The 112896-nt window shown below is 69.8% G+C and carries 106 protein-coding genes, 2 pseudogenes and 1 riboswitch (1 of these 109 only partly in view); of the genes and pseudogenes, 45 read left to right on the top strand and 63 right to left on the bottom strand.

Annotation, left to right across the window (positions count from 1 at the left end; translation table 11 throughout):
- Positions 1 to 20 precede the first annotated feature (20 nt).
- Positions 21 to 371: a rhodanese-like domain-containing protein gene (locus ACX1D0_RS15290; protein ID WP_459018851.1), complete on the top strand. Its 351-nt coding sequence runs from the start codon at positions 21 to 23 to the stop codon at positions 369 to 371.
- 71 nt (positions 372 to 442) lie between these two features.
- Here the strand turns inward: ACX1D0_RS15290 and fbaA are convergent, their stop codons facing one another.
- From fbaA to ACX1D0_RS15260, 6 genes are all read right to left on the bottom strand, one after another.
- Entirely contained in the window at positions 443 to 1471 is a 1029-nt protein-coding gene (gene fbaA, locus ACX1D0_RS15285) for a class II fructose-bisphosphate aldolase (protein WP_459018850.1), read from the bottom strand.
- 135 nt (positions 1472 to 1606) lie between these two features.
- A complete protein-coding gene (locus ACX1D0_RS15280; RefSeq protein ID WP_459018849.1) occupies positions 1607 to 2146 on the bottom strand; it encodes a hypothetical protein in 540 nt (179 codons plus the stop codon).
- A gap of 22 nt (positions 2147 to 2168) precedes the next feature.
- A complete protein-coding gene (locus ACX1D0_RS15275) occupies positions 2169 to 2804 on the bottom strand; it encodes a TrmH family RNA methyltransferase (RefSeq protein ID WP_459018848.1) in 636 nt (211 codons plus the stop codon).
- A gap of 91 nt (positions 2805 to 2895) precedes the next feature.
- A complete protein-coding gene (locus ACX1D0_RS15270) occupies positions 2896 to 3438 on the bottom strand; it encodes a YceI family protein (protein ID WP_459018847.1) in 543 nt (180 codons plus the stop codon).
- A 139-nt stretch (positions 3439 to 3577) separates the two neighbouring features.
- Positions 3578 to 4354 (bottom strand): LemA family protein, encoded by a 777-nt coding sequence (locus ACX1D0_RS15265; RefSeq protein ID WP_459018846.1) that lies wholly within the window; start codon positions 4352 to 4354, stop codon positions 3578 to 3580.
- A gap of 68 nt (positions 4355 to 4422) precedes the next feature.
- Positions 4423 to 5895 (bottom strand): helix-turn-helix domain-containing protein, encoded by a 1473-nt coding sequence (locus ACX1D0_RS15260; protein ID WP_459018845.1) that lies wholly within the window; start codon positions 5893 to 5895, stop codon positions 4423 to 4425.
- 134 nt (positions 5896 to 6029) lie between these two features.
- On the opposite strand from ACX1D0_RS15260, the gene aceA reads away from it, so the two are divergent.
- Both aceA and ACX1D0_RS15250 read left to right on the top strand, forming a co-directional pair.
- Entirely contained in the window at positions 6030 to 7307 is a 1278-nt protein-coding gene (gene aceA, locus ACX1D0_RS15255; protein ID WP_459018844.1) for an isocitrate lyase, read from the top strand.
- A 31-nt stretch (positions 7308 to 7338) separates the two neighbouring features.
- Positions 7339 to 9570 carry a malate synthase G gene (locus ACX1D0_RS15250; protein ID WP_459018843.1) on the top strand — a complete coding sequence of 744 codons (2232 nt, stop codon included), beginning with the start codon at positions 7339 to 7341 and terminating at the stop codon, positions 9568 to 9570.
- A 52-nt stretch (positions 9571 to 9622) separates the two neighbouring features.
- On the opposite strand, the gene pyrE is transcribed toward ACX1D0_RS15250, so the two are convergent.
- The 9 genes from pyrE to ACX1D0_RS15205 all read right to left on the bottom strand — a co-directional run bounded on the left by pyrE (position 9623) and on the right by ACX1D0_RS15205 (position 18347).
- Positions 9623 to 10162: an orotate phosphoribosyltransferase gene (pyrE, locus tag ACX1D0_RS15245; RefSeq protein ID WP_459018842.1), complete on the bottom strand. Its 540-nt coding sequence runs from the start codon at positions 10160 to 10162 to the stop codon at positions 9623 to 9625.
- On the bottom strand, positions 10159 to 10953 hold the full coding sequence (locus ACX1D0_RS15240; protein ID WP_459018841.1) for a class E sortase: 795 nt from the start codon (positions 10951 to 10953) through the stop codon (positions 10159 to 10161). Before ACX1D0_RS15240 ends, pyrE begins: the two co-directional genes overlap by 4 nt.
- A 429-nt stretch (positions 10954 to 11382) precedes the next feature.
- Positions 11383 to 12438, bottom strand: coding sequence for a nicotinate-nucleotide--dimethylbenzimidazole phosphoribosyltransferase (gene cobT, locus ACX1D0_RS15235; protein WP_459018840.1), 1056 nt, complete (start codon positions 12436 to 12438; stop codon positions 11383 to 11385).
- A 189-nt stretch (positions 12439 to 12627) separates the two neighbouring features.
- A complete protein-coding gene (cobBC, locus tag ACX1D0_RS15230) occupies positions 12628 to 15201 on the bottom strand; it encodes a bifunctional hydrogenobyrinic acid a,c-diamide synthase/histidinol phosphate aminotransferase CobBC (protein WP_459018839.1) in 2574 nt (857 codons plus the stop codon).
- A gap of 59 nt (positions 15202 to 15260) precedes the next feature.
- On the bottom strand, positions 15261 to 15860 hold the full coding sequence (cbiT, locus tag ACX1D0_RS15225) for a precorrin-6Y C5,15-methyltransferase (decarboxylating) subunit CbiT (RefSeq protein ID WP_459018838.1): 600 nt from the start codon (positions 15858 to 15860) through the stop codon (positions 15261 to 15263).
- A complete protein-coding gene (locus tag ACX1D0_RS15220) occupies positions 15857 to 16669 on the bottom strand; it encodes an energy-coupling factor ABC transporter ATP-binding protein (protein WP_459018837.1) in 813 nt (270 codons plus the stop codon). The genes cbiT and ACX1D0_RS15220 overlap by 4 nt, the downstream gene beginning before the upstream one ends.
- Entirely contained in the window at positions 16654 to 17397 is a 744-nt protein-coding gene (gene cbiQ, locus ACX1D0_RS15215) for a cobalt ECF transporter T component CbiQ (RefSeq protein WP_459018836.1), read from the bottom strand. Before cbiQ ends, ACX1D0_RS15220 begins: the two co-directional genes overlap by 16 nt.
- Before the next feature lie 13 nt (positions 17398 to 17410).
- The gene (locus ACX1D0_RS15210; RefSeq protein WP_459018835.1) at positions 17411 to 17680 is read right to left on the bottom strand and encodes an energy-coupling factor ABC transporter substrate-binding protein; all 270 of its coding nucleotides are present in this window, start codon (positions 17678 to 17680) and stop codon (positions 17411 to 17413) included.
- Positions 17673 to 18347 carry an energy-coupling factor ABC transporter permease gene (locus ACX1D0_RS15205; protein WP_459018834.1) on the bottom strand — a complete coding sequence of 225 codons (675 nt, stop codon included), beginning with the start codon at positions 18345 to 18347 and terminating at the stop codon, positions 17673 to 17675. The genes ACX1D0_RS15210 and ACX1D0_RS15205 overlap by 8 nt, the downstream gene beginning before the upstream one ends.
- Positions 18348 to 18558: 211 nt before the next feature.
- Between ACX1D0_RS15205 and ACX1D0_RS15200 the strand changes: the two genes are divergently transcribed.
- From ACX1D0_RS15200 to ACX1D0_RS15185, 4 genes are all read left to right on the top strand, one after another.
- Entirely contained in the window at positions 18559 to 19212 is a 654-nt protein-coding gene (locus tag ACX1D0_RS15200; protein WP_459018833.1) for a precorrin-8X methylmutase, read from the top strand.
- A 40-nt stretch (positions 19213 to 19252) separates the two neighbouring features.
- Complete coding sequence (locus ACX1D0_RS15195; RefSeq protein ID WP_459018832.1) at positions 19253 to 19783, top strand: alpha/beta fold hydrolase; 531 nt, start codon at positions 19253 to 19255, stop codon at positions 19781 to 19783.
- Between the two features lie 118 nt (positions 19784 to 19901).
- On the top strand, positions 19902 to 20984 hold the full coding sequence (locus tag ACX1D0_RS15190) for a sensor histidine kinase (protein WP_459018831.1): 1083 nt from the start codon (positions 19902 to 19904) through the stop codon (positions 20982 to 20984).
- Positions 20981 to 21604 carry a response regulator transcription factor gene (locus ACX1D0_RS15185; RefSeq protein ID WP_459018830.1) on the top strand — a complete coding sequence of 208 codons (624 nt, stop codon included), beginning with the start codon at positions 20981 to 20983 and terminating at the stop codon, positions 21602 to 21604. The genes ACX1D0_RS15190 and ACX1D0_RS15185 overlap by 4 nt, the downstream gene beginning before the upstream one ends.
- Positions 21605 to 21639: 35 nt before the next feature.
- On the opposite strand, the gene ACX1D0_RS15180 is transcribed toward ACX1D0_RS15185, so the two are convergent.
- The gene (locus ACX1D0_RS15180) at positions 21640 to 22023 is read right to left on the bottom strand and encodes a hypothetical protein (protein WP_459018829.1); all 384 of its coding nucleotides are present in this window, start codon (positions 22021 to 22023) and stop codon (positions 21640 to 21642) included.
- A gap of 218 nt (positions 22024 to 22241) precedes the next feature.
- On the opposite strand from ACX1D0_RS15180, the gene ACX1D0_RS15175 reads away from it, so the two are divergent.
- Entirely contained in the window at positions 22242 to 23336 is a 1095-nt protein-coding gene (locus ACX1D0_RS15175; RefSeq protein WP_459018828.1) for a cobalt-precorrin-5B (C(1))-methyltransferase, read from the top strand.
- A gap of 89 nt (positions 23337 to 23425) precedes the next feature.
- Here the strand turns inward: ACX1D0_RS15175 and ACX1D0_RS15170 are convergent, their stop codons facing one another.
- On the bottom strand, positions 23426 to 23716 hold the full coding sequence (locus tag ACX1D0_RS15170; protein WP_459018827.1) for a hypothetical protein: 291 nt from the start codon (positions 23714 to 23716) through the stop codon (positions 23426 to 23428).
- 123 nt (positions 23717 to 23839) lie between these two features.
- Between ACX1D0_RS15170 and ACX1D0_RS15165 the strand changes: the two genes are divergently transcribed.
- The 5 genes from ACX1D0_RS15165 (at position 23840) to ACX1D0_RS15145 (ending at position 25685) form a co-directional block, all read left to right on the top strand.
- Entirely contained in the window at positions 23840 to 23974 is a 135-nt protein-coding gene (locus ACX1D0_RS15165) for a hypothetical protein (RefSeq protein WP_459018826.1), read from the top strand.
- 196 nt (positions 23975 to 24170) lie between these two features.
- Positions 24171 to 24659, top strand: coding sequence for an ABC transporter permease (locus tag ACX1D0_RS15160; RefSeq protein ID WP_459018825.1), 489 nt, complete (start codon positions 24171 to 24173; stop codon positions 24657 to 24659).
- A 107-nt stretch (positions 24660 to 24766) separates the two neighbouring features.
- Positions 24767 to 24922 carry a hypothetical protein gene (locus ACX1D0_RS15155; RefSeq protein WP_459018824.1) on the top strand — a complete coding sequence of 52 codons (156 nt, stop codon included), beginning with the start codon at positions 24767 to 24769 and terminating at the stop codon, positions 24920 to 24922.
- Between the two features lie 200 nt (positions 24923 to 25122).
- Positions 25123 to 25326, top strand: a complete 204-nt coding sequence (locus ACX1D0_RS15150) for a CopG family transcriptional regulator (RefSeq protein WP_459018823.1) — start codon at positions 25123 to 25125, stop codon at positions 25324 to 25326.
- Complete coding sequence (locus tag ACX1D0_RS15145) at positions 25323 to 25685, top strand: type II toxin-antitoxin system death-on-curing family toxin (protein WP_459018822.1); 363 nt, start codon at positions 25323 to 25325, stop codon at positions 25683 to 25685. The genes ACX1D0_RS15150 and ACX1D0_RS15145 overlap by 4 nt, the downstream gene beginning before the upstream one ends.
- A 25-nt stretch (positions 25686 to 25710) precedes the next feature.
- On the opposite strand, the gene ACX1D0_RS15140 is transcribed toward ACX1D0_RS15145, so the two are convergent.
- The 3 genes from ACX1D0_RS15140 to ACX1D0_RS15130 form a co-directional block, all read right to left on the bottom strand.
- Entirely contained in the window at positions 25711 to 25956 is a 246-nt protein-coding gene (locus ACX1D0_RS15140; RefSeq protein WP_459018821.1) for a YlcI/YnfO family protein, read from the bottom strand.
- Positions 25940 to 26155, bottom strand: coding sequence for a hypothetical protein (locus ACX1D0_RS15135; RefSeq protein ID WP_459018820.1), 216 nt, complete (start codon positions 26153 to 26155; stop codon positions 25940 to 25942). The genes ACX1D0_RS15140 and ACX1D0_RS15135 overlap by 17 nt, the downstream gene beginning before the upstream one ends.
- A 165-nt stretch (positions 26156 to 26320) precedes the next feature.
- The gene (locus ACX1D0_RS15130) at positions 26321 to 26995 is read right to left on the bottom strand and encodes a tyrosine-type recombinase/integrase (RefSeq protein WP_459018819.1); all 675 of its coding nucleotides are present in this window, start codon (positions 26993 to 26995) and stop codon (positions 26321 to 26323) included.
- A gap of 305 nt (positions 26996 to 27300) precedes the next feature.
- Here ACX1D0_RS15130 and istA point away from each other — a divergent pair, with 305 nt between their 5' ends.
- The 3 genes from istA to ACX1D0_RS15115 all read left to right on the top strand — a co-directional run bounded on the left by istA (position 27301) and on the right by ACX1D0_RS15115 (position 30162).
- Positions 27301 to 28866, top strand: a complete 1566-nt coding sequence (gene istA, locus ACX1D0_RS15125) for an IS21 family transposase (RefSeq protein WP_459017646.1) — start codon at positions 27301 to 27303, stop codon at positions 28864 to 28866.
- Positions 28863 to 29606, top strand: coding sequence for an ATP-binding protein (locus ACX1D0_RS15120; protein WP_459017647.1), 744 nt, complete (start codon positions 28863 to 28865; stop codon positions 29604 to 29606). Before istA ends, ACX1D0_RS15120 begins: the two co-directional genes overlap by 4 nt.
- 127 nt (positions 29607 to 29733) lie before the next feature.
- Positions 29734 to 30162 (top strand): GNAT family N-acetyltransferase, encoded by a 429-nt coding sequence (locus tag ACX1D0_RS15115; RefSeq protein WP_459020465.1) that lies wholly within the window; start codon positions 29734 to 29736, stop codon positions 30160 to 30162.
- A 128-nt stretch (positions 30163 to 30290) separates the two neighbouring features.
- Here ACX1D0_RS15115 and ACX1D0_RS15110 read toward each other — a convergent pair whose 3' ends face one another.
- The 10 genes and pseudogenes from ACX1D0_RS15110 to ACX1D0_RS15065 form a co-directional block, all read right to left on the bottom strand.
- Positions 30291 to 30875, bottom strand: coding sequence for a hypothetical protein (locus ACX1D0_RS15110; protein ID WP_459018818.1), 585 nt, complete (start codon positions 30873 to 30875; stop codon positions 30291 to 30293).
- Positions 30876 to 30987: 112 nt separating this feature from the next.
- Positions 30988 to 31251, bottom strand: coding sequence for a type II toxin-antitoxin system RelE family toxin (locus ACX1D0_RS15105; protein ID WP_459018817.1), 264 nt, complete (start codon positions 31249 to 31251; stop codon positions 30988 to 30990).
- A complete protein-coding gene (locus tag ACX1D0_RS15100; protein WP_459018816.1) occupies positions 31248 to 31511 on the bottom strand; it encodes a type II toxin-antitoxin system Phd/YefM family antitoxin in 264 nt (87 codons plus the stop codon). Before ACX1D0_RS15100 ends, ACX1D0_RS15105 begins: the two co-directional genes overlap by 4 nt.
- 138 nt (positions 31512 to 31649) lie before the next feature.
- A complete protein-coding gene (locus tag ACX1D0_RS15095; protein ID WP_459018815.1) occupies positions 31650 to 32876 on the bottom strand; it encodes a siroheme synthase domain-containing protein in 1227 nt (408 codons plus the stop codon).
- Positions 32873 to 35206 carry a precorrin-3B C(17)-methyltransferase gene (gene cobJ, locus ACX1D0_RS15090; RefSeq protein ID WP_459018814.1) on the bottom strand — a complete coding sequence of 778 codons (2334 nt, stop codon included), beginning with the start codon at positions 35204 to 35206 and terminating at the stop codon, positions 32873 to 32875. Before cobJ ends, ACX1D0_RS15095 begins: the two co-directional genes overlap by 4 nt.
- Positions 35203 to 36064, bottom strand: a pseudogene (gene cobM / locus ACX1D0_RS15085) (precorrin-4 C(11)-methyltransferase); the annotation flags it as partial. The pseudogene cobM and the gene cobJ, both read right to left, overlap by 4 nt.
- A 61-nt stretch (positions 36065 to 36125) precedes the next feature.
- Positions 36126 to 36800 (bottom strand): annotated as a pseudogene (cobI, locus tag ACX1D0_RS15080) (precorrin-2 C(20)-methyltransferase); the annotation flags it as partial.
- A gap of 30 nt (positions 36801 to 36830) precedes the next feature.
- A riboswitch (cobalamin riboswitch) is annotated at positions 36831 to 36944 on the bottom strand.
- A 184-nt stretch (positions 36945 to 37128) separates the two neighbouring features.
- Positions 37129 to 38583, bottom strand: a complete 1455-nt coding sequence (locus ACX1D0_RS15075; protein WP_459018813.1) for a cobyric acid synthase — start codon at positions 38581 to 38583, stop codon at positions 37129 to 37131.
- Entirely contained in the window at positions 38580 to 39512 is a 933-nt protein-coding gene (locus ACX1D0_RS15070; RefSeq protein WP_459018812.1) for a cobalamin biosynthesis protein, read from the bottom strand. The genes ACX1D0_RS15075 and ACX1D0_RS15070 overlap by 4 nt, the downstream gene beginning before the upstream one ends.
- A 66-nt stretch (positions 39513 to 39578) precedes the next feature.
- Positions 39579 to 39926, bottom strand: coding sequence for a carboxymuconolactone decarboxylase family protein (locus ACX1D0_RS15065; RefSeq protein WP_459018811.1), 348 nt, complete (start codon positions 39924 to 39926; stop codon positions 39579 to 39581).
- Positions 39927 to 40047: 121 nt separating this feature from the next.
- On the opposite strand from ACX1D0_RS15065, the gene ACX1D0_RS15060 reads away from it, so the two are divergent.
- Positions 40048 to 40875, top strand: coding sequence for an aldo/keto reductase (locus ACX1D0_RS15060; RefSeq protein WP_459018810.1), 828 nt, complete (start codon positions 40048 to 40050; stop codon positions 40873 to 40875).
- 454 nt (positions 40876 to 41329) lie between these two features.
- Here the strand turns inward: ACX1D0_RS15060 and ACX1D0_RS15055 are convergent, their stop codons facing one another.
- Positions 41330 to 41989, bottom strand: a complete 660-nt coding sequence (locus ACX1D0_RS15055; protein ID WP_459018809.1) for a TetR/AcrR family transcriptional regulator — start codon at positions 41987 to 41989, stop codon at positions 41330 to 41332.
- 135 nt (positions 41990 to 42124) lie between these two features.
- On the opposite strand from ACX1D0_RS15055, the gene ACX1D0_RS15050 reads away from it, so the two are divergent.
- A complete protein-coding gene (locus ACX1D0_RS15050; RefSeq protein WP_459018808.1) occupies positions 42125 to 44398 on the top strand; it encodes a glycoside hydrolase family 3 N-terminal domain-containing protein in 2274 nt (757 codons plus the stop codon).
- Between the two features lie 101 nt (positions 44399 to 44499).
- Here the strand turns inward: ACX1D0_RS15050 and ACX1D0_RS15045 are convergent, their stop codons facing one another.
- The 6 genes from ACX1D0_RS15045 to ACX1D0_RS15020 all read right to left on the bottom strand — a co-directional run bounded on the left by ACX1D0_RS15045 (position 44500) and on the right by ACX1D0_RS15020 (position 50966).
- Entirely contained in the window at positions 44500 to 45543 is a 1044-nt protein-coding gene (locus ACX1D0_RS15045) for a hemolysin family protein (protein WP_459018807.1), read from the bottom strand.
- Positions 45536 to 46909: a hemolysin family protein gene (locus ACX1D0_RS15040; protein WP_459018806.1), complete on the bottom strand. Its 1374-nt coding sequence runs from the start codon at positions 46907 to 46909 to the stop codon at positions 45536 to 45538. Before ACX1D0_RS15040 ends, ACX1D0_RS15045 begins: the two co-directional genes overlap by 8 nt.
- Positions 46910 to 46969: 60 nt before the next feature.
- A complete protein-coding gene (locus ACX1D0_RS15035; protein ID WP_459018805.1) occupies positions 46970 to 48232 on the bottom strand; it encodes an MFS transporter in 1263 nt (420 codons plus the stop codon).
- A gap of 12 nt (positions 48233 to 48244) precedes the next feature.
- Entirely contained in the window at positions 48245 to 48661 is a 417-nt protein-coding gene (locus ACX1D0_RS15030) for an ArsR/SmtB family transcription factor (RefSeq protein WP_459018804.1), read from the bottom strand.
- Between the two features lie 107 nt (positions 48662 to 48768).
- Entirely contained in the window at positions 48769 to 49374 is a 606-nt protein-coding gene (locus tag ACX1D0_RS15025; protein ID WP_459018803.1) for a CueP family metal-binding protein, read from the bottom strand.
- Positions 49375 to 49481: 107 nt separating this feature from the next.
- Complete coding sequence (locus ACX1D0_RS15020; RefSeq protein WP_459018802.1) at positions 49482 to 50966, bottom strand: multicopper oxidase family protein; 1485 nt, start codon at positions 50964 to 50966, stop codon at positions 49482 to 49484.
- Positions 50967 to 51079: 113 nt separating this feature from the next.
- Between ACX1D0_RS15020 and ACX1D0_RS15015 the strand changes: the two genes are divergently transcribed.
- Positions 51080 to 53254: a heavy metal translocating P-type ATPase gene (locus ACX1D0_RS15015; RefSeq protein WP_459018801.1), complete on the top strand. Its 2175-nt coding sequence runs from the start codon at positions 51080 to 51082 to the stop codon at positions 53252 to 53254.
- Between the two features lie 69 nt (positions 53255 to 53323).
- Here ACX1D0_RS15015 and ACX1D0_RS15010 read toward each other — a convergent pair whose 3' ends face one another.
- The 4 genes from ACX1D0_RS15010 to ACX1D0_RS14995 are packed head-to-tail and all read right to left on the bottom strand — an operon-like array spanning position 53324 to position 57463.
- Complete coding sequence (locus ACX1D0_RS15010; protein ID WP_459018800.1) at positions 53324 to 54259, bottom strand: glycoside hydrolase family 68 protein; 936 nt, start codon at positions 54257 to 54259, stop codon at positions 53324 to 53326.
- A 4-nt stretch (positions 54260 to 54263) separates the two neighbouring features.
- Positions 54264 to 55160: a carbohydrate ABC transporter permease gene (locus ACX1D0_RS15005; RefSeq protein WP_459018799.1), complete on the bottom strand. Its 897-nt coding sequence runs from the start codon at positions 55158 to 55160 to the stop codon at positions 54264 to 54266.
- Between the two features lies 1 nt (position 55161).
- Positions 55162 to 56118 (bottom strand): carbohydrate ABC transporter permease, encoded by a 957-nt coding sequence (locus tag ACX1D0_RS15000; protein WP_459018798.1) that lies wholly within the window; start codon positions 56116 to 56118, stop codon positions 55162 to 55164.
- A 55-nt stretch (positions 56119 to 56173) separates the two neighbouring features.
- On the bottom strand, positions 56174 to 57463 hold the full coding sequence (locus ACX1D0_RS14995; protein ID WP_459018797.1) for a sugar ABC transporter substrate-binding protein: 1290 nt from the start codon (positions 57461 to 57463) through the stop codon (positions 56174 to 56176).
- A gap of 205 nt (positions 57464 to 57668) precedes the next feature.
- Between ACX1D0_RS14995 and ACX1D0_RS14990 the strand changes: the two genes are divergently transcribed.
- The gene (locus tag ACX1D0_RS14990; RefSeq protein ID WP_459018796.1) at positions 57669 to 58898 is read left to right on the top strand and encodes a glycoside hydrolase family 32 protein; all 1230 of its coding nucleotides are present in this window, start codon (positions 57669 to 57671) and stop codon (positions 58896 to 58898) included.
- Here ACX1D0_RS14990 and ACX1D0_RS14985 read toward each other — a convergent pair.
- The 6 genes from ACX1D0_RS14985 to ACX1D0_RS14960 form a co-directional block, all read right to left on the bottom strand.
- Entirely contained in the window at positions 58858 to 59925 is a 1068-nt protein-coding gene (locus ACX1D0_RS14985) for a LacI family DNA-binding transcriptional regulator (protein ID WP_459018795.1), read from the bottom strand. The two genes, ACX1D0_RS14990 and ACX1D0_RS14985, sit on opposite strands and share 41 nt — an antisense overlap.
- An 87-nt stretch (positions 59926 to 60012) precedes the next feature.
- The gene (locus tag ACX1D0_RS14980; protein ID WP_459018794.1) at positions 60013 to 60405 is read right to left on the bottom strand and encodes a DUF302 domain-containing protein; all 393 of its coding nucleotides are present in this window, start codon (positions 60403 to 60405) and stop codon (positions 60013 to 60015) included.
- Positions 60406 to 60496: 91 nt separating this feature from the next.
- Entirely contained in the window at positions 60497 to 61783 is a 1287-nt protein-coding gene (locus tag ACX1D0_RS14975; RefSeq protein WP_459018793.1) for an MFS transporter, read from the bottom strand.
- A gap of 24 nt (positions 61784 to 61807) precedes the next feature.
- Positions 61808 to 64216: a glycoside hydrolase family 2 TIM barrel-domain containing protein gene (locus tag ACX1D0_RS14970; protein ID WP_459018792.1), complete on the bottom strand. Its 2409-nt coding sequence runs from the start codon at positions 64214 to 64216 to the stop codon at positions 61808 to 61810.
- 14 nt (positions 64217 to 64230) lie between these two features.
- Entirely contained in the window at positions 64231 to 64797 is a 567-nt protein-coding gene (locus ACX1D0_RS14965) for a TetR/AcrR family transcriptional regulator (RefSeq protein ID WP_459018791.1), read from the bottom strand.
- A gap of 167 nt (positions 64798 to 64964) precedes the next feature.
- Positions 64965 to 66236, bottom strand: coding sequence for a hypothetical protein (locus tag ACX1D0_RS14960; RefSeq protein ID WP_459018790.1), 1272 nt, complete (start codon positions 66234 to 66236; stop codon positions 64965 to 64967).
- A 152-nt stretch (positions 66237 to 66388) separates the two neighbouring features.
- Here ACX1D0_RS14960 and ACX1D0_RS14955 point away from each other — a divergent pair, with 152 nt between their 5' ends.
- Complete coding sequence (locus tag ACX1D0_RS14955) at positions 66389 to 66838, top strand: HIT family protein (protein ID WP_459018789.1); 450 nt, start codon at positions 66389 to 66391, stop codon at positions 66836 to 66838.
- A gap of 10 nt (positions 66839 to 66848) precedes the next feature.
- A complete protein-coding gene (locus ACX1D0_RS14950) occupies positions 66849 to 67709 on the top strand; it encodes an exodeoxyribonuclease III (protein WP_459018788.1) in 861 nt (286 codons plus the stop codon).
- A gap of 25 nt (positions 67710 to 67734) precedes the next feature.
- Here ACX1D0_RS14950 and ACX1D0_RS14945 read toward each other — a convergent pair whose 3' ends face one another.
- Positions 67735 to 68820 carry a Gfo/Idh/MocA family protein gene (locus tag ACX1D0_RS14945; protein ID WP_459018787.1) on the bottom strand — a complete coding sequence of 362 codons (1086 nt, stop codon included), beginning with the start codon at positions 68818 to 68820 and terminating at the stop codon, positions 67735 to 67737.
- Between the two features lie 88 nt (positions 68821 to 68908).
- Between ACX1D0_RS14945 and ACX1D0_RS14940 the strand changes: the two genes are divergently transcribed.
- Both ACX1D0_RS14940 and ACX1D0_RS14935 read left to right on the top strand, forming a co-directional pair.
- On the top strand, positions 68909 to 69904 hold the full coding sequence (locus ACX1D0_RS14940) for a LacI family DNA-binding transcriptional regulator (RefSeq protein WP_459018786.1): 996 nt from the start codon (positions 68909 to 68911) through the stop codon (positions 69902 to 69904).
- 144 nt (positions 69905 to 70048) lie between these two features.
- Positions 70049 to 70540 (top strand): DUF456 domain-containing protein, encoded by a 492-nt coding sequence (locus ACX1D0_RS14935; protein ID WP_459018785.1) that lies wholly within the window; start codon positions 70049 to 70051, stop codon positions 70538 to 70540.
- A gap of 176 nt (positions 70541 to 70716) precedes the next feature.
- Here the strand turns inward: ACX1D0_RS14935 and ACX1D0_RS14930 are convergent, their stop codons facing one another.
- Entirely contained in the window at positions 70717 to 72534 is a 1818-nt protein-coding gene (locus ACX1D0_RS14930; protein WP_459018784.1) for a phosphoenolpyruvate carboxykinase (GTP), read from the bottom strand.
- Between the two features lie 132 nt (positions 72535 to 72666).
- Here ACX1D0_RS14930 and ACX1D0_RS14925 point away from each other — a divergent pair, with 132 nt between their 5' ends.
- From ACX1D0_RS14925 to ACX1D0_RS14895, 7 genes are all read left to right on the top strand, one after another.
- Positions 72667 to 74097, top strand: a complete 1431-nt coding sequence (locus ACX1D0_RS14925) for a helix-turn-helix domain-containing protein (RefSeq protein WP_459018783.1) — start codon at positions 72667 to 72669, stop codon at positions 74095 to 74097.
- A gap of 184 nt (positions 74098 to 74281) precedes the next feature.
- The gene (locus tag ACX1D0_RS14920) at positions 74282 to 75307 is read left to right on the top strand and encodes a LacI family DNA-binding transcriptional regulator (protein WP_459018782.1); all 1026 of its coding nucleotides are present in this window, start codon (positions 74282 to 74284) and stop codon (positions 75305 to 75307) included.
- On the top strand, positions 75304 to 76293 hold the full coding sequence (locus tag ACX1D0_RS14915) for an ABC transporter permease (RefSeq protein ID WP_459018781.1): 990 nt from the start codon (positions 75304 to 75306) through the stop codon (positions 76291 to 76293). Before ACX1D0_RS14920 ends, ACX1D0_RS14915 begins: the two co-directional genes overlap by 4 nt.
- A 5-nt stretch (positions 76294 to 76298) precedes the next feature.
- Positions 76299 to 77240 (top strand): carbohydrate ABC transporter permease, encoded by a 942-nt coding sequence (locus ACX1D0_RS14910; protein WP_459018780.1) that lies wholly within the window; start codon positions 76299 to 76301, stop codon positions 77238 to 77240.
- A gap of 24 nt (positions 77241 to 77264) precedes the next feature.
- Positions 77265 to 78860 (top strand): extracellular solute-binding protein, encoded by a 1596-nt coding sequence (locus ACX1D0_RS14905; RefSeq protein WP_459018779.1) that lies wholly within the window; start codon positions 77265 to 77267, stop codon positions 78858 to 78860.
- Between the two features lie 33 nt (positions 78861 to 78893).
- Positions 78894 to 80264: a glycoside hydrolase family 32 protein gene (locus ACX1D0_RS14900; protein WP_459018778.1), complete on the top strand. Its 1371-nt coding sequence runs from the start codon at positions 78894 to 78896 to the stop codon at positions 80262 to 80264.
- 145 nt (positions 80265 to 80409) lie between these two features.
- Complete coding sequence (locus tag ACX1D0_RS14895; protein WP_459018777.1) at positions 80410 to 80904, top strand: bifunctional nuclease family protein; 495 nt, start codon at positions 80410 to 80412, stop codon at positions 80902 to 80904.
- Positions 80905 to 80963: 59 nt separating this feature from the next.
- Here the strand turns inward: ACX1D0_RS14895 and ACX1D0_RS14890 are convergent, their stop codons facing one another.
- The 7 genes from ACX1D0_RS14890 to ACX1D0_RS14860 form a co-directional block, all read right to left on the bottom strand.
- Positions 80964 to 81524, bottom strand: coding sequence for a hypothetical protein (locus tag ACX1D0_RS14890; RefSeq protein ID WP_459018776.1), 561 nt, complete (start codon positions 81522 to 81524; stop codon positions 80964 to 80966).
- The gene (locus tag ACX1D0_RS14885; protein WP_459018775.1) at positions 81521 to 82804 is read right to left on the bottom strand and encodes a DUF58 domain-containing protein; all 1284 of its coding nucleotides are present in this window, start codon (positions 82802 to 82804) and stop codon (positions 81521 to 81523) included. Before ACX1D0_RS14885 ends, ACX1D0_RS14890 begins: the two co-directional genes overlap by 4 nt.
- Positions 82804 to 83778, bottom strand: a complete 975-nt coding sequence (locus ACX1D0_RS14880; RefSeq protein ID WP_459018774.1) for an AAA family ATPase — start codon at positions 83776 to 83778, stop codon at positions 82804 to 82806. The genes ACX1D0_RS14885 and ACX1D0_RS14880 overlap by 1 nt, the downstream gene beginning before the upstream one ends.
- Positions 83775 to 84290: a hypothetical protein gene (locus ACX1D0_RS14875; RefSeq protein WP_459018773.1), complete on the bottom strand. Its 516-nt coding sequence runs from the start codon at positions 84288 to 84290 to the stop codon at positions 83775 to 83777. The genes ACX1D0_RS14880 and ACX1D0_RS14875 overlap by 4 nt, the downstream gene beginning before the upstream one ends.
- Entirely contained in the window at positions 84287 to 85015 is a 729-nt protein-coding gene (locus ACX1D0_RS14870) for a DUF4129 domain-containing protein (protein ID WP_459018772.1), read from the bottom strand. Before ACX1D0_RS14870 ends, ACX1D0_RS14875 begins: the two co-directional genes overlap by 4 nt.
- A 157-nt stretch (positions 85016 to 85172) precedes the next feature.
- On the bottom strand, positions 85173 to 86435 hold the full coding sequence (locus ACX1D0_RS14865; protein ID WP_459018771.1) for a fatty acid desaturase family protein: 1263 nt from the start codon (positions 86433 to 86435) through the stop codon (positions 85173 to 85175).
- 10 nt (positions 86436 to 86445) lie between these two features.
- Positions 86446 to 87564: a ferredoxin reductase gene (locus ACX1D0_RS14860; RefSeq protein WP_459018770.1), complete on the bottom strand. Its 1119-nt coding sequence runs from the start codon at positions 87562 to 87564 to the stop codon at positions 86446 to 86448.
- Between the two features lie 88 nt (positions 87565 to 87652).
- Here ACX1D0_RS14860 and ACX1D0_RS14855 point away from each other — a divergent pair, with 88 nt between their 5' ends.
- The gene (locus ACX1D0_RS14855; protein WP_459018769.1) at positions 87653 to 89251 is read left to right on the top strand and encodes a phytoene desaturase family protein; all 1599 of its coding nucleotides are present in this window, start codon (positions 87653 to 87655) and stop codon (positions 89249 to 89251) included.
- A gap of 8 nt (positions 89252 to 89259) precedes the next feature.
- Here ACX1D0_RS14855 and ACX1D0_RS14850 read toward each other — a convergent pair whose 3' ends face one another.
- Positions 89260 to 89802 (bottom strand): histidine phosphatase family protein, encoded by a 543-nt coding sequence (locus ACX1D0_RS14850; RefSeq protein ID WP_459018768.1) that lies wholly within the window; start codon positions 89800 to 89802, stop codon positions 89260 to 89262.
- A gap of 99 nt (positions 89803 to 89901) precedes the next feature.
- The gene (locus tag ACX1D0_RS14845; RefSeq protein ID WP_459018767.1) at positions 89902 to 90705 is read right to left on the bottom strand and encodes a spermidine synthase; all 804 of its coding nucleotides are present in this window, start codon (positions 90703 to 90705) and stop codon (positions 89902 to 89904) included.
- An 82-nt stretch (positions 90706 to 90787) separates the two neighbouring features.
- On the opposite strand from ACX1D0_RS14845, the gene ACX1D0_RS14840 reads away from it, so the two are divergent.
- On the top strand, positions 90788 to 92095 hold the full coding sequence (locus tag ACX1D0_RS14840; RefSeq protein ID WP_459018766.1) for an MATE family efflux transporter: 1308 nt from the start codon (positions 90788 to 90790) through the stop codon (positions 92093 to 92095).
- Here the strand turns inward: ACX1D0_RS14840 and ACX1D0_RS14835 are convergent, their stop codons facing one another.
- Positions 92096 to 92983, bottom strand: a complete 888-nt coding sequence (locus ACX1D0_RS14835; RefSeq protein ID WP_459018765.1) for a helix-turn-helix transcriptional regulator — start codon at positions 92981 to 92983, stop codon at positions 92096 to 92098.
- 151 nt (positions 92984 to 93134) lie between these two features.
- On the opposite strand from ACX1D0_RS14835, the gene ACX1D0_RS14830 reads away from it, so the two are divergent.
- Complete coding sequence (locus tag ACX1D0_RS14830) at positions 93135 to 94169, top strand: zinc-dependent alcohol dehydrogenase family protein (protein ID WP_459018764.1); 1035 nt, start codon at positions 93135 to 93137, stop codon at positions 94167 to 94169.
- A 104-nt stretch (positions 94170 to 94273) separates the two neighbouring features.
- Here the strand turns inward: ACX1D0_RS14830 and ACX1D0_RS14825 are convergent, their stop codons facing one another.
- Complete coding sequence (locus ACX1D0_RS14825; protein WP_459018763.1) at positions 94274 to 94723, bottom strand: hypothetical protein; 450 nt, start codon at positions 94721 to 94723, stop codon at positions 94274 to 94276.
- A gap of 104 nt (positions 94724 to 94827) precedes the next feature.
- On the opposite strand from ACX1D0_RS14825, the gene ACX1D0_RS14820 reads away from it, so the two are divergent.
- The 4 genes from ACX1D0_RS14820 (at position 94828) to ACX1D0_RS14805 (ending at position 99393) form a co-directional block, all read left to right on the top strand.
- Positions 94828 to 95832 (top strand): PQQ-dependent sugar dehydrogenase, encoded by a 1005-nt coding sequence (locus ACX1D0_RS14820; protein WP_459018762.1) that lies wholly within the window; start codon positions 94828 to 94830, stop codon positions 95830 to 95832.
- A 156-nt stretch (positions 95833 to 95988) separates the two neighbouring features.
- On the top strand, positions 95989 to 97815 hold the full coding sequence (locus ACX1D0_RS14815) for a S8 family serine peptidase (protein ID WP_459018761.1): 1827 nt from the start codon (positions 95989 to 95991) through the stop codon (positions 97813 to 97815).
- 4 nt (positions 97816 to 97819) lie between these two features.
- Positions 97820 to 98494 carry a hypothetical protein gene (locus tag ACX1D0_RS14810; protein ID WP_459018760.1) on the top strand — a complete coding sequence of 225 codons (675 nt, stop codon included), beginning with the start codon at positions 97820 to 97822 and terminating at the stop codon, positions 98492 to 98494.
- Entirely contained in the window at positions 98491 to 99393 is a 903-nt protein-coding gene (locus ACX1D0_RS14805) for an ATP-grasp domain-containing protein (RefSeq protein ID WP_459018759.1), read from the top strand. Before ACX1D0_RS14810 ends, ACX1D0_RS14805 begins: the two co-directional genes overlap by 4 nt.
- A gap of 117 nt (positions 99394 to 99510) precedes the next feature.
- Here ACX1D0_RS14805 and pdxH read toward each other — a convergent pair whose 3' ends face one another.
- Entirely contained in the window at positions 99511 to 100155 is a 645-nt protein-coding gene (gene pdxH, locus ACX1D0_RS14800) for a pyridoxamine 5'-phosphate oxidase (RefSeq protein WP_459018758.1), read from the bottom strand.
- Between the two features lie 121 nt (positions 100156 to 100276).
- Here pdxH and ACX1D0_RS14795 point away from each other — a divergent pair, with 121 nt between their 5' ends.
- Positions 100277 to 100648: a hypothetical protein gene (locus ACX1D0_RS14795; protein WP_459018757.1), complete on the top strand. Its 372-nt coding sequence runs from the start codon at positions 100277 to 100279 to the stop codon at positions 100646 to 100648.
- 157 nt (positions 100649 to 100805) lie between these two features.
- Positions 100806 to 101438: a DUF1707 SHOCT-like domain-containing protein gene (locus tag ACX1D0_RS14790; RefSeq protein ID WP_459018756.1), complete on the top strand. Its 633-nt coding sequence runs from the start codon at positions 100806 to 100808 to the stop codon at positions 101436 to 101438.
- A gap of 292 nt (positions 101439 to 101730) precedes the next feature.
- On the opposite strand, the gene clpB is transcribed toward ACX1D0_RS14790, so the two are convergent.
- Positions 101731 to 104298, bottom strand: a complete 2568-nt coding sequence (gene clpB / locus ACX1D0_RS14785; RefSeq protein WP_459018755.1) for an ATP-dependent chaperone ClpB — start codon at positions 104296 to 104298, stop codon at positions 101731 to 101733.
- 129 nt (positions 104299 to 104427) lie between these two features.
- Here clpB and treS point away from each other — a divergent pair, with 129 nt between their 5' ends.
- The gene (gene treS / locus ACX1D0_RS14780; protein ID WP_459018754.1) at positions 104428 to 106677 is read left to right on the top strand and encodes a maltose alpha-D-glucosyltransferase; all 2250 of its coding nucleotides are present in this window, start codon (positions 104428 to 104430) and stop codon (positions 106675 to 106677) included.
- Positions 106678 to 106726: 49 nt separating this feature from the next.
- Here treS and ACX1D0_RS14775 read toward each other — a convergent pair whose 3' ends face one another.
- Positions 106727 to 109459, bottom strand: a complete 2733-nt coding sequence (locus ACX1D0_RS14775; protein WP_459018753.1) for a phosphoenolpyruvate carboxylase — start codon at positions 109457 to 109459, stop codon at positions 106727 to 106729.
- A gap of 46 nt (positions 109460 to 109505) precedes the next feature.
- Between ACX1D0_RS14775 and ACX1D0_RS14770 the strand changes: the two genes are divergently transcribed.
- The 4 genes from ACX1D0_RS14770 to carB form a co-directional block, all read left to right on the top strand.
- Positions 109506 to 109856: a helix-turn-helix transcriptional regulator gene (locus ACX1D0_RS14770; RefSeq protein ID WP_459018752.1), complete on the top strand. Its 351-nt coding sequence runs from the start codon at positions 109506 to 109508 to the stop codon at positions 109854 to 109856.
- Positions 109857 to 109964: 108 nt separating this feature from the next.
- Positions 109965 to 110462: a beta-class carbonic anhydrase gene (locus tag ACX1D0_RS14765; RefSeq protein WP_459018751.1), complete on the top strand. Its 498-nt coding sequence runs from the start codon at positions 109965 to 109967 to the stop codon at positions 110460 to 110462.
- Positions 110459 to 111640: a glutamine-hydrolyzing carbamoyl-phosphate synthase small subunit gene (carA, locus tag ACX1D0_RS14760; protein WP_459018750.1), complete on the top strand. Its 1182-nt coding sequence runs from the start codon at positions 110459 to 110461 to the stop codon at positions 111638 to 111640. Before ACX1D0_RS14765 ends, carA begins: the two co-directional genes overlap by 4 nt.
- Positions 111640 to 112896, top strand: the 5' end (the start) of a protein-coding gene (carB, locus tag ACX1D0_RS14755) for a carbamoyl-phosphate synthase large subunit (RefSeq protein WP_459018749.1). The gene runs 2064 nt beyond the window's last position; 1257 of the gene's 3321 nt are visible here — the first part of the coding sequence; the start codon lies at positions 111640 to 111642; its stop codon lies off the right edge, out of view. The genes carA and carB overlap by 1 nt, the downstream gene beginning before the upstream one ends.

Genomic DNA, 112896 nt, shown 5'->3' with positions numbered 1-112896 from the left:
TGGGGTATACGATGGCGCCCATGAACCTACGCACACCACTCCTCGCCCTCGTCATTGCCCTGGCCGCCCTGGTGGGGCTCAGCGCATGCTCAGACGCCGGCGCTGATACCGCGCGCACGGCTATCTCCGACGGCGCAGCCGTGATCGACGTGCGGACTCCGGCCGAGTACGACAGCGGGCACCTCGACGGAGCGCTCAACATCGACGTCCAGGCCGCGGACTTCGCGGACCGCGTCGGAGAACTCCCGAAGGACGACACCTACGTCGTCTACTGCCGTTCCGGCAGCCGCTCGGCGGCCGCTATCGACATCATGGAGGACCTCGGCTTCACCAACCTCGTCGACGGCGGCGCGTACGCGTCACTGAAGTAGCCCGAGCCAGAAACGGCGAGTGGCCGGCCCCCGAAGGGACCGGCCACTCGCCGTGTGAACCGTGGTTCAGCTCACTTGGCGCCCATCGTGGTGCCGGCGGAGCGGAGGTTCTCGCACGCCTCGACGATACGGGCGGCCATGCCGGCCTCGGCCAGCTTGCCCCACGCGCGCGGGTCGTAGTGCTTCTTGTTGCCGACCTCACCGTCGATCTTCAGCACGCCGTCGTAGTTGCGGAACATGTGCTCCACCACCGGACGGGTGTACGCGTACTGCGTGTCGGTGTCGATGTTCATCTTGATGACACCGAAGTCCACCGCGTCGGAGATCTCCTGAGCGGTGGAGCCGGAGCCGCCGTGGAAAACCAGGTCGAACGGCTTGTCCTTGCCGTACTTGGCGCCGACGGCGTCCTGGATCTCCTTGAGGACCTCGGGACGCAGCTTGACCGCACCGGGCTTGTACACGCCGTGCACGTTGCCGAAGGTCAGCGCCGTCATGTAACGACCCTTCTCACCCAGGCCGAGCACCTCGGCGGTGCGCATGCCGTCCTCGATGGTGGTGTAGAGCTTGTCGTTGATTTCAGCGGAGACGCCGTCCTCTTCGCCACCGACGACGCCGACCTCGATCTCGAGGATGATGTTGGCGGCCTTGGTGAGGGCCAGCAGCTCGTCAGCGATCTGCAGGTTCTCCTCCATCGGCACCGCGGAACCGTCCCACATGTGGGACTGGAACAGGGGCAGCAGGCCGTTCTTCACGCGCTCGGCCGAGATGGCCAGCAGCGGACGGACGAACGAGTCCAGCTTGTCCTTGGGGCAGTGGTCGGTGTGCAGCGCGATCTGGATGGGGTAGTTCTTCGCCACCTCCGCCGCGTAGGCCGCGAGCGCGGCTGCGCCGACGACCTTGTCCTTGATGGTGGAACCGGACGCGTACTCGGCGCCGCCTGTGGACACCTGGATGATGCCGTCAGAGCCAGCCTCCGCGAACCCCTGGATGGCCGCGGTCACCGTCGACGACGAGGTGATGTTGATGGCCGGGTACGCGAACTTGTTCGCCTTGGCCCGATCGAGCATCTCGGCGTAGATCTCGGGAGTAGCAATGGGCATGGATGCCTCTTTTCTGAGTGAGACTTCTGGTCGGCCCAACCCTATCGCCTCGCATCCCCCCGGGGGAGGCCGGGGTCACGCCGGCACGTCCGGGAGCGCCGCGTCCGAGGCTCGGCATGCGTGTTCAGCAGGCGCCTAGAGCACCCTGTCGAGGGCGCGGACATCCAGGCCCACTCGCCCCAGCGAGTACGCGCGGGCGGCGGAGTCGATGACAGCCGGGGTTGCGTCGAGGAAACTCAGCGGCACCTTCGCGACGGGGCCGGCGGCGGTCTCGAGCACCATGGATGGGCCGGCGCCGGACAGCCCCCCGCCGAGCTTGAGCGCGGCCACGCGGTCCCAGGGCACGAGCGCGGCGGGCGGCGTGATGAACTCGACCCCGTCGTGATCGAAGAAGAACGCCACGCCGTCGTGGATGCGGCCGAGGTCACGCTTGGCGCGCTGCAGCCCGACGATGGAGATCGCCAGCCAGAACACCGACGATCCCACCCAGAGGGCGACCATCGCGATGGTCCACTCCTGCGGCCAGTCGCGGCCCAGGGTCAGGATGATGACGGCCAGGATGGCCAGCGAGACGAGGGTGGAGATGACCCGCCAGCGCAGGGCACCGCGTTTCTGCGTCACGCGTGCCGCCGTCGGGAGAGGGGTCAGGCCCGCCGCGAACCGCTCTGACTGCATGCCCGCCACAATAGCGTCCAGGTCAGTGGGGAGCGGCGTGCTGGAGGGTCCAGTGGTACATCGCGATCGCCGCGGCTGCACCTGCGTTCATCGAGCGGGTCGAGCCCCGCTGCGTGATGGCGACGAGACGCTCGCAGCCCTCGACCATCGCGTCAGTCAGGCCCGGCCCCTCGGAACCGAACACGAGGCAGCAACGCTCCGGCAGCTGGGCCGATTCGAGCGGCACCGACCCCGGCAGGTTGTCCACGCCGACCGGGGTCACGCCCTCCCCTGCCAGGTACGCCAGGAGCGAGGCCTCGTCGTCGTGGTGGAGGACATGGAGGTAGCGGTCCGTGACCATGGCGCCGCGACGGTTCCACCGCCTTCGGCCCACGATGTGCACCGCCGCGACATTGAACGCGTTCGCCGTCCTCACGATCGAGCCGATGTTGAAATCGTGCTCCCAGTTCTGGATGGCCACGTGCAGCGGTACCCGGGTCCGGTCCAGGTCCGCGACGATCGCCGCCAGCCTCCAGTACCGGTATTGGTCGACGACGTTGCGGCGATCCCCCTCGGCCAACAGCTCGGGGTCCAGGTGGTCACCCTCGGGCCAGGGCAGGGGGTGCGGCTCCACGCCGACGGCGGGCGCCGTCGGATCCTCGGGTACTGACTCGGTCACGAGGCGAGCTTGTCCCAGTTGACTCAGCGAGGCAAACCAGGAACGCGACAGCGCCCCGGCTAATAGCCGGGGCGCTGCGTGCTGCGGAGGATCAGGCCTGCTGGATGGCCGAGATCTCGACCTCGATGGTGACCTTGTCCGAGACGAGGAAGCCACCGGTCTCAAGCGCGGCGTTCCAGGTGAGACCGAAGTCCGAGCGGAGGATCTGCGTGGAGCCCTCGAAGCCGACGCGGGTGTTGCCGAAGGGGTCCTTCGCGGAGCCCTGGTACTCGAGCGGGAGGGTGATGGAGCGGGTGGTGTCCTTGATGGTGAGGTCACCGGTCACCTCGACGACGTCGCCCTTGACCGCGAAGCCGGTGCCCTTGAAGGTCCAGGTGGGGAAGTTCTCGACGTCGAAGAAGTCGGCGGAGCGGACGTGACCGTCGCGGTCGGCGTTGCGGGTATTGATCGAGGCGGCGTCGATGGTGACCTCGAGGGAGGTGTTGGCGGGGTTCGCGGCGTCGACGGTGGCCGAGCCCTCGAACTTCTCGAAGGACCCGCGGACCTTGGTGACCATGGCGTGGCGGGCCACGAAGGAGAGCGCGGAGTGGGAGGGGTCGATAACGAAGGTGCCGTTGAGTTCGTTGAGGTTCATGTGGGTGTCCTTTCGTGGGCTGTTGGTACAACCCTAAACTAGGTTTGTTGAAATGTCAACGAGTATTGCCGACTTCATTCTCTGGGTAGCGGAAGGGCCCGCCCCCTCGTCGGAATGCGGGCCCCTCCACGGCTCCTGGTCAGCTGGTGAACGGCGGCCGGTACCCGCCCTCGCCCGCCTGCTGCGCGGGCGGCGGCACCACCGGCTGGCCCTCGGGTTCCTGCTGGGCGCGCTGGGGCGCCTGATAGGGCTGGGCGAGCTCGTCCTGGCGCGGTGCCTGGATCTGCTGTTGCGCCGGCTCCGGCGCCCCCGCCGGGCGCTGCGAGATCTCGCCGAAGTTCACATCAGGAGCCTGGCGCACCATCGGGTCGTTGACCTCGAAGTACGTGGCCTTCTCGAACTTCGCGAAACCGGCGATGATGTTGCTCGGCACGGACTCGATGCGCGTGTTGTAATCACGCACGTTGGCGTTGTAGAACCTACGCGAGGCGGCGATGCGGTCCTCGGTGTCCGTCAGCTCGCGCTGCAGCTCGAGGAAGTTGGTATTCGACTTCAGATCCGGGTACGCCTCCACCGACACGAGCAGGTTGTGCACGGCCTGCGTCAGCTCGGACTCGACGGCGGCGCGTTGCTCGCTGGGCTGCCCGTGGCTCTGCTGGGACAACGAACGGGCCGTGTTGCGCAGCGCCGTGATCTGCTCCAGCGTGTTGCGCTCGTGGGCCGCGTAGCCGCGCACCGTCTCCACCAGGTTGGGGATCAGCTCGTAGCGGCGGTTGAGCTCCACGTCGATCTGGCGCCACGACTCCTGGATGAGGTTGCGGCTCTTGACGAAGCCGTTGTAGGCCCCGACGCCCCAGCCCACCACCGCGAGCGCGATGACGACCAGGACGATGAGGATAATCAGGATGGTGTCCACAGGGATCTCCTTAGATCAGTCGTCTTCACGGTAGCGCAGGCGAGGATTCAGGCGCAGCACCCGACTGCTCACATCTGGTGATGGGAGTCCAGGAACTGGTAGACCTCGGTGTCGTCGACGCCGGGGAAGGTGCCGGGCGGCAGTGCGGCCAGAAGGTGAGCGTGCGTGCGGGCGCTGGGCCACGCGTAACCGGACCACTTCGACGCCAGGTCCTCGGGCGCCCGTCGGCAGCACGTCGGGTCCGGGCACGTGGAGACCGAGTGCTCGCGGGTGTCTCGGCCGCGGAACCACTTCGAGTCGCGGTAGCGCACGCCGATGCCGGTGGAGAAGTAGCCGGAGCTGGTCTGCTCCACCCGCGCCGTGCACCAGAACGTGCCGGTGGGTGTGTCGGTGTACTGGTTGAAGGCGTTGAACTTGTCCGCCACCCCGAACACCTCGCGCGAGGTCCAGTAGCGGCAGGCCGGCTGTCCCTCGATGGCACCCAGGTTGTCCTTGGGGAAGGCGACGCCGTCGTTCTCGTAGGCCTTGTAGATGATCCCGGACTCGTGCACGCGCTGGAAGTGCACCGGGATGCCGAGGTGCCTGGTGGCCAGGTTCGTGAAACGGTGTGCGGCCGCCTCATAGCTCACGCCGAAGATGTCGCGGAGGTCCTCCACCGAGAGCTCCCGGCGCTCCTTCGCCGCCCGCAGGAACTCGACGGCGGGCTCCTCCGGGAGCAGAAGTGCGGCGGCGAAGTAGTTGGTCTCGATGCGTTGCCGGAGGAAGTCGCCGTAGCTGCTGGGCGGCGAATGCTCCAGGATGTGGTGACCAAGGGCCTGGAGCAGCACGGATCGCGGCTCGTACTCGCCGGACCTCGCGGCGGCCAGGTAGATCCGCTTGCTCTTGAGGTCCGTCACCGACCTGGTCGAATGCGGCAGGTCGCTGACGTGGTGCAGCGTGAAGCCGAGGTGGGCGGTGATCTCCCCGATGAGGTGCTGCGAGAGCGGTCCTCCCACGTACCCGCCTCGCTTCAGCAGGCTCGCAGCCTCCTCCTCGATCGAGCCGAAGTAGTTGTCGCGGGCCCGCATCTCGTCGCGCAGCTGCGCGTTGGCCCGGCGCGCCTCCTCCGGGGTGGCCATGCGCTCGGCGGCGTCGTGGGCGAGTTCGCGATGGAGCGCCACCAGCGCCTCCAGCACGTCCAGCGGCATGCGCGGGGAGATCCGCACCGCGGGCAGTCCCTTGGCCTGTGCCAGGGGCGCCCGCATGAGGCGGTCGAGTTCGATCTCCAGCTGGGTCCGACGGCTGGGCACGGGGGCGGTCAGATCCTCGAGCGTGGCGCCGTAGACCCGGGCGAGGGTCTGGAGATGCGACGGCTTGGCCTCACGCTTGCCGTTCTCCATGAGTGACAACTGCGACGGCGCCAGCCCGGACTGCTCGGCCACCTGGCTGAGGGTCAACCCGCGCTCCTTGCGGAGGTGGCGCAGCCGCCTGCCCAGGGAAAACGGGTCGAAAGGGCCCTCGGCGTCCCCGCCTGGAGCGCGTTGCGCATCGTCGACTGGCATGAAGTTCAGCCTAGCGGAATTTCTGCATTTCTTTACGAGAAATACTTCTAGGAATTGCTGTCACAGCGGCGGAGGATCGTCACATCGCAAGGCACACGGCAGCAGGGACGCTGCCCCACCCGGAAGGACTCCCGATGATCACCGAACCCATGTCCGCAGAGCTGCTCGAGTACGACTGGCGCATCAACCCCCGCTGGGCCCACGTGCAGCGCGACTTCACGGCTGAGGACGTCGTCCGACTGCGTGGCCGCGTCCAGGAGGAGCACACGCTGGCCCGACGCGGCGCCGAGAAGCTCTGGCACCAGCTGCACAACGAGGACTTCATCAACGCGCTCGGCGCACTGACGGGCAACCAGGCCGTGCAGCAGGTCAAGGCCGGCCTCAAGGCCATCTACCTCTCCGGCTGGCAGGTGGCCGCCGACGCGAACCTCTCGGGACACACCTACCCCGACCAGTCGCTCTACCCGGCCAATTCCGTGCCGCAGGTGGTCCGCCGCATCAACAACGCGCTGCTGCGTGCGGACCAGATCGAGCACGCCGAGGGCATCCGCACGGTGGAGGACTGGCTGGTCCCCATCGTCGCCGACGCCGAGGCGGGCTTCGGCGGCACGCTCAACGCCTACGAGTTGATGAAGGCCATGATCGCCGCCGGCGCGTCGGGCGTGCACTGGGAGGACCAACTCGCCTCCGAGAAGAAGTGCGGCCACCTGGGCGGCAAGGTGCTCATTCCCACCCAGCAGCACGAGCGCACCCTCAATGCGGCCCGCCTCGCCGCGGACGTGGCCGGGGTGCCGACGGTGATCATCGCGCGCACCGACGCCGAAGCGGCCACGCTCATCACGTCGGACGTGGACGAACGCGACCAGGAGTTCATCACCGGAGACCGGACCAGCGAGGGCTTCTTCAAGGTCCGCCCCGGCATGGAGCCCAGCATCGCCCGCGGCAAGGCCTACGCGAAGTACGCCGACCTGCTGTGGATGGAGACCGGCGTCCCGGACCTGGCTGCGGCACGTGAGTTCGCCGAGGCCATCAAGGCCGAACACCCGGACCAGATGCTGGCCTACAACTGCTCACCGTCGTTCAACTGGCGCAAGCACCTCGACGACGCCACCATCGCGAAGTTCCAGCGCGAGCTGGGCGCGATGGGCTACACCTTCCAGTTCATCACGCTGGCCGGATTCCACGCGCTCAACTACTCGATGTTCGAGCTGGCGCAGGGCTACGCCACCCGCAACATGAGCGCCTACGTGGAGCTGCAGGAGCGCGAATTCGCCGCCGAGGAACGCGGCTACACGGCGACCCGGCACCAGCGCGAGGTGGGCACCGGCTACTTCGACACCATCGCCGCCGCCATCAACCCCGCCAGCTCGACCACCGCACTCGAGGACTCCACAGAGTCCGCCCAGTTCTGACACCACCTCGCTGAAGAGAAGGAGCACTCCCATGACGATCACCCTGACCGCCCCCGCACACACCCACACCGCCCAGGACACCCATGCCCCCGTCGGGCGGCTCTGGGTGGACCGGAGCCTCGTGGACTTCGTCGACAGCGAGGCGCTGCCCCTGACGGGCGTGTCGCGGGAGCGGTTCTGGGCCGGATTCGAGAGCCTCTTCACCAACTTCTCGGGCCGCAACCGGGCCCTCCTCGCGGAGCGCGAGCGGATGCAGCGGGCCATCGACGAGTTTCATCGGGCCACCCCCGGCACGCCCTACGCGCCGCACTACCGACACCTGCTGAGGCAGATCGGCTACCTGCTGGACGAGCCCGAGGGCGTCCGGGCGACCACCACCGGCGTCGACACCGAGATCGCCGAGATGGCCGGCCCGCAGCTGGTGGTCCCGGTCACGAACCGAAGGTTCGCGATCAACGCCGCCAACGCCCGGTGGGGATCCCTCTACGACGCCCTCTACGGCACGGACGTGATCAGCGAGGACGACGGGGCGCAGCGTGAGGGGCGCTACAACCCCATCCGCGGCGGCCGTGTCATCGCCTGGGCGCGGGAGTTCCTCGACCGTGCGGCCCCGCTGGCGGCGGGGTCACATGCGGAGGTCATCCGCTACGAGGCCGGGTCGCGGCTGCGGGCCACGCTCACGTCGGGGCAGGTCGTCGACCTGGCTGACCCCGAGTCGTACGCGGGGTATTCGGGGGCGCCCGACGCGCCGACGTCCGTCGTGATCCAGCACAACGGACTCGGCATCGAGCTGCGGATCGATCCGGCCGGCCGGATCGGGCGCGACGACCCCGCCGGCATCGACGACATCGTCCTGGAGTCCGCCGTCACCGCGATCATGGACTTCGAGGACTCGGTGGCCACAGTCGACGGGCCGGACAAGGTCCTCGGCTACCGCACGTGGCTGCAGCTCAACGACGGTAGCGCGGCGGAGGAGATGGACAAGGGCGGCCGCTCGTTCCTGCGGACCCTCGCCGACGACCCGCGCTTCACCCGCCCCGACGGCGGCGAGCTGCGGTTGCACGGCCGGGCGCTCATGCTGTGCCGCAACGTCGGCCACCTCATGACCACGCCGGCCGTCCTCGACGCCGAGGGCCGCGAGCTGCCCGAGGGCATTCTCGACGCGCTGGTCACGAGCCTGTGCGCCATCCCTGGCCTGTCGTCGGACAACGACCGCCGCAATTCGCGCAGCGGGTCCATCTACATCGTCAAGCCCAAGCAGCACGGGCCGGCCGAGGTGGCCTTCACCACAGACCTGTTCGGCGCCGTCGAGGACATCCTGAGCCTGCCGCGCACCACCATCAAGATGGGCATCATGGACGAGGAGCGACGCACCACGCTCAACCTCATGGCCTGCATCAACGAGGCGGCCGACCGGATCATCTTCATCAACACCGGGTTCCTGGACCGGACCGGCGACGAGATCCACACCTCGATGGAGGCGGGGCCGATGATCCGCAAGGCGGAGATGAAGCAGGCCTCCTGGATGGCCGCGTACGAGGACTGGAACGTCGACATCGGCCTCGCGAGCGGGTTGCCCGGCCGGGCGCAGATCGGCAAGGGCATGTGGGCCAAGACCGACCTGATGGCCGACATGGTGGCAGAGAAGATCGGGCACCCCTCCTCGGGGGCCACCACGGCGTGGGTTCCCTCCCCCACCGCCGCGACCCTGCACGCCACGCACTACCACCGCGTCGACGCCCGGGCCCGCCAGGGCGAGATCGCGGCGGGGGGGCGGCGGGCGACCCTCGACGATCTGCTCGAGATCCCGCTGGCGCCCCACACGCGCTGGACGCCCGAGGAGCGTCAGCAGGAGGTGGACAACTCGTGCCAGTCCATCCTGGGTTACGTCGTCCGCTGGATCGAGCAGGGCGTCGGCTGCTCGAAGGTGCCCGACATCACGGACACCTCCTTGATGGAGGACCGCGCCACCTGCCGGATCAGCTCCCAGATGCTCGCCAACTGGATCCGGCACGGGATCGTCTCGGAGGCGTTCGTGCTGCAGTCGCTCAAGCGGATGGCGGCCGTCGTCGACGCGCAGAACGCCGACGACCCGGCGTACCTGGCCATGGCGCCGACGGCGGGGAGTTCGTTCGAGGATTCGATCGCGTGGTGCGCGGCGCGGGACCTGGTGCTGCAGGGCACGTGGCAGCCGTCGGGCTACACCGAGCCGATCCTCCACGCGAGGCGTCGCGAGTTCAAGGCGAGGTTCGGGATCAGCTGAGGCCCCTGCCCTCTGAGGGGGGCTCAGTCGCTCGCGCCTAGGCGGAGGACTCTCAGAGGCCGAGGTCCGCGAGGTCCACGGCGTAGCGGTACTCGAGGCCGGCGTCGCCCACCTTCTCGGCGGCGCCGGTGCCGCGATCCACCACGACGGCGACAGCGACCACCTCTCCCCCGGCCTCGCGGACGGCCTCGACGGCCGTGAGGGCCGAGCCCCCCGTCGTGGAGGTGTCCTCGACCACGAGGACCCGCCGGCCCGCCACCTCGGTGCCCTCGATGCGGCGCTGCATGCCGTGGCCCTTGGCCGACTTGCGGACTACGAAGGCGTCCAGCCGGCCGCCCTCGGCGGCCTTCGCGTGCAGCATGGCCGTGGCGACGGGATCCGCCCCGAGAGTGAGCCCGCCGACGGCGTCGAAGTCCAGGTCCGCCACCAGCTCGTTCATCACGCGGCCCACCAGCGGTGAGGCTGCACCGTCGAGGGTGACGCGGCGCATGTCGATGTAGTAGTCGGCCTCCTTGCCGGAGGCGAGCGTCACCTTGCCGTGCACCACGGCCAGGTTCCTGATGTGGTCGACGAGTTCGCTGCGGTCTGTCATGTGGGCTCCGTGTTCTCCAGGACGCCGAATCCGACTGCGCGGTCCGGCGTATCGATGAGGTCTTCGTGGGTGGTCAGGGTGAGGATCGCCTCGGTGGGCGCGAGGTCCGGCTTGCCGGGGACGGGGTCGAGAACCCAGGACTCGTCGCGGTGCACGGTGAGCTGCGATGGGGGCAACGTGATCCGGTAGGTGTAGACGGCCTGGGCCGTTTCGATGATCACCTCGTCGCCCTCGGCTAGCTCAAGCACGCGGCCGAAGGGTTCCCCGTGCGTGATGCGCAGCCCCGCCAGGGCGGCGTTTCCCACCTGCCCGGGCAGCGCCGTCGACGGGTACCAGCCGACAGCCGCCTTCAACAGCTCAGTCTCGACGCCGGAGACGATGGGCCATTCGACGTCCTGGGACGGGATGCGCAGGATCCACGCCGGTTTTCCGGGCGCAGGAAGGGTGGGGACCGGGAGTTGCGGATCCTCGGGGGAATCCGGCGACGGTGTGGCTGAGGGTGTCGCGGCGTCCCAGGACGCGCGGAGCTCGGCGACGCTCTGGGCGGCGGCGCCTTGGGCGAGCCACGTGGTGCCGTAGATCTGCCAGCCGAGGAATCCGCTGACTGCGAGTGTCGCTGTGAGAAGCACGACCCCGAGGACGGCGAGGGGCGAGACCCCCGATCGCCCGGCGAGCGTCGGCTGGGGCTCCGCGGCTCGAGCCGGGGCCCCCATCGTCTCCCCGGAAGAGTCGGGAGCAGGGGCGCCGGGAGCCGGCTCCACGCCGTCGTCCGCGGCCCGCTTCGCTTCCATGGCGCCATTCTTCCCTACCCGGCCCACTCAGGCCCCGCCCACTCCCGCTGACTGCGCGCAGTGACTTCGGGCGTGGCGCCGCCGCTCACCGAGGGTCCTGCCCGGCGGTGGCGTGTGGTGACACGCGCGGCGTCCGCAGCAGCGGGACGCCAGTGCAGGGCCTGACGCTCAGGGAAGGGACCAGAGGGTGCCAGTTTGGGCACGATTCCGCGCGCGCGGGCCCTTCATTCACGACGTGGTGGGTGCAGCTAGGGGCACTCCTCCGTTCCTGAATGCCACCGACGTTCACAGGAGAGCGGCGCCCACTCCGCGGAGACGTGCCGGTAGTGCCGGTCACCCCGCCCCCGCCTGAGCGCAGAGGGCGGCACTGGGGCCCCGTCTCCGCGCACGAGCGTCCTGGACCCGGGCGTAACTGCAGGCCGGGGGCCCTCACCCCTCCGCGACACCCGCGGAGTCGAACGTCGCCATCTCCCGAAGGATCCGCGCAGCCGCCTGCACCGTCGGGAGGGCCAGCGCCGCGCCGGTGCCCTCGCCCAGGCGGAGGTCGAGGTCCACCAGCGGCTGCAGGTCCAGCCAGGTCAGCGCAGCCTTGATCCCTGGCTCGACGCCCGCGTGGCCCGCGATGAGGTAGCCGGTCACCGCTTCGTCGATCGCCGCCGCGACACACGCCGCGGACGCGGCGATCACACCGTCGATGATCACCGGCACCCGACGCGCCGCCGCGCCGAGGATGAACCCTGCCAGCGCCGCGTGCTCCAGACCGCCGACGGCGGCGAGCGCTCCCAGCGGATCCGTCGGGTCGGGGCGGTGCAGGGCCAGCGCGCCGTCGATCACCTGGATCTTCTTCGACAGCATGTCGTCGCCGGCGCCGGCCCCACGGCCCGTCACCGAGGTCACGGGCAGGCCCGAGAACGCCGCGATCAGCGCGCTTGCCGGCGTGGTGTTACCGATCCCCATCTCGCCGGTGAGAAGGATGTCGGCACCGGCGTCGATGGCCTCGTTGGCCGTCTCGATGCCCACCTCGAGGGCCGAACGGGCCTCGTCGAGCGTGAGCGCGGGCTCGACGGTGAAGTCGCGGGTCCCTCGCCGGACGTTGCGTGCGCGGATCCCCGGGTGGGCCGGGACCTCCGCCGCCACACCCACATCGGTCACCCAGACGTCGGCTCCCACCTGGCGGGCGATCGCATTGATCGCCGCGCCGCCGGAGGCGATGTTGAGCGCCATCTGGACCGTGACCTCCTGGGGCCAGGGGCTGATGCCCTGGGCACAGACGCCGTGATCGCCGGCGAACAGGCCGATCACCGCCCGCTGGGGAAGCGGGGGCGGGCAGGCGTCGGCGATGGCGGCGAGGCGGTTGCCGATCTCCTCCAGGCGGCCGAGGCTGCCCGGGGGCTTGGTGAGGCGCAGCTGGCGGGCCTCAGCTGCGGCAAGCGCGTGGGCGGAGGCGGGGCGGATGGCCGACAGGGTGTCATCGAGGAGGGTCATGGGTGTCCTTTCACGGATGGTTGTATGGCGTGGTGATTCCGCTCCTGGGTGGCACCGCGGAGGGGCGCCGGTTGGCGGGGGCCCTGGCCGGGCGCGACGCGGTGCTGTCGCTGGCCGGTCGCACGCGTGCCCCGCGGACCGAGGGCGGGGTGCTGATCGCGACTTCGGGCGCGTCCATGGCTGAGCGGCTCACGTGGCCGCCAGGTCGGTCAGGGCCGCGGCCAGGCGGCGGTGGAGGTCCGGAGTGCGGACCGCGAACCGCAACCACGTCGGCCCGAGACCCGGGAACGTCTCGCCGCGACGCACGGCGAACCCTCGCTCGGCCAGGGGCCCGCGCAGCGACGACGGGGACAGTGCCGCGGCGTCGGCGAGCACGAAGGGGGCCTGGCCCGGGACGACGGCGAGTCCGGCTTGGGTGAGGCGGGCGGCGAGGTCGGCGCGGGCCGCGACGGTCTCCTCCGCGAGGCGGGCAGCCTCGGCGGCGGCGCGGTGCGAGGTGCAGGCGACGGCCGCGCGGATCGCAGGCGTGGAGACTGACCAGGGCGGCTGCTGGGCGGCGAGGAGGTCGATAAGGGCGGGGTCGCCGACGACGTATCCGATCCGAAGCCCTGCCAGGCCCCAGGTCTTGGTGAGCGAGCGCAGCACGAGGCGCCCGGGCATCGAGGGCTCGATGAGGGTCTCCCGCTCCCCAGGGATGGCGTCCATGAAGGCCTCGTCGACGACGAGGGTCTTGGAGGGGAGCCCGAGGAGGTCCTCGGCGCGGTGGAGGACGCCGGTGGGGTTGGTGGGGTTGCCGACAATGGTGAGGTCGGCCGTCGGAACCTGGGAGGGGACGAGCCTGAAGCCCCCGTCAGGGCGGAGCAGGTGTCGACGGGGGTCGCGGCCGGCGGCGCGGAGCGCCGCCTCGGGCTCGGTGAACTGGGGATGGACGATCAGCGCGTCGCCCGGGATGGCGCGGGCGATGAGCGTGAACGCCTCCGCGGCGCCGGCGACCGGGAGCACCATCCCGGGGTCGACACCGTGGTGCGCGGCGATTGCGTCGCGGGCGGGGCTTGGGTCCGGGTAGGTGGCGACGTTGCCATCGCCGAAGATCTCTTCGGCGAGCCAGGCCGGTGTCGCTGGGACTCGGACGTTGACGGCGAGGTCGACGAGGCCTGGGGCGAGGTCGCTGTCGCCGTGGTGCAGGAGGTCGACTGTGCCGGGCACGAGCCAGGTTGGGTCGGGGGTGCGCGGTTGCTGTTCCTCCAGGCAGGGTCTCGGACCCCTCAGGGGATCGGGAACCGATCTGGAGGAACACCAGCCGCGCTGGTGGGTCGAGCCGGCCTCGGGAACGTTCCCCTTCGCCGGAGGCGCGAGGCGGGGGATGCGCTCCGCCGCCTCGCGGGAGGCCTTCCTGAGGGAGCGGGAATGGACCGAGTCGGCGAAGCGCTGCGCCAACTGGGGGTGGCCCGCCCAGTGGACGTGCAGGTAGGACGCGTGGAGGCTCCCCCCCGCGACACCGTCAGCCCTCCCGTCCAGCATCCACGCCGGCACGGCGCCCTCGGGCCCGTCCGCTTCCCTGGCTGCGGTCTCCCCAACCGGAGTCACCGTCGTGCGGTGGAACTCGTGCCCGGTCACCTCCTCCCCGGGGCGGCCAAGCAGCGTGGCCCGGTCCGTCGTCGCAACCCGGTAGCCCATCGTCAACCGCGGCCCCATCGCCGCGTCCGCCTCGACGGCGCCCACCATCCCGCGACCGTCCAGGCTCCGGCACAGGTACAGCAACCCGGCACACTCCGCGACCGTCGGCAGCCCGCCCGTGACCGCCTCCCGGATCTCGGCCATCAAGGCCCGGTTCGATGCCAACTCCCCCGCGTACACCTCCGGGAACCCGCCTCCGAGCCACAGCCCGGCGCTCCCCTCCGGCAGCCTCTCGTCCACGAGCGGGTCGAACTCCACCACCCGGCAACCCGCCGCGGCAAGCAGCTCGTCGGTCTCCGGATACCGGAACGTGAACGCCCGGCCGCCGGCCACGGCCACCACGGGCCGACGGTCCGACGGCGGCGACACTTCCCGCGCCGGGTCCCACGCCTCGCATCCAACCGGACCGACGGCACGAGCCACCGCCAGCAGCCCCGCCACGTCCACGTGCGCGGCCACCATGTCGCCCATCGCCGCGACCCTCGAGTCGTCGCGTTCCGCCACCGGCACCAACCCCAGATGTCGCGACGGCGCCTCGATGTCCAGTGCCTTCGGCAGCACCCCCAGCACGGGCAGCCCCACCTCCTCGACGGCGGCGCGGGCCTCCGCGCCGTGGCGCTCGCTGCCCACCTGGTTGAGGATCACTCCCGCCACGTGAACGCGGGGATCGAACCTCGCCATGCCCAGCGCCACCGCCCCGGCGCTGCGCGCCGTGTGCCGCGCGTCGATCACCAGCACCACCGGCGCCTCGAGCAGCCCCGCCACGTGCGCCGTCGACCCGTATCCCCCGGTGCCGAGCCGGCCGTCGAACAGCCCCATCACGCCCTCGATCACCGCCACATCCGCCCCGGCGGAGCCGTGCGCGAAGAGCGGCCCGATGCGCTCCTCCCCGCAGAGGAACGGATCCAGATTCCGGCCCGGCCGTCCTGTGGCGAGCCCGTGGTAGCCGGGGTCGATGTAGTCCGGCCCCACCTTGAACGGCGCCACCTCCAGCCCCCGCGCCCGCAACGCCGCCATGAGGCCGGTGGCCACCGTCGTCTTCCCCTGCCCCGACGACGGCGCCGCGATCACCAGCCGGCTCACCATTCGATGCCCGCCTGCCCGCGTTGGCCCTGCTGGAAGGGGTGCTTGACGAGCGTCATCTCTCACCGCGACACCGCCACGAGGTACGCCCAGCTCACGACGGCGCGCGCCGGCGTCCAGCCGAGCAGGCGGCCGATGGGCGCCGCGTGCTCGTGGTGCAGCCGGGCGAGCTGCCCGCCCCACCGTCGGTATGCCGCGACACACACCTCCTCGGCCTCCACCGTCACCCCGTGCACGACGATCCGGCCCCCAGGCGGCAACGCCTCAACCGCCCGATCCACCAGCGACGAGGTCGCTCCGCCGCCGATGAACACCGCGTCCGGCCGCGGCAGGCCGGCCAGCGCCTCCGCGACACCCGCCTCCACCAGCCGCACCGCGCCCGCCGGCGCAAGCCGGGCCGCGTTCGCCGCGACCCTCGCCGCCCGCTCCGGCACCCGCTCGACGGCGACCGCCCGCGCCCCGTCGGCGGCCCGGCACCACTCGATGGCCACCGACCCGGCGCCCGCCCCGAGGTCCCACAGCAGCTCCCCGGCCCGGGGGCGGAGCAGCGCCAGCGCGGAGGCGCGGATGTGCCGCTTGGTGATGAGCCCGTCGTGCTCGAAGACGTCGTCGGGCAGGCCGGGGGTGCGGCCGAGGAGGGTGCCGTCGGGGTCGGTGATCATGCGCGGGATCCTTCGGCGAGGAGGTCGAGGACCTGGTCGAGGTCGCGGGGGGCGCCGGGCAGGCCGAGGCGTTCGGCGAGTTCCAGCGGCCAGGGGCGGCGGAGGTGGGCGTCGCGGAGGAGGACCTCATCGCCGAGCAGCGACGGTGGCCCCTGCGCCACGCGGCCGCCCACCACGACGGCCACCTCGTCGGCCCAGGCCAGGGCGAGGTCGACGTCGTGGGTGGCCAGCACGATGCCGGCGTCCAGGCCGGCAAGGGTGACCAGCAGGTCGGCGACCCCGGCGGGGTCGAGGCCGGCGGTCGGCTCGTCGAGAAGCAGGAGGTCCGGCCTCATCGCCACCGCCCCCGCCAGGGCCACGCGCTTGCGCTCGCCGAAACTCAACTGGTGCGTGGGGCGGGCGGCGAGGTGCGCGATTCCGAGCAACGAGAGGGCCTCAAGGGTGCGGGCGCGGGCGGCGTCGTCGGTGAGGCCGAGGTTGAGCGGCCCGAACGAGACGTCCTGGGTGACATCCGCCGAGAAGAGCTGGTCGTCGGGGTCCTGAAGCACGAGTTGGACGCGACGACGGTGCGCCCGCAGCGCGGTCCGCGTGTGGGACAGCGGCTGTCCGTCCAGCGTGACCCGGCCGTCGGAGGGGCGCAGCGCGCCGGCCAGGCACTGCAGCAGGGTGGTCTTGCCGGACCCGTTGGCCCCGAGCAGCGCCACCCGGCGCCCCCGCGCGGCCGTGAGGTGTGCGCCGGTCAGCACCGCCGGCCCGCCGGGATACCCGACGACGACCCCCTCGGCCCGCAACATCACGCCACCGCCCATGAGGCCAGCCAGATGCCGGCGATGAGAGCTGCGCCCGCAGCCAGAGTCCAGGGGCGGGTGGAGCCGGTCTGCCGCAGCGTCGGCAGCGACTCCTCGTAGCCGCGCAGCTCCAGGCCCGCCTGCAGCCGGGTGGCGCGGCGCCAACTCATCAGCAGCACCGTGCCGACGCCGTCGACTGCGGCCCGGAACCGGCGCCGGAAGGGGGCCTCGCCCCCGAGTCGTGCGGTCTGTGCGGCCTGCAGCGCGAGCGCGCTGCTGAGGAGGACGAACAGCAGCCGGTACATCAGCTCGGCGAGCTCCAGCAGCGGGCCCGGGATGCCGCGACGGTGCAGCCAGCCGAGAACGTCGACCATCGGCGTGGTGGTGGCGAGCAGCAGGACGGCCAGTGTCCCCGCGACGCCGTGCGCGAGCATCTCCGCCGCCCGGAGCCCGCCGTCGGCGGTGACGCGCAGCCCGTCGCCCACCTCGACGGCCAGCGGCAGCGCGCCCACGAGCAGGAACGCCAGGGGCGGCAGCGCGACGGTGGCAACCAGCCCGGGTCGGATGCGGGCCGGGCCGAGCATCAGGAGCAGCGAAGCCGCCGCCACGAGCAGGCTCCCAGGCCAGGCCGGGGTGAGCAGAGCGGTCAGCACCAGCGCGACGGCGAGCCCCACCTTGTGCCCGACGGCGACCCCCCGCCACGGTCCGGCCCAGGCGGCGTCGTCGACGGCGGTGAGGTGGACGCTCACGTGAGTAGGCCGTTCACGACGTGCGCCGAGCTGTCAATCGGCCGAGCACGAAGCCCAGGAGGAGCCCGCCCAGTCCCGCCTGGAGTGCGAACAGGCCGGACTCGAGTTCCGGGCTGAGGCTCAACAACGGCCCGTACCTCGGGCCTCCGGCGAGTTCTGTGGCCGCAGCGTCAGTGCCGGCGAACTCGGCCCCCGAGGGTGCCAACGCCAGGCTCCCGAGATAGACCGCGACGATCGCGACGACGAGGGCCGCCCCGATCCACAGGTCGCGGCGGCTAAACACGGACATCCCCCCGAAGCAGGCCGAGCCCGGACAGCACCGGGTACGCCGCACGGGTCAGGAACCCGACCAGCAACACGCCGAGCAGCCCCTCGGCGACGGCCAGGGGGATCTGGGTGACCGCAAAGAGCGTGAGGAACTTCACGAGTGCACCCCCGAGCCCACTCACCGGATCCGGGTAGGCCAGCGCCAACTGGAAGGACGTCACGGCGTAGGTGGCGATGTTCGCCACCGCCATCGCCACGAACATCGACAACCACAGCGGAGCCGATAGCCGCGACGTCGCCCGATAGACCCCGTACGCCGCCCACGGTCCGACGACCGCCATCGAGAACGCGTTCGCCCCCAACGTCGTCAGCCCGCCATGAGCAAGCAACGTCGCCTGGAACAGGAGCACCAGCGTGCCGAGGAACGCCATCACCGGCGGCTTGAGCAGCACCGCCCCCAGGCCTGTACCGGTGGGGTGCGACGAACTCCCCGTGATCGACGGCAGCTTCATCGCGCTCACCACCAGCGTGAACGCGCCGGCCGCCGCAAGGATCAACTTGCGCTCCGGGTGCTCTCGCACCGTGGTGAGCACGGCGCGGGCGCCGTGGATGACGAACGGGGTGGAGGCGGCCAACCAGGCCGCGCAGTGCAATGGGGGTAGCATCCCCTCGGCGATATGCATCGCGATCTCAAGTCCCTTCGGCCGGGATGACGCGTCCCGGGCAGTCGGCCTTGAGGGGCCAGTTCCTGACTTCCCGCGCGACGGCGGTTCACAGTGGCGCGACCGTGCCGGCTCAACCCGGCTTCCTGGTCCCCTCGCGGATGAATGTGTGACGCCAGTCAACCACAACCCCCGTCGTCACCCGGCTACGGGGTCCACTACGGTGAGCGGCGTGCGCTACGACTATCTGACCGACGGCTCCGAGATCTACCGGGAGTCCTTCCGGATCATCCGCGAGGAGACCGGCCTCACCCGGTTCCCCGACGACGTGGCCCGCGTCGTCGTGCGGATGGTGCACGCGGCCGGAGCCCCGGACGTCGCCGACGACGTGGCCTTCACCCCCGGCGTCGTGGCCGCCGCCAACGCCGCCCTGAGGGCCGGCGCGCCGATCCTCTGCGACTCCTCGATGGTGGCCACCGGCATCATCGCCTCCCGCCTCCCCCGCGACAACGACGTCGTCTGCCACATCAAGGCCCCCCGCCTCGCGGCGCTGGCCGCCGAGAAGTCGATGACCAAGACCATGGCCGCGATCGACCTGTGGCTGCCCCGCCTCGACGGCGCCGTCGTCGCCATCGGCAACGCCCCCACCGCACTCTTCCGGCTGCTCGAGGTGGTCGCGGAGACCGGCGTGCGGCCGGCCGCGGTGATCGGCATCCCCGTCGGGTTCGTCGGCGCCGCCGAGTCCAAGCAGGCGTTGGCCGACAACGACCTCGGCCTCGAGTACCTCGTCGTCCACGGCCGACGGGGCGGCTCGGCCCTCACGGTGGCCGCCGTCAACGCCATCGCCAGCACCGACGAGCTGACCAACACCTCGCGCCAGGGCTGAGAATCGCTGGCATGACGCCGGCAGGGCTACGCTGAGGCGCATGCCCGCCCGCCGCCACGCACCCCGCGACGAGGTGGTGTACAAGAACAAGTACGTCGGCACGGTGGAGTACCACACCAGCCGCTCCGGCTATGGCGACGCGTCGATGGTGTCCTACCGGTTCCCCTGCCAGGTCCCGCAGAAGACGAGCCCTGACTTCGTGCTCATCCACGGCATCGGCGTGTCCGCGCGTTCGTACGGTCCGACGGCGGTGGAACTCGCCAACCACGGCGACGTCCACCTCATCGATCTGGCCGGATACGGCCGCTCGCCCCGCCCCCAACCGCGACCTGAGCATCGCGGATCACGCCGCGCTCGTCGGCAAGTACCTGCTGGCCGGGAAGGATCTCGACCACCCAATGGACGAGTGTGGCGCCGAGGTCCCCCTAAGAGCCTCGGCGCCACACGCTCACCACTGCGAATGAAGACCTGTCGGCACCCGGGAAGCCACGGGAAGAGCTCGCACAGGTCGGCCGGGGCGCCGACGGACCCCACCGCCCACGACCACTGCCCTGCGACGAGGTATCCGTAGATCGTCATGGGCGCAGTGTCGCCGCGATCCGGCGCGAACGCATCCGAGAGGGTACGAAAGTACCTTCCCGCGCTCCTCCGCTCGTCAGGCGAACGTTGCCGAGCCGTAGGATGACGGCGTGGGACGGAAAGCACTCTCGAGCGGCGCGCTGGAGGTCCTCATCGCGCTCGTGATCATCACGGCCGAATTCCTCGCGCCCCGAGCGCGGATGGTCCTGACTCCTGAGGTCGTGGCAATCGACATCGCCGCGTTCGTCACCGTGGTGGTCGCGGTCCGGTGGCCGCAGGTCGGCGCGGCATTGACCATCACCCTGGCCATCGCGGCGGCCGCAATCGACGAGAACTCCCTCGGCTTCTGGCCCTACCTCCTCCTGCTGCCGGTGGTCGCGGCCCTACGGAACGGCCGGTGGGCCCAGGCGGCGGTCATGGCGGCGACCGTGTTCACGGCGTCGGTGACCGCCTCCGCCCGCAAGCTCGGAGAGGAGTTCAATCCATTCGAGGTGATTCTCGGCTGGCTCGCCCTCGACGGCGTGTTCGTGCTCGTCGGGTTCGGCCTCAACGCCGTGTCGCGCAACGCCGCCGAGGCCGAGGCCCGTCGCCAACGCGACCTTCGCCTTCAGGCCACCCTGGATCTGCACGACTCGGTCGCCCGCGAACTCACCGTCATCGCTATGGAGGCGGACGCGGCCCACCTCGCCGGCGGCGCCACTCCAGAGACCCTGGCCGCACTGTCCGATCGGGCCCGCAACGCTGGAGCCGCCCTCCGCGACACCATCCGCATGATGCAGCTCGGAGAGGCCGAGCCGCAGGACGCGAACTTCCGGGAGACCCTGGCTTCTGAGGTCCGCGAACTCAAGCGTCGCGGCCACGAGGTCACCCTGTCCGGAGACCTCAGCCCCACCCTGCCCGCCTCCGTCGACCGCGCCCTCGCGCAGATCTTCCGGGAGGCTCTCCACAACGTGGCCAAGCACGGCCTCAGGCACGGCCCCTGCACCATCGTCGGCGAGCTGTCCGCAGTGGACTACCAGTTGGTGATCACCAACCGGATGAGTGCCGAGCAGACCCAGGGCACCGGCCTCGGCACGCTCGGCATGCGCCACCGTGCCACTCTGGCGGGCGGGAGCCTCCATATGGCATCGGCGCACGGCACCTGGACCTGCCTGGTGGAGATGCCGCTGACCGTGAGGCAACTGCAGACATGATCAGCGTCGGGATCTGCGACGACGACGCCCTCGTCCTCAGCTACCTCGCGAGCACGCTCGCGCGCGTCGACGACATCGCGGTCGTCCACCAGTGCGCCGGCGGGCATGAGGCTCTCGCCGCGTCCCAAGTCGACCTGTGGCTCATGGACGTCCGGATGCCGGGCATGTCGGGGGTGGAGGCCTGCCGGGCGCTCACCTCCCGCCCGGACCCGCCGCGCGTCCTCCTGCTCACTAGCCTCAGCAGCACCACCCTCACCGAGGCGCTCGGGGCGGGCGCCAGCGGGTTCCTGTACAAGGACACCCCCGCCAAGGCGCTTGTCGCAGCCATCCTGACCGCGCACGCCGGGATCTTCGTCCACTCACCCGACGCGGCGCGCCCCCTCACCACGAGGGTGACCAGCCGGGAGCCAGCGCCCGACGGAGTGCTGCGCGACGCCGTCGACCACGAGTTGATCCGGGCCATCAACGCCGGCCGCAGCTATCACCAGATGGCCGAGGCCTTGGGCATGTCCGTCTCGGGGGTCAAGAAGCGGGTCGGCACCCTCATGAGGCGCGCGGGCGTCAACAGCCGCCCCCAGCTGATGGCACAATCCGTCTCTTGGTCAAACGCATCCACCTGAGATGAGATGCCCCGCCCGGATGGTCCTGCTCCGACCTAGTTGACGGTCCAGCGCGGCTTGGTCAGATCGCAACCTTTCGGGATGTGCGTGTCATCGGAGACCTCAGCCGAGGCCGCGGACTCACCGCCGGTCAGTTCAACCGGCCGACCGAGTTCGAAGGTACCGTGCTCTGTCTCGAGTGCACCATGGTCACCCCAACTCGGGGCGCCGCGGAAGACCGGTAGGTAGTCGGTCCCATCTTCGGCAGTCAGGTATAGGCAGCCATCATTGAGCTGCAGCATCCCGCTGACCAGGGCCGTGGGTCCGCCGTCGTTTAGCGCCCCCTCCCGCCAAGCTACCTCGGGGGCAGCCTGGCTCGACGTGCAGCCGAGGCTCAGACCAACCGCAGCCCAAACCAGCCACACCATCCAGTGCTTCATACCGCCTAGTCAACACAGCGACCCGTCGCCGAACAAGCAGCGGGACCAAAGAGGGTACTTTTGTGCCCACCCATGAGTCGGCGCTACCCGTTCCTCTGCACACTGCAAGGCAGGGAGCGACGCTCGGTCCGACCCCGGCCCCAGCCAAGAAAGCGCTCCCGGTACGCTGGCGACGTGCCCGTCACCGCCCCCCAACCTGTGACTAGAGGCTGCTGACGATGGCGCGCCGCGGGCAACTCGATGACTCCAAGCTCCGGCCCGGCTGGACCACCGGCGCCTGCGCCACCGCGGCCGCGACGGCCGCCTACGAGGCCCTGCTCACTGGCGAGTTCCCGGACTTGGTGGAGATCGAGCTGCCCCTGGACCGCCGGCCGTCGTTCGCCCTCACCCTCGAGCAGCTGAGCGACGGTGTCGCGATGGCCGCCGTCACCAAGGACGCCGGCGACGACCCCGACGTCACGCACGGCGCCCTCGTCCGCGCCTGGGTGCGCCCGGGCCCGCCGGGCTCGGGCGTGCGGTTCGTCGGCGGCGCCGGCGTCGGCACCGTCACGCTGCCCGGGCTCCCGCTCCCTGTGGGCGAGCCGGCCATCAACCCCGCTCCACGGGCGATGATCACGGCAAACCTCTCCGCCGTCGCCCGCCGACACGGCGTGTCCCTCGACCTCGAGGTGACCATCGGGGTTGACGACGGCGAGGCCATCGCCCGGCACACCTGGAACCCGCGCATCGGCATCGTCGGGGGGATCTCCATCCTCGGCACCACAGGCGTCGTGGTCCCCTACTCGTGCTCCGCGTGGATCGATTCGATCAGGCGCGGCGTCGACGTCGCCCGCGCCGCCGGCCTGCAACACCTGGCCGCCTGCACCGGCTCGACGTCGGAGCGCGTCGTCGCCGAGCTGTATGGCCTGCCCGAGCTGGCGCTGCTGGACATGGGTGACTTCGCGGGGGCCGTCCTGAAATACGTCTCCCGGCACCCCGTCGAGCGCCTCACCATCTGCGGCGGGTTCGCCAAGCTCACCAAGCTGGCCGCCGGACACCTCGACCTGCACTCCCACCGCACCCAGGTGGACCTGTCCCACCTCGCGGGCCTGGCCATCGAGGCAGGCGCCGGAGAGGCGCTCGCCACGGCGATCCGTGCCGCCAACACCGCGGCAGAGGCCCTCGGCCTGGCCGAGGCAGACGGCATCCCGCTGGGCGACGCCGTCGCCACCGCGGCCCAGGATCACGCCCTCGCCGTCCTACGCGGGGCCCCCGTCGCGGTCGAGGTCGTCTGCATCGATCGGGGCGGCGCCATCGTCGGCAACTCGGCTTGATGAGGGATGCGGCACGTCGGTCCGGTGAATGTCGGGGATGAGCGCAGACGTTCCAGGGTCCTACCGCCTCAGGTTCTTGAGTCCCTCCCCTACGATCTCGAGCTGCCGCTCATCGCGCACAGATACAAAGCCATTCCCGAACCGTCAGGATCCAGCCAGAGAACCACAGCCAGCCCGGGCAGCAGAAGGCCGATCCCCAGCCCCAGCCAGCGCAAAGCGACAAGCGCCAGCACCAGCGCCAGCACATCCGCCGCCAACGCAGCCACAGAGATCCGACCGCCCACGAACGCAAACACCGAAGCCGCAATCATCAGCAGCGCGACGGCTGACTCAGCCCCACCCCACGCCAGCAGGCGATTCACCACCATTGCACGCTTCACGAGCACCCACCCTAGGACGCCCACAACCCCGACACCCACAAGAAGGATCTTTCGTACCCCATCCGGGCACGAATGAACCCACCCACACCCCACCGGCGCCTACACACACCGGAACCCTGTTGTATGAGCAGCATGTCGATCCTGGTCTCGCTCCTCGCACTGCTACTGCCCATCGTCGGCCCCGCTGACGCGCCCCCGCGCCCCGACGCCGAGGCCCGAGACATCTGCACCGTCTTCCCCTGGTACCCGGGCTGCTGACCACGGGCAGCCCTTACACACCCAGGGGAGCCATCCCTCATGTGAGTGTTGCCCGCCCACCTGACGGAGGCGATGCGGAGCCGACATTCTCGACACGCACGACGCGGCAGCCCCGTTCGACTGGCTCCGCGACGGCGCCATCTACGTTTCCGCGACACCCGGGGTTGGTGAGCAGGCACGAGTCATCGTCGACGATGTGGGTCAACTCGGCCCCACCGAACGCGGTCTCCGGAGGTTGCTGGCGCCCACCGACCCCGGGAACCTGGGCCTCTCCTCCCCACGGGACCTCGCCGAGACCTCCCAACTGGTGGGCGGGGTCGTCCGGTTGGCCGGCTACGAGACCACCCTCATCGTCCTGCTCGTCGGCGCGCTGTTCGTTGGCGCCGTCGCCCTGGCCGACGTGCTCATCCGGCAGCGCGACCTCGGCCGACGGCGAGCCCTCGGCATCAGCCGCTTCGACCTCATGAGCCTGATCGTTCTTCGCGCCGCGCTGTCCACCACCGCCGGCGCGGTGCTGGGCATCGTCGCGGTAACGGCCTTCGGCATGGCCACGGAAACCATCGCTCCGCTCGGGCATACCGCCGCCACCGCCACCCTCGTGGTCGTGGCGGCCCTCGTCGCGACGGTGCCCGCAGGCATGGTGGCCGCACACCGCGACCCCGTGGCGGTACTCCGAACGGCCTGACCAGTCGCGGATGTTGTGGGATCCGGTCCCTGGCCCCGCGTGCCCGCGGACCCAGCTGGACCTGCCTAACTCGTGCCCTGTCTCGTGACCTGGCCGACGAGCAGGGCGTGACCGTGCGTCGATCCGACATTCTGCGCGCCTGGATCACCGCGTACGGCACCGCCACCGCTGGCCCCCCGGCCTGGGAAACCGTCAGGACCGCCGCAAGCCCCGTCGACGTGGACCGGCCCAGCAAGGCGACCACCATCCGCTACCGGGACTGACTGACTCCGCTGTGGCTGCTCGACCCAGTACCCGCCCCGTTACTCTACGGCGCCTCCCTCAATGGCCTGTCCGAAGGCCCCCAAACACCACCACGCGGACCCCGCCCTGGCCCCCCGGCTCACGAAGACCGGAGCATCCGCCCTCCTTGACGGCGCCGCCCGCTGATGAGCGGGAGATACCACACTGGTATCATGAGGACATGGCGATGACACTTCGACTGGAACCAGAGGACGAGAGGGCCCTCGCACTGCTCGCCGAGGCAGAGGGGGTGAGCAAGCAGGAAGCCACCGTGCGCGCCATCCGTGAAGCAGCAGCACGACGGCTCCGCGAGGACAAGGTACGACTCCTGTCCACTGCGGCTCGGGCACGCTACGCCGATCTGCTCGACCGGTTGGGCCATTGATCGAGTACCTCACCCTCGAGGACGTCTTGTCGTTGGTGGAGGACCTTGGAGTTGGCCCCGTTCGCGACATCGGACTGCTCGACTCCGCGGTCCACCGCCCGCGTGTGAGCGTCTTCGGCAGGGATGCGTATCCCGGCCTCGACGACAAGGCAGCGGTGTTACTGGAATCGTTGGTCGGAAACCATGGCCTGGTCGATGGGAACAAGCGTCTTGGCTGGCTGTCGCTGGTGGTGTTCTACGGCCTCAATGGCATCGACTTGGATGCGCCTGACGGCGAGGCGTACGACCTGGTTATCGCGGTCGCCAGCGGGACCGCGACGTACCAGGAAGTATCGACCCGCCTCACGTCTTGGCAATGACCACCAGCGGTAGATCCGGATGGCTTCAGGCGGTCTTGTCCTGGTTGAGTCGGTCGAGGATCCAGGAACGCACCAGGGTCGACGGTGGAAGGTGCTGGGCGTCGGCGGCCTGCTGCACCCGGGCCTGCTCGTCTTCGCTGAGCCGGATCGAGTACACCTTTGTCCGGTTCGGGCGGGACGGTCGCGCGCCCTCCGGGTAGTCGTTCTCGCGGGTTCTCTCAGACTCATCTCGCAGGCGAGCCGCCAGCGCAGGATCAATTGTCTTTGCCATGTCTAGTCCCCTCTCGATAGAACCTCAGATCGGCACCCGTTGCCGGCCACGCATTGATCCCGTGCAGATCCCCATCAGCGTCTCGGAACGCGATGACGACCAGCACTCTTCCAGCAGCCGTGGAGAAGCCGATGAATCGAGAAGCACCCATCCGTGACTTCGGGTCCGGCTCGAACGCCGCGAGGTCCGGATCATCCATCACCTCCTGCGCCCAGTTCGGTTCGACGCCACCCCCGCGCGGGGTAACGGTCGCCGCGATTTCGGATGTACGCCGCGGACTCGTCGTCCCAGTTGAGTTCCTCTCCCACGTCGCCCAGTGTACCTTGCGTCGGACAATGTAGTACGACACCGGGTTCGTAGCATGTCAGGTGCCGGAGGCCATGTAGGCGGCGAGGATGTAGTTGGGGTGCCTGTCGAGGTTCTTGCGGGCGCGGTCGTAGCGCATGGTGGTTCTGGGGTCTGCGTGTCGGGCGGCGATCTGGACGTCACGTAGGTCGACTCCAGCGTCGAGCATCGTGGTGACGAACGTGTGCCGCAACATGTGCGGGTGCATCCGCGGCAGTTGGATCGCGGCGGACTCGGCGAGGTGCTTCAGCCGCCGGGTGGCAGCGTGGCGGTCCATCCGAGAGCCGCGACGGTTGAGCAGGATCGGCCCTTCCGCTCTTCCGGCGACGGCGTGTTCGACCGCCCGTTGAACCGCGGGCGGGAGTGGGGTGAGGACGACCTTGCCGCCCTTGCCGTGGACCTTCAGCACGCGGTGACCATGCTCCTCACCGAGGTCCTGGATGTTGGCGCCGCATGCTTCGAAGATCCGGAGTCCGAGCAGTCCCAGCATCACCACCAGGGCGAAGTCGTTGACGTTAGCCGACAGCCGTGAGGCGCTGAGCATGGCCTCGAACTGAAGGTGCGAAAGGCCCAGAGTCGGGGACTCCGGCGGCACGTTGGGGCGCCTGACGTAGTCAGCAGGCGACGCCGGGATTACTTGGTCGATAACGCAGGTGCGATAGAAGCCTGCCATCACCGAGACCCGACGGCTCACGGTCGAGGGCTGGAAGTGTCGCACCTCCTGCATCCAGCGCACGTACAACTCGATCTGCGCCCGACTAGCCTCCAACGGCTCCAGACCCCGCTCGCGACACCACACCAGAAATGCCCGCAGGTCTGATTCAGTATGGATGAGTATTCGGTCTTCTGAGCGCCAGCGGTATTGCGGTTGAGCGCCATCCGTCGCCGTGCGGGTTCGTGGGGTTGAGCGCCACCGGTTCGTGTCGGTGAGCGCCGGGTGCGGGGTTCGTAGGCTCCTCCTGCCGTGTGGCCTATCACGCGGCAGAAGGAGTGATTGGGATGGTACGCAAGATCAAAGCGAAGCTGGTGCTTCGGCTCCGCGAGGAGGGGTTCTCGGGCAGGCAGATCGCCGCGCAGGGCATGTCACGCCATAGCGTGACCGCGGTCATCGAGGCCGCCGAGCGGGAGGACGTCGGCTGGGACGACGTCGCCGACCTGGACGAGGCGCAGGTGTATGCCCGTCTGTTCCCGGGCCGCGGGGAGCATGAGAGCGTCCATGCGCAGCCGGACTGGCCGTCGGTGCATCGCGAGCTCGCCCGGGTCGGGGTGACGTTGAAGCTGCTCCATGGCGAGTACGTCGACCGATGCCGCGTCGAGGGGTCGACGGCGATGGGCTATGACCGGTTCTGCAAGAACTATCAGCAGCATGTCCTGGTCAGCGGGGCCGCGTCGCGGATCGGTCACAAGGCCGGGCAGAGCATCGAGGTCGACTGGTCCGGGCCGACGATGCAGCTGACCGATCCGGTGACCGGGCAGCAGCAGCGCGTCTACTTGTTCGTGGCCACGTTGCCGTTCTCCCGCTACGCGTTCGTCGAGCCGGCCCTGGATATGCGGCAGGACACGTGGCTGCGGGCGCATGTGGCGATGTTCGACTGGTTCGGCGGCTCCGTCCCGCGGATCGTTCCAGACAACCTGAAGACCGGCGTGATCAAACACCCCGCCGAGGGTGAGGTGGTCCTCAACGACGCCTACCGGGAGTTGGCTGCGCACTACTCGGCTGCGGTGCTACCCGGCAGGGTCCGGAAACCCAAGGACAAGGCCAGCGTCGAAAACACCGTCGCGCATGTCGCGACGTGGGTGATCGCCGGGCTCCGGGACCGCCGCTTCGCCACGCTGCCCGAGCTGCGCGCCGCGATCTACCAGCGGGTGGAGGCCTACAACCGTGAACCCTTCCAGAAACGCCAAGGCTCCCGGCTGAGTGTGTTCGAAGCGGAGGAGAAGCCGCTGCTGCGGCCGCTGCCCGCGGTCGCGTTCGAGATCAGCCGCTGGGTCTACGGGCGACGAGTCCAGAAGAATGGGCATGTCGTGTGGGAGAAGAACTTCTACTCCGTGCCGTATTCGCATATTGGTCGCAGTGTCGATCTGCGGGTCACCGACACGATGCTCGAGGTGTTCACCGGTCACACGCGGCTGACCAGCCACCTGCTCGCACCACCAGGCGTGTTCAACCAGTACCGCACCCACGACGCCGATCTGCCCGAGGGGCCGCGCTACCGGCAATGGGACGCGGCCAGGGTCCGCCAGTGGGCGGGCCGGGTCGGGGAGAACACGCTGACCGTGGTCAACCGGATCTTCGAGTCCGTCCCGGTCGATGAGCAGGGCCTCGATGCCGCGCTGGCGGTCCTGCGGCTCACTCGCCGCTACTCGACTGAACGCCTCGAAGCAGCCTGCCAGATCGCCTTGGCGTCCAGGGTCCGCTCGCCCCGCTACGCCCATCTGAGGCCGATCCTGGAAACCAACCAGGACCACACCCGCAGCCGAGGGCCGGGGATCGAACCGGAGAACGGCGGCGGTGGGCCGGTCGGGTACGTGCGTGGGGCCGACTACTACGGAGGCGCACGATGACCCGGATCGATACCGAGACCAAACGCAAGCTCCGCGAGATCGGCGCCACCTGCCTGGTCGACGCCCTGGAAACCCAGGACGACACCCTCACCCTCGGGATGGTGTTCGAAGAACGCATCAAGCTGGCCGTCGACGACGCCCACGCCACGTTCACCCACGGCAAGGTCGAAGGCCTGATCCGCCGGGCGGGGCTGCGTTACCCGAACGCGGACTTCCGCCGCCTCGACCTGGTCGAACAGCGTGGCCTCGACCGCGGGGTGATTGCCCAACTGGGCACCTGCACCTTCATCACCAGACAGCAGAACGTCGTGTTCCAAGGCTTCACCGGATCCGGGAAGTCCTACCTCGGCTCCGCGCTGGCGAAACAGGCCTGCCAGCACCGGTATCGGGCGCACTACATACGCATGCCCGACCTCGAAGAGGCCTGGGCTGCGGCCAGGGACCGGCCCGCCGGGAAGGAGAAGTTCCTCCGCAAATACGCCGCGTTCACGCTGCTCGTGATCGACGAATGGCTCCTCGACCCGCCCGACGACAGCACCCGCAGCATGCTCCTGGAACTGCTTGAACGCCGCTACGACGCAGTCTCCACCGTGTTCTGCACCCAGTACGCGAAGAAAGACTGGCACCAGCGCCTCGGCTCCGGAGTCCACGCCGATGCGATCATGGACCGCATCGTCCACAACACCATCTGGATCGAAACCGGCGGCACCAACATGCGCGAACACACCGCCACCGCATAACCCAGAGCCGGTGAGCGCCACCACGACCCCCGGTGGCGCTCACCGGCACTACCCCCGGCGCTCGACCCCAATATCCAGTGGCGCTCAAGCGCGATAACCAACGGCGCTCACACGGTCAAATACTCACCTGAACTGGCAGGAGGCAAAGTTCACCGAGCAGGAGATCCTCGAACGGATCGAATTCCGCCACTACGTCGAAGTGCAGTTCGACCGAGGGGATTTCGGTTGGGTCGCCGAGGAGGGCAGCGTTCCTGTGGGGGTGGCATGGGCCGTATTCCTCCCCCGCGACGATGCGGGCTACGGGTTCGTCGACGAGCGGACTCCGGAAGTCAGTTTGTGGGTGAGCGCAGGTCATCGTCGCATGGGGATCGGCAGAAGCCTGCTACAACGCCTTCGAGCAACAGCCTCGTCTCGGCACATCGCCACGCTCAGCCTGTCGGTCGAACCCGATAACTACGCCCGAAAGTTGTACCTCTCGGAGGGCTACATCCCGGTGGCAGGGCGCGAAGACGATGGCGTCATGGTCTGCCCCACGCTTCCTGCAACCCGAGCCTGAGACGCATTCAATCCGGCAGGATGGACCGCGCTCGCCGCGGCATGTGCGGATGTTCGGCAGTCCCACGGCCGACCGGTTCGGAGCCCAGCGAGCGTGCCGTCGTGTCAGTCGGATGCCCGCAGCAGCGCCTACACCTTCGGAAGTCCGTGTGACCAATCGGCATCGAGGAGTTGGCTGATCAGACCTACGTACTGCGCCCGATCGAAAGCCAGATCCCGATCCCCAGGCCAGTCCTGCCCCGGATCATAAGGCGCGTACGGCTTGTAGCTGACCTGCCATCCGATGTCGCGCCAAAGGACACTCTCTGAAGTCACGTCGATCCAGGTGCTGAGCGCTCCGCAATCGAGGTCCCCGCAATAGCAGTAGAGCAGGCCCACCCGACCGTCCTCGAATGCCGTACCTGCAGGAGCACAAGGCGTGCCACGCAGGTGCAGGAACCGATCGAGCCTCGTCCGGTGGAATCGGGGCTCGAACATCGGAGGCGCGATGGCGTCTCCCCGAAGTCGGAGCAGGTTCTCGGTCCGCATGTGCTCGTCCTCGGCATCCCGGGCCTGAAGCATCGTGACAACCCTGTCATCGGCACTGGGCGAGTACAGGCGACGCAACGGCACCCCGTCCACCGTCCACTCCAACCACGGGTACGTCGGCTCCAGCAGACCGGACTCAACTCCACGAGAGTCAAGCTGCGCCACCCGCACGCCCAAGGTGCTCATGGCCAAACGATATGCCTAGGCGCACAACAGCACAGTCTGCGACCCGCCTGTCTGGACGCCTCGAGTCGGCCTCTGAGGCCGAGACGGGACAAGACCTCGTGCTGAAGTCCGGCTACCGGCGTTCGTAGATGTAGCGGCGGTGGCCCACGGCAACCACAAGGACGAGCAGCACACTGTCGTGGACCTCGTAGACGATCCGGTAGTCACCGGTCCGGACACGCCATTCGCCGTCACCGCCAACCAGCTTCTTCGCACCGCTCGGGCGCGGTTCGCTGGCAAGGAGTTCGATCGCCGCCTGGACCCGCCGCTGGGCGGCGCGGTCCAGCTTGCGTAGCTGTCGAACCGCAGCGGGCGCGACCTCGATCCGATAGCTCATGCCAGGCCGAGGTCGGCCTTGACCTGCTCCCAGGGGATCGCCGACCCACCATCGCCGATCTCGACACGTGCCGCGCGGACAGCCTCGAGATCGGCCAGGTCTTCCGCGGCCGCAATCAGCCGATCCAGATCATCGGCATCGATGACCGCGGCCACCCGCTGCCCCCGACGAGTCAGGTACACCGGGTCGTGACCGACGCGTGCCGCGTCCACGACATCGGCGAGGCGTGCGCGGGCGTCGCTCACAGTCATCTCAGTCATGCCACCCATGGTAGCCGCTGGAACAGCCGAAACGTACAATTCAGCATCTCCATTTGTCACGAGACGAACGCGCGACTCTCGGCATGAGCGTGAAACTGGCCCTGGCGCATTCGGGCAGCACCCCGGAACGAAAGCCGGTCATTCGCCTTGAGTCGACTGTGGCGGATCCGAGAGGGCCACCACGATCGCATCGCGGACATCGCGCGTTCGTCGCGGCTCCCGGTTCCCGACCACGCCGACCGTCACGCCCCGCACCTCCGCCGTAGCCGGGGTCCACGCCGAACCGCCGCGGGCGTCGTCGGCCCGCACGCAGAACGTGTGCCTGAGCTCCGCGCCCTCCGCGACCTTCGCATTCACCTCCGGCGAATCCGTGGCCGCCATGACGTACCAGGTGCCGTCGAGGTCGGCGTCGGCGAACTCCCGTGCCAGCCACGTCACGCGTCCCGCCGCGACCAACGCCTCCAGCGCCCCCGTGATCTCCGGCGAGACCACCCTGACCCGGGCGCCCGACTCCACCAGCCGCGACACCCGCCGGCTGGCCACCTTGCCGCCCCCGACGACGAGCACGTCACGCCCACCGAGCATCAGACCCGCCAGGTAGGCCGGCGACCCGCCCTCCGACACCGGCAGCGTCTCCCGGTACCGCTCCGCGACCACGTCGGCCAGTGCCGCGCAGGCCCCGATCACCTCGGCCACCCGCACCTCCGCGTCCGGGTGCGCGCCCTGCCACTCGGCGGCCTGCTCGCGCGTCCAACCCTTGAGCCGCCCCGCGAACAGCCAGTGCCCCATCACGACGATCCGCCGCGCCCCGTGCGCGTACGCCCGGTCCAGCACCTCCGGCAGCGAGGGCCTCGTCACCTGGATGAACGCCGCCTCGACGTCGGCCCACCCGCCCCGCTCGAAGAGCAGCCGCGCCACCCGGAGGTGGTCCGCGTTCGCCTCGGGCACCAGCGCGCCGCGGCCAACGAACACCACCGTCGTCTCCCCCGGTGCCCACTCCCCCGCCGCCTCCACCAGCCGCGTCTCGACGGCCTCGATCAGCCGCGGCTCCGGGCCGAGGTGGCGCGCGTACTCCACGCGGCTGCCCGGCACCCGCGCCGTCGCCTCCGCGATGAACTGCGGGATGTCGGAGCGGACGTGGCCGCCGGTGCCGAGCATGAGTGGCACGACGACGGCGCGGCGCCCGCCGTCGGCCAAGGCGTCGACCAGGGCGTCGGGGATGGTGGGCTCGGCGAGCTCGACGTAGCCGACCGTGACCGGGACGCCGGGCAGCCGCTCCGCGACCAGGCCGGCCAGCTCCTCGCACTGCGCCACGCCCTCCCCCAAGCGGGTGCCGTGGGCCGCGATGATCAGCGGCACGCTCATGCGTCCACCTCCTCCGCCGCGTCCGGCATCCACTGGTAGTCCCGCGGGGTGACGATCAGCCGCCTCCCGCCGCCCGAGGTGACGAACCTCGTCGTCGACGATCCCACCACCACCAGCGAGTTCATGTCCACCCACTCGGGCTGGAACTCGGCCAGCGTGCTCATGATCACCTTCTGCCGCGGCCGGCACGCCTGCTGCACCACCGCGACGGGGGTCTCCGGCGAGCGGTGCGCGCCGAGGATCTCCAGCGCGCGCGGCAGGTGGGCCGTGCGGGTGCGGGAACGGGGGTTGTAGAGCGCGACGACGAAATCGCCGACGGCCGCGCCCTGCAGCCGTCGCTCGATGTTGGGCCACGGGGTGTGGAGGTCGGACAGCGAGATGGTGGCGTGGTCGTGGCCGAGGGGGGCGCCGAGGATCGCGGAGACGGCGAGGCTGGCGGTCACGCCGGGCACGATGTCGACGTCGATCCCGTCGGTGCCCTGCTCGAGGACGGGGCTGGCCATGGCGTAGACGGCGGGGTCGCCGCCGCAGACCAGGGCCACGTTCTCGCCGGCACGCGCGGCCTCGATCGCGGCGGACGTACGCGCCTCCTCCGTGCCCATCTTGGAGGCCATGACGCGGACGCCGGGGCGGATGAGGTCGCGGATCTGCTTGACGTACGGTCCATAGCCCACCACGAAGGTGGCCTGCTGCAGGCGCTCCTTGGCGCGCGGAGTGAGGAGGTCGCGGACGCCGGGGCCGAGGCCCACGACGCTCAGCCTCCCGCGGGCCGGAATGCGGCCGACGGCGCACGTCGCGTCGGTGCTGCGCTGCTTCTCGACGATCAGCTCGGCGCCGTGCGCGAGGACGGACGCCTCGGCCACCGACGGCGTGCCGACGTGCCCCTCGACGATCGCGCTGGGCGTCGGCACCGGCTGAGCGGCCAACTCCTCGGCCGGGTAGTCGATCAGCTTCACGCCGAGGTGTTTGACGAGCTGGAGCAGCCCGATCTCGCCGGCCTTGAGGTCGACGGTGGTGATCGCCGCGACGGATTCCAGGGCGAGGCCGTGGTCGGCGAGGGTGCGTTCGAGGAGGTCGCGGAGGTGGGCCACGTCGGTGCCGCGGTTGCAGCCCATCCCGACGACGAGGCTCTTCGGGTGGAGAACCACGGTCGAGGCTGCCGCGGGTGCGATGGTGTCCGTCACGACGATCCGCGCGACAGCGTCCTCAGCGTCCGCCGACACGTTGGAGGGCAGCGGCGGCAGGGGCCACGGCTGAGATTTCTCCAGCCGCACGGGGCGACCGTCGAGGATCGCGCGGGTCACACCCGCGACATCGCCGCTGTACGCCCAGCCGAGCGTGTCGAGGGCAGGGATGTTGAGCGCATCGGTGGCGGTGGTGAGCACCGGCGTGCCCCCCGTCGCCTCGGCGATGCGCCTGGCCAGCTCGTTGGCGCCGCCCGCGTGTCCGCCCACGAGCGGGACCGCGAACCTGCCCGCCTCGTCGACCACCACCACGCCCGGGTCTTGACTCTTGTCCGCGAGCAACGGGGCCAGGATCCGGGCGGTGGCGCCGAGCGCGAGGTGGGAGACGATGAGGTCGCACTCGCGCCAAGCCCGCACCAGCCCCTCTGCGGCGGGCCCGTCGTATCGGCGAGTCGGTGCGCCGAGGGCGGCGTCGATCGCATCGGCGTGCCGGCGAGCAGCCGCTGAGTTGGTGAGCTGCCCGACCACCGGCCCGTCACCGTCGCGCTCCGCGGGGGCGGAGTCGTCGAGGATGAGCACCACGTTCGGCTCCACCACCTCCGCGATGGCGGCCTCATCGGCGGTCAGCTCGCGCACCCGCTGATCCGGTTCCCCGAGGCGCTCCGCGACCACGTAGCGTCGCGGCCACCCGGCAAGTGCCGCGGCCAACTCGCGGACCCCGGCGCCGGGCCCGGTCAACACCGCGACCTTCGGATGCCGCCGGGCCGCCGCCACGGCGTCGTCGACGGGGCGGCCGTGGGCGGAGACCACGACGGCGTCGTCCCAGGGCAGCGCGACGGCGGCGAACGCGGCCGCCACCGAGCTGACAGCCGGTGTCACCGTCAGGGCAAGCCCTTCCTCGCGAAGGCGGCGGACGATGCCGTGGAAGCCCGGGTCGCCGCTGGCCAGCACCAGCGCGTCGTCGCCGTCGGGCAGTGCCTTCAGCCGTTCGACGGCGGGGCTGAGCGCGCCGAGGACGACCCGCCGCTCGTCGGGCACGCCGAGGGCGTCGAGGTGGCGCCGCCCGCCGACGACCAGCGCGACCCGTCCGGCGAGACTGCGGGTGGCCGGCGAGATCTCGCCGAGGTAGCCGTGGACGTGGATCATCGGTCCTCCTCCAGGACGCCGCGGGTTCCGTGAGCGCGCAGGTCGGCCTGCGCCCCGGGTTCGGCCGCGCGGTACTCGTGCCGGAAGCCGGGGTGGTAGAGGTGGCTGCGGGTGGCGAGCGGGCCCTCCGCGAGTGCCGGTCCGACGAGCACGACGGTGTGCTTCCACAGCTTGTGCTCGCGCATGGTCTCGGAGAGGTCCTTCAGCTCGCAGCGCAGCATCAGCTCGTCAGGCCAGGAGACCTGGTAGCCGACGATGCACGGCGTCCCGGGCGGGTAGCCGCCGGCGAGCAGCTCCTCCTGGAGCGCCTTGTTACGGGCGGCCGACAGGTAGAGGGCCATGGTGGTGCCGTGGGCGGCGAACCCGCGGACGGTCTCGCGCGGCGGCATCGGGGTGCGGCCGCCCTCGAGGCGGGTGAGGACGAGGCTCTGCGACACCTCCGGCACCGTGAGCTCCACCTCCATCCGTGCGGCGGCGGCCGAGTAGGCGGAGACGCCCGGGATGGATTCGAACTCGAGGCCGAGGCTCCGGATGAGGTCGCGCTGCTCGGCGGTGGCGCCGTAGATGGCCGGATCGCCGGTGTGGACTCGGGCCACGAGGAGGCCCTCGTCGCGGGCCCTGCGGTAGAGGGGCTCGATGTCCTCCAGCGCCGCCGACGCCGAGTCGACGAGCTCCGCGCCCGGCTTGGCGCCCGCGACGATGCCGGGGTGGACCAGGCTGGAGGCCCAGATGATGATGTCGGCCTCCGCGATGACGCGGGCGCCGCGGACGGTGATGAGGTCGGCCGCACCGGGGCCGGCGCCGACGAAGACCACCCGGCCGGTCACAGCCGGCCCCCCGTCGTCGCGCGGGTGGGGGCCGCCAGGACGGTGGAGAAGTAGGGGGCTGATTCGCCGTCGGCCAGGTCCGAGAGGCGGACGAGGCGCTGGTTCGGCAGCGATACGTCCACGCCCATGATGGCGTCGCGTTGCTCGCCGCGCAGCAGCTCCGCGACCTCCGGCAGCCGGCGTCCGCCCTTGTAGGCGACTGTGGAGTCAGCCACGGCGAGCACCTCGCGGAGGCGGTCCAGCCCGGCCGTGACCGGCACGAGCGCGAGCACCTCCTGGCCCTCGACCAGCGGCGTGCGGCTGGCTGCGGCCAGCGCCTGCATCGCGGTGATGCCGGGGATGACCTCCACCTCCACGTCGGGCAGCTGCTCGACGACGTGCGCGGCGAGGTAGGAGAACGTGGAGTACACGCTCGGGTCACCGACGGTGGCGAACGCGACGGTCGCGGCGCCGTCGGCAAAGGCGTCGACGGCGGCCTGGGCGGAGGTCAGCCACGCCTGCTTCCGTCGAGGGGAGATTCCCGACTTGTCGGCCATGGAGAAGGGGACGCGCACGATCCGTGTCGCGGCGTCGGGGCAGGCCGTCGCGACGATCCGCTCCGCCCGTCCGGGCCCGTTGCCGGACTCCTCTGTCGCGGGGACGAGGATCGCGTCGGCGGCCTCGAGTGCGCGCACGGCCTTGACCGTGATCAGCTCAGGGTCGCCGGGGCCGACGCCGACGCCGATCAGTCGTCGCGCAGGAATAGGGGGAATGGTGGGTACGGACATCTGCCGTGGCCTCCTTGGGATCGCTCGCCCGAATGGTTGGCCGCGCAGGCTCGAGTTCCTGACTCCCCCGTCGGGGTCACAGTGGCGGCACCGCCCCGGATTCCCACCGGGTTCCTCGACGTCGCCTGCACGCGGAGTCAGTCTGTCAGAGGCCCCCCGGGGGTCCTGTTCTGGGGTCGGCTACGCCCGTGGTCCGCCCTGGTCAGCCGCCTATCGGGGCTATACGCGGTTTCTGTTCCTCGAGCTGGGTCCTCAAGCACATAGATCGGTCGAGATCGCACCTGGAGGAACAACAGCCGCACGACTAGTTCACGAGCTCGGAAGAACGTCAGCGTGCCAGGCGGAACAGGCCCTCAAGGTCGGCGTGCGCCTCAAGCCCGTCGGCGACCGTCTCGATCATCGACTCCCGCCGCGCCGCGAAGCCGGGCGCCTCCGTCGGCGTCCACCCAATCCCGGCCGCAGCCGCGACCTCCGCGAGCCACGCCCGACGGAACCCGTCGGATTCCAGGGACCCGTGCCACATCGTCCCCCACACGGCACCGGACCGGACGCCCTCGAGGAACTCCTCGTGCCCGTCGTCGGCCCGCACCCGCCCGTGGTGGATGACGTAGCCCTCGACGTCGTGGCCCCGCCACCGGCCAGCCGGTCGGCCCAGCACCTTCTCAGGATGGAACACCGTGTCCGCGGGCAGCAGCCCAAGCCCGGGCACCGCACCCGGATGGCCTGCCTCGACCGGGTCCGTGATGGTGCGCGTCAGCATCTGGAAGCCGCCACAGATGCCCAGCACCGGCTGCCCCGCCTCGGCCCGCGCCTCGATCGCCGCCGCGTTCCCCGTCTCCCGCAGCCACGCCAGATCCGTCAGCGTGGACCGCGACCCCGGCAGCACCGCCAGGTCCGCCGCGGCCACCACCCCGGGATCTGTCGTCACCACGACGTCGACCCCCGGCTCCTGCGCCAGCGCATCGACGTCGGTGGCGTTGGAGATGCGCGGCAGCCGGACGACGGCGACCCGCAGCGTCGCGCTCCCCGCTGGCGTGGCGGGCCGGGCGTCGCCGCGCCACCGTCCCACCTCGAGCGCGTCCTCGCCGTCGAGCCACACGCCCGCCAGCCAGGGCAGTACCCCGAACGAGGGCAGCCCGCAGCGGCGGGTGAGCTCGGTGAGCCCGGGGTCGAGGATGGCCTGGTCGCCGCGGAACTTGTTGATCAGATACCCCGCCAGGAGCGCGCGGTCCTCGTCATCGAGGAGGCCCCAGGTGCCGTAGATGGAGGCCAGCACCCCGCCGCGATCGATATCGCTCACGAGCACCACCGGCAGGTCAAATGCCCGGGCCAGGCCCATGTTGGTGTAGTCACCCTCGCGGAGGTTGATCTCCGCCGGGGAGCCGGCGCCCTCGCAGATCACCAGCTCGTGCGCCGCGGCCAGCTCCCGGTACGCCTCGTGCGCGGCCTCGGCCAGCAGGCGCCGGCCCGTTGCGTACTCCCCCGCTTCCAGGGCGCCCGCGGGCTCGCCGCGGAGGACGACGAAGGAGCGCCGGTCGCTGCCGGGCTTGAGCAGTACCGGGTTCATCGCCGACGTGGGCGTCTTGCCCGCCGCGATCGCCTGCAGGTACTGCGCCCGGCCGATCTCCGCGCCGTCGGCGCACACCATCGAGTTGTTGCTCATGTTCTGCGCCTTGAACGGCACCACGTCGATCCCGCGACGGCGCGCCGCCCGGCAAAGGCCGGTCACCACCAGCGACTTGCCAGCGTCCGACGACGTCCCCGCGATGAGGATCCCGGTCATCTCTGTCTCCTTGCTGCTGCCAGGGCGGCCAGTCCCGTCGCCATCGCCGTCACCACGCCCACCAGCCGCGCGGCCCTCCGCACCTCGGCCGCGCGGGGGCGCGGGCCGTCGCCGAGGAGGCCCCGCTCCTCGACGCGGGAGAAGTAGACGTTGCGGCCGCCGAGCTGCACGCCGAGGGCGCCGGCCCAGGCCGCCTCGCACCAGCCGCCGTTGGGCGAGGGGTGGTTCCGCGCGTCACGGCGCAGCACCCGCCACGCCTCCGCCGTCGACCCTCCGACGACGGGCGCGGCCACGCAGGCGAGCACGCCGGTGATGCGGGCCGGCAGGTAGTCCAGTGCGTCGTCGAGCCGGGCGGAGGCAGTGCCGAAGCGGGCGTAGCGGTCATTGCGGTGCCCGACCATGGCGTCGAGCGTGTTGACCGCGCGGTGGGCGAGGAGGCCGGGGATGCCGGCGACCGCACCCCAGAACAGCGACGCGACCACGGCGTCGGCCGTGTTCTCCGCCATGGATTCGACGGTGGCGCGGGCGAGTTCGGGCTCGTCGAGGCCGGCCGGGTCGCGGCCGCAGAGGTTGCCGAGCCGGGCGCGGGCGCCGTCGAGGTCGCCGTCGTCGAGGCGGTCGGCCATCAGCCGACCCTCGCGGGCGAGGCTGCGGGCGCCGAGGACGGCCCAGGTGGCGAGCGCGGTCGCGGCGACGTGGGCGACAGGGTGTCGGCGCGTGGCGCGCTCGGCGACGACCCCTGCCGCGACGACCGGCGCCACCGTCGCCGCAGTGAACGCGGCGCCGCGGGCGTGGTCGTCGGCGTACAGGGACTGTTCGACGCGGCCCGCGAAGGTTCCGAACCACGCGACGGGGTGGTGCCGGGCCGGATCGCCGAGCACGGCGTCGGCGGCCACCCCGAGGACGATGCCGAGCGCGCGCGTGATCACGGCGCCGACGCTAGCAGTAGCCAGAGGCGGCCCGGGCGGGCGCCTCGGCAAGGCCCCCGGAGACCGCTACTCCAGGAACTCCAGGAAGGCGTCCATCGCGCGCGGGCCGTAGACCGTCGCGGGGCCACCGCGCATGAGGATGGCCACCCCGAGCGCCTCGGCCACCTCGTCGGCGGTCGCGCCCGCGCGCGCCGCTCCGCGGGCGTGGCTGGCGATGCACCCGTCGCACTTCTCCGCGACCCCGATCGCAAGAGCGATGAGTTCCTTGGTCTTCGTGTCGAGCGCACCGGGGCCGAGCACCGCCTTGTGCATGGCCGAGTAGCCGGCGTAGACCTCGGGGATCCTCGAGCGAAGCTCCTTCGCCGGCGCCTGGAGGTCCTGCAGCACCTTCGTGCCGTATTCGTGGGTGGTCATGTCTCTCCTGACTGCCGTAGTGCATGGATGAGCCTTGACCAATTATCTGCCTGCGGGGGCACCTACGCCCACGGCCGGCGAGAATTCTGCCGCGGCTTCGGCGGTCAGCAAGACTGGGCCCATGACAACGCTTGCTCCCCAGATTCCCCTGACCGGCGGCACTGCGATCCCGGCGATCGGCGTCGGCACCTGGCCGCTCAACGACGACGAGGTCCGGGCCATGTGCCTGACCGCGTTCGAGCTCGGTTACCGCCTCGTCGACACCGCCGAGAACTACCGCAACGAGGCCGGCGTCGGCCAGGCGGTGCGGGAGTCGCACCTCCCACGCGAGGACCTGTTCGTCACCAGCAAGATCAACAAGAAGTGGCACGCCGACGCCGTCGCGGGCGTCCAGGGCAACCTCGAGCGGCTGCAACTCGACTACGCCGACCTGGTCCTCATCCACTGGCCCAATCCGGACCAGGACCTCTACGTCCGCGCGTGGGAGGGCCTTATCCAGGCCCGGGAGCAGGGCCTCACGAGGGCGATCGGGACGTCGAACTTCAAGCCCGAGCATCTGCAGCGGCTTATCGACGCGACGGGTGTCGCGCCGGAGGTCAACCAGATCCAGTGCAATCCGTTCACCGACCGCCTCGCCGAGCGGGCGTTCCACGAGACGCATGGGATCGTCACGGAGTCGTGGGCACCGCTGGCCGCCGGCACCGGGTTGATCGGGCATCCCAGCGTCTGGGAGGTCGCGGACGCGCACGGCGTCTCGTCCGCCCAGGCCGTCCTCGCCTGGCACATCCAGCAGGGCCTGCTGCCGATCCCGAAGTCGTCGAACCGGGAGAGGCTGGCCGAGAACTTCGCCGCTCTGAATCTCCGCCTGACCGACGACGAGGTCCGGACCCTGACCGCGCTCAAGAGCTCTGAGTACCACCTGATGGACTCGGACCACTTCGGCCACTGAACCCCCACCCGCGGGCGGAGGAGCGAGGAGCGCAGCGACGCGCCTCGACGAAAAAGTCCCTTGTCAGCCGATGTTTCTTAGGCTTCGAGGCCGCTTCGCAGCACCTCCTTCAGCGGTGGGCGACACTGGTGGGGGGGCGCCACGCGGCGCCTCAGCCAGCGGTAGGGTCGCGCAGATCCGAGGGTTCACGCAGAGCGGTGGGTGAGGGGGACCGGTCGCGGTGGGTCGGGCGTTGGGCAAGGCACGCCGCGTTTGGGCGTGCCGAGGGAGCCCATGGGCGAGGCCGGTCCCCCTCAGCCGCCGCGGGACCGGACCCAGGTCCCTGGGAAGTCACCCTCAGTTTCGACGCACGCTGCGCCGCTGCGCGGCTTGGCGTGGCTCAACCAGCGGGGGTGGCTTGGCCCGGCTCAACCCGCGGGTGGGCGAGACTCAACCCAGGTTCAGCGAGACCGCGTCAGATGCGCGACAACAGGTCCTGGACCGCCGCCCTCGCCTCCATCGCGTTCTGCCCGCTGATCTCGCGGAACGCCTCAATGATCTCCTCGGTGAGGTCGAAGTCGCGGCGGATCAGCCAGCTCTGCTGCAGCCCGTCCCACACGGCGACGAACTGGCGGGCCATCCGCACCGGGTCGCGGTCCGGATGCGCCAGACCGGCCTCCTGCCGGGCCTTCATGAGGTCCACCATCTCCGCCATGACCCGCTCGTAGTGCCGCTGGAAGAACGCGTGGGCCGGATGAGCCGGATCCTGCGCGGCCGACGCCAGCGCCACCTGCAGCCGGAGCCGCTTGTCCTCGCCCGGCGAGCGGTGGGCAAGCTCGTCGATGAGGTCGCGGAACTCGTCGGGCGGTGCCAGGGGACGCTCGGCCTCAGGCCCGGACGCCCCAGGCACCATGTACCCCTCGAAGTACTCGATGGCCGCCACCAGCAGGTGGTCGCGGGTAGGGAAGTGGTAGAGCATCGTCCGCTCGAGCATCCCCGCCTTCGCCGCGACCGCGGCAGTTGTCAGCTGCGGATGCCCCACCTCCATCACCACGTCGTAGGCGGCCTTGGCGATGGCCGCCCGCTTCTCCGCGGACTTCGCGTACGGTCCACGCTTTGCCGGGGTCGTCGACATCGCCACCTCCTCAAATCTTTCCCCTCCCCAAACCTTGAACCCTCGACCCGCCCCGAGTCAACCCTTGACCGATCTTGAACTATGCTGTTCACTACGAATTGAGATCACCGTCGACGCAGACCCCGAAGGACCCCCATGACCACCAGTCCCGCCTACCGCGACCCTGCCCTCCCCGTCGAGGAGCGCGTCGAGGATCTCCTCGGCCGCCTCACCCTGGAGGAGAAGGCCGGCCAGTTGACGCAGTACTTCTACTTCGGTCAGCTCGACACCCCGAAAGTCTCCGCCGAGGATCTGGAGGCCATGGCCACCGAGCAGCGCCAATTCCTCGACTTCCCGAGGATGGTGGACAAGGAGATCGACGCCGGCCGCGTCGGCTCCCTGCTGTTCGTCCGCAGCGCAACCCTGGCCAACCACCTGCAGCGCAAGGTCATCGCCGGCAACCGGCACGGCATCCCGGTGCTCTTCGGGTTCGACGTGATCCACGGCCTGCGCACCACGTTCCCGGTGCCGATCGCGGTCGCGGCGAGCTGGGACCCTGAGGTCGCGGAGAGGGGCCAGAAGATCGCGGCCCGCGAGGCGCGCGCCGCCGGCATCCACTGGACGTTCGCGCCCATGGTGGACATCGCCCGCGACCCCCGCTGGGGCCGCATCATCGAGGGCGCCGGCGAAGACCCCTGCCTCGGCGGGGCGATGGCGGCCGCGCAGGTGCGCGGGTTCCAGGGCGACGGCGGCGCCGAGTCCGTCATCTCGGGTCCGAAGCACTTCGCCGGCTACGGCGCCGCCCGAGGCGGCCGAGACTACGAGGACTCCGACATCTCCGACGCCGAGCTGCACAACATCTACTTCCCGCCCTTCAAGGCGGCCATCGACGCCGGCGCGAGGAACATCATGAGCGCCTACATGGACCTCAACGGCGTGCCCGCAAGCGGCAACCGCTGGCTCCTCACCGATATGCTCCGCGACGAGCTCGGCTTCGACGGCTTCGTCGTCTCCGACGCCAACGCCGTGCGCTCACTGGAGACCCAGCACTTCGCCCGCGACCTCACGGACGCCGGGGCCCGCGCCGTCTACGCCGGGCTCGACATGGAGATGGCCATGGTCGACGCCGCCTACACCCGCCTGCCACAGGCCGTGGCGGACGGGCTGGTGGACGAGGCCACCGTCGACCTGGCCGTGCGCCGCGTCCTCACCGCCAAGTTCACCGCGGGGCTGTTCGAGCAGCCCTTCGTCGACGAGGACGCATCCGCCGGCATCCTCGGGGACGTCTCGCACCGAGATGCCGCGCAGGAGGCCGCCGAGCGCACCGCCGTCCTGCTCAAGAACGACGGCGCCCTGCCGCTCGAGGCTCCGGCCTCCATCGCGGTGCTCGGCGATCTCGCCGACTCCGCCCGCGACATCCTCGGCCCCTGGATCTTCGACTTCGACGCCTCCGAGTCGGTCACCATCCTCGACGGCCTCCGCCGCCGCGCCGGGGTCGCGACCCGCGTGGAGTACGCGCCGGCCACGGCCTGCGCCACCCGCGTCTACCCCTCGATGTTCGACAGCCACGAGGCCGGCACCCTGCCTCAGACCCCCGAGGGCTTCGACGAGGACGCCGAGCTGGAGCGCGCCGTCGCGCTGGCCGCGGAGTCCGAGGTGGCCGTCGTGGTGGTGGGTCAGCCGCAGAACATGATCGGCGAGAAGGCCTCGGTCTCCACCCTCGACCTCCCCGGCCGCCAGTTCGAGCTCCTGCAGCGCGTCCACGCCACCGGCACGCCGATGGTCGTGCTCGTGATGTCCGGCCGCCCCCTTGACCTTCGATGGGCCGACGCGAACGCCGACGCCATCGTCGAGGTCTGGTACCCGGGCGTGCGCGGCGGAGACGCCATCGCGCGGGTACTGTTCGGCGACGTCTCCCCCGCCGGCCGCCTGCCCTTCACCTGGCCGCGGCACGTGGGCCAGGTGCCGATGGTGCATTCGCACTACCGCACCTTCCAGCCGGAGGACGCGGACAAGCGGTACTGGGACGAGGAGAGCACCCCGCTCTACCCCTTCGGGTACGGCCTCTCGTACGCGACGGTGGAGTACTCGGACCTGCGGGCGCCGTCGATCGTCGCCGTCGGGGAGACGGCCACCGTCTCGGTCACGCTCACCAACACCTCCGAGGTGGACTCCGACGAGGTGGCGCAGTTCTACATCCACCAGCGCTACGGCACCTCCACCCGGCCGGTGCGCGAGCTCAAGGGCTTCCAGCGCGTGCACCTGCCCGCGGGCGCGACGGTGGACGTCGAGTTCGCGCTCGGGCCGGACCAGCTGCGCTACTGGAGCGCCGCCACCCGCACCTGGGTCCAGGACGCGACCGTGATCGACGTCTTCGTCGGCGGCAGCTCCGCCTGCGACCTGACCACCACCCTGGAGATCACCGCCTGATCGGCCTGAACCGTCTGCAACTTTCTACCCAGAGAGCGGCATCTGTGTATATGCACAGATGCCGCTCTCTACGTAGGAAGTTGCAGCGTGTGACGGGTGGCCTACCCCCGCGACACCGTCGCGGCGTCCTTCACCTCGCCGATCAGGCGTTCGACGACGTCCTCCAGCATGGCCGCGCCTACCGTCTCCTCGCCCTCGGTGACGAGCGCGAAGTGCGTGCCGCCGGCCTGCATCGCCGCGAGCGTAGCCTCCAAAGTGGCGTCCTTGGCGATGGTGGCCAGCGGGCGGATGACCCGCTCGTCCAGCGCCGAGCCCATCTCCGCGTCCGTCAGCCCCAGGAAGTCCTTGAGGTGGACGTACCCGTCGATCTGGCCATCGGCCTCCGCGACGGGGAACCTCGAGTAGCCGGTGCGGACGAAGGCCGCCTCCACGTCCGCCGGGGTGGAGCTTCGGCGCACTGTCGCCAGCTGGTCCAGCGGCACCATGACCGCCTCGACGGCATCCGTGCCGATGCTGACCGCACCGCTGAGCAGCCGGTGCTCGCGATCCTCGAGCAGCCCCTCCTCGCGCGACTCCGCGATGAACGCCGCCACCTCGTCGGCCGTGAACGCCGAGGTGACCTCCTCCTTCGGCGCCACCTTCAGCAGGCGAAGCACCGCATTGGCGATCCAGTTGAGCAGCCAGATCAGCGGCCGCAGCACGAAGACGATGCCGAAGAGGATGGGTCCGAGGATCATCGCCGAGCGCTCCGGGCCGGAGATGGCGATGTTCTTCGGCACCATCTCGCCCAGCACCATGTGGAGGAACACGACGATGGCCAAAGCGATGATGAACGCCACGGTGTGCAGCGCGGTGCCGCTGATGCCGATCGCGGCCAGCGGGATCTCCAGCAGATGTGCGACGGCGGGCTCGCCGATGGCGCCCAGGCCCAACGAGCACATGGTGATGCCCAGCTGTGCGCCGGCCATCATGAGGGAGACCCGCTCCATGGCCCGCAACGTGATCCGCGCGGACCACGAGCCCGCAGCCGCCCGCGGCTCGATCTGGGAGCGGCGAGCCGCGATGAGCGCGAACTCCGCGCCGACGAAGAACGCATTGCCGATGAGCAGCGCGACGGCGATGAGAATGGCGGTGGAATCAAGCATCGGGCTCACCCTCCTCGACGCCGGCGAGATCTTCGATGGTCAGCACGAGCCTGTCGACGCGCCAGCCGTCGAGCCGCGTGACGTGCAGCCGGGCGACGGCTGGAGAAGGGAGCCCGTCGTCGTCGGTTCTGGACTCGTCTCGAACATGCAGCAGCACCTCGTCGCCCACCCGTGCAAAGCGGCCGAGCTGCTCGGTGATCAGGCCGCCGAGGGTGTCGGATTCGCGTCCCTCCGGCAGTTCGATGTGCAGGGTCTCGCCGGCCTCGTCCGGCCGGAGCAGACCGGACAAGGACCAGCGCCTCTCACCGAGCTGACGGTGGGCGCGGGTGGGGCGGTCCTGCTCGTCGTCGATCTCGCCGACGATCTCCTCCACCACGTCCTCCAACGTCACGATGCCGTCGGTGCCGCCGTACTCGTCGACGACCACCGCCATCTGCACGCCTAGGCGCAGGACGTCGAGCACCGAACCGAGCGGCATCGTCGACGGCACTGCGCGGATGGGCCGGATGAGGTCCTCGACGGACCTGCTCGCGCGCTCTGCCGCCGGGATGGCGAGGGCGTCCTTGAAGTGGACAACGCCGCGCACCTCGTCGACGCTCTCACCGATGACCGGGAACCGGGCGTGACCCGTGGCGCGGACCGCGTCCAGGACATCGACCGCGGTCTCGTCGAGCTCGAGGAACCGGACGCGGGGTCGCGGCGTCATGGCGTCGGACGCGGTGCGCTCGTCGAGCGCCACGGAGTGCTCGAGCCGGCGGGCGAGGTCCTCGCCCAACATGCCCTGCTGCGCGGAGCGCGCCGCCAGCGACCCCAACTCCTGCGCGGACCTCGCGGAGGCGAGCTCCTCCTGAGGCTCCATGCCCATCGCGCGCACGATGCCGTTGGCGGCGCCGTTGAGGAACCAGAGCAGCGGCCCGCTCACCCAGGTGAAGCCCCGCTGGAACCCGACCACCGCACGCCCCACCTTGAGCGGCTCGGCAATAGCCCAGTTCTTGGGCACCAGCTCGCCGAACACCATCTGCACCATGGTGGCGATCAGGAAGGCTGCGGTGAAGGCCACCACGGAGGCGGTCTCCGCGGGCAGGCCCGCAGCACGGACCGGGACCTCGAGCAGCGCCGCGATCGAAGGCTCCGCGATGAAGCCGACCACCAGGGAGGTGATGGTGATGCCCAGCTGAGCGCCGGAGAGTTGCGTCGACATGGTGCGAAGCGCCTCGCGCAGCGACGTCGCCTTCGGGTCCGTCTCGGCGAGCCGCGCGACGGTGGGGCGGTCAACCGTCACCAGTGCGAACTCCGCGGCCACGAACATGGCGTTCGCGGCGATCAGCACAACCACGGCAAGGAGTAGTAGCCACTCGGCGATCATCGTCCCCTCACCCCCGTCGGGGGGTTCGGCGACTTCTGGGCGGCCCCTGAGGGCAAAGGACTATGGCCTTCTCTCACGCGTCGATAGTACGTGACCCTCGGTGGAGGAACGCTCGCCCGGGACACGCACCGCCGTCCACGCCCCACGCGCCCACCCCAGGCCGACCAGCGCCACACCCACCAACACCGCCGCCACACCCGGCAACCCCAGCTGGGCCCCCAGTAGCCCCGCGAGCGGATAGGTGACGAGGAAGCACGCGTGCGAGAGCGAGAACTGAGCGGCGAACACCGCGGGGCAGGTCTGCTCCGTCGAGTTCCTACGCAGGAGCCGCGACGACGGCGTGAGCACTGCTGAAGTCGCGGCCCCGATCACGAACCAGAGCCCGAGCAGCAGCGGCCAGGCGAGGCCGCCGTCGACCCAGGCGAGCACCACGGCAGCCGCCCCCAGCCCCACGGGGAGGACCGACGCACCCACCAGCATCACCCGACGATCTGGCAGCCGGTCGAGGAGCCGCGGCACGGCCAACGCCACGACCATCGATCCGGCGCCGTACGCAGCCAGCATGACGGCCAGGTCACCCTGTTCCCGCCCGAGGTGCATGCGCACGATCACCACGGTGTTGACGATCACCATCGCCGTGGTGGCCGCGACGACGAGGTTGATCCCCAGCAGGCCGCGGAGTTCCCGGTTGGCCCAGAAGTGCCGGGTCCCGCTGGTGAGGCGATCCAGGAACGGCGCCGGGGCAGGCGGCCGGACGCTCGGCACCCGGGCGAACGCAACCAGGATCGCCGAGCCGATGAAGCCCACAACGGTGCCGACGAAGAGATCCTGGTACCCCACCACCGCGAGCAGGGCTGCAGCGATCATGGGGCTGACGAGGGCCTCCATGTCGTAGGCCAGCCGCGACAGCGACAGCGCCAGCGTGTACTCCCGCTCCGCGGGCAGCACCGTCGGTATGAGGGCCTGGAAGGCTGGCGTGAACGTGGCCGACGCCGACTGAAGCAGGAAGATCAGCGCGTAGATCTGCCACGCCTCGCTGACGAACGGCAGGCACAGCGCGACGCCGGCGCGGACGAGATCGGCCGTGATCAGGAGGGGCTTGCGCGGCACCCGGGCGACGACGGCGGACATCACCGGGGCGACGGCCACGTAGGCCACCATCTTGATGGTCATCGCAAGCCCCATCACCGCGCCGGCACTGCCGGGCGAGACGTCGAACGCCAGCAACCCCAGGGCCACGGTGAGCAGACCGGTGCCGAGAAGCGCGATCACCTGGGCGGAGAACAGGTTCCGGTACGTGCGGTTGCGGAGAACGCTGAGCATGTTCGGACCCCCTCAGTCGACCGGGCCGGCTGCGTCCGGTGCAGCGGCCGCCGCCGAACGGTCCCCCCGCAAGGCGGCCTCGCTGTGGTGGAGCGGCATCTGCCCAGCTGCGGCGACGGAGTGCTCGGCCTGCTTGACCGCCTCCAGGATGACGCGGAGCGCATGTTCGTCGGAGAGTTTGTAGAGCACCCGCGTGCCGTCCTGCCTTGTGGTGACCATGCGCGCCATCCGCAGGCGCGCCAGGTGCTGCGAGACCCCGGACGGATTCTTGCCCACGGCCTCGGCCATCTCGCCGACAGACAGCTCTGTGGCGGCGTCGAGCTCGAGGATGAGCCTGATCCGCGTGGGGTCCGACAGCAGCCCGAGCACCTCGGCGGCGAGGTCGACGAACTCCGAGGGGACGTCGCGAGTCTTCTTATCCGCATGCATACGCAGATTCTAATACATTCCGCCTCAGGAGTCCCGCCCCCGAAGCGGCGGGCACCACCTCCCGGGGTCGACTCGAGAGCCGGCAGACAGATCCGCCGTCGACGGAGCTACAGCAGCTGCAGCGTCGTCAGGCAGGTGGGTCCTTCGGAGTCGGAGGAGAAGCGACTCTCCGCGCGCTGGCCGTCCTTCGTCACGACGACGGTGCCTTCGACGTCCTTCGGGATCCAGAAGCCCACGAACCCGTTGGCGTACGTCGTGGCATCCTCGTCGACCAGGACCTCGCCGTCGTCGGTGGTGATGGTCACGTGCACGTCCTCGTCGGCAAGCTCCCCGCGACACGTGCCGAGGTTGTGGAAGTAGCACTCGTGCGTGGTGGTCTCGTACGGCGCCATGGAGAGGTAGAACCCGTCACCGTCCAGCGGCATCGCGGCCTCTGTGGTGCCGTCGCTGAGCAGCACCTCGTCGTAGCGGACGGATGCGGCCAGCGGCAGCGGGCGTGGCGCGTCGAGCTGGTCGAGCGCCTCCACCACCTCGCGGCCGCTCTTCCCCTCCAGGCCTTGGGCGGCGAGAAGCGGGGCCGCATCCCCAGCTGCGACGCTCGCCACCGTCGACGACGGGCGCGGAGACTCGGCGGCCTCGGGCACGGAACACGCCGAGAGGGTGACCGCGGCGAGCGGGACGACCACGAGGGCAATCGGGCGGAAGGGGCGCATGGTGTCTCCTGAGATGGTGTGTGATTTCTGTCAAGTTCGTCCGCCGCGGCTCAAGATCCGCGCCGCCACGGTCGAGGACGGGGCAAGGTTGCGTCAGGAACGGCCGCTCACACGTAGCGCATCGACGTCATCATGCCAACTTCCGCGTGGTAGATGTTGTGACAGTGCAGCATCCACTCCCCGGGGTTGTCGGTGAGTAGGTCCGCCTCGATCGTCTGCATGGGGGCCACCAGCACCGTGTCCTTCCGCAGCCCGCCGCTGGCCGGCAGCCCCCACGTGTGGCCGTGGATGTGCATGGGGTGGGCCATCATCGTCATGTTGGTCATCGTCATCCGCACCCGGCGGCCGGCGGACACCTCGAACGGCTCGTGGTCGCCGAACTTGCGCCCGTTGATGCCCCATCCGTACGGGTCCATCTGGCCGTTGAGCTCCACGTCGAAGGCGGTGTCGACGTCGCCGTCCGCCAGCCGCGCCCCCTCCGCCGCACGCAACTGTGTGCCCAGCAGGGCGTCGCCGTCCAGCTCGGGCACCGGCGTGCCGGCGGTGGGCGCGGTCCCGGCCGCGGTGCGCACGACGGCGAGCGCCAGCCCGCGCTTCCCCTCCGGCCTGGCCACCAGCGGGAATGCGCCATCACCCAGGGTGACGAGGGCGTCGTATCGCTCCCCCATCGCCAGAAAGAGCGCCCTGGTCTCGCGTGGCTCGACGGCGTAGCCGTCGGAGTGCGTCACGGTCATCGTGTGGCCGCCGAGCGCCAGCCTGAAGATGGTGTCGGAGCCGGCGTTGATGATCCGCAGCCGGATCCGCTGCCCAGGCTTGCCGTCGAACGTCACGGGCGCGTCGGGAATGCGCCCGTTGATGAGGTAATGCGGGTACTCGATGTCGCCCGCGTCGCCGAGCGGGGACCCGGCGCCGGGCATGCCTCCCATGTCGTGGCCCCCCATCCCCATCCCCCTGGACACCGAGCCGTTCTCCGCGGCCAACTCCTCGACGATGTCGTCTGGGTTGCGGCCCACACCGTCGGTCCAGTCGTCCAGGACGATCACCCACTCGTCGTCGTAGGCACCAGGCTCGGCCGGGTCGTCGATGATGAGCGGCGCATACAGCGCGCGGTCCAACTGCACGCCGGAGTGCGGGTGGAAGAAGTAGGTGCCGGGGTCGGGCGCCACGAATTCGTACCGGAACTCCGCCCCGGGCTCGATGGGGTCCTGTGACACGCCGGGGACCCCGTCGGCCGCGTGGTGGAGCCGGATCCCATGCCAGTGCACGCTGGTGGAGGCGGGCAGTTCATTGGCGACGGCGACACGGAACAGGTCACCGGCCGTGCCTCGCAGGACCCTCGGGCCGGCGTCGTCGTACCCCCAGGTGTTGGCGGTGACGCCGCCGAGGTCGAGCGTGAGCGGTCGCGGGCGAAGCGCCGCCTCGACAGTGGCGCGCCCTGGCGCAGGCGTGAGCGCAGGAGTCGGGTAGACCGGGGGGGTGCCGCCGTGGCTGGACGGCGCGCCGGGCGGCGGTCCGGTGCACGCGGAAAGCAGCCCCGCGCCGGCGATGCCGGCTCCGCCGAGCAGGATGTGTCGTCGAGTCAGTGCGCTCATGACTCCAGCCTGCCCCGGGAAATCGCGGCAACCCAGGGCGCGACCATGAAGAAACGGTCAAGATCGGGTCACCGAGCCTTGATTAATACCCCCCGGGGGTATATAACGGGGTCATGGAGCCACACCAGGATCGCCACGCCTCACACGACCCGCACGCCGGCCACGCCGACCGCGGCGGGGTGGTGGTCGACGAGAAGCACATCGGTCACGCCACCCATGGGCCGGCAATGCCCCAGGGTCACGCGCACTCCGCCGTCGACGACCAGCAGGTCCACTCACAGGGCGAGCACGCCGGGCATTCGACGGCGATGTTCAAGAACCGCTTCTGGGTGTCCCTGGCTCTGACCATCCCGGTGGTGATCTTCAGCCCGATGGTGGCGCACCTGCTCGGGTACCACCTGCCCGAATTCCCAGGGTCCACGTGGATCCCACCCGTCCTCGGCACAATGATCTTCGCCTACGGCGGTGCCCCGTTCCTCAAGGGCGGATGGCGCGAGCTGAAGTCGCGGCAGCCGGGAATGATGCTGCTCATCTCGCTGGCCATCACCGTCGCGTTCGGGGCCTCCTGGGTGACGACGCTTGGCATCGGCGGCTTCGAGCTCGACTTCTGGTGGGAGCTGGCGCTGCTGGTGACCATCATGTTGCTCGGCCACTGGATGGAGATGCGGGCGCTCGGGGCTGCGTCGTCGGCGCTTGATGCATTGGCGGAACTGCTGCCCAACGAGGCGGAGCGGGTGACGGACGACGGGACGGTCGTCATTCCGATCGCAGACTTGGCGGTCGACGACGTGGCACTCGTCCGGGCGGGCGCCCGGGTGCCGGCGGACGGCACCATCGTCGACGGCGCGGCGGAGTTCGACGAGTCGATGATCACCGGTGAGTCGCAGCCGGTGGCGCGTGCTGAGGGCCAGCGCGTCGTCGCAGGCACCGTCGCCACGGACAACACGGTGCGGGTACGGGTCGACGCCACCGGCGACGACACCGCGCTGGCCGGAATCCAGCGGATGGTGGCAGACGCGCAACAGTCGTCGTCGCGCGCGCAGGCCCTGGCAGACCGGGCCGCGGCGCTGCTGTTCTGGTTCGCGCTGGGCGCGGGCATCCTCACAGCGATCGCCTGGACGCTACTGGGCCGCCCCGACGAGGCCGTGGTGCGGACCGTCACCGTCCTGGTGATCGCCTGCCCCCACGCGCTCGGGCTGGCGATTCCCCTTGTCATCGCGATCTCCACCGAACGTGCCGCCAAGAGCGGCGTGTTGATCAAGGACCGGATGGCGCTGGAGCGGATGCGCACTATCGACGTGGTGCTGTTCGACAAGACCGGCACGCTGACCGAGGGCTCCCACGCGGTGACGGGGGTCGCGGCGGCTCCCGGGACCTCGGAGGCGGAGCTGCTCTCGTTCGCCGCGGCGGCTGAGGCCGACAGCGAACACCCCGTCGCGCGGGCGATCGTCGCCGCCGCGGCCGGGCACTCCAGGGCCTCGGGCATGCGACGGCGCGGAACCGACTTCTCCGCCGCCACCGGCCGCGGGGTGCGGGCCACCGTCGACGGCGCGTTGATCCAGGTGGGCGGGCCGACCCTGCTGCGCGAGCTCGGGCTGGAGACGCCGTCGGCTCTCACGGAACAGACGGAATCGTGGTCGGGGCGGGGGGCCGGCGTGCTTCACGTGATCCGCGACGGCGAGGTCATCGGCGCGGTCGCTGTCGAGGACAAGGTGCGCGCGGAGTCGAAGGCGGCGGTCAAGGCGCTGCAGGATCGCGGCGTGCGGGTGGCGATGGTCACCGGCGACGCTCGGCAGGTGGCCGACGCCGTCGGCGCCGAGCTGGGCATCGACGAGGTCTTCGCCGAGGTGCTGCCTCAGGACAAGGACACCAAGGTGACGGAGCTGCAGGGTCGCGGGCTGACTGTGGCGATGGTGGGCGACGGCGTCAACGACGCCCCCGCCCTGGCGCGCGCCGAGGTGGGGATCGCCATCGGCGCGGGCACGGACGTCGCGATGGAGTCTGCCGGCGTGGTGCTGGCGGGCAACGACCCGAGGGCGGTGCTGTCGATGATCGACCTGTCTCGGGCCAGCTACCGCAAGATGATCCAGAACCTGGTCTGGGCTGCGGGGTACAACGTGGTCGCGGTGCCGCTGGCCGCCGGTGTGTTGGCGCCCGTCGGCGTCGTGCTGTCCCCCGCTGCGGGGGCGGTGCTGATGTCGCTGTCCACGATCATCGTGGCGCTCAACGCGCAGCTTCTGCGCCGGCTGGACCTCGACCCCGACCGCATCACCCGGGGCGCTGGTTAGCCCGCGCTCTACGGCGGTGGATCTGGCGGCGTAGTCGCGACCAGATCCACCGCCGTAGGTGTTCGTGCGTCAGGCGAGGCGGAGGGCCCGCCCCTCCCGGACCACGGGGATCGGGTCCAGGATCTCGCCCTGGAACACTCCGCCCACCTTGTCCGAGAACCCGACGATCACCCAGTCCTCAGGCGACCTCTCGATTAGCCGGGCCGCGTAGAGGCTCGGGTGGTCGAGGGTGCCGGCCGCTTCGAGGTCCCACGATCCCAGGAGGGACTCCCCCGGCGCGAACCACATCCCACCGGTGGCCTGGCCGCGACGGCGGTCGTCCTCGAGGTCGGTCCAGCAGCAGAAGACGAGGAACGGCATGCCGTCGACGACGACCACCTGCGGCACCTCCATCTGCCCCCAGCCAGCAGGCGCCGACAAGGGGGGACGCACCTCCCACGAGTCAAGGTCCGCGCTCACCGCGTGCCCGATCACGGACCGCGTGGCAGCCTCACCCGAGGCGGCCCGGGCGGTGAGCAGCATGTGCCAGAGCCCGTCGTCGCCCCGGAGCACCCACGGGTCACGCCAGGCCTCGTCGAACCAGTCACCGGACGAGAGCTTCTCGTACCAGCGAGGGTCCGCCTCGCAGACCGGCTGGTCGAACCGTCGGCGCCACGTGATGAGGTCGTCTGATTCGGCGACCCCCACCCGTTGCACCTTCCAGTCCTCCGCCCGCGACACCCCGGTGTAGAACAGCCTCCAGGTCCCGTCGTCTGCTTGCACGACGGAGCCGGTCCAGGTGGAGCCGTCGTCCCAGGCGGGCTCGTCGGCGGTCACCAACGCGTCGGGCAGCACCTCCCACGTCACCAGATCAGAGGACCGGGCGTGACCGATCGAGGCCCGACGATGCCGCCGTTCCGGGTCGATCAACGCCCGCGACGCCCGCAGGAAGAACAGGTGGTGCTCCCCGTCGTCGCCGCGGACGGGCCAGCTGTCCCACACCCAATGGTCGGCAAGTCTCAGCACTGGATCACCCCTTCACGCCGCTGGAGGCGATCGAACTGACGAACGCCCTCTGGAACACCAGGAACACCAGCAGCACCGGCAGCGTGATCAGCGACGTGTACGCCATCACCTCGCCCCAGGCGGTGTTGAGCTGGAAGAAGTACTGCATGCCCACCATGACGGGCCGCAGCGACTCCTGTTGCACCACCATCAACGGCCACAGGTACGAGTTCCACGCCGGGAGGAAGGTGAGGATCGCGACGGTGGCGAACGCCGGGCCGGACAGCGGCACGATGATGCGCCAGTAGATCCCGAACCAGCCTGCGCCGTCGATGCGGGCCGCCTCGTCGATGGAGACGGGGATGGTGGAGAAGTACTGCGTGAACAGGAAGATGGAGAACGCATTGGCGATGAACGGGACGATCATCACCTCGTAGGTGTTGAGCCAGCCGAAGTCGTACTTGAGCAGCCCGCCTTCCCACACCAGCGTCGGCAGCTTGCTGACCCAGTAGACCATCGGCACCGCGATGGTCTCGAACGGCACGATGAGCGTGGCGATGACGACCGTCAGCACCAGCTTGCGGCCCTTCCACTCCATCCGCGACAACGCGAACCCCGCCAGCGAGTTGACCACCAGGCCGAGCCCGACGATGAGCACGGTCACGATGATCGAGTTGAGGAGGAACTGCCAGAACGGCACGCGGTCGAACACGTCGGAGTAGTTGTTGAACGAGATGTCCCCGACGGGGAGGAACGCGCGGATGTTGTCGACGTCGGCGAGGATCTGGGCATCGGGCTTCAGGCTGGAGACGAACATGAAGATCAGCGGGAACATGAAGATCACCGCGAGGATCACCATGGGGATGTAGATCAGGATCTTGCGGCGGCGCTTCTCGGCCGCCAATCCAACGGTCTTGGCCATGTCAGTCCTTGTCTCGGGTCAGGAAGCGCTGGATCATCGCGATGATCAGCACCAGGACGAAGAAGATCAGCGAGATCGCGGCGCCGTAGCCGGTCTGCTGCTCACGGTAGCCGCGGCGGACCGCGTGGAAGACGAGCGTGGTGGTGGAGTCGACGGGGCCGCCCTGCGTCATCACGTCGATCTGGACGAACAGGCCCAGCGCGGCGATGGTGATGGTGACCAGGATGAAGATCATCGTGGGCCGGAGTCCGGGCCAGGTCACGTTCTTGAACTGCTGCCAGCCGTCGGCGCCGTCCATGCGGGCAGCCTCGTACAGCTCCTCAGGGATGGTCTGGAGGCCGGAGAGCCAGATGATCATGTGAAAGCCGACCGCCTGCCAGATCGACAGCACGATGATGGCCGGCAGAGCGGTGGTCGGCTCGTTCAGCCAGGCGATGTTCTCCCACGCCCCGAAGGTGAGCATGTCGATGAACGAGTTGATGATGCCGTCGGGCTGGTACATGAACCGCCACAGGATGGACACCACGACGATCGACGTCACCACCGGGATGAAGAACACGATCCGGAAGAACGTGGTGCCGCGAAGCTTCTGGTTGACCAGCACCGCAAGCACCAGCCCCAGACCCGCCTGCACCGGAACGACCACGATGGCGAACAGGAACGTGTTGATCAGGGACCGGATGAAGGTGGGGTCGGCTGTGAAGGCGCGGACGAAGTTGTCCAGGCCCACGAAGCGGGGCGGGTTGGGCGAGATGAGGCGGGCGTTGGTGAACGACAAGCCGAACGCGAGCCCCACGGGGATGATCAGGAACATGAGCAGCAGCAGAGCTGCCGGTGCGATCATCGCGTAGGCGGCGCCGTGGCCCTGGCGCTTGGGCTTGCGCTTGACGGGCGTTTCGGCTTGAGTTTCGGCGGCCGGGACGGCGGCCGCGGGCGCGACCGACTGAGGAGTGGTCATATCAGGTCCTCCAGTTGATGGAAGGCCGGGGCCCGGAGGCCCCGGCCGGAGTGCATCAGAAGCCGTAGCCGTCGTTGTTGGCGATGTCGGCGTCGATGTCCTTGACCGCCTGATCCAGCGTGGTCTGGACGTCGGCGCCGTTCATGATGTCCATGGCGGCCGTGGTGAAGGTGGTGGAGATGACCGCGTAGGCCGGGGTCTCCGGGCGCAGCACCGCGAACTGGGTGAGCTCGGTGAACGGCCGCAGCACGCCCTCCTCGCCGAAGTACTCGCTGAGCGCGGTGCCTTCCTCGGTGGCCGGAATGACGATCTGCTTGTCGGCGAACGCCGCCACGTACTCGGGCGCGAACGAGAACTCGAGGTAGGCGCGGGCGCCGTCGAGGGCCGCACCGGAGCACTCGGAGGAGATGCCCCACTGCCACGAGCCGCCGCCGATCTTCGGGCCCTGGCCGAGATCCGGCGGGGGCAGGATCACGAGGTCGTCGCCGACGGCCTCGATAGAGCCGAGCGCGTTCCACACGCCGGTGTAGCTGAGGCCCACCTCGTCGCGGTTGAACTCCTCGTTGCCGATGGTGCCGGTATTCGAGGCGAGGCCCTGTTCGAACAGGCCCTGGAACCACTCGCCCCAGGCCACGGCCTCGGGGCCGTTGAGGGCGCCGTCTGCGGAGAGGAAGGTGGAGCGATCGATCAGGTCACCACCGAAACTCTGCAGCATCGGCGAGTACGCGTAGGGCCACCACTCGCCGGCATCCTCGGCGCCGATGTCGAGCGGGGTCTCGTAGCCGGCGGCCTTGAGCGTGGTGAGCGCGGAGTCGAACTCCTCCTGGGTCCAGGGCTGATCGACGGTGGCCACGCGGATGCCGTTGGCCTCGAGCACCGACTTTCGGGCGAAGATGGCCAGCGCGGCGTCCCAGTAGCCGGCGGAGTAGACCTCGTCCTCCCACATGCCGACGGCGGTGGGCAGCAGGGAGTCGGTGATCTCAGACGAGATCCCCAGCGGCTGGATGTAGCCGGCCCATGCCCAGTTGGGGACGATGGGGCCGTCCATGTCGAGGAGGCAGGGCAGGTCGCCGGAGGTTGCGGCTGCCACGATGGCGTCGTTGTAGGCGCCCTGCGGGAACGATTCCGAGACCACCTCGTAGTCGTCCTGGGACTCGTTGAAGTCCGCCATGATCTGGTTGTAGACCTCGAGCTCGGCAGGGTTGCCGGCCGAGTGGGTCCACAGCGTGACCTGCGTGGGTCCGTCGCCTTCACCCTCGGGGGTCTGGCCCGCCTGCCCGCAGGCGGAGAGTGCGAGGGCGGAGACGATGGCCATGGCCGCGAGTGCTCGTCCTGTGCGCTTCATTGCTGGTCCTTCCAAGTGCTGACCGCCTGCGTTGGCGGTGCGGTTCCTGAGGTTCCCTAAATCGAATTAGGTGTCTACACTATGCGTAGAGAACGAGCCCTCTGTCAACCCCCAGCGTTCGACCGTGACCATTCTGTGACATTTCACCCCCGCAGACTGTTTGGACCCACGGGCGAACTAAACCGAATTAGGATCGATCCGAGTGATGAGCGTGACCACAGCAGTTCACAGCACCTACCACCTGCGCCCGGCCACTGGCGGCTGGCTCAACGACCCCAACGGCATGACCAAGGTGGGCGACGTCTGGCACGTCTTCTACCAGCACAACCCGGCCGGCCCCTGGCACGAGGCGATTGCGTGGGGCCACGCCACCTCCCGCGACCTCGCCACCTGGCAGCACCACGCGATAGCCTTCTCCCCCACCCCGGGCGGGCCGGACGAGTTCGGCTGCTGGTCGGGCTGCTTCGTCCCGGGAGGGGACCGCCCGACGGTGGCCTACTCCGCCATCGCGGACGCGTCGCACCGCAGCACGATCTGCCTGCGTTACGGCTCCGACGATCTGCTCACCTGGGGTGACCCCGTCGTCGTCGCAGAAACCCCTGATGCCGACGGCATAGCCGTCATGCGCGACCCCTTCGTCTTCGAGGTCGACGGCCGACGCTGGGCGCTTCTCGGCGCCGGCCTGCGCGACGGCTCCCCCGCGGTGCTGCTGTTCAACCGCGACGACGAGACGGCCTGGACCTACGAGGGCCTGTTCGCCACGCCGTCGGATCCGGCGTGCGCCGCAGCTGATCCCGCCGACATCTGGGAGTGCCCCCAGCTGGTGCGGGTGGACGGCCGCTGGGTGCTGATCCTCTCGCTGCAGCATCGCGGGGTGCTCGGCCGGGTGGTGGCCGTCGTGGGCGACGTCGCTCTGGTCGACGGCCGCCCGCGGTTCGCCGGCGACCATCTGAACGTCCTCGACGACGGCCACGACTTCTACGCGCCACAGGTCACCGAGGCGGACGGGCAGCCCCTGCTGCTGGGCTGGATCCGCCAGATGGACCAGGAGCCCGCGGTGATCGACCACGCCGGGTGCATGACCCTGCCCCGGCGGCTCCACCTCCACGGAGACCTGGTCTCCAGCTCAGTGGATCCGGCGGCCGCGGAGGCCCTCGCGGGCGGGCCGCGGCGCCCCCTCGTCTCGGGCCACGCCACCATGGGGGGGTGGCAGGCACGCCTGAGCTTCGACGGCGACGGCGCCACCCTGACCCACGACGAGTTCGGGCGGGTTGCAGTCCACTCGGGCGCCGACGTGTGGGTGGACGGTCCGGTCCTGGAGGTCTATCCCCGTGACGGCGTGCCGGCCGTATGGCGCAGCGATTCGCCCTGGCGGCTGGACGCGCCGGAGGGCGTCACGGTCGCGGTGTGCGAGGTGGCGCCGTCGACTCCCTGAGAATCAGTTCGCAGGGCACGGCTCGCCGGGGGTGCTCCACCGGCTCGCCCGCTGCGGCGGCGATGGCCATGGCAACCGCCTCCGCCCCCATGCGCGCATGCGGGAGCGCGATCGTCGTCAAGGGCGGCACTGTGCATTCGGCCATCTGCTCCTGATCGTCGAAGCCGACGAGCGACAGGTCCTCCGGCACCGCGATCCCCAGGCGGGCCGCCGCGAGCATCGCGCCGACTGCAACCCGGTCGGTGATGGCGAAGAGTGCCGTCGGGCGCTCGCCGGCGGGACGATCGAGGACCTTCATCGCCGCGTGGTAGCCGCTGTCGATCTGCCAGCCGGCCTCCACGTACGATGCGTCGACGCCCCGACGCCGAGCTGCGGCCAGGAAGGCCTCCCGACGGATGGGGCCCGAGATGTTGCCGGCGTCCTCCTTGACCAGGGGGTCCCAATGGCCGCTCAGCATGACGACGCGCTGGTGACCGAGATCCGCCAGGTGCTCGAGTGCCTGGGTGGCACCGTAGGCGTCGTCGGGGTAGACGCTCAGCTCGTCGTCGCGCTCGCTGGTGCAGTTGGCCAGGACAAGGGGGAGATGGGCGCGCGGGGGGCGGTTCAGGACCTGGAAGCCCATGCTGGCGTAGATGAGGGCATCCACCTGGCGACGTTCCAGCTCCTTGATGGCCCGGGTCTCCGCATCCTCCCCCGCGTGGAGGTCCATGACCAGCAGCACGTGCCCGAGCGCGATTGCCTGGTCGCTGGCCCCCGCCAGCAGGCGGCCGGCGAACGGGGAGCCGACGGCGTCGGTGAACAGGCCCACGGAGTGAGTGGTGTTGCTGCGCAGGGACCGGGCGACATGGTGGGGCTCGTAGCCCAGGCGCTCTGCCGTCTCGAGGATGCGCTTCGTGGTCTCAGGCGAGATGTTCCCGCCGTCGCGACCGTTGAGCACGAAGGACACCGCCGTCGGCGACACTCCCGCCGCCGCGGCCACGTCGGCGGCGCGGACCCGGCGACGAGGCTGGCTGACCATGCCTGCCATTGGGCCACCTTGGCGGCCGCGGTGTCAAGCGCGGGCGCCCTCCATCGGCGGCACACTGAACGCGGCAGGGCCCCGCGTCCGCTGGGGTCAGGCCGAGGCCACGCGATCCAGAGCCGCCTTGAGGGCGTTGCGCACCTCGTCGGCGATCGCCTCCATCTCCGGGTTGCCGGTGAGGGCGACCATGGTCTCCGGGTCGATCGTCTCCACGACCGTGACCCCCGCGCTGTGCCGAACCACCACGTTGCACGGGAGCAGCAGGCCCAGCGACGGCTCCACCTGGAGTCCGCGGTGCGCGAAGCGGGGGTTGCAGGCGCCGAGGATGATCTGGTCGTCGATGTCGACGTCGATCTTGCTCTTCAGCGTCTTCTTCAAGTCGATTTCGGTGAGGATCCCGAAGCCGCTCTCGGCGAGCGACTCCTTGATCTGGGCCAGGGCCACGTCGAAGGGGCGTTCCAGGTCGATGCGCAGTGCGTAGTTCATGGGTAAACCTCCTGAGTGCATCATGCCGCCCACCGGGGCAGCGCGAAGGAAGTTGCCGAGACTGCCCTCGCCCCACCTGTCTCGTCGACTCCTACCGATCCCGGTGAAGCGTCGCCCAGTACAGGACGGGAACCAGCAACAGCGCGAGGAACCCGCCCAGGAGCGACAGGAACGCGTAGTCGGTGGCAGCCATCACCACGCCCGACATCACGCCGCCACCCGCGCCCGCCAGTGCGATGAGTACGTCGATACTCCCCTGCACCCGGGCGCGGTTCTCCTTGTCGGTGGCCTCGATGACGAGCGCCGTCCCCGAGATCAGCCCGAAGTTCCAGCCGAGGCCGAGCAGGATCAGCGCCAGGATCAGGAACCCGAGCGAATCGGGCGGGGAGAGTGCGGCAACCAACCCGGCGGCCAGCAACGTCACCCCTGCCGCCACCGCCATCCGGGTCCGCCCTACCCGGTCCACCAGGATCCCCGTGAGTGGAGACGGGAGGAACATGGCTGCCACGTGCAGGCTGATCACGAGGCCGACGGCTCCCAGCCCGTGCTCGTGGGCGCGCATGTGCACAGGGGTCATGGTCATGACAGCCACCATCGCGGTCATGGTGAGCACCATGACCGTCGCGCCGACGTACACCCCGACCCGCACACGCGACACCCGGTTCGGGGTGCCGGAGGCCTCGGCTGCCGACGCGTCCAGCGCCCGGGCGAGAAGATAGGGGTCCGGCCGCAACATCACGACCAGCACGCAGCCTGCCGCGAGGTAGGCGACGGCCGCGAGCATGAACGGTCCGGCGAGGGCCGGAATGCCCAGGGATGTCGCGAGTCGGCCCAGCGGTTCGATGAGGATCGGTCCCCCGACGGCGCCGAGCGTGGTGGACACCATCGCGACGCTCACCGCGGCACCGCGCCGTTCGGGGAGCGCGAGGTCGGTGCCGGCGTAGCGGGCCTGCAGAGTGGTGGCGGACCCGGCGCCGTAGACGAACAGGGAGGCGAACAGCAGGGCGATGTTGCCGGTCACCGCACCGATCACGACGCCGACGGCGCCCAGCCCACCGGCAGCGAATCCGAGGCCGAGCCCGGTCCGACGCCCCCACCGGTGGGTGGTCCGCCCGACGATGTACGCCGTCAGCGCCGAACCGAAGGTGAACAGGGCGATCGGCACCCCGGCGAGTGCGTCTGAACCGAGCACGTCCTGCGCGAGCAACGACCCGACGGTGATCCCGGAAGCCAAGCCGGCGCCGCCGAACAGTTGGCTGACCACGACGACACGCAGTGTGCGGCGTTGGACCCGGGCTCGATCGAGTTCCCCGAGCCCTTCGGTGGTCCTGCCACCGCTGTGGCCAGCGATGGAGAGCCCGTCCTGCCCACTCGTCATGGGCCCACTATGCCCCTTCGTTCGTCAGGTCACAGTCAGTGTCAGGACCACCGGCTCCAGACCTTCTGCTGCGACCCTGACCGCAACCTCCCCACCGCCCTTGGGACGGACGACGGCGAGAGCACGGCCGTCGAAAGTACGCCAGGAGCCTGAGTCGAAGCGCTCCTCAGTTCTTGGGTTCGCACTGCACATACCGGCCAGGATGCCGGCGCCGGACACCTCGACGGTGACCGCACGTTCCTCCGACGTGACCAGTACCCCGTCGTCGTCTCGCAGTTCGATGGCGACGAACGCGAGGTCGGCGTCGTCGTCCCGCAGCTCCGCGCGGTCCGCCGTCGCTGTCAGCCGTGCAGCCGTCCGCGCCGTGGACATGCTCGTGCGTCCAACCTCACCCCCACCGCGGTACGCGACCGCGGTCAGTTGGCCGGCCCCGTAGACAGTCTCCAGGGTGGCCCTCATCGGGTGTTCCTCCCCCACGGTCGCGCGGGCCACCTCGTCGCCGTCGAGCAGCAGCGCCACCTCCTCGGCGTCGGCGTACACCTCGACGACGACCGGCTGCCCCTCGAAGCCCGGCCACGTCCACGACGAGACCGAATCGCTCCACCCCCACGGCGACTGCATGGTGATCGTGTGGCCGTGGTGCTCCGGTCGCTGGACCGCGACGTAGGGCTCGGAGCGCAGCCCGAAGACGATCTCGCGGTAGTAGGACACGGGGCGGCGCCAGCCGGTGATGTCGAGGTCGCCGCACCACGCCGTGAGGTACGGGTACTCGCGCTCCAGCCCTGCGACGGCCTCCGGGTCCTCCGCGTACGCCGTCGCGCCGATGCCCACCTCACCGAGATAGTCCCAGCCGGTCCACGTGAAATCGCCGATCACGTTCGGGGCGGCCTCCACCATCGGCCACAGCCGGCCGATCTGCGACGGGAAGGTCTCGGACCCGACGATCACGCGGTGCGGGAACAGTTCGGCGTCAATCGAGTACCGCGACTCAGCGTAGTTGAGCCCGAGCACGTCGAGTGGGGCGCTGGACTCCGCGGTGCGCCTGCTCGCCGACTCGCTCGCGCTGACGACGGCGAACGGCCCGCCCTCGGCGGCCATCATCTCGTTGAGCCCGCCAGCCTCCTCGGCGATGGCCGGCACCTCGTCGATGACGGCGAGGAACGGGTTGATGCCGTTGGTGACCAGCCGGGTCGGGTCCAGGGAGCGGACGTGCTCGGCCATCCGCCGGGCCCAGCGCGCCCCGTGAGGGGTGCCCACCTCGGCGATCTCGTTGCCGATCGAGTACATGATCACGCTCGGGTGGTTGCGGTCCTTGGCCACCATGGCCTCCAGGTCCGCCGCCCACCACTGCGGAAACTCCGCCGCGTAGTCGTAGGGCGTCTTGAACTTCGTCCACATGTCGAAGGCCTCGTCCATGACGAGCACGCCGAGACGGTCGCAGGCATCGAGCAGCGCGGGCGAGGCGGGATTGTGCGCCGTGCGGATGGCGTTGAAACCGGCCTCCTTGAGCAGTTCGATGCGCCGCTCGTCCGCGCGCCCGATCGCGGCAGCGCCCAGCGGCCCGTTGTCGGAGTGGATGCAGGCGCCCCGCAGCAGAACGGACTCGCCGTTGATCCGCAGCCCCTTGCGGGGGTCGACGGTGACGGTGCGGATGCCGAAGGTCACCTCCGTGGCCTCCCCCTCGCCCAACGAGACCAGCGCCTTGTACAGGTGCGGGTGGTCCGGGCTCCACAGGCGTGGCTGCTGGACGTAGAACCGCTGCCGGACCAGCGCGGTTTCTCCTGGGGCAAGGGTCGACGGCGTGGCGTCGCGCTCGGCCTCGCCGTCGTCGGCAGCGCTCAGGCTGGTCTCCACCGACACGGTTGCCGTGCTCAGCCCGGCATTCCGGATGGTCGTGACGACGTCGACCACCGCCTGGTCGTCCTCGACACGCACCGTCGTCACCGCGACGCCGTCGGGGTCCACATGGGAGGGCCGGTCAACATGGAGGACGACGGGACGGTGCAGGCCGGCGCCGGAGTACCAGCGGGAGTCCTGGCCGGAGCGCACCTCGATGCGTAGCGTGTTGTCCTCGCCGTGGCGGAGGTAGGGGGTGAGGTCGACGAAGAACCGGGCGTAGCCGTCGGCGCGGTTGCCGGCGAACTCGTCGTTCAGGAAGACCTGGGCGCGACGGTAGGCGCCCTGGATCTCGAGGCGGACGATCCGGCCGCGCCACTCCTCCGGGACGGCGAAGGTCTTGAGGTAGCTGAAGGCGCCGTGGGAGTGGTAGGCCCCGGCGCCCTTGCCCGGCGCGTCCGCGCTGCGGTCGGCGTCGCGGAGGGCGTCGTGCGGGAGTCGGACGGCGGTCGGCTCGGCTGCTTCGCCGTTGGCCGCGGCGAAGGGACCGAGCGGAAGGCGATAGGTCCAGCCGTCATTGAAGGGGATCGCGCTCATGGGTCTTCTCCTGGTCAGGGGCCGACCGGCGGGTCGGCGGGGGCGGGGATCAGTGCGGCGAAGACGCGCCTGACGTCGTCTTCGGTGACCTCACCCGGCGCCAGCCAGCGCTGGAGGCCGAGGCCCTCCTGGATCGCGTCGACGACGCGGGCGCTGATGCCCTCCACCCGCCGGGCGATGGCGTCGCGCGACCGGCCCATCCACTGGCGCATCAGGTCGGCGTAGCGGGGGTGCCGGAAGGCCAGGACGTAGAGCTCGGCTAGGAGGATCTTGGTCCGGGCGTCGTCGTCATCCTCAAGCACGAGGCGGGTGAGCGCCTCTCGAGGATCTGCGCCGGAAGCATCCATGGCGCGGTCGAGTGGCGAGAACGACTCGTCGGCGAAGCGCTCAAAGGCCGCGAAGATCAGATCGTCGCGGTTGGGGAAGTGATACGTCATCGAGCCCAGGGGGACGTCCGCCGCGACTGCGATGGTGCGGTACGTGGCGCCGGCGACACCGTGCTCGGCGATCAGATCGAGTGTCGCGGCGATGATGCGGTCCCTGCGCTCGGGGTCGTGCCGACGCGCGGTGCTGCGCTCCATGCTGCTCCCGTCGTGGCCGTCGTTGACTGACGCAGCTTATCAGAACGTACGTATATGCGTTCCGGCTACCTCCACCGCCGGGCACTCTCCGGCGGATCTGGCGGCGTAGTCGCGATCAGATCCGCCGGAGAGCTCAGCGACCGTCTCGCGCACACCCGCCTGCACCGTCATCCTCCGGAACGGCCCAACTGGTAGGCCCGGTCGTGGCGCATGGACCGCGGCGCGAACCCGGTCTTGGCCAGCACATACGCCACAGCGTCGTTCTCGAACGCCGCGCTGGCCATCTGGGCGTACCGGCGCTCGACAAGACGAGCCACCACGCGCTCCCCCACCGAGCTGGCCCTGAGCCTCCGGGTAGTCACCGAGGAGCCGCAGGGGGCCGGGGACGAGACCGACGGGGGGCGCACCTCCGCCAGATCCAAAGCGTGCCAGGTTCCCCGGGTGGTGAACTCCGACGCCTTCAGACACGGCGAATAGCCCAGCGCCGCGGCGTCACTCCAGATGACGTCCAGATCCTGCGGGCGGTAGGCGCCCTCAAAACCGATTCCATAGCGGTACGAGACGACGAACACCGGTTTGCCGTAGTCCATCAGCGGCGAAAGATGGGTATTGCTGATACCCGACAAAGTGAGCGAGTGATTCTCGATGAGCAGATAATCGAGCAGCGGGGAGACATCCGCCAGACGGTATCCGAAGAACACGTCTGCAGTGTGCTTGAACGGATCATAGAGATTCACCCCGAAGCTCTTGCCGTGCTCTCGGCAGACCTCTGCAACCTCCTCCAGAAGCGCCATGACGCTGCGACTGCGGAAATCCAGATAATCAGTGATGACCCGGTGGCCCCACTTCTCCTGCGCAGGCAACGAATAGCCGTACCGGGCACCGAAGACCGCGCCGCAGTGCCGGCACGAGCAGCCGAAGAAGGAGATGTAGTCGCGCCGGACGAAGAAGGGCGGAATTCCGAAGACGATGTTGTCCAGGAACACGCCGTCGAAGTCCTCACGACACGCGGCACGAACCCGGTCCACGATGATCCGACGAGCCGCGGGATTGTTGGGGCAGGTGAGCGAGCGGCCACGGCTATAGGGGAGCAGGCGTCCTGCACCGTCTCGGCAGAACACGTCCTGGCCAACGAATTCCCTCGTCACCACGTTCAGCCCTTGAACGTAGGCGTGGGTCCTGATGCCCTGTTCGCGAAAGCCGCGCAGACGCTCGACGATATAGCGTCGGTCCGGCTCCTCCGTCTCGTCGGAGAAGCCCCAGGAATACGTCACCCACATATCCGTGACGCCGAGTTTCGCACGCGCATCCGCGAGATAGTCGGGCTCGTAGAGACGCATGAAGCTGTGCGCGTCGATGCGCGGTGAGCGGTACTTCACGTTGAGCAGCCGAATGGTGCCCGGACCGCCCCAGGCATATAGACCGACAGGCTGGACCATGCTCCTCCCGGGTCGATCGACGAAAACCTCAGATTATCACGCAGCCCTATCGCGAGGCGCTGAACCGGTCGTGCTGCGGCACGGGGAAACCCACGCTTCCGGCCCTGGCATCGGGCGCCCATAGAAGCCGGTCGACCCTGCAGAATGGCGCCATGGTGAATCCACCGAAGACCGATGACCTGGTGTGCGGGATCGTCGCGGGCGAGGTGGCCGCGGAAATCGTCTACCGCGACGCACACGTGATCGCGTTCCTCGACCACCGGCCGTTGATCAAGGGCCACGTGCTGGTCTGCCCGGTGGCGCACGTCCCCACCCTCATCGACCTTCCGCCAGAACTGGTCGCGCCACTGTTCGGCGTGGTCCAGCGGGTGGCGTCCGAGGTCGTCGAGGCGTTCGGCGCCCAGGGCACCTTCACCGCCGTCAACACGGTGGTCAGCCAGTCCGTCCCTCACCTGCACGTGCACGTGGTCCCGCGCACGAAGGGCGACGGGTTGCGCGGGTTCTTCTGGCCCCGCACCCGATACGCCGACGGCGAGGCGGCCGAGTACGCGGCACGGCTGCGCGCGGCCCTCGCGGCACACACGGAAGCACCGGGCGGGTAGCCTCGCGGGGGTGAGGATCGCCACCTGGAACGTCAACTCCGCCAAGCAACGGCTGCCGCGGCTGCTGCCTTGGCTCGTGGAGCGCCGACCCGACGTCGTCTGCCTCCAGGAGACCAAGCTGACCGACGCTGCCTTCTCGGACCTGTTCACCGGCCCCCTGGTCGAGCTCGGCTACGAGGCGGCGCATCATGGGGCCGGCGGTTTCAACGGGGTGGCGCTCCTGTCCAGGGTCGGCTTGTCCGAGGTCGAGCGCAACTTCCCCGGCCAACCGGACTACGTGGGCGCGGCGGAGGCCCGAGCTATCAGCGCCACCTGCGGCGGGGTACGGGTCCACAGCCTCTACGTCCCGAACGGGCGCGAGGTGGCCTCGGACCACTACGCCTACAAGCTCGACTGGCTCGACGCGCTCGCCGCGGCGGTTGCAGCGGGGCCTGCGGAGGTCGCGCTGTGCGGGGACATGAACGTCGCGCCCGCCGACGCCGACGTGTTCGACCCTGCGGCCTACGTCGGCCACACCCACGTCACGGCGCCCGAGCGCGAGCGGATCGCCGCCTTCGGTCTGGTCGACGTCGTCCGCGCGCGCTGGCCCGAACACGACCGCCTGTTCTCGTACTGGGACTATCGCGCCGGAATGTTCCACCAGGATCTGGGCATGCGGATCGACCTTGTACTGGCGTCGAGGCCGGTGGCCGACCGTGTCAAAGCCGCGTGGGTGGACCGCGCCGCCCGCAAGGGCAAGCTCCCGAGCGATCACGCCCCCGTCATCGTGGACCTGGACGAAGCCCCCGACGGCGACATCGGCCCCGTCGTGCCCCCGCCGTCGAACCCCAAGCGGGGCGGACGGACGAGGCTGCCGCAATCGAGGGAGTGACCGGCCCGGACGCTCGGCGACGGGGCTAGCGATTCCGCCAGCGATCCTGCTCGGTCAGCGGGACCAACGACCGAAGCTCGGCCACGGTGTGGAGCGGGATGCGCTCCCCCACTCCGGCGGACTTGAGCAGTGACTCCATGATCTCGAGGACATGCAACGCCAGCCCACCGCTGCTCCGGAGCCCGCCATCGATGCAGTCAAGCAGCCCCACTCCCCGTTCGGCCCCCACGTAGCCGGCCAGCGGATCAAGTGGAGTCCAGTCGGCGTCGCCCGCACGGCGGAGGAGGACACTGCCGTCGAACATGTTGGGGTCGGGCACCGACAGCGTGCCGGTCTCTCCATGGACCTCGATGGGCGCCGCGACCGTGGCTGCACCGTCGAAACTGAACACGACCGACGAGAGCGCCGCGCCCACGTGCTCGAGAATGCCGGTCACGTGGGTGGCCACCTCGACCGGGATCAACTCACCCGCCCGCGGCCCGGAGGCGATGCGACGAGTGTCCCTGGGGCGCGACGCAGCCCCGCGAACGGCGACCACGCAGCCGAGCAGGTGGACCAGCGTGGTCAGGTAATAGGGCCCCATGTCATAGAGCGGCCCGCCACCGTTCAGGTAGTAGAAGTCCGGGTTCGGGTGCCACGCCTCGTGGCCCGGTGAAATCCAGGTGGCCATCGCCGAGAGTGGGCGACCGATCACCCCGTCGTCGACGGCGGCGCGCGCCGTCTGCACCCCCGTGCCCAGCACAGTGTCCGGGGCCCCACCAACCCAGGCACTGCCTGCGACCGCCAGCATCTCGCGACCCTCTGCGACGGTTGCGGCCAGCGGCTTCTCTCCGTAGACGTTCTTACCCGCCCGCAGGACGGCTAGGGCGATCTCGGCGTGGGCTGCGGGGATGGTCAGGTTGAGAACCGTGTCGACCTCGGGATCAGTGAGCAGTTCCTCGACGCTCAGCGCCCGACAGCCGTCGAACCGACCCGCGACCGCCTCGGCACGGCTGACGACGAGGTCCGCTGCGGCGACGATACGCACGCGCGGCACCTCTTTCAGCGTGGTCAGGTACTTCTCCGAGATGACGCCCAGACCGACTACTCCGATTCCGTGGCGCTCGCCCATAGCATCCCCCTCTCAACGATCGTGCGTACGTGGGTGTCCTGAAGGATGTCGAGGCTGTGCCCTGGCGTGGCGACGAAGATGCGCCCGAGTGGCCGCCGCCGGAGGCGTCTCCACCGCTACCGTCTCTCGCGTCGCCAACGGTGTCGCTGGTGTCGATCCCACGCTCGCGCGGCGCGTGCGGGCCGTCATAGACGAGATGGGTTACCGCCCCAACCTCGTGGCACGGGGGCTTCGGAAGCAGGCGACGCACCTCCTTGCCCTGGTCATCCCCGACATCGAGAACGCCTTCTTCACCTCCTTGTGTCGAGGCGTGGAGGATGTGGCGCGCCGGGGGAACTACTCGGTCATGCTGTGCAACACCGATGAAGACCCGGCGAAGGAAGCCTCGTACCTCGAGGTGCTGGCCGCCCACTCCGTGTCGGGCGTGATCATCAGCGCCGCCGCGGTGACGTCAGACCTGTCCGCCGTCACCAACCAAGGCATCTCCGTGGTCGGAGTGGGACGACGCCTGGGTCCGGAGTTCGACTGCGTGCGCACCGACTCCGAAGCCGGTGCCAGGCAGGCCACGCGACACCTGATCTCCTTCGGGGCCCAACGCGTCGCATGCATCACCGGCCCGGACGAGGTGGTCACAGCGGAGGAAAGGCTCGAGGGATACAGGCAGGCAATCAGCATGTCGGGCCGCGAGGTCGAGGAAGAGCTGATCATTCGAGCGAACTTTCGTGAGGACGGCGCCTACCGGGCCATGAACCAACTCCTGGAGCTCGATTCCCCGCCCGACGGCGTGTTCGTGGCGAACAACCGAATGACGATCGGCGCGATGCGAGCCTGCCGCGAGCGGGGTGTGGACATCCCTGAGCAACAACTGAGTCTCGTCGGCTTCGACGACCTGCCGTGGGCCGACCTCACCACCCCTTCCATCACCACGATGCGGCAACCCACCTATGAAATCGGCTCGGCAGCCGCACGGCTCCTCCTCGGGCGGATCGACGGTGAGCAAGGCCCGGGGCGCGAGATCGTCTTCCAGTCCGAGCTCGCTGCACGCCAGAGCTCTGTTAAGCGGGGGACGAAGAGCCAGAACTAGTCGGGGCCTGAACCAGTCGGTCGCCGACAGGGCGCCTCGGACGCTTGGGCGCGGATGATCTCCAAGGCGCCCAGCTCAGCCAGAACGTCGACGAGCTCCGGGTGGAAGGAGGGGACCGACGTCGAGGCCCGTAGGCTGGAGTGTGTGACCGTTGACGTAATCGCCGCCATCACGGCAGTCGTTCTGGCCCTCGTTGGCCTCGTAGGCATCGTGTTTCCCGTGCTCCCGGGCAGCATCCTGATCGGCGCCGGGGCGCTGGCGTGGGCAATCTGGGGCACTTCTAGCTGGGGATGGGTCGCCTTCGGCGTGGCCGCGGTTCTGCTCGCCGTCGGTGGCATCAGCAGTTGGCTGCTCACCGGCAAGTCGCTGCAGCAGCGTCAGGTGCCGAAGTGGCCGATCACCGTCGGACTCCTGCTGGGCATCGTCGGGATGTTCGTGCTGCCCGGCTTCGGGTTGCCCATCGGTTTCGTGCTCGGCCTGCTGCTCGCCGAGTGGTACCGGGTTCGCGACTTCCGCAAGGCGGCGGCCACGAGCTGGGAGACGGTGAAGGCGCTCGGGGTCGGGATCCTGGTCGAGTTGGGCTGCGCGATGCTGGCGGTCGCGGTGCTGGCGGTAAGCGTCGTCACCGCTCTGTGAGGGTAGGGGCCGCCGGCGTGAGAGTCGGCACCGCCCCGTAAGGTGAGAGTTCGCGCGTGTGGCTGCGTTTCCCAGGCTTCGAGGGCGCGCTCCGCGGTTGACGCGAAGGGCGCCCGTCCACGGACGGGCGCCCTTCGTCGTTTGAGAGAAGTCCGGCCTCAGAGACCATCCGGATGTCAGAGACGGGAGCGGAACTCCTCGTGCTGACGAATCACCGCATCCGGCACCTTGGCGCCCATCCGGGCAAGGAACACGTCGGTGTCGTCGGCCTCAGCGCTCAGCGCCTCAGGATCGATCGCGAACAGGGCCGCCCAGTCATCATGGCTCACGCCCGCGGCGGCGTAGTCGATGGAACCCTCCACCGGCACCAGACCGAACGGCGACTCCACGGCGTCGGTGCGCTCCTCGATGCGCTCGGTGATCCACGCGAGGGCGCGGGAGTTCTCCGAGAACCCGGGCCACAGGAAGCGGCCGTCCTCGCCGCGGCGGAACCAGTTCACCTGGAAGATCAGCGGGGCGTTCGCCGTCTGGTTGAGCTTCTCGCCCACGTTCAGCCAGTGCTGCCAGTGATCGGCCATGTGCGTGCCGGAGAAGGGCAGCATCGCGAACGGGTCGCGGCGGAGCTCGCCCAGAGTCCCCTCGGCGGCGGCGGTGCGCTCGGAGGCGAGCGTCGCACCCATGTAGACGCCGTGCTCCCAGTCCCGGGCCTGCGCCACGAGCGGGACGTTGGTGGCGCGGCGCCCGCCGAAGATGATGGCGTCGATGGGCACGCCCGCCGGGTCGTCCCAGGTGTCCGCGATCGACGGGCAGAGATGGGCGGCCACGGTGAAGCGCGAGTTGGGGTGCGCCGCCGGGGTCTCCGATTCGGGCGTCCAGTCGCGGCCCTGCCAGTCGGTCAGGTGCGACGGCGCCTCGTCGGTCAGGCCCTCCCACCAGACGTCGCCGTCGTCGGTCAGGGCGACGTTGGTGAAGACGGTGTCACCCTCGATGGTCGCGATGGCCGTGGGATTGGTGGCATGGCCGGTCCCGGGCGCCACGCCGAAGAAGCCGGCCTCCGGGTTGATGGCACGCAGCCGGCCGTCCGGACCCTGAGCCATCCAGGCGATGTCGTCGCCGATGGTCTCGACCGTCCACCCAGGGATGGACGGACGCAGCATCGCGAAATTCGTCTTGCCGCACGCGCTGGGGAACCCGGCGGCCACGTGGAAGGAGCGACCCTCGGGGTTCGTCGCCTTCAGCAGCAGCATGTGGGCGGCCAGCCAGCCCTCCCCCTCGCCGATCTTGGAGGCGATGCGCAGCGCGAACCCCTTCTTGGCGAGGATGGCGTTGCCGCCGTAGGCCGAGCCGTAGGACCAGATCTCGCGGCTCTCCGGGTAGTGGACGATGTATTTGGTCTCGTTGCACGGCCACACGACGTCCTGCTCCCCGGGCAGCAGCGGCGCGCCGACGGAGTGGACCGCCGGAACCCACTCGGTGTGGGGACCGATCTGCGCCAGGGCGTCGGCCCCCATCCGGGTCATGATGCCGGTGCTGATCACCACGTACGGCGAGTCCGTGACCTGGACGCCCAAGCGAGCGAGCGGGCTGCCCACGGGCCCCATCGAGAACGGCACGACGTACATGGTGCGTCCCCGCATGGCCCCCTGGAACAGGCCGCCGAGCGTCTCGCGCATCTCCGACGGCGGGGCCCAGTTGTTGGTGGGGCCGGCGTCGTCCTCATGCTCGGAGCAGATGAACGTGCGCGATTCGACCCGGGCCACGTCGCTCGGGTTGGAACGGGCCAGGTAGCTGTTGGGGCGCTTGGCGGGGTTGAGCTTGATGAGCGTGCCGGCGGCGACCGACTCGTCGAGCATGCGCTGGCGCTCATCCGCAGAGCCGTCGCACCAGACAATGCGATCCGGCTGGGTCAGCTCGGCGATCGAGTCCACCCAGTCGACGATGCGGGAATCGGCGTTGTCGGGTGCGTGACGGGTGAGAGTGGCGGTGGCGGTCATGAGATTCTCCAACCTTGAGGGTGTCGCTTCGGTGCGGGATGAGCTCTTGGTTTCACCATACGGAAGGGGGAGGCTGATTCGGGTGATCAGAATGCTGTGAACTTCGGGGATTCTTCACGTATCGTGAACTCCATGGCAGATCTCTCCACGCTCGGGCACCGCATCCGGCATTTCCGCACCAAAGCAGGCCTGACCCTGGAAGAACTGGGAGAGATCACAGGAACCGCCCCCAGCCAGCTGTCCATGATCGAGAACGGGCACCGCGAACCCCGGCTCTCCCTCCTGGAAGCACTGGCCACCGCGCTGCATGTGCCTACCTCGCAGCTCCTCGCCGCCGAACCGCCGTCCCCGCGCGCCGCGCTGGAGATCGAACTGGAGAAGGCGCAGGCGTCACCCGCCTACAGGGAACTCGGGCTTCCCGTGCTACGCCCAAGCCGTGCCATGTCCGACGCGACACTCAAGACGATCGTGGGCCTGCACCGCGAGCTCGATCGGCGCGCCCGGATGGCGATCTCAACTCCGGAGGAGGCGCGGCGGGCCAACACCCAGCACCGCAGCGCCATGAGGGAGCGGAACAACTACCTGCCGGAGATCGAGGTGATCGCTGAGCAGGCCACCAAGGCCGTGCGGCACGCCTCAGGTGCGCTGACCCACCGCACCGTCGCAGAGATGGCCAGGCGGGTGGGGCTGACCATCGTGCACACCGACGACCTCCCCCACTCAGCGCGCGCGGTGGTCGATCGGGAGCACGGCCGCATCTACATCCCCCCGGCATCCATCCCCGGCGGTCACGGTCTGCGGTCGCTCGCGTTGCAGGCCGTGGCCAACACCGTGCTCGGGCACCAGGAGCCCGTTGACTACGCCGACTTCCTGCGGCAGCGCTTGGAGGCCAGCTATTTCGCCGCGGCCTGCCTGATGCCGCGTTCCGCATCCGTGGACTTCCTGGAGCGCGCGAAACGGGACCGCAACATCGCCATCGAGGACTTCCGCGACACCTTCGGCGTCACGCACGAGGGCGCGGCGCTCCGGTTCACCAACCTCGCCACCCAGTACCTGGGGATCACGCTGCACTACCTGCGCGTCGAAGGCGACGGCAGCGTGGTGGGTGCGTACGAGAACGACGGTCTGCCGCTGCCCCAGGACGCGACCGGCTCCACCGAGGGCGAGGTGGTGTGTCGGCACTGGAGCGCACGCCAGGCGTTCTCCCGGACGACTCGCACCAGCGAGCACTACCAGTACACGGATACGCCCGCCGGCACATTCTTCGAGTCGACCCAGACCGGAACGGGAACCACCTCGGAGTTCTCGATCACACTGGGAGTCCCTTACGCCGAGTCGAAGTGGTTCCGGGGGCGGGAATCACAGACGCGCGCGGTGTCGACGTGCCCCGACGCGCGGTGCTGCCGCCGGCCGGAGGACGGGCTCAATGAGCGGTGGAAGGGTCAGGGATGGGCGTCGCCCAGAGTGCGGACCCACCTCTTCGCTCCGCTCCCCCAGGGGACGTATCCGGGCGTGGATGACCGCGAACTGTACGAGTTCCTCGACGCGCACGCACACGACTGAGCGCTACGGGGCGCCGGGCCGCCGGGCCGTATGGTGGGCACGTCTAGTCGGGCGCTTTGGGAGTTCCCGTCAGCCTCACGAGCCTCCGAGCACAGGGGAACTGATTTTCACGAGCGAGGGTGTTGACACGGGCCCGGTCCCCGTCTAACCTTTACGTTATACGCATAACTCCGAGAGGTGTTCGATGGAGAACCAGCCCACCATGAACGACGTCGCCGCAGCCGCCGGCGTGTCGCAGGCCACGGTGTCCATGGTGCTCAACGGGGCCCAGACCGGGCGCGTCTCCGCCGCCACCACCCAACGGGTACTCGATGCTGCCAGGCAGCTCGGCTTCCGGACCAACGTCCACGCCAAGGTCCTGCGCGAGGGCAAGTCCCGGATGATCGGCCTCATCGGCGACGAGGTGGCCACCACCCCGTTCGCCGGTGAGATGATCCTCGGCGCCCAGCAGGAGGCGTGGCGCCAGGGCTACGTTCTGCTCACCGTCGACACCACCGGTGATCCGCGCCTCGAGAAGGCGGCACTGGCCATGATGCAGTCGTACCGCGTGGCGGGAGTGATCTACGCCGCCATGTATCACCGGAAGGTCGACGTGCCGTCCGGCCTCGCCGGCATCCCCACGGTCTGCGTCAACTCGCAGGACCTGAGCGGCTCGGTCACCAGCGTCTTCCCCGACGAGGTGGCCGGGGGCCGCGCGGCCGCCGAGGTCCTCCTCGACGCCGGCCACCGTCGCATCGCCATGATCAACATCGCCCCCGAGGGCTCGTCGCTCCCCGCCGCCGCCGGCCGACTTCAGGGGTTCACCGAAGCCCTGGCCGATGCCGGGCTCGTCCTGGACCCGCGCCAGCTCCGTTACGGCAACGGCGCCTACGAGGACGGGCTCACGTTCGGCGCGGAGCTGCTGCGCCAGTCGGACCGCCCCACGGCCATCTTCTGCGGAAACGACCGCACGGCGCTGGGCACGTATCACGCCGCTTACCAGCTCGGCCTCTCCATCCCCGACGACGTCAGCATCGTCGGCTTCGACAACCAGTCACTGTTGACCCCGATGTTCTCCCCGCGCCTCACGACGTTCCAGCTCCCGCTCGTGGAGATGGGGCGCCTCGCGGTCGCCGAGGTACTGAGCCGCAGCTCAGCGCCGAGGCGGCTCGCCGTCGAGTGTTCCCTCCAGTCCCGCGACTCCGTCGCGCTCGCAAAGGTCCCCGCATGACTACCACCCTCGCCGCACCCGCCCAGATCCAGCCCCCGGGCCAATCCAGCAAAGCCGCTGCGTCCCCACCGCCGCGGAGGCGCGTCTCGCGCCGCACGGCGATTCTTCGTTCGTGGCAGTTATACGTATTACTCGCGCCTGGCCTCGTCTACCTGATCATCTTCAAGTACTGGCCCATGTACGGCGCCCAGATCGCATTCCGCAACTACAACCCGGCCTCGGGATTCACGGGGAGCCCCTGGGTGGGCCTCATGCATTTCGAGCGATTCATCAACTCGTTCCAGTTCGAGGAACTCCTGGTCAACACCCTGACCATCAACACCGTCGGCCTGCTCGTCGCCTTCCCGGTGCCGATCGTCCTGGCGCTGATCGTCAATCAGCTCTCCTCGGCGCAGTTCAAGAAGATGGTGCAGACAGTGCTGTACGCGCCGTCGTTCATCTCCGTGGTTGTGGTCGTGGGCATGATTTTCCTGCTCTTCAGCCCGGGCGCAGGCATCGTCAACAACGTCATCGAGCTCTCCGGCGGAGATCCCGTCTTCTTCATGGGCGACCCGGACTGGTTCCGGCCCCTGTACATCGGCTCGGATGTCTGGCAGAACGCAGGCTTCTCGATGATCATCTACCTCGCGGCGCTGACGGCCATCGACCCCTCGCTGCATGAGGCCGCAAAGATGGACGGCGCCAACAAGTTCCGCCGGATCTGGCACATCGACATCCCCGGCATCCTGCCAGTGGTGACGATCCTCTTCGTCCTGGCCATCGGCAACATCTTCAACCTCGGGTTCGAGAAGGTCTACCTCATGCAGACCCCGCTCAACCTCGAGACCTCCGAGATCATCAACACCTACGTGTACAAGGCGGGCCTCCAGCAGGCGCAGTTCAGCTACTCGGCCGCCATCGGGCTGTTCAACTCGGTCCTCAACCTCATCCTTCTCGTGACGTTCAACTTCGTCGCCAAGAAGGCCAACCAATCCTCTCTCTGGTGAGCCCCATGACCACGACCACTGCACCCCTGCCCCCGGCGTCGTCCCTGGCGAAGCCCCGCGACGGCGTCGCCACCCGCATGGCCGACCCCCTGTTCAACATCCTCAGCGTCAGCATCCTCGTGATCGCCGTCCTGCTGATCATCTACCCGCTCTACTTCATCCTCATCGCCTCGGTCAGCGACCCCAACCTCATCGCCCAGGGCAAGGTGTGGCTACTGCCCAGCGGCTTCACCCTCGAGGGCTACCAGACCCTGTTCGCCAACGATGCGATGCTGCGCGGCTTCGGCAACTCGCTGCTCTACACGGCCGTCGGCACCCTGGTCAGCGTCTCGATCACCCTGACGACGGGCTACGCCCTCTCACGCCGCGACATGCCGGGCCGCAGCCTCTTCATGATCCTGTTCATCATCACGATGTTCTTCGACGGCGGCCTCATCGCCCGCTACCTCGTGGTCCGCGACCTCGGCCTGCTCGACACCATGTGGGCGGTCATCCTGCCAGGCGCGGTCGGGGTCTGGAACCTCATCATCGCGCGTACCTTCTTCGAGACCAACGTGCCGCCGGAGCTACGGGAGGCGGCGCAGATCGACGGCGCCAACGACTTCCGGTTCTTCTTCCGGATCGCCCTCCCCCTCACCAAACCGCTCATCGCACTGATGGCCATGACGCACATCGTGGCGTACTGGAACTCCTACTTCGACGCGATGATCTACCTCAACGACGAGGCGATGTACCCGCTGCAGCTGGTGCTGCGCAACGTGCTCGTCGAGTCGCAGGCATCAGCCTCGCTGGACACCGGATCCATCGACTCCTACGCCGCCGCACAGCGCCTGGGCGAACTGATCAAGTACGGAATGATCGTCGTCTCCACGGTGCCGCTGCTCATCATCTTCCCCTTCCTTCAGAAGTACTTCGTGAAGGGCGCCACCCTCGGCGCCCTCAAGTGACCCCACCCCCGAAAGGACACATCAATGATGATCAAACGACGCAGCATCCTCGCCGGGATCGCGGCACTGGCCGCCTCAGGCCTGGTCGCCGCCTGCTCCAACGGATCCGACGCCGGGTCCCTGCCCGCCGACGGGTCCGACGCCTTCGGCTTCAACAGCGAGGGCCTCCCCATCACCGACAAGGCCCTCCCCCTCGTCTTCTCCGGCACCAAGTCCGCGCTGGCGCCCGACTACGAGACCATGGCGCTCGTCCAGCGGTGGAAGAGCGACACCAACATCGACATCGCGTGGAACAACCTCCCGGACAACGTCTACGCCGAGAAGAAGAACCTCATGCTGGCCTCCGGCGACCTACCCGACGCGCTGTTCAACACCGGCCTGACCGACAGCGACGTGGTGACCAACGGCTCCAACGGCACCCTCATCCCGCTCGAGGACCTCATCGACGCCCACGCCCCGATCCTCAAGGGCATCCTCGATGCCCGCCCGGACATCCGCGGCGCCATCACCGCCTCCGACGGCCACATCTACACCCTGCCCGCCGTCGAGGAGCTGGGCATCCTCGCCTACCCGAACTTCCTCTTCGTCAACAAGACGTGGCTCGACGAGGCGGGCCTGCCAGTGCCCACCACCATCGACGAATACGAGGCCGCCCTGCGGGCGTTCAAGGCCCGCGGCGCCGGTGTCGTCCCGCTGTCGTTCCGCGTCGACTCGTTCTGCGCCAACGTCGCCGACCTCATCGCGGCCATCGGTGGCCTGCCGGACAACAACGACCACCGCATCGTCCAGGACGACAAGGTGATCTTCACCGCCGCCCGCGAGGAGTGGCGCACCGCCGTGAAGCGTCTCGGCGAGTGGTATCAGGAGGGCCTCATCGACCCCGAAAGCTTCTCTCAGGACGACTCCACGTACCTGGCCAAGGGCAAGGCCGACCCGATGAGCCTCGGCTCGTTCATCTGGTGGGAGATGAAGGAGGCCGTCGGCGAGGACCGCGTGGCTGACTACGCCCACATCGGCGTCCTCAAGGGCTTCGACGGCGCGCAGCGCGCGTCCGTGTCCAACTACGCCGAGATCAACCGCGGCGCCTTCGCCATCACCAGCGCCAACAAGTACCCGGCCGCCACCATGCGCTGGGTGGACCGACTGTACGACCCCGTCATGTCCGCCGAAACCCGCTGGGGCCCGATCGGCGTCACGATGGAGAAGAACGCCGACGGCATCCTCGTCCAGATCCCGGCCAAGGAGGGCGAGTCCGAGGGCGAGCGCCGCCAGAAGGTGGCCCCGATGGGCCCCTGCATCACCACGCGCGAGCACTTCGAGACGGTCGTGGCCCCCGAGCCGCGCGCCAAGGAACGCCAGGACATGTGCCAGGAGTTCTACGAGCCCCACCGCGCCAACGACGCCTACCCGCCGGTCATGCTGAGCAACGAGGAGCTCCAGCAGATCGCCGATGCCCAGACAGAGATCAACACCTACGTGGGCCGGCAGTTCGCGACGTTCATCGTCGAGGGCAACATCGACGCCAAGTGGGACGGTTACGTCGCGCAACTCGAGTCCATGGGCCTGTCCAAGGTGGTGGAGGTCTACCAGGCCGCCTACGACCGCTACAAGAGCGCCTGATCGTTCACCCACTCCGACGAGGTTCTTCTTCTGATGCTGCACACCCCCCACTACCGTCCCGCAATCCACTTCACGCCGCGGTCCACCTGGATGAACGACCCCAACGGCCTCATCCGCCACAAGGGCCTCTACCACCTGTTCTTCCAGAACAACCCGGACGGCCGCACGTGGGGCAACATCGGCTGGGGCCATGCAGTGTCGTCGGACCTCCTGGAGTGGGAGGAGCTGCCCATGGCCATCCCCGCCACCGCGGAGGAGATGGCGTTCTCGGGGTCCGTCGTCTGGGACCGGGACAACACGTCCGGTCTGGGCGACGGGCCCGAGGGCCCGCTGGTGGCACTGTTCACCAGCGCCTACACCGCCGGTCACCCTCAACGGGCGGGGCTGCAGGCACAGTCACTGGCCTACAGCCTCGACGACGGGCTCACCTGGAGCCGGTATCCGGGAAACCCGGTGCTGGACCGGGGCTCGAAGGAGTTCCGCGACCCCAAGGTGTCGTGGCACGCGCCCACCGGCCGCTGGGTGATGGTGACGGTGGAGGCGGTGGACCGGCAGGTGCTGATCTTCTCCTCCTCCAACCTCATCGACTGGGTCCAGGAGAGCAGCGTCGGTCCCTTCGGGGAGCCGGGACTGCTGTGGGAGTGCCCTGACCTGATCGAGGTGGACATCGAGGGGTGCGGGGTGTCGCGGTGGGTGCTGCTGCTCAGCACCAATCCCGGCGGCTTCGCGGGCGGATCCGGCATGCAGTACCTCGTCGGGGACTTCGACGGCGGCGTCTTCACGCCGGACGCGCGCGGGCTGCGCTGGTTCGACCACGGCCCCGACATGTACGCCGCCGTCTCCTTCCAGGGCGCCGACGAGCCCACCGTGCTGGGCTGGATGAGCAACTGGACCTACGCCAACGAGACGCCCACCCATCCGTGGCAGTCTGCGATGACCCTGCCCCGCAGGCTCACGCTGGTGCCCGGACCCGGTGGTCCGGAGTTGCGGCACGACCCGGTGCTCCCCCTCGCGATGCCTGAAGGTACCCACCGGGTGGAATTCGAGTTCCTGGGCGCGGGTGAGGTCGTCGTGGAGACCGGCGGGGACGAGGCGATCAGCCGGTTCGTGTTGCGGCGCCTGCCGGACGGTGACCTGGTGGTCGACCGGAGCGGCGCGGACCCGCACGGCGTGCACGCGGGGATCAGCGTGACGCCACCCATCCCACTCCCGGACGGTCCGGTCGCGGGTGTGCTGATCGAGGACCACGGGCTGATCGAAGTGTTCCTCGACGGCGGCAGGGTCGCGGTGACCACGCAGACCTTCCCGCACGTCGGCCCGGTACGGGTGACCTCGTCGGGGCTGGCACAGACATGGACGCCCGACATCGTCGAGGCAGCAGGTGCCCCCCTCGCTGTCCGGTAGATGTGACGGCGAGTACGCCACCACATCTACCACTGCGGTTCGGCGCTGAGCGCGGCGGATCGCTGCCCAGCGCACAGGCTCGGCCTACGATGGAAGAGACGCGACGCCCGGCTCCCAGCCGGGACCCGCTGGGAGGTGGAGCGAGATGATCCCCGTCCGAATCGCAGGGCTTGCCCTGGACACGAGGTCGCTGCCGGTGGTGATCCTCAAGCCCATCGACGAGGAGGCCGGCCAAGGGCGGATGCTCCCCATCTGGATCGGGGGCCTGGAGGCCGCTGCGATCTTCGCCGGCGCCGAGGGCACCCCACCCCCGCGCCCCATGACCCTGGATCTGATGCGCGCCATCATCGAGGTGCTCGACGCCGAGGTGGAGCGCATCGCCGTGACCAGGATCGAGGACGGCACGTTCTACGCCGAGATCACGCTCAACACAGCCAGCGGCCAGCGGGTGCTCGACGCCCGCCCGTCGGACGCGATCGGGCTGGCGCTGCGGACCGGCTCGGTGATCTGGGTCGCGGAGGCGGTGCTCGGCGAGGCTGGGATCGCGGACGAGCGGGAGGAAGCGGTTGACGAGGAGGCCGAGGTCGCGGCGTTCAGCGAGTTCCTGGCCAACGTCGACCCGGAAGACTTCCAGGGCTGAACAGCACGGCCGACGGCGCCGGCCGATGAACTGTCCCCGGACGCCTGGCGGGGCCTCACTCAGTCCGGGTCAGCGCCGAGAGCCACGACGACGGCCACGACCGTGCCGGCCACAGCCAGCGCTCCCGCGACCACCCACCAGGGGCCGAGAAGGCCGTCGGGTGACGCGGCCACCGCCGTGACCAGCGCCCCCGCCGCGACACTCGCGCCCACGAACCCCGCCGCACCTCGCGCCATGCGTCCAGCGGCACGCGGCGTGATCGTCGCGTACGACGGCGCGGCCGCAGCGAATGCCGTGGTCAGGTGAAAGACCGCCACCACCGCCGCGATCACGAGCCACTTCCACCACGACGCGCCCGCTCCCCCGGCCAACCACGACAGCGCGACGACGGCGACCAGCCCCAGCGACGCCGCGGAGTTCGGCCGCACCACGGACGCGAACGCCAGCAGCACCGTCGTCACCAGGAGCGCCGTCGAGACCACCACCGGGAACCACAGCGCGCACAGGACTGCCGCGCCGAGCCCCGAGGAGAGGACGATCATCCGCAGCACCCACTGCTGGCCGCTGGTGATCCGCAGTGCGTAGATCCACCCCGCGACGAGTTCGGCGAGGTCCCTCATCGGCCGAGCACCCGCCTCGGGGCGGAACGGGCCGCCTCCATCGAGAGGAGCACGCTCGCGAGGCTGCTGGTTCCCCGCCACGGCGTGACAGGGATGCCGATGGTCCGCAGCCGCTCGATGGCGTCGTCGCGCTCCATCCGCCGGATCATCCACGACTCGCCCAGGAACGTGTCGCGCCGGAACGACGCGATGTCCTCGAATCGCCCGATGCCCTCCGGCAGCGTGTCCACCCCGATCACCTCGGCGCCCAGCCGGCGCAGGCGCACCAGCTCGTCCTGCGACTCCCGCTCCAGCAGCGGTGAGCAGAAGAACACCAGCATCCCGCTCGTCACCGTGCCCACCGGCCGCAGCATGTCCCAGTCCGGCACGCTGCGATTCGCCCGCGACAACTGGTTGAGCACCACCCGCGCCTGACGCGGCCCGGTCCCGGAGCGGACGTGACCGATCCGTCGGCCCAGGTCGTGGATGGCCACTCGATCGCCGAAACCGACGTAATGCCGGGAGATCGCCGCGATCGCCCGCACCGTCGCGTCGAGGCTGGTCGGCTCCTCGGGAGCGGCGGGGACCACGTCGAGGAGGGTGTCGGCGACGATGAGCACATCGGTGTCGCGCTCGGTGAGCGTCGAGTTCACGTGCACCTTCCCCAGCCGCGACGTCACGCGCCAGTTGATCCGCCGCAGCCTGTCGCCGGGGCGGAACTCGCGCACGTCTGCCAGGTCGCTGCCGTCGCCACGGTGCCGCGAGCGGTGCATCCCGACGATGCCGATCGGGTGCGCCACTCCGCTCCCACCCTCCAGCGTCGACGACGCGGGCCGGACCGTGACCTGGGCCCTGGGCAACGCCGTCGAGGCGCGCCAACTTCCGCTGAGATCGGTCACGGCGACGGTCCCGGGGCCCACGTCGTAGCGGCCCCAGCGCTCAGGCTGCACCGCGACCCGCACGCCCTCAGGCACCACAGCATCCAGCGCCGTGCCCGAGTCGGGCTCCAGCGCGATCCCCGGCCGCACGGGCCACTGCACCGCCACGAGCGCCGACGGCCATGCCCCGACCGCCCGCGCCACCAGCGGCACCGATTCCCCCGCCGGAATCACCACCGCCCTGGGCCGCACCTCCAGCTCAGGCTCGGCCCGCCGCCGGCCCCACCATCCCCACGCCAGGTGCACGACGAACGGCGCCATCAGGACCGCGACGTCGGCCCGCTGGGCGACGATCGCGAGCACCCCCGACACCGCCGCGGCCGCGAGGGACCGCAGCAAGGCCGGGGTGTGCGAGACGCGCATCAGAGGGTCTCCGCGTCGGGCACCGGCACAAGGTCCAGGACAGCCCGGACGATGGACTCGGGCGCCACGTTGTTCAGCCACAGCTCGGGGCGGATGACGATCCGGTGCCCGAGCGCGGGCACGGCGAGGCGCTTGACGTCCTCCGGGATGACGAAATCACGACCCTCGATCAGCGCCAGCGCCCTCGAGCACAGCAACAGCGCCAGCGATCCACGGGGAGACGCCCCCACCAGCGTGTCCTGGTGCTCACGCGTGGCGCGCACCAGGTCGATGGCGTAGCGACCCACGGACTCGGCCACGTGGACGTTCTCGACGCAGTCCTGCACGGCGAGCAGGCCTGCCGGATCGAGGACCGGCGCGACGACGACCTCCTCGCGTCTGCGCTCCATCCGCCGCCCCAGCACATCCCACTCCTCGTCGAGCGACGGATACCCGAAAGCCAGCCGCAGCAGGAACCGGTCCAGCTGCGCCTCGGGCAGCGGGTAGGTGCCCTCGTGCTCGATCGGGTTGGCGGTGGCCAGCACGTGGAAGGGTCGCGGCAGGACGAAGGTGTGCCCCTCGACGGTGACCTGCCGCTCCTGCATCGCCTCCAGCAGCGCGGACTGCGTCTTGGGCGGGGTGCGGTTGATCTCGTCCGCCAGGAGCAGGCCCGTGAAGATCGGGCCCGGGCGGAAGCTGAACTCGGCCTTGTTCTGGTCGAAGATGTAGGAGCCGGTGAGGTCGGCGGGCAGCAGGTCGGGGGTGAACTGGGCGCGGGTGAACTCGAGCCCGAGCGCCTGGGCCAGGGACCGGGCCGCCAGCGTCTTGCCGAGCCCGGGAAGGTCCTCGAGCAGCACGTGTCCGCCGGCGAGGACGCCGGCGAGGACCAGGGTCATCTGGTCGCGCTTTCCCACCAGGGCGGTGTCGACGGCGTCGAGGACCCGCTGCACGAGCGCGGCGGCCTGCGCCTGGGTGAGCGCGGTGGGGGTGCTCATAGCGAATCGATCTCCTTGAGGTGGGCGTGCAGGGTCTTGCGGTTGAGGACCTGCGGATGCTCTGCCTCGGCGCTGCGCAGGTAGGCCAGCAGCGCGGGCGAGAGGTGGGAGCCGGCGTCCCCGAGGGGGTCGGTGTGCGGTGATGGCCTGGTGATGCGACCGGAGGTGACGAGCCGCCTGACGGTGAGCTCGGCCAGTTGGCGGGCGACGCGGCGGGAGTCGAATCCGCGGCCGGGCTGCGCGTGGGCGAGAACCGACGCGAGGCGGCGGGTGCGGATGTCGGCCTGGAAGTGCGGCGAGCGGGTGTGCCAGGAGGGTTGCTGCCATTCGGGTGGTTCGGGCGCCGGCCGCGCGTGGGTCAGTGCCCATGAGGCGGCCGCGGCCACGGCACCGGCCAGGAGCGCGAGGGTGGGGTCGACGCGGAGGTTGGCCAGGTCGTCGAGGAGGATCACGAGGGCCGCGGCGGCGACGCCCACAGCCAGTCTCGCGATCAGGCTTCGCCCGGGCGTCACGGCCTGCCCCGTCCGCTGAGTTGCTCGCTGAGGGCCTCGAGGGCTGCGATGGCACGGTCGCGGTCGGCGTCGGTCAGCTCGTGCGTGGAGAACATCGCCTGCCGGTAGAGCTCGGCGAGCGCCTCGAGGGCGGGGGCGTCGACGGCGGCGTGGCTGAGCACGTCGACGGTGAACTCCCGCGACGTCTGGGACGGCCGGCGGATGATGCCGGAGGAGACGGCCACGCGCTCGAGGCGCCGCCAGCACTCGATGACGGCGCCGTCGACGGCGAGACCCCGCCTGAGCTCCTCAGCTGCCTCCTCCAAGGTCTCGGCCAGCTCCTCGTCGTCGATCTCGGGGATGTCGGCCTCATTGCCGGTGGGTTCAGCCGCGTGCCGGCGCTCGGTGCGGATGAGCTCGCCGGAGAGGCGGTGGAGGAAGGCCGCGATGAGCGCGAGGATGGCGGCGGTGGCGAGGATCCGGACCACGTCGTCGGCCCAGTCCGGCAGGACGAGCGGCTCCTGGTCCGGCATCGGGAACAGCGGAGACTGTGACGGCAGGATGTCCATGGTCGGCAGGGGAAGCGCGGGCTCGAGCGTCGCGGTGGGGGTGGGTCTGGGGAGCACCTCGACGAGCGGGGGTCGCGGGCTGTTGGCGCCCAGGGCCACGAGGAGGAGGACCACGATCGCGACGGCCAGCACGAGGGGGAGGGTTCCGCCTCCCCGCGGCGGCATCGGTGCGCTCACAAGGCAGGAGTCTACGGACAGGGTCGCGGCGGATGTCCCTCCAGAACAGTCTTCGGCACCTGCAGGCGGGCGAGAACTCTTCTGGAGGAACAATCACCGCACGTCAGGCTCGGGGCACCCGGGGGACTGACCCGGTCTGGCGAGGGGCCGAACCTGGTCAGGCGGGGGAAGCGGTCAGACTGCGCTGATCGCGCCTCCACATGCCCCGCGTCGAATCCAGCACGTCGGTCACCGCGTCGCGGGCCGCCGCGACCACGTCACCGAGCTGGCTGTGGCCGGGGCGCTTGTTCGGCAACGAGTACCTGAAGACCTTCGCCCACGCCGACCCAACCTGCCTGTGCATCGGGCCGGTCACGTAACGCAGGCCGTAGCGCTCCATCAGCGCCTTGATCCTGGGCGCGATCTCCGCGTAGCGGTTGCTCGGCATGTCCGGGAACAGGTGGTGCTCGATCTGGTGCGACAGGTTCCCGCTCATGATGTGCATCAGCTTGGAGCCGGAGATGTTGGCCGAGCCGAGCATCTGCCGCACGTACCACTCGCCGCGGGTCTCACCCTCGATGGACTCGGTCTCGAACGTCTCCACCCCCTCGGGGAAGTGGCCGCAGAAGATCACCGAGTGCGTCCACACGTTGCGGGCGGTGTTGGCGATGGCGTTGGCCAGGAGCGTGGCGGGCGCCGACGGGCCGGACAGCAGAGGATGCACCACGTAGTCCTTACCCATCTGGGAGCGGATCTTCTTGAACACCTTCGCCAGGTCCTCCTTGAAGACGGCCTTGTCCTTGGTGCCCTCCTTCCAGCCCTTGAGGTCGAGGTCGTAGGCCGCGATGCCGTACTCGAAGAACAGCGCCGTGAAGAAGTTGGTCACCGGCTGGAACACGTGGAGCAGCTTCCACTCCTGGTCCGGGTCCACGCGCAGCACGTTGTAACCGAGGTCGTTGTCCATGCCGACGACGTTGGTGTAGGTGTGGTGCTCGACGTTGTGCGACTTCTTCCACTGCTCCGCAGGCGAGGCGAAATCCCACTCCCAGGTGCTGGAGTGGATCTTGTCGTCGCGCATCCAGTCCCACTGGCCGTGCAGGATGTTGTGGCCGATCTCGGTGTTCTCGATGATCTTCGCCACCGTCAACCCGGTGGTCCCGGCCACGAAGGCGGGCGGGAACTTCGAGAACAGCAGCACGACTCGGCTGGCCAGTTCCAGCGACCGCTGGATCCTGATCATCCGGCGGATGTAGGCGGCGTCGTCGGCTCCGCGGCCGGCCATGATCTCGTCGCGGATGGCGTCGAGCTCGCGCCCGATGTCCTCGATGTCCTCGGGGCTCAGGTGCGCGATGGGGTTGGGCTTGCCCGTGGTGGAGGTCTCGGGGCGGGCCTCGGGGCGGGTGGTGGTGATGCGGTTCGAGCGGGTGGTTGTGGCAGTCATAGTCAGGCTTTCAGATGCGGAGATGGCATGCGCCAGCAGCAGCCGACACACAGGTCTGGATGAGGACCGGGTCCTCCGGGTTGGCGGTGGTGAGGTCTCCGGTGCGGAGGTCGCGGACGCTGCCCTCGGTCATCGGGACGACGCAGTTGAAGCAGATGCCCATCCGGCAGCCCGACGGCATCAGGACGCCGGCATCCTCGCCCGCGTCGAGGATGGTGGTGGAGGCGTCGGCTGTCGTGGTGATCCCGGACGTCGTGAACGTGACGTCGCCACCCTCGCCGACCGCGTGGATCCGGGGGCGGAAGCGTTCGGTGTGCAGGCGGTCGCGGAGGCCTGCGTCGGCCCAGTGGGATTCGGCGTCGTCGAGGAGTGCGGTGGGGCCGCACGCCCAGGTGTCGCGGCTTCGCCAGTCCGGAACCACGACGTCGAGATCGGTCACGGCCAGGATGCCGTCCTGCTTCGTGAAGCGGGTGAGCAGGCGGATGCGGCCTTGCCTCGCCAGGGAATGCAGCTCGGGGAGGAAGAGCATCTCGGCGGGCGTGGGTGCGGAGTGGACGACGACGACGTCTCGGGGCAGCGGCTGGTTGCGCAGCATCCCCATGACGGGGGTGATCCCGCTGCCGGCCGTGAGGTAGAGCACCTTGTCAGGGACGTGGAGGGGGAGGACGAAGTCTCCCGTGGCCTGGTCCAGCAGAATCACGGTACCCGCGCGGAGGTGGTTGAGAACGTAGTTGCTGACCTTGCCGTCGGCGATGGCACGGACGGTGATGGTGATGGTGTCGGTGGTGCCGATGGGGCTGGTGATCGAGTAGGCGCGCCACTGGCGCACCCCGTCGACGTCCACCCCGATCCGCGTGTACTGGCCGGGGCGGTGGGGCCGCCAGCCGCGGCCGGGCTTGATGGTGACGGTGGCGGAGGTGGGCGTCTCGCGCCTGACGTCCAGGACGCGGCCCCGGAGGTCCGCCCCGGAGCGGAGCGGGTCGATGAGATCGACGAAATCCTCGGGCAGCAGGGGGGTCGCGATGGCCTCCGCGACCCTGCGCGCCCCGGCACCGAGACGCGTCAACGCGCGCTTGACGGTGGAGCCGGTCGCCTTGGGCGGGGCGACGAGTTCGCCCTGGGAGGTCATGCACCCATCGTAACCTACGGTTGCGTAGGTTACGCTTCTCGATCCTTTCCAGGGCACCCCGACCGCACTGCTGCGTATGGTCGGTGGTATGGCTGAGCGCATGGTCGACGCGGTGGTGATCGGGGCGGGACACCACGGCCTGGTGGCCGCGACCCTCCTGGCCGACGCAGGCTGGGACGTCCTGGTACTCGACGGTCGGGACAGGCCCGGAGGCGCCGTCGCGCATCGTGAGATCGACGGATTCGTGATGGACGAGTTCTCCTCCTGCTACCCGCTGGGCAAGGCCTCCCCCGTGCTGCAGGCGCTGGAATTGGAGCGCCACGGACTTCAATGGGTGGACCGGCGCCCCGCGGTCGTCCACGTGTCCTCCGGCTGCGATTCGCTCGGGTCCGCCGTCGAGGCGACCCCGGATGCCACCGCCGCGGCCCTCGACGCCGACCACCCCGGCGACGGCGAATCATGGCTGAGGCTGGTCTCGGGCTGGCGTCGCGTCAAGGAACCACTGCTCGACGCGCTGCTCAGGGGTTGGCCTCCGCTCGGCGCCGGTGCCCGCCTGGCCCGCGTGCTGGGCGCCGGCGGGCTGATGGACTTCGCGCGCTTCGCCCTGTTGCCGTCCGGCCGGATGGGCGAGGAATGGTTCGGCGGTGCGCGGGCGCGCGACATCCTGGCCGGCAACGCCATGCACGCGGATGTCTCGCCGCTGGCGCCGGTCAGCGGGTTGATGGGGTTCATCATGACGATGCTGGCGCAGGACGTGGGCTTCCCCGTGCCGCGCGGAGGGGCGGGGGCGCTGGCGGGGGCGCTGGCGTCGCGGGCGGGGACCGCAGGGGCGGTACTGCGGCTCGGCTCGCCCGTCGTCGGCATCACGGTCGCCAGCGGGCGGGCCGACGGGGTGCGGCTGGCCGACGGCACCACGGTCCGCGCGCGCCGGGCCGTGGTCGCGGACGTCTCGGCGACGGCGCTCTACAGGCGGCTGCTGCCCTCCGACGCGGTGCCATCGGGGCTGCTGGCGCGGCTTGAGCGGTTCGCCTGGGATCCTCCGACGCTCAAGCTCAACCTTGCGCTGACCGGTCCCATGCCGTGGCGGGCGTCGCGGGCGCGGGCGGCCACCGTCGTGCATGCGGGGTTGTCGGCGCAGGAGTTGGTGCGCTGGCACGCGGACATCGCGGCGGGAACGGTCCCCGCGCGGGCGTTCGCGCTGGTGGGGCAGATGACGACGGCGGATCCGACGAGGTCGCCGTCGGGTACCGAGTCGCTCTGGGCCTACACGCACCTCCCGGTCACAGGGCCCGAGGGTGCGGCGAGGTCGCTGGCCACCGTGCAGGCGATGCTCGACGAGTTGGCTCCGGGCTGGCGCGACCTCGAGCGGGGGCGCTGGATCCAGACCCCCGCGGACCTGCACGACGCCAATCCCAACCTCGCAGACGGCGCCCTCGGCGCGGGCACCTCACAACTGTTCCAGCAGGGTCCCTGGCGGCCCATCGCCGGGCTCGGAGGCCCGGCCACGCACATCGACGGGCTCTACCTCGCCTCTGCCGCCACCCATCCCGGCGGCGGCGTGCACGGCGGGGCGGGCTTCAACGCGGCGAGGGCCGCCCTGCGTGGCGCGGCGTGGTGGTCGCGGCCGGGGAGCCGGGCGACGACGCGGGCGCAGCTGTGGCTGCATCGCCGCGACCCCGTGTTCTGACCCGCGCCTCAGAGCACCCGGCTCAGCACCTGGCCGTTGGCGAACTCGATCCACTCGACCTCTCGATGGCCGCGACCCTCCAGCACCGCCAGCAGGATCCGCAACGTGTCGCCGTGGGAGACGATCGCCAGTTCGTCGTGGGCGTGAGCGTCGCGGAGCTGCCCGACGAGCACGGCCATGCGCGCATGGACGTCAGCCACCGACTCTCCCCCGCCCCACCGCACTTCGCTGATGTGCAGCCCCTCGGGGACGGGTTCCTCCCGGAGGTCGTCGTAGCTGACGCCCTCGAGGGAGCCGAGCGCCTGCTCGCGGAGGAGGGCGGTGTGCCGGACCGGGGCCCCTGCCCTGGCCGAGATCACGTCCGCCGTCTGCACCGCGCGGAGTTGGTCCGAGGTGACGACGGCGGCCAGCCGGGCGCCGTCGAGGGCGCGGGCGGCGGCCGCGGCCTGGCTGAGCCCGAGCTCGGTGAGCGGCACGTCCATCCGCTGGCCCTGGAGCCGGCGCTGCTGGTTCCACGTCGACTGTCCATGGCGGACGAGGTGGAGGATCACGGGACGAGTCTAGGGTGCGGTATCTGTTCCTCCAGACGAGCATCCGGCCCCCTCACGGCGCCTAGCGGCCACCTGGAGGAACAGATACCGCAGGATGCCCTACCAGCCCCGGCCGGTGGGTCCCGGCGACGGCTCGGCGGCGCCGTCGACGAAGGGCCCTGCGCCGCCCGGCCAGGCCTTGGCGTCGCGGCCGGTCACCCACCGGTAGCCGATGGTCAGGCGCGCGGATTCGCCCTCGATGGCCGCGGCGTCCGGGCGCGCGTCACTGCCCACCAGGACCAGATTGCCGAACCGTTTTCCCTTGTGAACCACGGGTTCCATGCCGACGAGGAGATGCGGCCAGCGGTGGGCGAGCCCTCCGGCGAGGCGCTTGCTCCATGCGAACGGGGCGCGGTCGGTGGCGTTGAAGATCACCACGGCCTCGTTTCGCGTCACCCGACGGAGGTCGTCAAGGCACTCGGCGGTCGCGAGTTCGCCCGGCACCTGAGGGCCGTCGAACGCGTCGACCACGATGACGTCCGCCCAGGCCTCCGGCATGGCGGCCAGCCCGGCACGACCGTCGACGTCGCGGACCTTGATGCCCGAGCGCGGCGGGAGGGGGATCTTGCGGCGGACCTCCTCGGTGAGGTCGGCGTCGGGCTCGCACACCACCTGCGCCGTGCCGGGGCGCCGCCACGCCACCCAGCGCGGGATCGACATGCCCGCGCCGCCGAGGTGGACGACGCGGAGGCGCCTCTCTGCGGGGGCGTCGAGGACGGTGTGGTCCAGCACCATCGCGATGTGCTGGACGTACTCGAAGGCCAGGAAATCCGGCCGTGCAGGGTCCACCCAGGACTGCGAGGTCGGGCCGAATCGCACCCAGAACGCGCCTGGGGTGTCGCGGTCTGGGATGAGGCGGTCCACCCGCCGAGCCTAGTGGGCCGGCTGACGGCGAGGGGGCGGCTCGCCCGGCCCGACGCGGCCGCGGCGTAGACTCCGCCACGCCATGAGCACCTCCCGCCGCATCCTCGCCCTCGCCGTTCCGGCGTTCGCGGCACTGGTGGCGCAACCGCTCATGATGCTCGCCGACACGTGGATCGTCGGTCACCTCGGCACAGTCCCCTTGGCCGGCCTCGGCATCGGCTCGGGACTGCTCACCACCGTCACCGGGCTGATGATCTTCCTTGCCTACGGATCGACGGCCGTGGTCGCGCGGCAGATCGGCGCCGGCCGGCGGACGCACGGCATCGGGCTCGGGGTGCAGGCGATGTGGCTGGCCGGGCTGATCGGACTCGTCGTCGGCGCAGCGGTGTGGGTGACCGCCCCGTGGCTGGCGGCCGGACTCGGCGCCGCGGGCGAGATCCACACGCAGGCGGTCACCTACCTGCGCTGGTCCATCCCCGGCCTGCCCGGGATGCTGGTCATGCTCGCCGCGACCGGCACCTTCCGCGGCCTGGCGGACGCCCGCACCCCGTTGGTGCTGTCCGTCGGCAGCGCCGCGCTCAACCTGGCGCTCAATGCCGCGCTGGTCTTCGGTGCGGGGATGGGGATCGCGGGTGCGGCGCTCGGCACGGCGCTGGCCGAGACGGCGCTCGGGTCCACGGCCGCGGCGTTGGTGGCGCTGCAGGCCCGTCGATCCGGGGCCCGGCTGCGCCCGTCATCGGCGGAGATGAGGCGGAGCCTGGCCGTCGGTGTCCCGCTGCTGCTGCGGACCGTGACGCTGCGGGTGGCGCTGCTCATCACCACATACGTCGCGGCGGCTCAGGGCGCGGCCGGGCTGGCCGCGCACCACGTCGTGACGCAGGTCTGGGGGCTGATGGCGTACGCGCTCGACGCCCTGGCCATCGCCGGGCAGACCATCGTCGGCACCGCGCTGGGCGCCGACGACGCCCGCGAGGCCCGCGCGTCGACCCGCCTGATGGTGTGGTGGTCGGTTGGCGCGGGCGCGGTGATCGGAGTCGCGGCGGTACTGCTGCGCCACCCTGTGGCCTCGTTCTTCTCCCCCGACGACGAGGTCGGCGCACTGGTCGCCTGGCTCCTGGTCGTCGTGGCGGTGGCGCTGCCGCTGGCCGGCTACGTGTACCTGCTCGACGGCGTGCTCATCGGCGCCGGCGACGGTCGCTACCTGGCGAGGGCCGGGGTGATCACTCTGGTGGTGTACGCGCCCGTCGCGCTGGTCGGCTTGATCCTGCCCGCCGGCCAGCCAGGGCTCACGTGGCTCTGGGTCTCGTTCTGCGTGGTCTTCATGGGCGCACGGGCGGTCACTCTGGGGCTGCGGGCCCGCGGCGACCGCTGGATCCGCCTGGGCGGCTGATCAGGCGTCTGCGTGATCCGGGCGCTCCGCTGCGGGCCCCGACGTGGCCGCCCAACTGGCCAAGAGCTGCAGCGCGTGCTCCGACGCCGAACCGGGCTCGGCCGCGTACACCGTCATCCCCACTCCCCCGCCCGTGCGGAGGTCCACCGTCTCGTACGCAAGGTGGAGGTCACCCACGATCGGGTGGTGGAAGTGTTTCGTGCCGGATGAGTGGATGCGCACGTCGTGGGCACTCCACCGACGGCGGAAGTCCTCACTGCGCGTGGACAGCTCGCCGACCAGCTCGTGGAGCTGGCGGTCGCGGGGGTCGCGGCCGGCCTCGGTGCGCAGGTTGGCCACGGTGATGTCGGCGAAGTAGTCCCAGTCCGGATAGAAGCTGCGGGCGGCCTCGTCGAGGAAAGTGAAGCGTGCGAAGTTCGGCCGCCCCAACGGGTCACTCAGAAGGACGGAGAAGAGCGCGCGCCCGAGGTGGTTGGCGGCCAGCAGGTCCCCGCGACCGTTCCCGATCGCCGCCGGAGCGTCCCGCATCGCATCGAGGATCCACAGCAGCCCGGGCGTGGGGGTCCACTGCTTGTCGGAGCGACGACGCGGCCTCGCCAGCATGCCGCCCTGGGCCGCCGACGCCAGATCGAAGAGGTGCTCGCGCTCGGCCTCGTCGAGGTTCAGCGCCCGCGCGATCGCCTCGAGCACCGACGGCGACGCCCCGGCCAGCTGCCCCCGCTCCAGCTTCGAGTAGTACTCGACGCTCATCCCCGCCAGCGTCGCGACCTCGCTCCGTCGCAGCCCGGGCACGCGCCGCTGCCCTGACACGGGCACGCCCGCCTGCTGCGGGGTGATCTTGGCGCGCCTGCTGGTGAGGAACTCGCGCACTGTGTCTCGGTTGTCCACCCACCCACGGTAACGCCGCCCGTCGCGCCCGAGGGATGCCCTGCCGGTACACCTCACGACAGGCCCTTTCCCAGCGCTGACGGGGCGGGTTTCATGGGTGATGGGTGAGTGCGGTCAAGGGCCCGCACCCCAGGACTTTGAGGAGAACACCATGCGTGGAGTTGTGATGTACGGGCCGGGCGACGTCCGGGTCGAGGACCGCGAGAAGCCCACCATCATCAAGCCCACCGACGCGATCCTGCGGGTGACGGCTTCGTGCATCTGCGGCTCGGACCTCTGGCCCTACCGCGGCATCGAGCACCAGGACGGGCCCACGCCGATGGGTCACGAGTACGTCGGCGTGGTGGAGGAGGTCGGCAGCGACGTGCGCTCGGTCAAGCCGGGCGACTTCGTCGTCGGCTCCTTCTTCGCCTCCGACAACACGTGCGAGATCTGCGCCTCCGGCTACCACACGCACTGCGTGCAGCGCGAGGCCGCCGCGTCGACGGGCGGTCAGTCCGAGTACCTGCGCGTGCCGCTGGCCGACGGCACGCTCGTCGCCACCCCCGGCATGCCCGACGAGGATCTCGTCCCCTCCCTGCTGGCCGCCTCCGACGTGCTGGGGACCGGCTGGTTCGCGGCTGTCGCGGCCGAGGCGGGGCCGGGCACGACGGTCGCGGTGGTGGGCGACGGCGCCGTGGGGCTCCTCGGCATCCTCGCCGCCAGGCAGCTCGGCGCGGAGCGGATCATCGCCATGAGTCGGCACGCCGACCGGCAGGCGCTGGCGCGCGAGTTCGGCGCCACCGACATCGTCGAGGAGCGCGGCGACGAGGGCGTGGCCCGGATCAAGGAGCTCACCGACGGGCTGGGCGCGCACTCCACCATCGAGGCGGTGGGCACGCAGGAATCGATGATGCAGGCCATCCGGGCCACGCGCGCCGGCGGGCATGTGGGGTACGTGGGGGTCGCGCACGACGTGAACCTCCCCGGCATGGAACTGTTCTTCTCGGGCGTGCACCTGCACGGGGGGCCGGCACCCGTGCGTCGCTTCCTGCCAGAGCTCATCGACCTGATCTGGCAGCGGAAGATCGACCCTGGCAAGGTGTTCGACCTGACGCTCCCCCTCGATCGCGCGGCTGAGGGCTACACGGCCATGGACGAGCGGACGGCCATCAAGGTGCTGCTGACGCCTCCGGCCGCCGGCTGAGCCCCTCGCCAGAGCGGCGGCGGGCCCGGGCTACCGACGTGGCAGCCCGGGCCCGGGTTTCCGCCGCGGCGGGGGTCACACTTCCCCGGCCGCGGTCACGTCGCCTAAGACGCGTTGTTGTTGATGGTGAACTGCTCGACGCCGCAGGCCTTCGTCACCCCGGTGTTGTAGTTGTCACCGCTGTAGACCACCACCCAACGCCAGGTCCCCGCCGTGCTGGCGACGAACGTCGTGTTCGTCGTGGCCGCAGTGAAGGTGGCCGGTGTGGTGCCGGCAGCAGCCAGCGCAATGCCGTTGGTCTCGAGCGCCGGTGTGCCGGAGCACGTGGCGTCAGCCGGGCCGAACAGCTTGAACGAGACCGTTCCTCCCGGCACGGTGGCGCTGGAGGGCACGAAGGCGCCCGACAGCGTGAAGGTGTCGTTGGGGATCAGGCTCTGAGCCGTCGTCGCGGTGGGTCCGGCCTTGGTGAACTGGTTGGTGAACGTGCAGAGAACGTTCTGCCTGAGGCCCAACACCACGGCGGCGTCCAGGTCGGTCGTGCCGGTGGAGTTCATCGTGGTGAACCCGTTGTCACCTGTGCACTGCCTCGAAACCCTCCCCCTCCGCCACCACGCCCGCGACACCCAGCGCGGTCCCCGAGACGCACGAGTTCACCGTCGTGGAACACGAGCGCTTCGACGAACCCTGGGCGCTGGCATTCCTGCCAGGCACCGACGCCATGGCCATCACCGAGCGCGGCGGCGCCCTCCAACTCCGCGACCGCGATGGCGCCGTCCGCGAGGTCAGTGGCGTGCCGGAGGTGGTGGCTGCCGGCCAAGGCGGACTCGGCGACCTCATCCCCGGCCCCACCTTCGCCGATGACGGCACCGTCTACCTCTCCTGGGTGGAGCAGGGTGACGGCGGCACCGGCGCCGTCGTGGGTCGCGGACGGCTCGACGTGGACGCGGGCACGCTCACCGCCGTCGAGACCATCTGGCAGCAGGACCCGGAGGTCGACGGCGACGGGCATTTCTCCCACCGTCTTCTGATCCGGGACGACCGACTCTTCGTCAGCTCGGGCGACCGGCAGAAGTTCGACCCCGCGCAGGCGATGGACGGCAACCTGGGCAAGATCGTGCGGCTCACCCTCGACGGCCAGCCCGCGCCCGGTAACCCGTGGGACGGCGACGGTGGGGTCGCGGCCGAGTTCTGGAGCATCGGGCACCGCAACCCGTTGGGGTTGGCGGTCGACGGCGAGGGCCGGCTATGGGCCTCGGAGATGGGCCCGCAGGGTGGCGACGAGCTCAACCTCATCGTCGCGGGCGCGAACTACGGCTGGCCGGAGGCATCCAACGGCTCCCACTACGGCGGCGGGGAGATCCCGGACCACGCCGACGGCGACGGGTTCGAGCCGCCCAAGGCGTTCTGGACGCCCAGCATCTCACCGGGCTCCTTGATGATCTACCACGGCGACCTCTTCCCGGCATGGAAGGGCGACGCGTTCCTGGGCGCCCTGTCCGGCGAGGCGTTGGTGCGGGTCGATCTCGATGGCGAGGGCGCCGCGGTTGCCGAGGAGTGGCCCATGGGCGAGCGGATCCGCGCGGTCGCGGAGGGCCCCGACGGGGCCATCTGGCTACTGGAGGACGGAGACGGCGGGAAGCTGCTCGAGCTGCGGCCGGCGTAAGGGGCGCAGGCTGGAGTCGACGTGGGCTGCGCCGCGTCGCGGCTCGATCAGCGGAAACTCCCGCAGGCCGTGGAGCGAGGTCCACGTATCAGCCGGGCGCTCATCGACTCCTGACGAGTAACCGCCCAGTCCGGGGCGTATCCGTTAGGAGTCCTCATGCCGTTCCCGACCAACATCGTCCATCCCAGCGGCGCGAAGCTGACGCTGGTCCCCGCACAGGTGCTCGTCAAGATGCCGGCCACGCGTGCAGCGAGTGCCGCCGACACCCTGTCCGAGCTGGGCCTGGTCCCCCTCGAGGCGCCCAGCGCGAACCGGCCGGCCGCCCGGGGCGAAGGCGCGTCCGCCCTTCCGCATGCCTCGATCAACAACACCCCCGAGCTGGTCTTCACCCGGACCTCCGACGGGAAGAAGTTCAAGCCCCCGTCGGAGGAGATCGCCTCCGGCGGAGGAGCCGAGTGGGTTGCCCCGGTGTACGCCGCGGAGTTCAGCGGCTCCACCGAGTACCTGTCCCCCAAGGCGGACGCGGTCGTCCTCCCGAGCGTGACGGCCGCAGATCCGGCACAGGCCGAGGTCCTCGCCAAGTTCGGGCTGGTTCGCGACGACGTCCGCAGCCAGTGGCTCGGCGACTACGACGTCTACACCGTCACCGCCGGCCACCGCCCCGCCTACGAGATCCGCGACGAACTCTCGAAGAAGCTCGGCACCGAGGTGAAGCTCGAGTTCATCCCCCTCGTGGTCCCCACCGCCATGAACCCCAACGATCCGCTGTTCAGTTCCCAGTGGGACATGGTCCGGATCAACGCCGGCGGCGCAGGCACGACGGCGTGGGACGTCCAGCAGGGCGCGGCCTCGGTGACCGTCGCGATCCTGGACGAGGGCGTCGACCTCAACCATCCGGACCTCGTCGGGCAGTTCGCCGGCAACGGCATCAACCTCGGCACCATGTCAGGCACGGGCGCGCCCACCGGCAACCACGGGACGCCGTGCGCCGGGATCGCCGCCGCGCCCTTCAACAACTCGATCGGCACAGCGGGCGTGGCGGGCGGCTGCCGCATCCTGCCGATCGCCTTCTCCACCTGGTCCGACACCGAGGTGGCGGCAGGCATCCGGTACGCCCGAAACCAGGGCGCCCGGGTGATCTCCATGAGCTTCGGCTGGAACGCCTGGGACCCCGCCATCATCGACCCCGCCATCGCCGAGGCTCACGCGGCCGGCCTCGTCATGTGCGTGGCGACACACAACCACAACACCGCCAACGGCATCACCTACCCGGCCACCAACCCGCTCGTGATCGCGGTGGGGGCCTCGGACCAGGCCGACAACCGGAAGTCCCCCACCAGCCCCGACGGCGAGGGCTGGGGCTCCAACTTCGGGCCACAGATCTCGGTGGTGGCACCGGGCGTCCTCTGCCCGGCCCCGGACCGCACAGGGGCCAACGGCTACACCAACAACGACTACACGATGACGTTCAACGGCACCTCCGCCGCGACACCGCACGTGGCCGGTCTGGCGGCGCTGCTGATCTCGCGGAAGGCGTCGCTCACCAACGTCGCCGTCCGCACCATCATCGAGACGACGGCCGCGAAGGTGGGAACCGTGGCGTACACCACCACCCCCGGCTACGGCAACGGCACGTGGAACAACCAGATGGGCTACGGGCGGATCGACGTGCTCGCCGCGGTGAAGGCGGTGAAGATCATCAAGATCAAGTGGGAGGACGACTTCAAGCCCATCCGCCGCGAGATCGACCTCAAGCGGTGGACCGACGAGTTCGATTTCAAGCGGATCCGCGAGTTCGACAAGATGCAGATCGAGATCGACGAGATCAAGCGGTCGGGCCGGGAGGCCCCGGACCTCCGTCCGGAGAAGCTGCACGACCCTGTCGTCAACGAACTCCGACTGCGCCTTGAGCAGCTCGAGCACTCGGTCGACCGCATCGGGGCAGCGTTCATCGGCCAAGAATCCCGTCCCGACCTCGACTGATCCGATGATCGTCCTCCTTACGCATCAGTCGGACCCCTGGGCCCCCGAGCTCGTCCGTCAAGTGCGGCACCTGACGGGCGAACGGGTGGGGGTGCTCACCCCCAGGGACCTGTCCCGACGCGGCTGGGCTCTGGCGTCGCCGCCCGATGACCGGTCCGGCCGGCTGATCGTCGACGGCGAGCCCGTCGCTGCGTCGACGGTGGGGCTGGTGGTCAGCCTCCTCGACGACGTCCTGCCGGAGGAGCTGGTCTGGATCCGCGGGGAGGATACGGAATACGTCGCCGCGGAGATGGCCGCTTTCCTCCGCTTCTGGTTGGACTCCGTCAGCGACAGGGTTCTCGTCCCCCTGGGGGCTCTGTCGCTGGCGGGGCCGGATCATCCGACGGCGCGGTGGGCCCACGCCGGCGGCGTGCCCTCGTCGGGGAGCCGGCCGAGTGGCGGGGGTCGCTACCGGGAGGTGTCCGTCACCAACGGCACGTTCAGGGGCGTCGCGTCGCCGTCGCTGCAGCAGGCGGTCGCGGCCATGGCCCGGTGGGCCGAGGTGCCGTGGCTGCGGGCCTTCTTCGCGCATGACCGCGACGAGCTGTGCGCGGTCGTGCCGCTGCCATCTCTCGGGGACTCCATGCCGGAGGCCGCCGCCGCCATCGCCGCCGCCCACCACCTGAGGCGGGCGGCATGAGAGTCGACATGGATGGCGGCCCGTCGACCCTTGTCATCGCGGGTCGACCCGACGACCCGCCGCTGGCCGCGGCCTGGGCCGCGGTGGTGGAACTCGGCCTGCCGGGCGTCTTCGCGGACCTCTCCCGCGACGGCGTCGAGCTGTCCGGGAGCCGCCTGGTGGTGGACGGGGTCGAGCTGGACCGCGCGTCGCTGACGGGACTGTACCTGCGCGTCCACGGCGCTCAGGACCCGGTCCTCGCGGCCGGACTGCGCGACTGGGCGGAGCTGGCGCCGCCGTCGGTCCGCGTGGTCAACCGGCGCACGCCTTCGGCCTCCAACCTGTCCAAGCCGGCGCAGGCTCTCGTCATCCGCGCGGCGGGGTTCGAGGTCCCCACGGGCCTTCTGACCACGGACCCGGAGGCAGCCGGCGCCTTCGTCGCGCGGCACGGGAAGGTGATCGTGAAGTCGACGAGCGCGGTCAGGAGCATCGTCCGGCTGGTCGACCCGGACGAGGACTTCTCCCGGGTGGAGTGGTGCCCGACGCAGTTCCAGGCCTTCGTCCCGGGCGTGGAGTTCCGGGCGCACGTGGTCGGCGAGGAGGTGTTCGCGCACCGGATCGAGTCCAGCGCGGTCGACTACCGGTACGGCAGCTCGACCCTCGTACCCGCCGAGCTGCCCGATGCCACGGGCCGACGGTGCGTGACGCTGACCCGCCGTCTGGGCCTGGAGCTCTCGGGGCTCGACCTCCGACGCACACCCGAGGGTCGCTGGTTCTGCTTCGAGGTCAACACCTCCCCGGTATGGTCCGCCTACGACGAGGACGGCGTCATCGCTCGTGCCCTGGCCCGCCACCTGTCGGGGCACTGTCCCACTGAGTCCGGCACGGTCACCGCGACCCATGGACCCACGGCCGCCTGACGTGGCGTGTCCCCCTGCCCGCACCGCGGGTGACCTGCGGTAGTTGTTCCTCCAAACGGGTCGCCGAGTGTGCTGAGGCCCCGAGGACCTGCCTGGAGGAACAACTGCCGCGGGTAGTCACGGCTGGAGTCGCGTGGCAGACCACCCCTCCGTGGTCAATGTGCAGGAGACGCGGTCGTGGAGCCGGCTCGCCTGGCCCTGCCAGAACTCGAACTCGTCCACCACGATCCGGTAGCCGCCCCAGCCGGGTGGGCACGGCACCTCGTCCCCGTCGGCGAACCGTTCCTCTGCCGACGCGACCGCGGCCTCAAGCTCCTCCCGCGACCCCAACGGCTGCGACTGGTGCGACGCCCACGCACCCACCTGGCTGGCCCGCGGCCGACTGTGGAAGTAGTCCTCGTTCTCCTGGCGGCTCAGGCGGTGGACCTCCCCCACGGCCCGCACCTGGCGCATCAGCGTCGGCCACCACAGGTTCACGGCCGCCGCGGGGGTCGCGGCGAGCTCGTCGCCCTTGGGCGAGTCGTAGTGGGAGAAGAACACCAGCCCCGACGGCGCCGCCCCCTTGAGCAGGACCACCCGGCTGCGCGGGCGACCGTCGAGCCCAACGGTCGACAGCGTCATCGCGGTGGGCTCGGACTCCTCGGCGGCGAGCGCATCCGCGATCCAGCGGTCGAGAAACGCCCACGGCTCGAAGGAGGCCAGATCGCCCGGCAGCCCCTCGCCGGAGTAGTCGCGCCTGACGTCACGAAGTGTCGCGTTCATGGTCCCCATCAAAGCAGCGCACGACGCCCGACGACGCCCGGGGCGATTTCCGCCACGGAATTCCCCGGGCCATCCCGCCGGGCACGGCGTGCGGCTATCGTCGCGCCAAGGAGGTTCATCCATGAGCTACGACATCCTCGTCTTCGACCCCACCTCGGTGCCCCGGGACATCGAGCCCTTCCTCGCCTGGACCGAGGGCATCGGCTACGGCGGCGCGGGCGTCGACCTCGACGACCCCGAGAACGGCACCGTCGCGCTACGCAGCTGGTACTCGGATTTCACCGGGAGCTTCCCTCCGATCAACGGCCCCCTCGCCGAGGACGACGGAACCACCACCTACCGCTGCGGCTCGTCGTTCACCATGGCGCAATGCCCTGGGGGCGAGGCCGATAGGGCGGTCGAGGTGGGCCGCAATCTCGCCCGGAAGCACGGCGTCGGCTTCTTCGACCCCAACACCGACGACGACCCCGTCTTCCCCGGCGAGCAGCCGTAGCCGCCCAGGTCCGGGTGCGTCGCAGCGCGGGGCATCCGGGGATCCGGGCCCGGACGCCACGCCGCCCGCATCACCCCTAGCCGGGAGACGATCGGCCGGGGTACGCCCAGACCGGGGTCTGGCTGCGCCGTCGCACCGCGGGAGTACGCTTTTGCCTATGGCCAGCGACGAGATGCGAATCGGCGACCACGAGCGCGACGAGGCGGTGGAGCTGCTCCAGGAACACATGTCCGCCGGCCGCCTGACGTCGGAGGAGTTCGGCGAGCGCATGTCGAAGGCCCTCGAGGCCAGGACCTGGAGCGACCTCGGGGTCCTCTTCACGGACCTCCCCGGACGCAGGCCCGGGCAGCCCGAACAGCCCGCCATGCCGTTCGCGTCGCCGTCGGCCTGGGGCGCCGTGACACCGGCGCCCACCTACGGAACACCTCCCCCGCCACCCGCCGTGCAGCATCACGACGCTGGCCGGCCCTGGTACACCCAGTGGTGGATCCTCATCGTGGCGGTCATGGTCACCGGCATGTCCGGCGGCCGGATGGGTTTCCTCATCCCCGCCGTCGCCATCTGGATCTTCGTCATCGCGCCCGCGCTGGACAAGGAACGCCAACGCCGGCAGCACGCCGCGGCCGGGCCTCCGCGCCCTCTCACGTTCTACGAACGCGAGGAACTCCTCGACGAGATCCGCTCCGGCCGCCCCATCACAGCGGTCAAGCGGTACAGGGAGCTGACCGGCGCGGACCTGTACACCGCCAAGATGACCGTCGACGCGCTGCGTCGCGAGATCGGCCGCTGACTCCTCCTCCTGGGCGCCCGCGCGGGCGCTCGCCCGAACCACGCTGGAGCGTTGAGCCGGACACGGCTCTTGCCGACCCCCGTTGAGCCGGACACGGCACTCGATACCCTCTCGTGAGCCGGAGCCACGGCTCAATACACGAACAGGGCCCTGAAAACCCTTTCCGCGGAGTTGAGCCGGACACGGCATTCGTTGACGATGCGCGAACTCCAGTCCCGGCCCAATCCGACCGATTGATAGCCGTGTCCGGCTCAACTCAAGAGTCACCCCGAGTTCGGCGCCCAGCCGAGCGTCACACCTGCGCGATACCGTCGCCCACCCTGTCGAACCGAACCGTCTGGCCGTCGTGGATCTCGCCGGCCAGCAAACCACGGGCCAGCTGGTCCTCGATGGTGGTCTGCACCAGCCGGCGCAGCGGCCGCGCCCCGTAGACGGGGTCGAAGCCCACGTCGCCGAGCCACCGCTTGGCCGCCTCAGCCACGTCGATCGAGATCCGCCGCGACTCCAGCCGACGGTTCAGCCGCGAGATCTGGATCTCGACGATCTCGCCCAGCTGCTCCGGCGTCAGGGCGTCGAACAGCACCACGTCGTCGAGCCGGTTGAGGAACTCGGGCCGGAAGGCCTGCCGCACCACGCCCATGACGGCGTTGCGCTTCTCCTCCAGCGAAAGCATCTGATCCGCCATGAACTGCGACCCCAGGTTCGAGGTCATGATCAGCAGCGTGTTGCGGAAGTCCACAGTGCGGCCCTGGCCGTCGGTGAGGCGGCCGTCGTCGAGCACCTGGAGCAGGATGTTGAACAGGTCCGGGTGGGCCTTCTCCACCTCGTCGAGCAGCACGACGGAGTACGGGCGGCGGCGGACGGCCTCGGTGAGCTGGCCGCCCTCCTCGTAGCCGATGTAGCCGGGAGGGGCGCCGACGAGGCGGGCCACGGAGTGCTTCTCCGAGTACTCGCTCATGTCGATGCGCACCAGCGCCGTCTCGTCGTCGAAGAGGAAGTCCGCCAGCGCCTTCGCGAGTTCTGTCTTGCCCACGCCCGTGGGGCCGAGGAACAGGAACGAGCCGGTGGGGCGGTTGGGGTCCGAGATGCCTGCGCGCGAGCGGCGCACCGCGTCGGAGACCGCCTTGACCGCGAGCCGCTGGCCGATGAGCCGCTCCCCGATGCGTTCCTCCATGTGGAGCAGCTTCTCGGACTCCCCCTGCAGCAGCCGCCCGACCGGGATACCGGTCCAGGCGCCCACCACCTCGGCGATGTCGCCTGCCCCCACCTCGTCGGAGACCATCTGCGGGCCGGCGTCGCCGGCCTCCGCTTCGGCCAGCTCCCGCTCGACGGCCGGGATGTCGCCGTAGAGGATCTGCGACGCGCGCGTCAGGTCACCCTCGCGCTGAGCCCTGTCCGCCTCGACCCGCAACTGGTCGATGCGCTCCTTGAGATCGCCGACGCGGTTGAGCCCGCTCTTCTCCGCCTCCCACCGCGCCTCCAGCCCGCGCAGCGTCTCCTGCGAGTCCGCCAGCTCGGCGCGCAGCGCGGCCAGCCGCTCGCGCGACGCCTCGTCCTCCTCCTTCTCGAGGTGGAAGGTCTGCATGGTCATCCGGTCCACGTCGCGGCGGAGCATGTCGATCTCCTCCGGCGAGGAGTCGATCTCCATCCGCAGGCGCGACGCGGCCTCGTCGACCAGGTCGATCGCCTTGTCAGGCAGCTGCCGTGACGTGATGTAGCGGTCCGACAGGGCGGCGGCGGCCACCAGCGCCGAGTCCGTGATGCGCACCTTGTGGTGCGCTTCGTACCGCTCACGGAGCCCGCGCAGGATGGCGACGGTGTCCTCCACCGAGGGTTCGCCCACGTAGACCTGCTGGAACCGGCGCTCGAGGGCCGGGTCCTTCTCGATCCTCTCGCGGTACTCGTCCAGCGTGGTGGCGCCGATCATGCGCAGTTCGCCGCGGGCCAGCATGGGCTTGAGCATGTTGCCGGCGTCCATGGCGCCCTCGCCGGACGCGCCGGCGCCGACGACGGTGTGCAGTTCGTCGATGAAGGTGACGATCTGCCCCTCGGCCTCGCGGATCTCGGTGAGGACCGCCTTGAGGCGCTCCTCGAACTCGCCGCGATACTTGGCGCCGGCCACCATGGAGGCCAGGTCCAGGGAGACCAGGCGGCGGCCTTTGAGCGAGTCCGGCACATCGCCGGCGACGAGGCGCTGGGCCAGGCCCTCGACGACGGCGGTCTTGCCGACTCCCGGCTCACCGATCAGGACAGGGTTGTTCTTCGTGCGGCGGGCGAGCACCTGGACGACGCGTCGGATCTCCGAGTCGCGGCCGATCACCGGATCCAGCTTGCCGGAGCGGGCACGCTCGGTGAGGTCGATGGAGTACTTGTCCAGCGCGGACTCTCCCCCCTCGGACTCGGCGGACGCCACCCGCTTACCGCCGCGCAACTCCTCGAACTTCGACTTGAGGGCGTCGGTGGTGACGCCGGCCCGGTCCAGGATGGTCTTGGCGTCCGAGGCCACCATGGCCAGGCCGATGAGCAGGTGCTCGGTGGCGACGAAGGAGTCACCCAGGCCGTCTGCCAGCGTCTCAGCCGACGCCATCACGCGGGCAAAAGGTCCGGACAGCGCCGGCTGGGAGACGGACGAGCCGCTCGTGGAGGGCAGCCTGCCCATGGCAGCCGTGGCGGCCGCGTCGATCTGTGCGGGGTCCGCGCCGGCCGCCTCCAGCAGCGCGCCGACGGTGTTGTCCGGGGTGAGCAGGAGGCCATGCAGCAGATGCACGGGCTCGGTGTTGGGGTTGCCGTGCGTGAGGGCCTGCCGGACCGCCGCCGTGACGGCGTCGCGGGACTTCGTCGTGAGCTTGTCGGTGTTCATCAGGGGATGCTCCTCAGTGTGACTACAAGGTTGAGTCTACTACACTCAATCCTGGTTCATGCTGGGCGATTCCACCCCCGTCGGGCGAATCGACGCGGGGGCCGGGTGGGGGCCGGTAGCCTCTGACGCGTGATCAAGCGCACCGACGACCCTGCCCAGGCCGACGACACGGCACAGGCGTCCCCGCCTGCCGCCGCGGTCGAGTCCCACGAGGAGGAGATGCCCGAGATCACCTTCGACGAGGCCCGATTCGCCGCGCGCCCGGCGCGCCTGCGCCCGAGCGCCCGTCGGCGGCAGGGGGACGAGAGCCCGATCACCCCACCGTTCGAGCCCTCCGGCGCCAACCGCGCGTACGTCGAGTGGCTGGAGGAGCAGTCCATGCTGCACGACGCGGAGAAGGTGTCGCGGCAGCTGGCGGGCAAGCACACCATGTGGTCCAACCCGTACGCCCACCCCAACCCGCGGGCCGCGCTCCAGCGCGCCTCCGTCTGGTACACCGCCTACCCGCTCTCCCACATCACAGCCCCCGGGCAGTCGTTCCTCGGCGCCCTGGGATCCACGGAGCTGTGGGAGGCCTTCTCCGCCGTCGGGATCGACGCCGTCCACACGGGCCCCGTGAAGCTGGCCGGCGGCCTCGACGGCTGGGACGTGACGCCCAGCGTCGACGGCCACTTCGACCGCATGTCCATGGCCATCGATCCCCTCTTCGGCACCGAGGACGAGTTCCGCGAAATCGGTGAGACCGCCGCCAAGCACCACGGCACGATCATCGACGACATCGTCCCCGGCCACACCGGCAAAGGGGCCGATTTCCGGCTGGCGGAGCTGAACTACCGCGACTACCCCGGCATCTACCACATGGTCGACATCCCGGAGCCGGCGTGGCACCTGCTGCCGGACGTGCCCGAGGGTCGCGATTCGATCAACCTCACCGCCGAGGCGGAGAAGGCGCTGGCCGACGAGGGCTACATCATCGGCGCCCTGCAGCGCGTCATCTTCTACGAGCCCGGCGTCAAGGAGACCAACTGGTCCGTCACCCCGCCGATCCGCGATTACAAGGGCACCGTGCGGCGCTGGGTGTACCTGCACTACTTCAAGGAGGGCCAGCCGACGATCAACTGGCTGGACCCGACCTGCGCCGGCATGCGGCTGGTGATGGGCGACGCGCTTCACTCGCTGCTGGACCTCGGCTCCGGCGGCCTCCGCCTCGACGCCAACGGGTTCCTCGGGGTGGAGCGCTCCTTCGACCGGCCTGCCTGGTCCGAGGGCCACCCCCTGTCCCAGGCCGCCAACCAGCTGATCGGGTCGTTGGTGCGCAAGGTGGGAGGCTTCACGTTCCAGGAGCTCAACCTGGCCATCGACGACATCCAGCGCACCAGCGCCGTCGGCCCGGACCTGTCGTACGACTTCATCACCCGCCCCGCCGCCCAGTTCGCCCTGGCCACCACCGACACCGAGTTCTTGCGGCTCGTCCTCCGGGAGGCCATGGACATCGGCATCGACCAGGCGTCGCTGGTGCACGCGCTGCAGAACCACGACGAACTCACCTACGAACTCGTCCACTTCGCCGCCGCCCACCGCGACGAGACCTACACCCTCGGCGGGGTGGACTACACCGGCGCCGAGCTGGCCGAGCACGTCCAGCAGACCATGCGCGCCACCCTCACCGGGGACGCGGGACCCTACAACGCGGTCTTCACGCAGAACGGGATCGCCAGCACCACCGCGTCGATCATCACCGCGTCGCTCGGCATCACGGATCTGAACACCATCACCGACGGTGACGTCCGCCGGATCGCCGCCGCCCACCTGCTCCTGTGCATGTACAACGCGTGGCAGCCCGGCGTGTTCGCGCTGTCCGGGTGGGATCTGGTCGGCGCGCTGCCGCTCGAACGCGACGCCGTCAAGAGCCTGATCAGCAGCGGCGATACGCGCTGGATCGAGCGCGGCGCCTACGACATCCTCGGCGTGGCGCCCGACGTGAAGAAGTCCTCCTCCAACATACCGCTTGCCCGTACCCTCTACGGGCCCCTACCTGAGCAGCTCAAGCGCGACAGCTCCTTCGCGTCGCGGCTCGCCGCCATCCTCAAGGTGCGCAAGCGCAACGGGCTGGCGTCGGGGCGGCTGATCGACGTGCCGGAGGTGGGCCACAAGGCGCTGCTGGTGCTGGTCAACGAATTGGAGATCGGCGCCATCCAGATCACAGCACTCAACTTCGGCGGCGAGAAGATCGAAGCGCGGGTCCAGTCCGAGCACCTTCCTGCGGGCCGCGTATTCGACCTCAGCACCCGCCGCAAGGTCGGCGTGGTCGACGACCTGGGCGGGTTCACCGTCGAGCTTCCGGCCTTCGGGGGCCTGGCGATGATCATCCGCGACTGACCATTGCCGGCTGAGCCGGCCACGGCCCAGTCCCGCCTGGCGATTTGGGCTATCCCGTGTTCTGCAGGCCGGCCGCCGCCCCGTTCACTGTGGTCAACAGGACCCGGGTCCACAGGTCACGATCCTGATCCGCACGAGCGTTGACGGAGGGGCAGTCACGGATGATGCGCAGCGCCCTGAGCTGGAGATGGCTGAGCGCGTCGATCGACGGCGCCCTCAGCGCCACCCGTGTACGGAGCCGCGGCTTGCACTCCAGGAGCTCCTGCTGATCCAGGATCCCGAGGACGAAACGGCGCGTCAGTTTCAACTCGGCGAGGACCGCGCGGGTGATGAGGGGCTGCCCACCCAAGGCGAGGAAGGACTCCGCCAGGCGCGGGTTCGCCTTCGCAAGGCTCATCTCAGCAATGTCGATCATGCTGGCGAACAGTGGCCATTGGGAATAGGCCGCACGAAGGCGCTCCATGTCCCCCACCGCAGCCAACCCGGAGCCCAGCCCGAACCACCCGGGTACATTCGCTCGGATCTGCGACCATGCGAACACCCAGGGGATGGCTCGGAAATCACTGAGGTCCCTGCCCTTCTCGGCACCGCTGCGCCGGGCCGGGCGGGATCCCAGCCGGAGCTGCCCCAGTTCCTCGAGCGGGCTGGACTCCGCGACGACGTCGGCGAACCCCGGCTGGCCCACAAGGTTGAGATAGGTCTCGCGGGAGACGCGCTCGACAGTGGAGGCGACATCGCTGAACTCCTCAGCCGCCGTGCGGTTGCGATGGACCACATCGTCGGTGTCGGCGAGCAGCACTGCAGAGGTGAGCCGTTCCAGGTGAGCCTGGGCCAGCGTCACATCCGCGTAGCGCGCGAAGATGACCTCGCCCTGTTCCGTGACCTTGAACCGACCCGAGACCGATCCCGGCGGCTGGGCAAGGATGGCCCGGTGCACCGGGCCACCGCCGCGCCCGAGGGAGCCACCTCGACCGTGGAAGAGCGTGAGTTCGATGCCATGGCGGTTGGCCCACTCCACCAGTTCGGTCTGAGTCTGGTAGAGGGTCAGGGTTGCACTGGCCGGCCCCACATCCTTGGCCGAGTCCGAGTAGCCGACCATCACCTCGACGTGGCGGTCGACGTCCTCGAGCCAGCGGCAGGTGCTCTCCAGCGTGAGCCATTCCTCCAGTACGTCGACCGCCCCGCGCAGATCCTCCCCTGTCTCGAACAGTGGCACCACGTCCAGCCTGATGGGGCTGTCACCGACGGCCAGTCTGGCAAGTGCCCGTACTGCGACGAGGTGCTCGGACGTCTGGGTGAAGCTCACCACATGGCGGCCGCAGGACTGCACCCCCCAGCGGCCCTGCAACCAGGCCATCACCCGCATCGTGTCGAGCACCTCGCGAGTGCTGTCGGTGACGGCCTGTACGTGCGCTGGCCACCCGTTGACGGTCAACGAGTCGAGCAGCTGCAGCCGCGTGGGGCTGCCTTGCGCCTGCGGGTCCCAGTCCAGCTGCCCCAGCAGTTCGTCAAGCGCAGCCCGATGGACGGCGCTGTGCTGACGCACCTCCAGGTCTGCCAGGTGGAAGCCGAAGGTCTGGGCCAGCCACACCACGTGCTGCAGTTCCCCGAAGGCCGCCCGCGCATCCCCGGCCCGCTCCAAGGACGTCTGGATGAGGGTGAGATCGGCCACCAGCTCACCGGGGTCGCGATAGGCGAGATCGATGTGGCCCTGGCGGGTGGCGGTGAGCCGGTTGGCCACGAACAGCAACTTCTGGCGGTGCGGCTCACCGGGTGAGGACTTGCTGATGGCGTTGAAGATCTCCGGTGCTGTCACGGCGTCTCGGGCCAGTGCGTTGGCGAGTTCGGGTGACGGCGGGCTGGCCTCTTCGCTCATCGTCAGGGTGCGGGCGACGCGCTCGGTCCCGGCGGCCAGCGCCTTGAGGATGTGCTCGGCCTGGATGGTCATCGTCTGCCTGGTGACCTCAGCCGTGACGAACGGGTTGCCGTCGCGGTCCCCGCCCACCCAGGAGCCGAATCGCAGGAATGCCGGCACCACCGGTCGGCGATGCCCCGAGTCGCCGTTGGCGATCGCCGCCTCGACCGTGCGGTAGAGCCGTGGCACGGCGCGAAACAGGGTCTGGTCGAACACTGACATGATGGTGCGCACCTCGTCCGACGGATGTGGCGGGGTGGCCCGCAGGGGTGAGGTCCGGCCAAGGATATCGATCTCCTCCAGCATCCGGCGGCGAGCGAACGCCTTCATCTGGGAACCAGCACCCCTGTCGTCGTACTCGTCCAACTGCTCGGCAATGCGGTTGAGCGCCGAGGACACTGCGCGTCGGCGGGCCTCTGTGGGGTGCGCGGTCAATACCGGGTGGATGCGCAGCCCCTCCACCCGCGCGGCGGCCGGCCCGAGCGCGGCGACCGCCGGCCACACATCAGGAGCGGTGCCCGCCAGATCGGACTGCGTCCCTCGGATGAGCCGGGAACGGTAACGCTCCTCGGCGAGATTGATGAGGTGGAAATGCACGGTCAACGCGTGCGCGAGCTGCAGCGCCTGAGCAGCGCTGATCGCTTCGACGATCCGCCCAGGTTGGTCGGCATCACCACCATCGGCGGCGCGGGCAGCCAAATCCTGGAGCCGACGCATCAGCGTGGCGAGTTCACCAGCACCCGATTCCCGCAGTACCTGATCATGGAGTTCAGCGAGGAGGTCGATGTCCGCCTCCAGAAGGCGCTCGAGGCCGTCGGAGTCCGAGTCACAGTGGATCGCCTCGGCTGCGGTAAGTGGAGTGGTCATTGAAGCACCTGTTTCCTGAACATGAACTCGCGTATTATGGTTCACCATGGTAGCTGGCGACTGGACCTTTCTTTCCAACTACGGCCATGTCCTGGTGGCACTGGCCAAGAACCCCAGCGCGCGGATGCGGGACATTGCGCAGCAGGTGGGCATCACCGAGCGGGCCGTCCAACAGATCGTGAGCGAACTGGTGAGCCAGGGCTACGTGATCAAGGAGAAGTCGGGGCGACGCAATCAGTATCGACTGGCCGGAAACACCTACCTGCGGCACCCCCTGGAGGCCGACGTCGGCATTGCCGACTTCCTGGCACTCGCTTGCGCGCCGCAGCAACGTCCGACCACAGCGGGGCCACCCGTAGGGACTGTGAACCAGTCCGATCCACCCGTGCCGCCGTAATTCTGTTGTGAATTGACGCCCTGCAGGCGGCCCGCACTTCGCCCGGAGGGTTGTTGCGCCGATATTACCAGAATTGTGATTCGCGTGTCACACTGCTACATTAGCGCCATGGACGAGACCACCTTCGGCGACCTGCTCGTCGCGAACCGACGCTACGCACGGTCCGGCCCCCGCGCCTTCGATGGCATCGCGCACGCCGGCATCTGCATAGTGACCTGCATGGACTCTCGGCTCGAGCCGCTCGAGATGATCGGCCTCACGCTGGGCGACGCCAAGATCCTGCGAACGCCCGGCGGTCACGTCACCCCGGATGCCCTCACCGGATGCGTGCTTGCGGTGCACCTGCTCAACGTCGATCGGATCCTGGTTGTCCAGCACACCCGGTGCGCGATGGCCAGTGGCGACGACGATGCCATTCGCCAGCGCGTGGTGGACACGACCGGCACGGACCTCGGCACCCTGCCCATCGGCGCGGACCCGGACCAGCATGGCCGGATCCACGCCGATGTCGCACTGCTGCGGCAGCACCCCTTGATCGCCGACCGGATCAGGGTGGGCGGCTTCCTGTACGACGTAGAGACCAGCCTCCTGGAACAGATCACATGAGCGCCCCCCCTGCTCAGGACAGTTCTACCGAGGCTTCGGAGAGGACCGCCCGTTCTCCGATTCCTGCACTGCTGGTTCTGGAGGACGGGCGGTCCTTCTACGGCACGTCGTTCGGCGCCACCGGAGAGACCTTCGGGGAGGCGGTCTTCTCCACGGGCATGACGGGCTACCAGGAGACCCTCACCGATCCCAGCTACCACCGCCAGGTGGTGATCGCGACGGCGCCCCACATCGGCAACACCGGCTGGAACGACCAGGACAACGAGTCGCACAGGATCTGGGTGGCCGGATACGTGGTCCGCGACCCCTCCCGGATTCCATCAAGCTGGCGCTCCCATCGGTCGCTGGACGACGAACTGCGTCGGCAAGGGATAGTCGGCATCGCCGACCTCGACACCCGGGCGCTGACCCGCCACATCCGTGACCACGGCGCGATGCGGGTGGGAATCTCGACCGTCGAGACCGACCCGCAGCAACTGCTCGTGCGGGTGCTGGAAACGCCGCCCATGCGGGGGGCGGACCTCGTGGCCGATGTCACCGTCGCTTCGACGCAGATCGTCCCTGCAGTGGGCAGGAAACGCTTCACAGTCGCAGCGATCGATCTTGGCATCAAGGACATGACCCCCACCCGGCTCGCCGAGCGCGGAATCGAGGTGCATGTCCTGCCTGCGGCGAGCACCCTCGACGACATCAGCGCAGTGAGTCCCGACGGGGTCTTCTTCTCCAACGGACCCGGCGACCCGGCGGCAGCCGGCCGCGCGGTCGATCTTCTCACCGACGTCCTGGACGCGGGGTTGCCCTACTTCGGGATCTGCTTCGGCAACCAGATCTTCGGCCGCGCCCTCGGGTTCGGCACCTACAAGCTCAAGTTCGGACATCGCGGCATCAACCAGCCGGTGATGGACCTGACCACGGGCATGGTCGAGATCACCGCGCAGAACCACGGGTTCGCCGTCGACGCACCCCTGGGCCAGTCCGTCGCCACCCGCTGGGGAGAGGCACGCGTGTCCCACGTCTGCCTCAATGACAACGTGGTCGAGGGCTTGGAGTTGCGCAACGACTCCGGCCGGCTGACGGCCTTCGCGGTTCAGTACCACCCGGAGGCGGCCGCCGGACCGCACGACGCCGGCTACCTGTTCGACCGCTTCGTCGACATCATGACAGGAAAGGACGTCTGATGCCCCGCCGCACCGACATCTCCTCCATCATGGTGATCGGCTCCGGCCCCATCACCATCGGCCAGGCCTGCGAGTTCGACTACTCCGGCACCCAGGCCTGCCGCGTCCTGCGCGAGGAGGGCTTCCGGGTGATCCTGGTCAACTCCAACCCGGCCACCATCATGACCGACCCCGAGTACGCCGACGCCACCTACATCGAACCGATCAGGCCTGAGTACCTCGAGCAGATCATCGCCGCAGAGCGCCCAGATGCCCTCCTCGCGACGCTTGGCGGCCAGACCGCGCTCAACGCCGCCATGAGCCTGTTCAAGACCGGAGTGCTGGCTCGCTACGGTGTCGAGCTCATCGGGGCCTCCGTCGACGCCATCGAAAAGGCGGAGAACCGGCTGGAGTTCAACCAGATCGTCACCTCGCTCGAGGTGCCCGGTGCTCACGCCGACGTGGCACGCTCGAGAATCTGCCACGCCATGGACGAGGTTCTGGCCGCCGCGACGACCCTCGGATACCCCATCGTGGTGCGTCCGAGTTTCACCATGGGTGGCCTCGGCTCGGGCATCGCCTACAGCGACGAGGAACTGATCCGGATTGCCGGGGCAGGCCTGTCGGCGTCACCGGTCACCGAGGTGCTGATCGAGGAGTCGATCATCGGCTGGAAGGAGTACGAACTGGAGGTCATGCGCGACAGATCGGACAATGTCGTGATCGTGTGCTCCATCGAGAACTTCGACCCCATGGGCGTGCACACCGGGGACTCGATCACGGTGGCCCCTGCCATGACGCTCACAGACAGGGAGTACCAGGCCATGCGCGACGTGGCCATCGCGGTGACCAGAGCGGTCGGCGTCGAAACCGGCGGCTGCAACGTCCAGTTCGCGATCAACCCTGTCGACGGGCGGCTGATAGTGGTGGAGATGAACCCGCGCGTGTCGCGATCCTCTGCGCTGGCCTCGAAGGCCACAGGCTTCCCGATCGCGAAGATCGCGGCGAAAGTGGCGGTGGGCTACACCCTCGACGAGATCCCCAATGACATCACCGGCGAGACCCCCGCCTCGTTCGAGCCGTCTCTGGACTACGTGGTGGTCAAGTGCCCGCGCTTCGCGTTCGAGAAGTTCCCCACCGCTGACGGCACCCTCACCACGCACATGAAGTCAGTGGGCGAGGCCATGGCCATCGGCCGGAACTTCACCGAGGCACTCGGCAAGGCCCTGCGCTCGCTGGAGGAGCCGTCGGCGCTCTTCGATTTCACCAGCCCGATC

The organism is Tessaracoccus pujii, from assembly GCF_054483895.1.
This window is presented reverse-complemented; position numbering and strand designations above follow the sequence as displayed.

Excerpts from the sequence above, each read along its gene's own strand:
- ACX1D0_RS15290 (WP_459018851.1), top strand. The coding sequence starts at position 21 with ATGAACCTACGCACACCACTCCTCGCCCTCGTCATTGCCCTGGCCGCC.
- fbaA (WP_459018850.1), bottom strand. The coding sequence starts at position 1,471 with ATGCCCATTGCTACTCCCGAGATCTACGCCGAGATGCTCGATCGGGCC.
- ACX1D0_RS15280 (WP_459018849.1), bottom strand. The coding sequence starts at position 2,146 with ATGCAGTCAGAGCGGTTCGCGGCGGGCCTGACCCCTCTCCCGACGGCG.
- ACX1D0_RS15270 (WP_459018847.1), bottom strand. The coding sequence starts at position 3,438 with ATGAACCTCAACGAACTCAACGGCACCTTCGTTATCGACCCCTCCCAC.
- ACX1D0_RS15260 (WP_459018845.1), bottom strand. The coding sequence starts at position 5,895 with ATGCCAGTCGACGATGCGCAACGCGCTCCAGGCGGGGACGCCGAGGGC.
- aceA (WP_459018844.1), top strand. The coding sequence starts at position 6,030 with ATGATCACCGAACCCATGTCCGCAGAGCTGCTCGAGTACGACTGGCGC.
- ACX1D0_RS15250 (WP_459018843.1), top strand. The coding sequence starts at position 7,339 with ATGACGATCACCCTGACCGCCCCCGCACACACCCACACCGCCCAGGAC.
- pyrE (WP_459018842.1), bottom strand. The coding sequence starts at position 10,162 with ATGACAGACCGCAGCGAACTCGTCGACCACATCAGGAACCTGGCCGTG.
- ACX1D0_RS15240 (WP_459018841.1), bottom strand. The coding sequence starts at position 10,953 with ATGGAAGCGAAGCGGGCCGCGGACGACGGCGTGGAGCCGGCTCCCGGC.
- cobT (WP_459018840.1), bottom strand. The coding sequence starts at position 12,438 with ATGACCCTCCTCGATGACACCCTGTCGGCCATCCGCCCCGCCTCCGCC.
- cobBC (WP_459018839.1), bottom strand. The coding sequence starts at position 15,201 with ATGGTGAGCCGGCTGGTGATCGCGGCGCCGTCGTCGGGGCAGGGGAAG.
- cbiT (WP_459018838.1), bottom strand. The coding sequence starts at position 15,860 with ATGATCACCGACCCCGACGGCACCCTCCTCGGCCGCACCCCCGGCCTG.
- ACX1D0_RS15220 (WP_459018837.1), bottom strand. The coding sequence starts at position 16,669 with ATGGGCGGTGGCGTGATGTTGCGGGCCGAGGGGGTCGTCGTCGGGTAT.
- ACX1D0_RS15205 (WP_459018834.1), bottom strand. The coding sequence starts at position 18,347 with ATGCATATCGCCGAGGGGATGCTACCCCCATTGCACTGCGCGGCCTGG.
- ACX1D0_RS15195 (WP_459018832.1), top strand. The coding sequence starts at position 19,253 with ATGCCCGCCCGCCGCCACGCACCCCGCGACGAGGTGGTGTACAAGAAC.
- ACX1D0_RS15185 (WP_459018830.1), top strand. The coding sequence starts at position 20,981 with ATGATCAGCGTCGGGATCTGCGACGACGACGCCCTCGTCCTCAGCTAC.
- ACX1D0_RS15180 (WP_459018829.1), bottom strand. The coding sequence starts at position 22,023 with ATGAAGCACTGGATGGTGTGGCTGGTTTGGGCTGCGGTTGGTCTGAGC.
- ACX1D0_RS15175 (WP_459018828.1), top strand. The coding sequence starts at position 22,242 with ATGGCGCGCCGCGGGCAACTCGATGACTCCAAGCTCCGGCCCGGCTGG.
- ACX1D0_RS15165 (WP_459018826.1), top strand. The coding sequence starts at position 23,840 with ATGAGCAGCATGTCGATCCTGGTCTCGCTCCTCGCACTGCTACTGCCC.
- ACX1D0_RS15150 (WP_459018823.1), top strand. The coding sequence starts at position 25,123 with ATGGCGATGACACTTCGACTGGAACCAGAGGACGAGAGGGCCCTCGCA.
- ACX1D0_RS15140 (WP_459018821.1), bottom strand. The coding sequence starts at position 25,956 with ATGGCAAAGACAATTGATCCTGCGCTGGCGGCTCGCCTGCGAGATGAG.
- ACX1D0_RS15135 (WP_459018820.1), bottom strand. The coding sequence starts at position 26,155 with ATGGATGATCCGGACCTCGCGGCGTTCGAGCCGGACCCGAAGTCACGG.
- istA (WP_459017646.1), top strand. The coding sequence starts at position 27,301 with ATGGTACGCAAGATCAAAGCGAAGCTGGTGCTTCGGCTCCGCGAGGAG.
- ACX1D0_RS15120 (WP_459017647.1), top strand. The coding sequence starts at position 28,863 with ATGACCCGGATCGATACCGAGACCAAACGCAAGCTCCGCGAGATCGGC.
- ACX1D0_RS15110 (WP_459018818.1), bottom strand. The coding sequence starts at position 30,875 with ATGAGCACCTTGGGCGTGCGGGTGGCGCAGCTTGACTCTCGTGGAGTT.
- ACX1D0_RS15105 (WP_459018817.1), bottom strand. The coding sequence starts at position 31,251 with ATGAGCTATCGGATCGAGGTCGCGCCCGCTGCGGTTCGACAGCTACGC.
- ACX1D0_RS15100 (WP_459018816.1), bottom strand. The coding sequence starts at position 31,511 with ATGACTGAGATGACTGTGAGCGACGCCCGCGCACGCCTCGCCGATGTC.
- ACX1D0_RS15095 (WP_459018815.1), bottom strand. The coding sequence starts at position 32,876 with ATGAGCGTGCCGCTGATCATCGCGGCCCACGGCACCCGCTTGGGGGAG.
- cobJ (WP_459018814.1), bottom strand. The coding sequence starts at position 35,206 with ATGATCCACGTCCACGGCTACCTCGGCGAGATCTCGCCGGCCACCCGC.
- ACX1D0_RS15075 (WP_459018813.1), bottom strand. The coding sequence starts at position 38,583 with ATGACCGGGATCCTCATCGCGGGGACGTCGTCGGACGCTGGCAAGTCG.
- ACX1D0_RS15065 (WP_459018811.1), bottom strand. The coding sequence starts at position 39,926 with ATGACCACCCACGAATACGGCACGAAGGTGCTGCAGGACCTCCAGGCG.
- ACX1D0_RS15060 (WP_459018810.1), top strand. The coding sequence starts at position 40,048 with ATGACAACGCTTGCTCCCCAGATTCCCCTGACCGGCGGCACTGCGATC.
- ACX1D0_RS15055 (WP_459018809.1), bottom strand. The coding sequence starts at position 41,989 with ATGTCGACGACCCCGGCAAAGCGTGGACCGTACGCGAAGTCCGCGGAG.
- ACX1D0_RS15050 (WP_459018808.1), top strand. The coding sequence starts at position 42,125 with ATGACCACCAGTCCCGCCTACCGCGACCCTGCCCTCCCCGTCGAGGAG.
- ACX1D0_RS15045 (WP_459018807.1), bottom strand. The coding sequence starts at position 45,543 with ATGCTTGATTCCACCGCCATTCTCATCGCCGTCGCGCTGCTCATCGGC.
- ACX1D0_RS15040 (WP_459018806.1), bottom strand. The coding sequence starts at position 46,909 with ATGATCGCCGAGTGGCTACTACTCCTTGCCGTGGTTGTGCTGATCGCC.
- ACX1D0_RS15035 (WP_459018805.1), bottom strand. The coding sequence starts at position 48,232 with ATGCTCAGCGTTCTCCGCAACCGCACGTACCGGAACCTGTTCTCCGCC.
- ACX1D0_RS15030 (WP_459018804.1), bottom strand. The coding sequence starts at position 48,661 with ATGCATGCGGATAAGAAGACTCGCGACGTCCCCTCGGAGTTCGTCGAC.
- ACX1D0_RS15025 (WP_459018803.1), bottom strand. The coding sequence starts at position 49,374 with ATGCGCCCCTTCCGCCCGATTGCCCTCGTGGTCGTCCCGCTCGCCGCG.
- ACX1D0_RS15020 (WP_459018802.1), bottom strand. The coding sequence starts at position 50,966 with ATGAGCGCACTGACTCGACGACACATCCTGCTCGGCGGAGCCGGCATC.
- ACX1D0_RS15015 (WP_459018801.1), top strand. The coding sequence starts at position 51,080 with ATGGAGCCACACCAGGATCGCCACGCCTCACACGACCCGCACGCCGGC.
- ACX1D0_RS15005 (WP_459018799.1), bottom strand. The coding sequence starts at position 55,160 with ATGGCCAAGACCGTTGGATTGGCGGCCGAGAAGCGCCGCCGCAAGATC.
- ACX1D0_RS15000 (WP_459018798.1), bottom strand. The coding sequence starts at position 56,118 with ATGACCACTCCTCAGTCGGTCGCGCCCGCGGCCGCCGTCCCGGCCGCC.
- ACX1D0_RS14995 (WP_459018797.1), bottom strand. The coding sequence starts at position 57,463 with ATGAAGCGCACAGGACGAGCACTCGCGGCCATGGCCATCGTCTCCGCC.
- ACX1D0_RS14990 (WP_459018796.1), top strand. The coding sequence starts at position 57,669 with ATGAGCGTGACCACAGCAGTTCACAGCACCTACCACCTGCGCCCGGCC.
- ACX1D0_RS14985 (WP_459018795.1), bottom strand. The coding sequence starts at position 59,925 with ATGGCAGGCATGGTCAGCCAGCCTCGTCGCCGGGTCCGCGCCGCCGAC.
- ACX1D0_RS14980 (WP_459018794.1), bottom strand. The coding sequence starts at position 60,405 with ATGAACTACGCACTGCGCATCGACCTGGAACGCCCCTTCGACGTGGCC.
- ACX1D0_RS14975 (WP_459018793.1), bottom strand. The coding sequence starts at position 61,783 with ATGACGAGTGGGCAGGACGGGCTCTCCATCGCTGGCCACAGCGGTGGC.
- ACX1D0_RS14970 (WP_459018792.1), bottom strand. The coding sequence starts at position 64,216 with ATGAGCGCGATCCCCTTCAATGACGGCTGGACCTATCGCCTTCCGCTC.
- ACX1D0_RS14965 (WP_459018791.1), bottom strand. The coding sequence starts at position 64,797 with ATGGAGCGCAGCACCGCGCGTCGGCACGACCCCGAGCGCAGGGACCGC.
- ACX1D0_RS14960 (WP_459018790.1), bottom strand. The coding sequence starts at position 66,236 with ATGGTCCAGCCTGTCGGTCTATATGCCTGGGGCGGTCCGGGCACCATT.
- ACX1D0_RS14955 (WP_459018789.1), top strand. The coding sequence starts at position 66,389 with ATGGTGAATCCACCGAAGACCGATGACCTGGTGTGCGGGATCGTCGCG.
- ACX1D0_RS14945 (WP_459018787.1), bottom strand. The coding sequence starts at position 68,820 with ATGGGCGAGCGCCACGGAATCGGAGTAGTCGGTCTGGGCGTCATCTCG.
- ACX1D0_RS14930 (WP_459018784.1), bottom strand. The coding sequence starts at position 72,534 with ATGACCGCCACCGCCACTCTCACCCGTCACGCACCCGACAACGCCGAT.
- ACX1D0_RS14925 (WP_459018783.1), top strand. The coding sequence starts at position 72,667 with ATGGCAGATCTCTCCACGCTCGGGCACCGCATCCGGCATTTCCGCACC.
- ACX1D0_RS14920 (WP_459018782.1), top strand. The coding sequence starts at position 74,282 with ATGGAGAACCAGCCCACCATGAACGACGTCGCCGCAGCCGCCGGCGTG.
- ACX1D0_RS14915 (WP_459018781.1), top strand. The coding sequence starts at position 75,304 with ATGACTACCACCCTCGCCGCACCCGCCCAGATCCAGCCCCCGGGCCAA.
- ACX1D0_RS14910 (WP_459018780.1), top strand. The coding sequence starts at position 76,299 with ATGACCACGACCACTGCACCCCTGCCCCCGGCGTCGTCCCTGGCGAAG.
- ACX1D0_RS14905 (WP_459018779.1), top strand. The coding sequence starts at position 77,265 with ATGATGATCAAACGACGCAGCATCCTCGCCGGGATCGCGGCACTGGCC.
- ACX1D0_RS14900 (WP_459018778.1), top strand. The coding sequence starts at position 78,894 with ATGCTGCACACCCCCCACTACCGTCCCGCAATCCACTTCACGCCGCGG.
- ACX1D0_RS14895 (WP_459018777.1), top strand. The coding sequence starts at position 80,410 with ATGATCCCCGTCCGAATCGCAGGGCTTGCCCTGGACACGAGGTCGCTG.
- ACX1D0_RS14890 (WP_459018776.1), bottom strand. The coding sequence starts at position 81,524 with ATGAGGGACCTCGCCGAACTCGTCGCGGGGTGGATCTACGCACTGCGG.
- ACX1D0_RS14885 (WP_459018775.1), bottom strand. The coding sequence starts at position 82,804 with ATGCGCGTCTCGCACACCCCGGCCTTGCTGCGGTCCCTCGCGGCCGCG.
- ACX1D0_RS14880 (WP_459018774.1), bottom strand. The coding sequence starts at position 83,778 with ATGAGCACCCCCACCGCGCTCACCCAGGCGCAGGCCGCCGCGCTCGTG.
- ACX1D0_RS14865 (WP_459018771.1), bottom strand. The coding sequence starts at position 86,435 with ATGACTGCCACAACCACCCGCTCGAACCGCATCACCACCACCCGCCCC.
- ACX1D0_RS14860 (WP_459018770.1), bottom strand. The coding sequence starts at position 87,564 with ATGACCTCCCAGGGCGAACTCGTCGCCCCGCCCAAGGCGACCGGCTCC.
- ACX1D0_RS14855 (WP_459018769.1), top strand. The coding sequence starts at position 87,653 with ATGGCTGAGCGCATGGTCGACGCGGTGGTGATCGGGGCGGGACACCAC.
- ACX1D0_RS14840 (WP_459018766.1), top strand. The coding sequence starts at position 90,788 with ATGAGCACCTCCCGCCGCATCCTCGCCCTCGCCGTTCCGGCGTTCGCG.
- ACX1D0_RS14830 (WP_459018764.1), top strand. The coding sequence starts at position 93,135 with ATGCGTGGAGTTGTGATGTACGGGCCGGGCGACGTCCGGGTCGAGGAC.
- ACX1D0_RS14825 (WP_459018763.1), bottom strand. The coding sequence starts at position 94,723 with ATGAACTCCACCGGCACGACCGACCTGGACGCCGCCGTGGTGTTGGGC.
- ACX1D0_RS14815 (WP_459018761.1), top strand. The coding sequence starts at position 95,989 with ATGCCGTTCCCGACCAACATCGTCCATCCCAGCGGCGCGAAGCTGACG.
- ACX1D0_RS14810 (WP_459018760.1), top strand. The coding sequence starts at position 97,820 with ATGATCGTCCTCCTTACGCATCAGTCGGACCCCTGGGCCCCCGAGCTC.
- ACX1D0_RS14805 (WP_459018759.1), top strand. The coding sequence starts at position 98,491 with ATGAGAGTCGACATGGATGGCGGCCCGTCGACCCTTGTCATCGCGGGT.
- pdxH (WP_459018758.1), bottom strand. The coding sequence starts at position 100,155 with ATGAACGCGACACTTCGTGACGTCAGGCGCGACTACTCCGGCGAGGGG.
- ACX1D0_RS14795 (WP_459018757.1), top strand. The coding sequence starts at position 100,277 with ATGAGCTACGACATCCTCGTCTTCGACCCCACCTCGGTGCCCCGGGAC.
- ACX1D0_RS14790 (WP_459018756.1), top strand. The coding sequence starts at position 100,806 with ATGGCCAGCGACGAGATGCGAATCGGCGACCACGAGCGCGACGAGGCG.
- clpB (WP_459018755.1), bottom strand. The coding sequence starts at position 104,298 with ATGAACACCGACAAGCTCACGACGAAGTCCCGCGACGCCGTCACGGCG.
- ACX1D0_RS14775 (WP_459018753.1), bottom strand. The coding sequence starts at position 109,459 with ATGACCACTCCACTTACCGCAGCCGAGGCGATCCACTGTGACTCGGAC.
- ACX1D0_RS14770 (WP_459018752.1), top strand. The coding sequence starts at position 109,506 with ATGGTAGCTGGCGACTGGACCTTTCTTTCCAACTACGGCCATGTCCTG.
- ACX1D0_RS14765 (WP_459018751.1), top strand. The coding sequence starts at position 109,965 with ATGGACGAGACCACCTTCGGCGACCTGCTCGTCGCGAACCGACGCTAC.
- carA (WP_459018750.1), top strand. The coding sequence starts at position 110,459 with ATGAGCGCCCCCCCTGCTCAGGACAGTTCTACCGAGGCTTCGGAGAGG.